At 66.0% G+C, this 111587-nt stretch carries 109 protein-coding genes, 1 pseudogene and 2 riboswitches (2 of these 112 running past the window's edge); of the genes and pseudogenes, 48 read left to right on the top strand and 62 right to left on the bottom strand.

Annotated features, from left to right (window positions below; genetic code table 11):
* Window positions 1-349, top strand: the 3' portion of a protein-coding gene (locus AC1DGP_RS00990) for a TIGR01459 family HAD-type hydrolase (RefSeq protein ID WP_476831636.1). It extends 521 nt beyond the left edge of the window; the window shows 349 of its 870 coding nt (coding positions 522-870); the start codon falls outside the window, past its left edge; its stop codon occupies window positions 347-349.
* A gap of 13 nt (window positions 350-362) precedes the next feature.
* Here AC1DGP_RS00990 and AC1DGP_RS00995 read toward each other — a convergent pair whose 3' ends face one another.
* The gene (locus AC1DGP_RS00995; RefSeq protein WP_043231142.1) at window positions 363-746 is read right to left on the bottom strand and encodes a response regulator; all 384 of its coding nucleotides are present in this window, start codon (window positions 744-746) and stop codon (window positions 363-365) included.
* 254 nt (window positions 747-1000) lie between these two features.
* Here AC1DGP_RS00995 and AC1DGP_RS01000 point away from each other — a divergent pair, with 254 nt between their 5' ends.
* The 9 genes from AC1DGP_RS01000 (at window position 1001) to mutL (ending at window position 12934) form a co-directional block, all read left to right on the top strand.
* Complete coding sequence (locus tag AC1DGP_RS01000; RefSeq protein WP_113515314.1) at window positions 1001-1444, top strand: MaoC family dehydratase; 444 nt, start codon at window positions 1001-1003, stop codon at window positions 1442-1444.
* A gap of 100 nt (window positions 1445-1544) precedes the next feature.
* A complete protein-coding gene (locus AC1DGP_RS01005; protein ID WP_476831637.1) occupies window positions 1545-2528 on the top strand; it encodes a bifunctional riboflavin kinase/FAD synthetase in 984 nt (327 codons plus the stop codon).
* A gap of 206 nt (window positions 2529-2734) precedes the next feature.
* On the top strand, window positions 2735-5734 hold the full coding sequence (gene ileS / locus AC1DGP_RS01010; protein ID WP_476831638.1) for an isoleucine--tRNA ligase: 3000 nt from the start codon (window positions 2735-2737) through the stop codon (window positions 5732-5734).
* The gene (lspA, locus tag AC1DGP_RS01015; protein WP_441488863.1) at window positions 5731-6219 is read left to right on the top strand and encodes a signal peptidase II; all 489 of its coding nucleotides are present in this window, start codon (window positions 5731-5733) and stop codon (window positions 6217-6219) included. Before ileS ends, lspA begins: the two co-directional genes overlap by 4 nt.
* An 86-nt stretch (window positions 6220-6305) precedes the next feature.
* A complete protein-coding gene (locus AC1DGP_RS01020; protein ID WP_441488864.1) occupies window positions 6306-6965 on the top strand; it encodes a hypothetical protein in 660 nt (219 codons plus the stop codon).
* A gap of 101 nt (window positions 6966-7066) precedes the next feature.
* Entirely contained in the window at window positions 7067-8359 is a 1293-nt protein-coding gene (locus tag AC1DGP_RS01025) for a M16 family metallopeptidase (RefSeq protein WP_441488865.1), read from the top strand.
* 58 nt (window positions 8360-8417) lie between these two features.
* Window positions 8418-9713, top strand: coding sequence for a M16 family metallopeptidase (locus tag AC1DGP_RS01030; RefSeq protein ID WP_476831639.1), 1296 nt, complete (start codon window positions 8418-8420; stop codon window positions 9711-9713).
* Window positions 9714-9763: 50 nt separating this feature from the next.
* Complete coding sequence (locus AC1DGP_RS01035) at window positions 9764-11086, top strand: glucose-6-phosphate isomerase (RefSeq protein ID WP_476831640.1); 1323 nt, start codon at window positions 9764-9766, stop codon at window positions 11084-11086.
* A gap of 42 nt (window positions 11087-11128) precedes the next feature.
* A complete protein-coding gene (gene mutL / locus AC1DGP_RS01040; protein ID WP_476831641.1) occupies window positions 11129-12934 on the top strand; it encodes a DNA mismatch repair endonuclease MutL in 1806 nt (601 codons plus the stop codon).
* Between the two features lie 5 nt (window positions 12935-12939).
* Here the strand turns inward: mutL and AC1DGP_RS01045 are convergent, their stop codons facing one another.
* Together AC1DGP_RS01045 and AC1DGP_RS01050 are read right to left on the bottom strand one after the other, a co-directional pair.
* A complete protein-coding gene (locus tag AC1DGP_RS01045) occupies window positions 12940-13500 on the bottom strand; it encodes an RsmD family RNA methyltransferase (protein ID WP_476831642.1) in 561 nt (186 codons plus the stop codon).
* Window positions 13501-13512: 12 nt separating this feature from the next.
* Window positions 13513-15876: a pseudouridine synthase gene (locus tag AC1DGP_RS01050; protein WP_476831643.1), complete on the bottom strand. Its 2364-nt coding sequence runs from the start codon at window positions 15874-15876 to the stop codon at window positions 13513-13515.
* 103 nt (window positions 15877-15979) lie between these two features.
* On the opposite strand from AC1DGP_RS01050, the gene AC1DGP_RS01055 reads away from it, so the two are divergent.
* A complete protein-coding gene (locus AC1DGP_RS01055; RefSeq protein ID WP_441489224.1) occupies window positions 15980-16408 on the top strand; it encodes a nucleoside deaminase in 429 nt (142 codons plus the stop codon).
* A 96-nt stretch (window positions 16409-16504) separates the two neighbouring features.
* Complete coding sequence (locus AC1DGP_RS01060; protein ID WP_476823795.1) at window positions 16505-16732, top strand: DUF4287 domain-containing protein; 228 nt, start codon at window positions 16505-16507, stop codon at window positions 16730-16732.
* A 1-nt stretch (window position 16733) separates the two neighbouring features.
* Here the strand turns inward: AC1DGP_RS01060 and gcvA are convergent, their stop codons facing one another.
* Window positions 16734-17612: a transcriptional regulator GcvA gene (gcvA, locus tag AC1DGP_RS01065; RefSeq protein ID WP_476823796.1), complete on the bottom strand. Its 879-nt coding sequence runs from the start codon at window positions 17610-17612 to the stop codon at window positions 16734-16736.
* Between the two features lie 195 nt (window positions 17613-17807).
* Here gcvA and AC1DGP_RS01070 point away from each other — a divergent pair, with 195 nt between their 5' ends.
* Both AC1DGP_RS01070 and AC1DGP_RS01075 read left to right on the top strand, forming a co-directional pair.
* A complete protein-coding gene (locus AC1DGP_RS01070; RefSeq protein WP_441488873.1) occupies window positions 17808-18203 on the top strand; it encodes a RidA family protein in 396 nt (131 codons plus the stop codon).
* Window position 18204: 1 nt separating this feature from the next.
* Window positions 18205-19359 (top strand): oxidoreductase, encoded by a 1155-nt coding sequence (locus AC1DGP_RS01075; protein ID WP_476831644.1) that lies wholly within the window; start codon window positions 18205-18207, stop codon window positions 19357-19359.
* A gap of 51 nt (window positions 19360-19410) precedes the next feature.
* Here AC1DGP_RS01075 and AC1DGP_RS01080 read toward each other — a convergent pair whose 3' ends face one another.
* The gene (locus AC1DGP_RS01080) at window positions 19411-20154 is read right to left on the bottom strand and encodes a sulfite exporter TauE/SafE family protein (RefSeq protein ID WP_441488875.1); all 744 of its coding nucleotides are present in this window, start codon (window positions 20152-20154) and stop codon (window positions 19411-19413) included.
* Window positions 20155-20260: 106 nt separating this feature from the next.
* On the opposite strand from AC1DGP_RS01080, the gene AC1DGP_RS01085 reads away from it, so the two are divergent.
* The gene (locus AC1DGP_RS01085) at window positions 20261-21004 is read left to right on the top strand and encodes an ArsR/SmtB family transcription factor (protein ID WP_476823798.1); all 744 of its coding nucleotides are present in this window, start codon (window positions 20261-20263) and stop codon (window positions 21002-21004) included.
* Here AC1DGP_RS01085 and AC1DGP_RS01090 read toward each other — a convergent pair.
* From AC1DGP_RS01090 to purD, 3 genes are all read right to left on the bottom strand, one after another.
* A complete protein-coding gene (locus AC1DGP_RS01090) occupies window positions 20967-21836 on the bottom strand; it encodes a patatin-like phospholipase family protein (protein ID WP_476831645.1) in 870 nt (289 codons plus the stop codon). The two genes, AC1DGP_RS01085 and AC1DGP_RS01090, sit on opposite strands and share 38 nt — an antisense overlap.
* Window positions 21837-21863: 27 nt before the next feature.
* Window positions 21864-22778, bottom strand: a complete 915-nt coding sequence (locus tag AC1DGP_RS01095) for an alpha/beta fold hydrolase (RefSeq protein ID WP_441488878.1) — start codon at window positions 22776-22778, stop codon at window positions 21864-21866.
* Window positions 22779-22854: 76 nt separating this feature from the next.
* Entirely contained in the window at window positions 22855-24135 is a 1281-nt protein-coding gene (gene purD / locus AC1DGP_RS01100; RefSeq protein WP_476831646.1) for a phosphoribosylamine--glycine ligase, read from the bottom strand.
* A gap of 92 nt (window positions 24136-24227) precedes the next feature.
* On the opposite strand from purD, the gene xseA reads away from it, so the two are divergent.
* Complete coding sequence (gene xseA / locus AC1DGP_RS01105) at window positions 24228-25757, top strand: exodeoxyribonuclease VII large subunit (protein WP_476823800.1); 1530 nt, start codon at window positions 24228-24230, stop codon at window positions 25755-25757.
* A gap of 21 nt (window positions 25758-25778) precedes the next feature.
* On the opposite strand, the gene AC1DGP_RS01110 is transcribed toward xseA, so the two are convergent.
* Window positions 25779-26627 (bottom strand): dienelactone hydrolase family protein, encoded by an 849-nt coding sequence (locus AC1DGP_RS01110; RefSeq protein WP_476831647.1) that lies wholly within the window; start codon window positions 26625-26627, stop codon window positions 25779-25781.
* Window positions 26628-26699: 72 nt separating this feature from the next.
* Here AC1DGP_RS01110 and AC1DGP_RS01115 point away from each other — a divergent pair, with 72 nt between their 5' ends.
* The gene (locus AC1DGP_RS01115; RefSeq protein WP_113518934.1) at window positions 26700-26921 is read left to right on the top strand and encodes a DUF2093 domain-containing protein; all 222 of its coding nucleotides are present in this window, start codon (window positions 26700-26702) and stop codon (window positions 26919-26921) included.
* On the opposite strand, the gene lpxK is transcribed toward AC1DGP_RS01115, so the two are convergent.
* The 5 genes from lpxK to AC1DGP_RS01140 form a co-directional block, all read right to left on the bottom strand.
* A complete protein-coding gene (lpxK, locus tag AC1DGP_RS01120) occupies window positions 26867-27919 on the bottom strand; it encodes a tetraacyldisaccharide 4'-kinase (protein WP_476831648.1) in 1053 nt (350 codons plus the stop codon). The two genes, AC1DGP_RS01115 and lpxK, sit on opposite strands and share 55 nt — an antisense overlap.
* Window positions 27919-29223: a 3-deoxy-D-manno-octulosonic acid transferase gene (locus AC1DGP_RS01125; RefSeq protein ID WP_441488883.1), complete on the bottom strand. Its 1305-nt coding sequence runs from the start codon at window positions 29221-29223 to the stop codon at window positions 27919-27921. The genes lpxK and AC1DGP_RS01125 overlap by 1 nt, the downstream gene beginning before the upstream one ends.
* Entirely contained in the window at window positions 29220-29951 is a 732-nt protein-coding gene (locus AC1DGP_RS01130) for a lysophospholipid acyltransferase family protein (RefSeq protein WP_441488884.1), read from the bottom strand. The genes AC1DGP_RS01125 and AC1DGP_RS01130 overlap by 4 nt, the downstream gene beginning before the upstream one ends.
* A 39-nt stretch (window positions 29952-29990) precedes the next feature.
* A complete protein-coding gene (locus tag AC1DGP_RS01135) occupies window positions 29991-30233 on the bottom strand; it encodes a DUF4170 domain-containing protein (RefSeq protein WP_441488885.1) in 243 nt (80 codons plus the stop codon).
* A gap of 109 nt (window positions 30234-30342) precedes the next feature.
* Window positions 30343-31170 (bottom strand): 3'(2'),5'-bisphosphate nucleotidase CysQ, encoded by an 828-nt coding sequence (locus AC1DGP_RS01140; RefSeq protein ID WP_441488886.1) that lies wholly within the window; start codon window positions 31168-31170, stop codon window positions 30343-30345.
* A gap of 246 nt (window positions 31171-31416) precedes the next feature.
* Between AC1DGP_RS01140 and AC1DGP_RS01145 the strand changes: the two genes are divergently transcribed.
* The gene (locus tag AC1DGP_RS01145) at window positions 31417-31938 is read left to right on the top strand and encodes a DUF6101 family protein (RefSeq protein WP_441488887.1); all 522 of its coding nucleotides are present in this window, start codon (window positions 31417-31419) and stop codon (window positions 31936-31938) included.
* Window positions 31939-32057: 119 nt separating this feature from the next.
* On the opposite strand, the gene ubiA is transcribed toward AC1DGP_RS01145, so the two are convergent.
* Entirely contained in the window at window positions 32058-33023 is a 966-nt protein-coding gene (gene ubiA / locus AC1DGP_RS01150) for a 4-hydroxybenzoate octaprenyltransferase (protein WP_476831649.1), read from the bottom strand.
* A 7-nt stretch (window positions 33024-33030) separates the two neighbouring features.
* Window positions 33031-33507 carry a hypothetical protein gene (locus tag AC1DGP_RS01155; RefSeq protein WP_113518927.1) on the bottom strand — a complete coding sequence of 159 codons (477 nt, stop codon included), beginning with the start codon at window positions 33505-33507 and terminating at the stop codon, window positions 33031-33033.
* A gap of 201 nt (window positions 33508-33708) precedes the next feature.
* Here AC1DGP_RS01155 and AC1DGP_RS01160 point away from each other — a divergent pair, with 201 nt between their 5' ends.
* The 4 genes from AC1DGP_RS01160 (at window position 33709) to AC1DGP_RS01175 (ending at window position 37634) form a co-directional block, all read left to right on the top strand.
* Entirely contained in the window at window positions 33709-34461 is a 753-nt protein-coding gene (locus AC1DGP_RS01160) for a 16S rRNA (uracil(1498)-N(3))-methyltransferase (protein ID WP_441506427.1), read from the top strand.
* Window positions 34462-34610: 149 nt separating this feature from the next.
* Window positions 34611-35783 carry a carboxylate-amine ligase gene (locus tag AC1DGP_RS01165; protein WP_441506428.1) on the top strand — a complete coding sequence of 391 codons (1173 nt, stop codon included), beginning with the start codon at window positions 34611-34613 and terminating at the stop codon, window positions 35781-35783.
* Between the two features lie 192 nt (window positions 35784-35975).
* Entirely contained in the window at window positions 35976-37355 is a 1380-nt protein-coding gene (locus AC1DGP_RS01170; RefSeq protein WP_441506429.1) for a glutamate--cysteine ligase, read from the top strand.
* A 102-nt stretch (window positions 37356-37457) separates the two neighbouring features.
* Window positions 37458-37634 (top strand): Flp family type IVb pilin, encoded by a 177-nt coding sequence (locus tag AC1DGP_RS01175; protein WP_441506430.1) that lies wholly within the window; start codon window positions 37458-37460, stop codon window positions 37632-37634.
* A gap of 49 nt (window positions 37635-37683) precedes the next feature.
* Here the strand turns inward: AC1DGP_RS01175 and AC1DGP_RS01180 are convergent, their stop codons facing one another.
* Window positions 37684-38565, bottom strand: a complete 882-nt coding sequence (locus AC1DGP_RS01180; RefSeq protein WP_069877505.1) for a LysR substrate-binding domain-containing protein — start codon at window positions 38563-38565, stop codon at window positions 37684-37686.
* Window positions 38566-38740: 175 nt separating this feature from the next.
* On the opposite strand from AC1DGP_RS01180, the gene AC1DGP_RS01185 reads away from it, so the two are divergent.
* Together AC1DGP_RS01185 and AC1DGP_RS01190 are read left to right on the top strand one after the other, a co-directional pair.
* Window positions 38741-39127: a DUF1127 domain-containing protein gene (locus AC1DGP_RS01185; protein ID WP_441488893.1), complete on the top strand. Its 387-nt coding sequence runs from the start codon at window positions 38741-38743 to the stop codon at window positions 39125-39127.
* Window positions 39128-39351: 224 nt separating this feature from the next.
* The gene (locus tag AC1DGP_RS01190) at window positions 39352-41256 is read left to right on the top strand and encodes a methyl-accepting chemotaxis protein (RefSeq protein WP_476831650.1); all 1905 of its coding nucleotides are present in this window, start codon (window positions 39352-39354) and stop codon (window positions 41254-41256) included.
* 122 nt (window positions 41257-41378) lie between these two features.
* Here the strand turns inward: AC1DGP_RS01190 and AC1DGP_RS01195 are convergent, their stop codons facing one another.
* The 3 genes from AC1DGP_RS01195 to AC1DGP_RS01205 form a co-directional block, all read right to left on the bottom strand.
* A complete protein-coding gene (locus AC1DGP_RS01195) occupies window positions 41379-42338 on the bottom strand; it encodes a DUF937 domain-containing protein (RefSeq protein WP_441488895.1) in 960 nt (319 codons plus the stop codon).
* A 99-nt stretch (window positions 42339-42437) separates the two neighbouring features.
* Entirely contained in the window at window positions 42438-43793 is a 1356-nt protein-coding gene (locus AC1DGP_RS01200; RefSeq protein ID WP_476770029.1) for an MATE family efflux transporter, read from the bottom strand.
* The gene (locus tag AC1DGP_RS01205; RefSeq protein WP_441506433.1) at window positions 43790-45649 is read right to left on the bottom strand and encodes a monovalent cation:proton antiporter-2 (CPA2) family protein; all 1860 of its coding nucleotides are present in this window, start codon (window positions 45647-45649) and stop codon (window positions 43790-43792) included. The genes AC1DGP_RS01200 and AC1DGP_RS01205 overlap by 4 nt, the downstream gene beginning before the upstream one ends.
* Before the next feature lie 196 nt (window positions 45650-45845).
* On the opposite strand from AC1DGP_RS01205, the gene ispH reads away from it, so the two are divergent.
* Genes ispH through rnhA form a run of 3 tightly spaced genes read left to right on the top strand, consistent with a single transcriptional unit; the run spans window position 45846 to window position 48232 of the window.
* Window positions 45846-46817, top strand: coding sequence for a 4-hydroxy-3-methylbut-2-enyl diphosphate reductase (gene ispH, locus AC1DGP_RS01210; RefSeq protein WP_441488898.1), 972 nt, complete (start codon window positions 45846-45848; stop codon window positions 46815-46817).
* Between the two features lie 6 nt (window positions 46818-46823).
* Window positions 46824-47789 (top strand): homoserine kinase, encoded by a 966-nt coding sequence (locus tag AC1DGP_RS01215; protein ID WP_476826142.1) that lies wholly within the window; start codon window positions 46824-46826, stop codon window positions 47787-47789.
* Window positions 47786-48232: a ribonuclease HI gene (gene rnhA, locus AC1DGP_RS01220; RefSeq protein ID WP_113518917.1), complete on the top strand. Its 447-nt coding sequence runs from the start codon at window positions 47786-47788 to the stop codon at window positions 48230-48232. The genes AC1DGP_RS01215 and rnhA overlap by 4 nt, the downstream gene beginning before the upstream one ends.
* A gap of 15 nt (window positions 48233-48247) precedes the next feature.
* Here the strand turns inward: rnhA and AC1DGP_RS01225 are convergent, their stop codons facing one another.
* The 3 genes from AC1DGP_RS01225 to AC1DGP_RS01235 form a co-directional block, all read right to left on the bottom strand.
* Window positions 48248-48697, bottom strand: coding sequence for a GNAT family N-acetyltransferase (locus tag AC1DGP_RS01225; RefSeq protein WP_069877496.1), 450 nt, complete (start codon window positions 48695-48697; stop codon window positions 48248-48250).
* Between the two features lie 150 nt (window positions 48698-48847).
* Window positions 48848-49333 carry a peroxiredoxin gene (locus AC1DGP_RS01230; RefSeq protein WP_113518915.1) on the bottom strand — a complete coding sequence of 162 codons (486 nt, stop codon included), beginning with the start codon at window positions 49331-49333 and terminating at the stop codon, window positions 48848-48850.
* 46 nt (window positions 49334-49379) lie between these two features.
* Complete coding sequence (locus AC1DGP_RS01235; protein WP_441488900.1) at window positions 49380-50231, bottom strand: protein-disulfide reductase DsbD domain-containing protein; 852 nt, start codon at window positions 50229-50231, stop codon at window positions 49380-49382.
* Window positions 50232-50407: 176 nt separating this feature from the next.
* On the opposite strand from AC1DGP_RS01235, the gene AC1DGP_RS01240 reads away from it, so the two are divergent.
* On the top strand, window positions 50408-51019 hold the full coding sequence (locus AC1DGP_RS01240) for a YqgE/AlgH family protein (RefSeq protein WP_441488901.1): 612 nt from the start codon (window positions 50408-50410) through the stop codon (window positions 51017-51019).
* A 35-nt stretch (window positions 51020-51054) separates the two neighbouring features.
* On the opposite strand, the gene AC1DGP_RS01245 is transcribed toward AC1DGP_RS01240, so the two are convergent.
* The 12 genes from AC1DGP_RS01245 to coxB form a co-directional block, all read right to left on the bottom strand.
* Entirely contained in the window at window positions 51055-53964 is a 2910-nt protein-coding gene (locus AC1DGP_RS01245) for an EAL domain-containing protein (protein WP_441488902.1), read from the bottom strand.
* 101 nt (window positions 53965-54065) lie between these two features.
* Window positions 54066-54680 carry a GNAT family N-acetyltransferase gene (locus AC1DGP_RS01250; protein ID WP_441488903.1) on the bottom strand — a complete coding sequence of 205 codons (615 nt, stop codon included), beginning with the start codon at window positions 54678-54680 and terminating at the stop codon, window positions 54066-54068.
* Between the two features lie 6 nt (window positions 54681-54686).
* On the bottom strand, window positions 54687-56030 hold the full coding sequence (locus tag AC1DGP_RS01255; protein WP_441488904.1) for a M16 family metallopeptidase: 1344 nt from the start codon (window positions 56028-56030) through the stop codon (window positions 54687-54689).
* A complete protein-coding gene (thrC, locus tag AC1DGP_RS01260; RefSeq protein ID WP_441488905.1) occupies window positions 56027-57442 on the bottom strand; it encodes a threonine synthase in 1416 nt (471 codons plus the stop codon). The genes AC1DGP_RS01255 and thrC overlap by 4 nt, the downstream gene beginning before the upstream one ends.
* 91 nt (window positions 57443-57533) lie before the next feature.
* Window positions 57534-58301: an SURF1 family protein gene (locus AC1DGP_RS01265; protein ID WP_441488906.1), complete on the bottom strand. Its 768-nt coding sequence runs from the start codon at window positions 58299-58301 to the stop codon at window positions 57534-57536.
* Window positions 58298-58672, bottom strand: coding sequence for a DUF983 domain-containing protein (locus AC1DGP_RS01270; RefSeq protein ID WP_441488907.1), 375 nt, complete (start codon window positions 58670-58672; stop codon window positions 58298-58300). Before AC1DGP_RS01270 ends, AC1DGP_RS01265 begins: the two co-directional genes overlap by 4 nt.
* Window positions 58673-58738: 66 nt before the next feature.
* Complete coding sequence (locus AC1DGP_RS01275) at window positions 58739-59602, bottom strand: cytochrome c oxidase subunit 3 (protein ID WP_441488908.1); 864 nt, start codon at window positions 59600-59602, stop codon at window positions 58739-58741.
* Between the two features lie 56 nt (window positions 59603-59658).
* A complete protein-coding gene (locus AC1DGP_RS01280; protein WP_441488909.1) occupies window positions 59659-60255 on the bottom strand; it encodes a cytochrome c oxidase assembly protein in 597 nt (198 codons plus the stop codon).
* Window positions 60255-60425, bottom strand: a complete 171-nt coding sequence (locus tag AC1DGP_RS01285; RefSeq protein ID WP_141739979.1) for a DUF485 domain-containing protein — start codon at window positions 60423-60425, stop codon at window positions 60255-60257. The genes AC1DGP_RS01280 and AC1DGP_RS01285 overlap by 1 nt, the downstream gene beginning before the upstream one ends.
* On the bottom strand, window positions 60422-61375 hold the full coding sequence (locus tag AC1DGP_RS01290; protein WP_069877488.1) for a heme o synthase: 954 nt from the start codon (window positions 61373-61375) through the stop codon (window positions 60422-60424). Before AC1DGP_RS01290 ends, AC1DGP_RS01285 begins: the two co-directional genes overlap by 4 nt.
* A gap of 144 nt (window positions 61376-61519) precedes the next feature.
* Window positions 61520-63154, bottom strand: coding sequence for a cytochrome c oxidase subunit I (gene ctaD / locus AC1DGP_RS01295; protein WP_441488910.1), 1635 nt, complete (start codon window positions 63152-63154; stop codon window positions 61520-61522).
* 56 nt (window positions 63155-63210) lie between these two features.
* Window positions 63211-64095: a cytochrome c oxidase subunit II gene (gene coxB / locus AC1DGP_RS01300; protein WP_441488911.1), complete on the bottom strand. Its 885-nt coding sequence runs from the start codon at window positions 64093-64095 to the stop codon at window positions 63211-63213.
* A 446-nt stretch (window positions 64096-64541) separates the two neighbouring features.
* Between coxB and AC1DGP_RS01305 the strand changes: the two genes are divergently transcribed.
* The 7 genes from AC1DGP_RS01305 to AC1DGP_RS01335 all read left to right on the top strand — a co-directional run bounded on the left by AC1DGP_RS01305 (window position 64542) and on the right by AC1DGP_RS01335 (window position 71985).
* Window positions 64542-65054: an invasion associated locus B family protein gene (locus AC1DGP_RS01305; protein WP_441488912.1), complete on the top strand. Its 513-nt coding sequence runs from the start codon at window positions 64542-64544 to the stop codon at window positions 65052-65054.
* Window positions 65051-65662: a hypothetical protein gene (locus AC1DGP_RS01310; protein WP_476824524.1), complete on the top strand. Its 612-nt coding sequence runs from the start codon at window positions 65051-65053 to the stop codon at window positions 65660-65662. The genes AC1DGP_RS01305 and AC1DGP_RS01310 overlap by 4 nt, the downstream gene beginning before the upstream one ends.
* A 94-nt stretch (window positions 65663-65756) precedes the next feature.
* Window positions 65757-65856: riboswitch (glycine riboswitch) on the top strand.
* Between the two features lie 4 nt (window positions 65857-65860).
* A riboswitch (glycine riboswitch) is annotated at window positions 65861-65958 on the top strand.
* A gap of 57 nt (window positions 65959-66015) precedes the next feature.
* Window positions 66016-67173 carry a glycine cleavage system aminomethyltransferase GcvT gene (gene gcvT, locus AC1DGP_RS01315; protein WP_476831651.1) on the top strand — a complete coding sequence of 386 codons (1158 nt, stop codon included), beginning with the start codon at window positions 66016-66018 and terminating at the stop codon, window positions 67171-67173.
* Window positions 67174-67205: 32 nt separating this feature from the next.
* Window positions 67206-67580, top strand: a complete 375-nt coding sequence (gene gcvH, locus AC1DGP_RS01320; RefSeq protein WP_441488915.1) for a glycine cleavage system protein GcvH — start codon at window positions 67206-67208, stop codon at window positions 67578-67580.
* Window positions 67581-67662: 82 nt separating this feature from the next.
* Entirely contained in the window at window positions 67663-69003 is a 1341-nt protein-coding gene (gene gcvPA / locus AC1DGP_RS01325; protein ID WP_476831652.1) for an aminomethyl-transferring glycine dehydrogenase subunit GcvPA, read from the top strand.
* Window positions 69003-70577: an aminomethyl-transferring glycine dehydrogenase subunit GcvPB gene (gene gcvPB, locus AC1DGP_RS01330; protein WP_476831653.1), complete on the top strand. Its 1575-nt coding sequence runs from the start codon at window positions 69003-69005 to the stop codon at window positions 70575-70577. Before gcvPA ends, gcvPB begins: the two co-directional genes overlap by 1 nt.
* Before the next feature lie 130 nt (window positions 70578-70707).
* Window positions 70708-71985: a L,D-transpeptidase family protein gene (locus AC1DGP_RS01335; RefSeq protein ID WP_476831654.1), complete on the top strand. Its 1278-nt coding sequence runs from the start codon at window positions 70708-70710 to the stop codon at window positions 71983-71985.
* Between the two features lie 4 nt (window positions 71986-71989).
* Here the strand turns inward: AC1DGP_RS01335 and AC1DGP_RS01340 are convergent, their stop codons facing one another.
* The 11 genes from AC1DGP_RS01340 to AC1DGP_RS01390 form a co-directional block, all read right to left on the bottom strand.
* Window positions 71990-72874, bottom strand: a complete 885-nt coding sequence (locus AC1DGP_RS01340) for a dienelactone hydrolase family protein (protein WP_476831655.1) — start codon at window positions 72872-72874, stop codon at window positions 71990-71992.
* A 44-nt stretch (window positions 72875-72918) separates the two neighbouring features.
* Window positions 72919-73395 (bottom strand): F0F1 ATP synthase subunit B family protein, encoded by a 477-nt coding sequence (locus tag AC1DGP_RS01345; protein WP_441488920.1) that lies wholly within the window; start codon window positions 73393-73395, stop codon window positions 72919-72921.
* A gap of 12 nt (window positions 73396-73407) precedes the next feature.
* Entirely contained in the window at window positions 73408-73992 is a 585-nt protein-coding gene (locus AC1DGP_RS01350; protein WP_084651150.1) for a F0F1 ATP synthase subunit B family protein, read from the bottom strand.
* Window positions 73993-74072: 80 nt separating this feature from the next.
* On the bottom strand, window positions 74073-74300 hold the full coding sequence (locus AC1DGP_RS01355) for a F0F1 ATP synthase subunit C (RefSeq protein WP_043231023.1): 228 nt from the start codon (window positions 74298-74300) through the stop codon (window positions 74073-74075).
* Window positions 74301-74364: 64 nt separating this feature from the next.
* Complete coding sequence (locus AC1DGP_RS01360) at window positions 74365-75123, bottom strand: F0F1 ATP synthase subunit A (protein ID WP_069877479.1); 759 nt, start codon at window positions 75121-75123, stop codon at window positions 74365-74367.
* Between the two features lie 44 nt (window positions 75124-75167).
* The gene (locus tag AC1DGP_RS01365) at window positions 75168-75515 is read right to left on the bottom strand and encodes an AtpZ/AtpI family protein (protein WP_113512844.1); all 348 of its coding nucleotides are present in this window, start codon (window positions 75513-75515) and stop codon (window positions 75168-75170) included.
* Between the two features lie 219 nt (window positions 75516-75734).
* The gene (gene smc / locus AC1DGP_RS01370) at window positions 75735-79190 is read right to left on the bottom strand and encodes a chromosome segregation protein SMC (protein ID WP_476831656.1); all 3456 of its coding nucleotides are present in this window, start codon (window positions 79188-79190) and stop codon (window positions 75735-75737) included.
* Between the two features lie 42 nt (window positions 79191-79232).
* Window positions 79233-79862, bottom strand: coding sequence for a DsbA family protein (locus AC1DGP_RS01375; RefSeq protein WP_441488923.1), 630 nt, complete (start codon window positions 79860-79862; stop codon window positions 79233-79235).
* 104 nt (window positions 79863-79966) lie between these two features.
* Entirely contained in the window at window positions 79967-80449 is a 483-nt protein-coding gene (locus AC1DGP_RS01380; RefSeq protein WP_441488924.1) for a DUF721 domain-containing protein, read from the bottom strand.
* 48 nt (window positions 80450-80497) lie between these two features.
* Entirely contained in the window at window positions 80498-81061 is a 564-nt protein-coding gene (locus tag AC1DGP_RS01385; protein WP_476831657.1) for a GNAT family N-acetyltransferase, read from the bottom strand.
* 12 nt (window positions 81062-81073) lie between these two features.
* On the bottom strand, window positions 81074-81670 hold the full coding sequence (locus AC1DGP_RS01390) for a demethoxyubiquinone hydroxylase family protein (RefSeq protein ID WP_476831658.1): 597 nt from the start codon (window positions 81668-81670) through the stop codon (window positions 81074-81076).
* A 92-nt stretch (window positions 81671-81762) separates the two neighbouring features.
* Between AC1DGP_RS01390 and mutY the strand changes: the two are divergent.
* A pseudogene (mutY, locus tag AC1DGP_RS01395) lies at window positions 81763-82833 on the top strand (A/G-specific adenine glycosylase); the annotation flags it as partial.
* Here mutY and AC1DGP_RS01400 read toward each other — a convergent pair.
* The 3 genes from AC1DGP_RS01400 to AC1DGP_RS01410 form a co-directional block, all read right to left on the bottom strand.
* The gene (locus tag AC1DGP_RS01400; RefSeq protein WP_476831706.1) at window positions 82814-83998 is read right to left on the bottom strand and encodes a DNA methyltransferase; all 1185 of its coding nucleotides are present in this window, start codon (window positions 83996-83998) and stop codon (window positions 82814-82816) included. The pseudogene mutY and the gene AC1DGP_RS01400 sit on opposite strands and share 20 nt — an antisense overlap.
* Before the next feature lie 190 nt (window positions 83999-84188).
* Entirely contained in the window at window positions 84189-84800 is a 612-nt protein-coding gene (gene rnhB, locus AC1DGP_RS01405) for a ribonuclease HII (RefSeq protein WP_441506454.1), read from the bottom strand.
* Window positions 84801-84851: 51 nt separating this feature from the next.
* A complete protein-coding gene (locus AC1DGP_RS01410) occupies window positions 84852-86042 on the bottom strand; it encodes a PA0069 family radical SAM protein (protein ID WP_441506455.1) in 1191 nt (396 codons plus the stop codon).
* 127 nt (window positions 86043-86169) lie between these two features.
* Here AC1DGP_RS01410 and AC1DGP_RS01415 point away from each other — a divergent pair, with 127 nt between their 5' ends.
* A complete protein-coding gene (locus tag AC1DGP_RS01415) occupies window positions 86170-86658 on the top strand; it encodes a glycosyltransferase family A protein (protein ID WP_441506456.1) in 489 nt (162 codons plus the stop codon).
* 102 nt (window positions 86659-86760) lie between these two features.
* Here AC1DGP_RS01415 and ypfJ read toward each other — a convergent pair whose 3' ends face one another.
* The 4 genes from ypfJ to AC1DGP_RS01435 all read right to left on the bottom strand — a co-directional run bounded on the left by ypfJ (window position 86761) and on the right by AC1DGP_RS01435 (window position 91163).
* Complete coding sequence (gene ypfJ, locus AC1DGP_RS01420; protein WP_476831659.1) at window positions 86761-87642, bottom strand: KPN_02809 family neutral zinc metallopeptidase; 882 nt, start codon at window positions 87640-87642, stop codon at window positions 86761-86763.
* Window positions 87643-87751: 109 nt separating this feature from the next.
* Entirely contained in the window at window positions 87752-88756 is a 1005-nt protein-coding gene (gene cydB, locus AC1DGP_RS01425) for a cytochrome d ubiquinol oxidase subunit II (RefSeq protein ID WP_476831660.1), read from the bottom strand.
* A gap of 13 nt (window positions 88757-88769) precedes the next feature.
* Window positions 88770-90200: a cytochrome ubiquinol oxidase subunit I gene (locus AC1DGP_RS01430; RefSeq protein ID WP_476768150.1), complete on the bottom strand. Its 1431-nt coding sequence runs from the start codon at window positions 90198-90200 to the stop codon at window positions 88770-88772.
* A gap of 150 nt (window positions 90201-90350) precedes the next feature.
* Window positions 90351-91163: a uracil-DNA glycosylase gene (locus AC1DGP_RS01435; RefSeq protein ID WP_441506459.1), complete on the bottom strand. Its 813-nt coding sequence runs from the start codon at window positions 91161-91163 to the stop codon at window positions 90351-90353.
* A 219-nt stretch (window positions 91164-91382) separates the two neighbouring features.
* On the opposite strand from AC1DGP_RS01435, the gene AC1DGP_RS01440 reads away from it, so the two are divergent.
* The 3 genes from AC1DGP_RS01440 (at window position 91383) to AC1DGP_RS01450 (ending at window position 96176) form a co-directional block, all read left to right on the top strand.
* On the top strand, window positions 91383-93062 hold the full coding sequence (locus tag AC1DGP_RS01440; protein WP_476831661.1) for an electron transfer flavoprotein-ubiquinone oxidoreductase: 1680 nt from the start codon (window positions 91383-91385) through the stop codon (window positions 93060-93062).
* 418 nt (window positions 93063-93480) lie between these two features.
* Window positions 93481-95259, top strand: a complete 1779-nt coding sequence (locus AC1DGP_RS01445) for a tetratricopeptide repeat protein (RefSeq protein ID WP_441488934.1) — start codon at window positions 93481-93483, stop codon at window positions 95257-95259.
* A gap of 32 nt (window positions 95260-95291) precedes the next feature.
* Window positions 95292-96176: a 4-(cytidine 5'-diphospho)-2-C-methyl-D-erythritol kinase gene (locus AC1DGP_RS01450; RefSeq protein ID WP_441488935.1), complete on the top strand. Its 885-nt coding sequence runs from the start codon at window positions 95292-95294 to the stop codon at window positions 96174-96176.
* 34 nt (window positions 96177-96210) lie between these two features.
* On the opposite strand, the gene AC1DGP_RS01455 is transcribed toward AC1DGP_RS01450, so the two are convergent.
* Window positions 96211-97227: a polyprenyl synthetase family protein gene (locus tag AC1DGP_RS01455; RefSeq protein ID WP_441506462.1), complete on the bottom strand. Its 1017-nt coding sequence runs from the start codon at window positions 97225-97227 to the stop codon at window positions 96211-96213.
* Between the two features lie 150 nt (window positions 97228-97377).
* Between AC1DGP_RS01455 and AC1DGP_RS01460 the strand changes: the two genes are divergently transcribed.
* A complete protein-coding gene (locus AC1DGP_RS01460) occupies window positions 97378-97602 on the top strand; it encodes a putative signal transducing protein (RefSeq protein WP_069877466.1) in 225 nt (74 codons plus the stop codon).
* The gene (locus AC1DGP_RS01465; RefSeq protein ID WP_441506463.1) at window positions 97595-98350 is read left to right on the top strand and encodes a tRNA1(Val) (adenine(37)-N6)-methyltransferase; all 756 of its coding nucleotides are present in this window, start codon (window positions 97595-97597) and stop codon (window positions 98348-98350) included. Before AC1DGP_RS01460 ends, AC1DGP_RS01465 begins: the two co-directional genes overlap by 8 nt.
* Before the next feature lie 187 nt (window positions 98351-98537).
* Here the strand turns inward: AC1DGP_RS01465 and AC1DGP_RS01470 are convergent, their stop codons facing one another.
* A complete protein-coding gene (locus AC1DGP_RS01470; protein WP_441488937.1) occupies window positions 98538-98858 on the bottom strand; it encodes a hypothetical protein in 321 nt (106 codons plus the stop codon).
* A 161-nt stretch (window positions 98859-99019) separates the two neighbouring features.
* Window positions 99020-99310 carry a hypothetical protein gene (locus tag AC1DGP_RS01475; protein WP_441488938.1) on the bottom strand — a complete coding sequence of 97 codons (291 nt, stop codon included), beginning with the start codon at window positions 99308-99310 and terminating at the stop codon, window positions 99020-99022.
* Window positions 99311-99548: 238 nt separating this feature from the next.
* Here AC1DGP_RS01475 and AC1DGP_RS01480 point away from each other — a divergent pair, with 238 nt between their 5' ends.
* From AC1DGP_RS01480 to upp, 6 genes are all read left to right on the top strand, one after another.
* Window positions 99549-100466: a glycine--tRNA ligase subunit alpha gene (locus AC1DGP_RS01480; RefSeq protein WP_069882152.1), complete on the top strand. Its 918-nt coding sequence runs from the start codon at window positions 99549-99551 to the stop codon at window positions 100464-100466.
* The gene (gene glyS, locus AC1DGP_RS01485) at window positions 100466-102604 is read left to right on the top strand and encodes a glycine--tRNA ligase subunit beta (protein WP_441506465.1); all 2139 of its coding nucleotides are present in this window, start codon (window positions 100466-100468) and stop codon (window positions 102602-102604) included. Before AC1DGP_RS01480 ends, glyS begins: the two co-directional genes overlap by 1 nt.
* A gap of 236 nt (window positions 102605-102840) precedes the next feature.
* Complete coding sequence (locus AC1DGP_RS01490; protein ID WP_441488940.1) at window positions 102841-103008, top strand: Thivi_2564 family membrane protein; 168 nt, start codon at window positions 102841-102843, stop codon at window positions 103006-103008.
* Between the two features lie 110 nt (window positions 103009-103118).
* Window positions 103119-104381 carry a GTP cyclohydrolase II gene (locus tag AC1DGP_RS01495; RefSeq protein ID WP_476831662.1) on the top strand — a complete coding sequence of 421 codons (1263 nt, stop codon included), beginning with the start codon at window positions 103119-103121 and terminating at the stop codon, window positions 104379-104381.
* A gap of 15 nt (window positions 104382-104396) precedes the next feature.
* Window positions 104397-105614 carry a URC4/urg3 family protein gene (locus AC1DGP_RS01500; RefSeq protein WP_476776303.1) on the top strand — a complete coding sequence of 406 codons (1218 nt, stop codon included), beginning with the start codon at window positions 104397-104399 and terminating at the stop codon, window positions 105612-105614.
* Between the two features lie 70 nt (window positions 105615-105684).
* Window positions 105685-106326, top strand: a complete 642-nt coding sequence (upp, locus tag AC1DGP_RS01505) for a uracil phosphoribosyltransferase (RefSeq protein ID WP_476831663.1) — start codon at window positions 105685-105687, stop codon at window positions 106324-106326.
* A gap of 99 nt (window positions 106327-106425) precedes the next feature.
* On the opposite strand, the gene AC1DGP_RS01510 is transcribed toward upp, so the two are convergent.
* The 6 genes from AC1DGP_RS01510 to AC1DGP_RS01535 all read right to left on the bottom strand — a co-directional run.
* Window positions 106426-106857, bottom strand: a complete 432-nt coding sequence (locus tag AC1DGP_RS01510; RefSeq protein ID WP_441506469.1) for a DUF1236 domain-containing protein — start codon at window positions 106855-106857, stop codon at window positions 106426-106428.
* Window positions 106858-106978: 121 nt separating this feature from the next.
* On the bottom strand, window positions 106979-107506 hold the full coding sequence (locus AC1DGP_RS01515) for an ureidoglycolate lyase (RefSeq protein ID WP_476768155.1): 528 nt from the start codon (window positions 107504-107506) through the stop codon (window positions 106979-106981).
* Between the two features lie 81 nt (window positions 107507-107587).
* Window positions 107588-108562, bottom strand: a complete 975-nt coding sequence (locus tag AC1DGP_RS01520; RefSeq protein WP_441506471.1) for a tripartite tricarboxylate transporter substrate-binding protein — start codon at window positions 108560-108562, stop codon at window positions 107588-107590.
* 62 nt (window positions 108563-108624) lie between these two features.
* Window positions 108625-110127, bottom strand: coding sequence for a tripartite tricarboxylate transporter permease (locus AC1DGP_RS01525; protein WP_113518957.1), 1503 nt, complete (start codon window positions 110125-110127; stop codon window positions 108625-108627).
* A gap of 4 nt (window positions 110128-110131) precedes the next feature.
* Complete coding sequence (locus AC1DGP_RS01530; RefSeq protein ID WP_441506472.1) at window positions 110132-110650, bottom strand: tripartite tricarboxylate transporter TctB family protein; 519 nt, start codon at window positions 110648-110650, stop codon at window positions 110132-110134.
* A protein-coding gene (locus AC1DGP_RS01535) for a LysR family transcriptional regulator (protein WP_069877455.1) crosses the window boundary here: on the bottom strand, window positions 110650-111587 show its 3' portion. The gene runs 52 nt beyond the window's last position; only the last 938 of its 990 coding nucleotides appear in the window; its start codon lies off the right edge, out of view; its stop codon occupies window positions 110650-110652. Before AC1DGP_RS01535 ends, AC1DGP_RS01530 begins: the two co-directional genes overlap by 1 nt.

Below are 111587 nucleotides of genomic sequence, written 5' to 3' on the forward strand. Positions count from 1 at the left end.
TCGCGGTGGCAAGATCGTGCCCTGCGCCGGCTCGCTCGCGCTGGCTTACGAGCAGATCGGCGGCACGGTGATCTATGCCGGCAAGCCGCATCGCCCGATCTACGAAATGGCGCTGCATATCGCCGAAGCGCGGCGTGGCAAGCCCGTTCCGCCAGACCGGATTTGCGCAATTGGTGATGCCATTCGAACCGACATCGCCGGGGCGAACGCCTTCGGCGCGGCGAGCGTCATGGTGCTGGCGGGCATTCACGCCCAGGATCTTGTCGAGAAATCGTGGGAAGAGCGCCACGGCTGGTTCGCAGGGCAGCATGCCCGCCCGGATTACGCGATTCCGCAACTCGTCTGGTGACGTTCGGCCACGCTCAGGCGTGGCAGACCGCTTCCATCTTGACCTTCAGGGTCTGGGCGTTGAACGGCTTGACGATATAGTTGTTCACGCCGGCCTTCTTGGCGGCGATGACGTTCTCGGTCTTGGATTCGGCCGTGACCATGATGAACGGCGTMGTCGCGAGGGCATCTTCCTCGCGCACGCGCTGGAGCAGCTCGAAGCCGGTCATCGGCTCCATGTTCCAGTCGGAGATGACGAGGCCGTATTTCTTGTCGCGCATCTTGGCGATGGCGGTCGAGCCGTCCGACGCATCGTCGACATTCTCGAATCCGAGCTGCTTGAGCAGGTTCCGAATGATCCGGACCATCGTCTGGTAGTCGTCGACCACGAGGATGGGCATGGACGGATCGAGAGCCATTCTGGTGCTCCAAGCGTAACGACTGCAGCGCGGGGCAATACCCGCGCGCGGACCGCCTTCAGTGAGTGGCGACCATGCCGGGAGTGATAGGGCACTGGCGTTTCGAAGCGGTTAATTTGAACGAAAACTGACGTAGGGGAAGCATCGCTCCGGCGGCGGCACCAAAGTCGCATGGCCGAGGCGCCGGGGCTGTGGCATTCTATGTTGCGCCGCAACAAGGGCGGCACATCGAAATTGCATCGGCAGCCGGACCAATGAACGCAGTCTCCTATCAGGTTCATGCTTTCGAAGACCTCGCGATCGGCCAAAGCGAAAGCCTGATGCGCACGGTGATGGAGCGGGATGTCTCGCTCTTCGCCGATCTCTCGGGGGACGCCAATCCGATCCATCTTTGCGAGCGCTACGCGGCGGGCACGAAGTTCGGCCAGCGCATTGCGCACGGGATGCTGACCGCGAGTCTCGTGTCCGCGCTGCTCGGCACGAAATTGCCAGGGCCGGGCGCCGTCTACCTGTCGCAGACGCTTACGTTCCTCGCTCCAGTCAAGATCGGCGATGTCGTCACGGCGCGGGTCGAAGTGGTCGAACTCGTTGCCGAGCGTCGGCGCGCGCGCCTGTTCTGCGACTGTGTCGTCGACGGCAAGGCCGTGCTCGAGGGAGAGGCCTGGGTCGCCTTGCCGCCGGCAAAGCCAAAGGCCTGAAGCAGGGGGGCTTGCGTCCGGTGTCCTTGACGCTGCTGGCCTGAACCGCCATTGACTGCCGCGCGCGGGCGTGCCCCGCCGAGGCGGAACCCTTCGTGCCATGACCCGTCCTGCCGCCGCGCCTTCTTCAGGCCGGCCTCATGTTTTCGTCCTCGATGGCGACAGCCCGGTTCCGGACAGCTTGCGCGGAGCGGTGCTGGCGCTGGGCAATTTCGACGGTGTCCATCGCGGCCATGCCGAACTCGCTCATGTCGCGGTCGCCATGGCGGCCAAGCAGGGCCGCGAGGCTGCCGCTTTCACCTTCGAGCCGCATCCCCGATCGGTCTTCAGCCCCGAGCAGCCGGTCTTTCGGCTGACGCCGCCCGACGTCAAGGGGGAGCTGCTCGCCCAGGCCGGGCTGAAGCGAAGCTTCGTGTTGCCCTTCGATCGCGCCATTGCGGCCGTGAGCGCCGAGAGTTTCGTCGATGACCTGCTGCTCGAGCGGCTCGGCGTCGGGGGGCTCGTCTGCGGCTACGACTTCCATTTCGGCAAGGGCCGCGCCGGCTCGCCCGAGATGCTGCAGGCGAGGGCGGGCGCGCGCGGTGTCCTGGTCACGGTGGTCCCGCCCTATTCCTGGGCGGGGGAGCCGGTCTCCTCGACCTTGATCCGCACCGCGCTGGAAGCCGGAGATGTCGGCCGCGCAGCGGCGTTCCTTGGGCGGCCCTGGTTCGTGCGCGGCGAGATCGCCCATGGCGACAAGCGTGGGCGTGACCTCGGTTACCCCACCGCCAACATGCATCTCGCCCGTGATTGCCGCCTGAAATTCGGCATCTATGCCGTCAGGATGAAGGTCGACGGCATCTGGCGCGACGGCGTGGCGAGCTTCGGCAGTCGCCCGACCTTCGATGACGGTGCGCCGCGGCTCGAGACCTTCCTCTTCGATTTCGCAGGCGATCTCTATGGCAAGATCGTCGATGTCGCACTGATCGCCTGGCTGCGGGGCGAGGAAAAATTCGACTCGCTCGAAGCCCTCATCATGCAGATGGACAAGGACAGTGCCCGGGCCCGCGCCATTCTGGCGCAAACACCGCCCTTCCTTCCTTAACCTGCCCCTGTTAGAAGCCGTTCATGCTCGCTCATTGCGCCCAGATCATAGAATTGCTCCGGCGAATTACGGGCCCGGCTGACGCTGCCCTGCGCTGATCGCAGGCGTCCGCGCAAGCCGGGATGACCGCCGCTTTCCCTTGTCCTTAAGGACCGGTGACGCGCCAGCCATGCATGGCCCGCCAGTCCAGCTGCCCGAGCCGGATCATGAACGACCAATCCAATTCCGCCCCATCGAAAAGCGTTGATTATTCGCAGACGCTGTTCCTGCCTCAGACCGAATTCCCGATGCGCGCCGGCTTGCCGCAACGCGAGCCGGAACTGCTCGCCCGCTGGCAGACGATCGAGCTCTATCGCAAGCTGCGCGAGAGCGCGAAGGGCCGCGACCGGTTCATCCTGCATGATGGCCCGCCCTATGCGAACGGCCATCTCCATATCGGCCATGCGCTCAACAAGGTGCTGAAGGACCTCGTCGTCCGCTCGCAGCAGATGCTCGGCCATGATGCCAACTATGTCCCGGGCTGGGATTGTCACGGCCTGCCGATCGAGTGGAAGATCGAGGAGCAATACCGGGCCAAGGGCCTGAACAAGGACGATGTGCCGGTCGTTGAATTCCGCAAGGAATGCCGTGCCTTTGCCGAGCACTGGGTCAACGTTCAGCGCGAGGAGTTCAAACGCCTCGGTGTCGAGGGCGACTGGGCCGATCCCTACCTGACCATGGCGTTCCCGGCCGAGGCGCAGATCGCCCGCGAGATCATGAAGTTCGCCGAAACGGGCCAGCTCTATCGCGGCTCCAAGCCGGTGATGTGGTCGGTGGTCGAGAAGACCGCGCTGGCCGAGGCGGAGGTCGAGTACGAGGAGCATACGAGCGATACGGTGTTCGTGGCCTTTCCCGTCGCGTCGGGAGCGGATGCTCTGGCCGGCGCCTCGGTCGTGATCTGGACGACGACCCCCTGGACGATCCCAGGCAACAGGGCGATCTCCTTCCACCACAAGATCGCCTATGGGCTCTATCGGGTGACCGCGGCGGCCGAGGGCAACTGGGCGAAGGTCGGCGCGACCTATGTGCTGGCGAAGGCTCTCGCCGAGAGCGTGTTCAAGGCGGCCAAGGTCGACGCCTTCGAACTGGTGCGCGATGTCGATGCCGCCGAGCTGAATGGCCTGACCGCCGCCCATCCGCTGCGCGGCCACGGCTACGATTTCGATGTGCCGTTGCTCGACGGTGACCATGTCACCGACGATGCCGGTACGGGCTTCGTCCACACCGCTCCCGGCCATGGTCGCGAGGATTTCGATATCTGGATGGCGAGTGGCCGCAAGCTCGCCGAGCGCGGAATCGATACGCATATCCCCTACACCGTGGATGCCGATGGTCGCTTCACCAAGGATGCGCCGGGCTTCGAGGGCCGGCAGGTCATCACCGACAAGGGCGAGAAGGGCGACGCCAACGACGCCGTGATCAAGGCGCTGGCGGCGAGCGGCACCATCATCGCGCGCGGCCGGTTGAAGCATCAGTACCCGCATAGCTGGCGCTCGAAGAAGCCGGTCATCTTCCGCAACACGCCGCAATGGTTCATCGCCATGGACAAGCCGCTCGGCGAAGCGCTGGGCGGTCCCGATGTTCCGTCCACGCCGGGCGGAAATGTCGATACGTTGCGCAACCGCGCGCTCAGGGCGATCAAGGAAACCGAATGGGTTCCGGCGGCCGGCGAGAACCGCATCACCGGCATGATCGCCAACCGTCCTGACTGGGTTGTCTCGCGCCAGCGCGCCTGGGGCGTGCCAATCACCGTCTTCGTCGAGAAGGACAGCGGCACGATCCTCGTCGATCCGAGGGTCAACGCTGCCATCGCCGATGCCTTTGAGATCGAGGGGGCCGATGCCTGGTTCACCGATGTCGACGGAGCGCGCTTCCTGAAGCCCTTCGGCTACGATCCGCAGAAGTATGAGCGCGTCACAGACGTGCTCGATGTCTGGTTTGATTCAGGCTCGACCCACGCCTTCACGCTGGAGAAGCGTCCGGACCTGCGGGCCCGCCGGCGCGGCGAGGGCGGCAATGACCGGGTGATGTATCTGGAAGGGTCTGACCAGCACCGCGGCTGGTTCCATTCGAGCCTGCTCGAAAGCTGCGGCACGCGCGGCCGGGCGCCCTATGACATCGTGCTGACCCACGGCTTCTGTCTCGACGAGAAGGGCGAGAAGATGTCGAAGTCGAAGGGCAATGTCACGGCACCGCAGGACGTCATCAAGGAATCCGGCGCCGACATCCTGCGCCTCTGGGTCGCGGCGGCGGACTATTCCGACGATTTGCGCATCGGCAAGGAAATCCTCAAGACCTTCGTCGAGACCTACCGCAAGCTGCGCAACACCATGCGCTGGATGCTCGGCACGCTCGCGCATTTCAGCGAGGACATCCGCGTCGCCTCGCCGGCGTCGATGCCCGAGCTCGAGCGGTTGATGCTGCACCGCCTTGCGGAGCTCGGGCCGCAGGTCGAGGAGGCCTATCGGACCTATGATTACAAGCGGGTCGTGACGCTGCTCTCGCAGTTCATGAACACGGAGCTGTCCGCCTTCTATTTCGACGTCCGCAAGGACGCGCTCTATTGCGACCCGCTATCGAGCCATGTCCGCAAGAGTGCGCTGACAGTGGTCGACCATCTCCTGCGCTGTCTCGCAACCTGGCTGGCGCCGATCCTGGTCTTCACCACCGAGGAAGCCTGGCTCGAGCGCTATCCGGAGCTGAAGACGCTGGGTGGCTCCGTGCATCTCGAAGCCTTTGCCGAGGCTCCGCAGAGCTGGCTCGATCCGGAGCTGGCCGAGCGCTGGAGCAAGATCCGCCGCGTTCGGCGTGTCGTCACCGGGGCACTCGAACTGGAACGAGCGGCCAAGCGCATCGGCTCGTCGCTCGAAGCCGCGCCGGAGGTTCACATCGCCGATCCCGACCTGCTGGCGGCGCTGTCGGGGGTCGATCTCGCCGAGATCTGCATCACGTCGGGTGTCAAGATTGTTGCGGGCGAAGGGCCCGAGGATGGCTTCCGGCTTCCGGAGGTGCCCGGCGTCGCGGTCGTCCCGGTCCGGGCCAGCGGCGTGAAATGCGCTCGCTCCTGGAAGTATTTCGATCCAGCGACCGCCGAGCGCGACCATCCCGATGTCACTCCGCGCGACGCCAGGGCCTTGCGGGAGCTCGGCAAGGCGGCCGGGCGATGACGTCGCTGCGCCGCTTCGGGATCTGGATCGTCGCGCTGGTCTTCGTGCTGGACCAGGCGTTGAAGCTCTGGCTGGTCTTCGGTTTGCACCTGGGTGAAACCGGTCCCTATGACCTAACGTCCTTCATGACCATCGTGCTGGCCTGGAACCGCGGCATTTCCTATGGGCTGTTCCAGCAGGAGGGGAACCTCGGGCCCTGGCTGCTGGTGCTGCTTTCCGTCGTCGCGGCGATCTGGCTTAGCCGCTGGATGTGGCGGGCAACGGACCGGCTGACGGTCGCAAGTCTCGCACTCATCGTCGGCGGCGCGCTTGGTAACGGCGTCGACCGGGCTGTGTACGGTGCCGTCGTCGACTTCGTTCACCTGCATTATGGCAGCTTCAGTTGGTACATCTTCAACATTGCCGATGCGGCTATCGTTGTCGGTGTGCTCGGTCTCCTGTATGAGTCCTTCCGCCCTGACGCCTCAAAGTCTGCACAGGCTTGAGGCGCGTCGCCATGCTTTTGCCCTTCCCTTGGTGCAACACGGCGAAACACGGACAGGAACGCAGGTTCCTTCACGGAGGTTTTGAGATGGCCAATCGCGCTCGCGCAATCCGCATCCTGCTCGCTGGGAGCATGATCGCGGCCGCGCTTCCCGCCTCGGCTCAGGAAGGCATGTTTTTCCAGAACGCCATGCGGACCTTTGGACTGATGCCGGGGGAGGGGCCCGATATCGAGTATCGCCAGCGCCCGCCGCTGGTGGTGCCGCCGTCTTCCGCCTTGCCGCGTCCGCAAGATCCGGCCTCGCAGCGTACGGCTGCATGGCCGAATGATCCCGATGTTGCAGCCCGCCGTGCGGACGCCAAGGACGCTCTGATTCCGGCGACCGAGCGCGAGAAATACAAGCTGAACCAGACCCCGCTGCTCAGCCAGCAGGAACTGCGTCGCGGTCGCGTGACCGGCGGACAGGTTCAGGCACCACCGGAGACCCAGAGCAAGACCTTCGAGGAGAATATCGGTCCGATCCGTGCCGGTCGTGAATTGGCGGCGCGCCAGGCTGCCACCGATACCTCGAACCTGGTTCATGGCCAGGAGCCGCAGCGCCGCTTGCTGAGCGATCCGCCGACCGGCTACCGCAAGCCGGCTGGTACGGCGCCGCTCGGACCCGGTCGGGGCGGGCCGCGTGAAGACACCAACAGCACGGGCCAGAAGGAATTCGTGCAGGGTCTGCCGTCGCCGAGCACGCCCTGACCCTTCGCTGAAAAACCGTGATGGCGAGCGCCGCGCGCTGGCGCGGCGCGTAATCGCGCCTATATCGAAGGTCACTCCTGCCGCGAAGGTGCCACCCTGAAATGACGGTTCATACTCCGACTGCACGCTTGTCGGTTCCAGTCGAAGCCTTCAGGCTCGCCAACGGGCTTGACGTCGTGGTCGTGCCGGACAGGCGCGCGCCGGTCGTCACCCATATGGTCTGGTACCGCAACGGCTCGGCCGATGATCCGGCCGGCAAGTCCGGCATCGCGCATTTCCTCGAGCACCTGATGTTCAAGGGCACGGCGCGCTGGCCGGCCGGCGAGTTCTCCAAGATCGTCGCGGGCTATGGCGGCCAGGAGAACGCCTTCACCTCCTTCGATTACACCGCCTATTTCCAGCGCGTGCCGAAGGAACATCTGCGCGCCATGATGGACTACGAGGCGGACCGGATGACCGGGCTCGCCTTCGATGAGAGCGTGGTCGCGCCCGAGCGCGATGTCGTGCTCGAAGAGCGACGCATGCGCGTCGATGCCGACCCGGCTGCACAACTGGGGGAGGAGTTCTCCTCCGCGCTCTTCGTGCATCATCCCTATGGCACGCCGATCATCGGCTGGGAGCACGAGATCGAGGGCCTGACGCGCGACGACGCCTTCACCTACTATCAGCGCTTCTACACGCCGGAGAACGCGATCCTGGTCGTCGCCGGCGATACCGATCTCGACGAGGTGCGCACGCTTGCCGAGGCGACCTATGGCCAGATCGCGCCACGCGGACAGGCCCCGGTGCGCAAGCGCCCGGCCGAGCCCGCTCCGCGCGCGGCGCGCCGGGTCTCGCTCAGCGATCCGCGTGTGCGCCAGCCGTCCCTGCGGCGGGGCTGGCTCACGCCGACCTATCTCAGCGGCGATCGCAGCGAGGCATTCGCACTCGAACTGGTGGCCGATATCCTCGGCGGCGGCACCACGTCGCGGCTCTATCGCCAGCTTTGCGTCGAGCAGGAACTCGCAGCCGGTGCCAGCGCCTATTTCATGGGCTCGATGGTCGATCGTGCTGCCTTTCAGATGTCGACCAGCCCACGCCCGGGCATCGACATGGCTGCGCTCGAAGCTGGCCTGGATGCGGCGCTCGCGACCTTCCTTGCCGATGGGCCGAGCGAGATCGAGTTGAGCCGCGCTCGCACGCGGCTGGTGGCGGAGACCATCTTCGCCCGGGACAGCCAATCTTCGCTCGCTCGTATCTTCGGTGCCTCGCTGGCCGTCGGCGAAACCGTCGAGGACGTCCTGGCCTGGCCGGAACGGATCGAAGCCGTGACACGCGAGGCCGTCATCGAGGCCGCGCGCCGCTATCTGCGGCCCGACCGTTCGGTCACCGGGCTGCTCTTGCCGGCAGCTTGAGTCCGCGCCCCCTTTCTCATGCGGGTGGGATGACATCGTCCCACCGTCAGGAAGCGACATGAACGCGCCCATCCCCACCCCGGGTTCCACGCTTGCCGGCCCCTCGGTGGCGGTCCAGCAGGTCCGCTCGACCTCCGGTATCGAGGCCTGGCTGGTCGAGGAGCACAGCCTGCCGTTGATCGCGATCGATTTCGCCTTCGACGGTGGTGCGACACGCGACCCCGCCAATGCTGCCGGCAGCGCCTACCTCGTCTCGGGTCTGCTCGATGAGGGGGCTGGCGATCTCGACGCGGAAGCATTCCACGGCCAGCTTGCCGACCACGCCATCAGCTTGGGCTTCGACGCCCGTCGCGACGATTTCCACGGCCATTTGCAGACCCTGTCGCGCCATCGCGACGAGGCGTTCTCGCTGCTGGCCCTGGCGCTGAACGCGCCGCGCTTCGATGCTGATGCCGTGGAGCGCGTGAAGTCGCAGGTCGTCGCTGGCCTGCAGCGTCAGGCGCAGAATCCGGAGACGCTCTGCCGCAATGCTCTCTATGCGGCGGCCTATCCTGGCCACGCCTATGGCCGTCCGGAGAAGGGCGATATCGACAGCGTCTCGCGCACGAAGCCCGCGGGATTGAAGTCGCTCTCGCGCGAGTTGCTGACCCGCGCCGGCCTCAAGATCGTCGTGGTCGGTGACATCACGGCGGAAGAACTGGCGCAGCGGCTCGATCAGCTCTTTGCCGCGCTCCCGATCGGCACAGCTCGACCGGTCCCGACCGACCCCGTTCCCGTGCAGGGGCTTGGCGAGACGCATGTCATCGATCTCGATGTGCCGCAGACCGTGCTGCGCTTCGTCGGTCCGGGCCTGATGCGCCGCGATCCGGATTTTATCACCGCCAGCGTGTTGAACCATATCCTGGGTGGCTCCGCTTTCACCTCGCGCCTGTTCCTTGAAGTGCGCGAGAAGCGCGGCCTTGCCTATGGCGTGTCGTCGAGCCTGCTGCCGCTGCGCGAGAGCGCCATGCTGGTCGGCGGCACCGCGACGCGCAACGACCGCGCGGCCGAGTCGCTTGCCGTCATTCGCGAGGAGATGATGAAGCTTGCCTCCGAGGGGCCGACCGAGCACGAGGTCGAAGAGGCCAAGCGCTACATCATCGGCTCATATCCCCTGCGCTTCGATACCTCGCCGAAGATCGCTGCCGAGCTGCTGGGCCTGGCGGTGAACGGCTTCGGCCCGGAATTCCTCGCCGAGCGCAACCAGCTCTTCGCCGCCGTGACGCTCGCCGACATCAAGCGCGTTGCGCAACGGCTCTTCGGCGACCCGCGCCTGCTTGTGCAGGCCGTTGGTCGGCCCGTCGGCCTCGTCTGACGGCGCACCGCTCGCCCGCTTTTCCACCGACCCCATACGGATACCAGGCCATGCTGCAGCAAAGCTTCGACCTCGCGCTTGAATCCGGTGTCGGCGCCGGTGGCATCCCCGATGCTGCCTTCGAGAAGGCACTGGCCGCTCTCGCGCCCGCGCTGGCGCGGCTGAAGGGCGAGGCAGACGCGAAGTCGCTGCCCCTGCTGGGATTGCCGGCCGATACGGCTGATCTGGCACCGGTCCATGCTGCCGCAAAACGCCTGCGCGAAGGCGCGACTGATATCCTGATCCTCGGCACGGGCGGCTCCAGCCTCGGTGGCCAGACGCTGGCCCAGCTCGCCGGCTACGGCATTGCCGGCCTGTCGAGCTTCGCGCCCACGCCGCGCGTGCATTTCATCGACAATCTCGATCCTGAGACATTTGCCTCCCTGCTCACGAAACTGCCGCTCAAGTCGACCAGGTTCGTGGCCATCTCCAAATCAGGCGGCACCGGAGAAACCCTGCTGCAGAGCATCGCGGCGATCACCGCCCTGCGCGCCGCCGGTATCCCCGATGGTGAGATTGGCCGGCATTTCCAGGGGCTCTCCGAGCCGGCCAAGCCCGGCAAGCTGCACCCGCTGCGTGCCCTGCTGGAGCCGTTCGATGCACCCTTCCTCGACCATCATACCGGCGTGGGTGGGCGCTACTCGGTCCTGACCAATTGCGGTCTGCTGCCGGCCGCGATCCTCGGCCTCGATATCGAAGCCCTGCGCAACGGTGCGGCCAAGGCACTTGCTCCCCTGCTGGCGGGTAAGGGCGTCCGCGAGGTCCCGGCTGCGCTGGGTGCGGCCCTGCACCTCGCCGCCATGCGCTCTGGCAAGGGCATCGCAGTGCTGATGCCCTATGCCGACAAGCTCGCCCTGTTGACGCGCTGGTGGGTCCAGCTCTGGGCCGAGAGCCTCGGCAAGGACGGACAGGGCACCCAGCCGGTCGCGGCGCTCGGGCCCGTCGACCAGCATTCGCAGCAGCAGCTCTATCTCGCCGGGCCGAAGGACAAGTTCTTCACCGTTCTGACCCTCAGCACCAAGGGCAGGGGCCCGGGGATCGATGCTGCTCTGGCGAAGAAGATCGGCGAGGACGGTTTCGCCGGCAAGACGATCGGCGATCTCGTCGCGGCGCAGGGCGTCGCCATGATCGATACCTTCGCCAAGAACGGCCGCGCGGTGCGCCGCCTCCATGTCGATCATGTCGACGAGACGGTGCATGGCGAGATCCTCATGCACTTCATGCTGGAAACGATCCTGACGGGCTACGCCATGGGCGTCGATCCGTTCGATCAGCCGGCGGTCGAAGAGGCGAAACTCCTCGCCAAGCGCTATCTTGCCGAAGGGCGCGGCTGACGATTCGGGTTTCCGCGCTCGCTCCCTTTTGCCGGGCTCAGCATGACCGTTCGCCGTCTCGATCCTATCCTGGTCGATCGCATCGCCGCCGGCGAGGTGATCGAACGGCCGGCTGCTGCCGTGAAGGAGTTGGTCGAGAACGCCATCGATGCCGGTGCGCGCGCGATCGCCGTGACCATTGCGGCCGGCGGCCGCGAGCTGATCCGCGTCGTCGATGACGGCTCCGGCATGTCGCCCGAGGATCTGGCGCTGTCGGTCGAGCGCCATGCCACCTCGAAGCTGCCGGATGGCGATCTCTTCGCGATCCAGTCTCTCGGTTTCCGCGGCGAGGCGCTGCCGTCGATCGGCTCGGTGGCGCGGCTTGCGATCACCACGCGCCGGCGCGAGGCTTCGCAGGGCCACGGCCTCGTCGTCGAGGCTGGCGAGAAGGGCGTGGTTCGTCCGGCCGCTGCTGCGCCCGGCACGCGCATCGAGGTCAGCGATCTCTTCATCTTCACCCCGGCCCGCCTCAAGTTCCTGAAGAGCGATCGGGCGGAGGCGCAGGCCGTCTCCGAGATGTTGCGGCGACATGCCATCGCCCATCCGACCATCCGCTTCTCCCTCGAAGGTGACCATGTCACCGGCTTCGACTGGCCAGCTGAGGCGATCGGCGAGGAAGGGCTGCTGCGCCGGCTGTCGCGGGCGCTCGGCCGTGATTTTCCCGAGAATGCGCTGCGGCTCGACGTGGCGCGCGAGGGCATTCGGGTCACCGGTTTCGCCGGGCTGCCCACCTTCCATCGAGGGACCTCTGCCGGCGTGCATCTGGCGGTCAATGGCCGGCCGGTGCGGGACAAGCTGCTGCTGTCGGCGGTGCGCGGCGCCTATGCCGATGTGGTGCCCTCCGACCGGCACCCGATGCTGTTTCTCGATGTGATCTGCGATCCGCGCTTCGTCGACGTCAACGTCCATCCGGCCAAGAGCGAAGTCCGCTTCCGCGATCCGGCCCTGGTCCGCGGCCTCGTGGTATCCGGCCTGAAGGCCGCCTTGGCCGAGGCCGGGCACCGCGCCACGACGACAGGTGGCGCCCGGACGCTGGAAGCCTTCCGCGCGGTCTTCTCTGGGGCCGGGCAGCAGCCGTCAGTGCAGCGTCCAATGCTGCCGTCCGCACCTGCCTGGGCGTCGCCATCGGCCGGGTTCGGCGAGGCGCGGCAGGCCGATTTCACGGGTTTCGTGACGCCATCGGCCGATGCGCGAGCCCATGTCGCCGAGCCGGCGCAGGATGCCCTCGACCGCCCGCTTGGCGCCGCGCGGGCGCAGGTCCATGAAACCTATATCCTCGCCCAGACACGTGACGGCATGGTCATCGTCGACCAGCACGCGGCGCATGAGCGGTTGGTCTATGAACGGCTGAAGGCCGAGAGGGCCAGGACGGGTATTGCCCGCCAGGCTCTGCTGCTGCCGGAAGTGGTCGAGCTCGATCCGGTCGACGCCGACCGCCTGATCGCTGTCGCCGGTGACCTTGCTTCGCTCGGCCTGACCATCGAATCCTTTGGATCCGGTGCCGTGCTGGTGCGCGAGGCGCCGAGCGCGTTGGCTGGCGGCAATCTGCAGATGCTAGTTCGCGACGTCGCCGATACGCTCGCCGAGCATGGCGATTCAGGATCGCTCGAACGGCGCCTCGACCATGTGCTGGCGACGATGGCCTGCCACAACTCGGTGCGTGCCGGCCGGCGCCTGCGGCCCGAGGAGATGGATGCGCTCCTGCGCGAGATGGAAGTCACGCCCAATTCCGGCCAGTGCAACCATGGCCGCCCGACCTATGTCGAGCTCAAGCTGAACGATATCGAGAAGCTGTTCGGGCGGCGGTGAAGCCCTCAGGGCGCCCGCAGGATCCAGACCTGGGTTTCACCATAGTCGCGTCGCTCCAGCTCCTCGAAGTCGCCGGGCAGGGCGATCTCGACCCCCGCCGCTTCCTCAAGCACGATCAGCGCACCAGCGGCCAGCCAGCCGCCATCGCGTGCGGAGATGAGCGCCTTCTCGCCAAGATTCTTGCGATAGGGCGGATCGCAAAAGACGAGCTGGAAAGGCGCCATCGGCCCGATCGGGCCGAGCTTGGTCGCATCGCGGCGGAAGATACGGCTCAGGCCGGCGAGCTCGAGCGTCATCTGGTTCTCGCGGATCAGGCCGCGTGCCTCGGTGCCGTCATCGACCAGCAGTGCAAAGCCGGCACCGCGCGAGAGCGCTTCGAACGCCATCGCGCCGGTTCCGGCGAAGAGATCGAGCACGCGCGCGCCCTCGACCACGTCGTCATAGGCATGGGCGAGCACGTTGAAGAGCGATGCGCGCAACCGGTCGGAGGTCGGGCGGATCGTGCCGATACCCGGCTTGGGGCCGGCCAGGGGCCGGCCGCCGAAGCGGCCGCCGACGATTCTCATCAGGCGCTACTCTCAGTCACGCTTGCCGCGGCCGCCGCCACCGGGACGCGGTCCCTTGCCGCCGGGCTTACCGCCAAAGGGACGTCCGCCGCCGGGCTTGCCGCCAGCGCCGCGCCCGTGCGGGCGGTCGCCGGACGGTCTGCCGCCGCTTGGCCTGTCGCCGAAGCTGCGACCGCGCGGACGGTCATCGCCCTGACGCTCGGCAAAAGGTCGGGCGGGTCGCTCGCGTCCCTCACGAGGGGCGCGCTCACGGCGTTCGCCGCGTGGCGCGCGCTCCTGCCATGGACGCTCGTCGCTGCGATCCTGTCCGCCGGCCCCCTCATCGCGTGGACGGCGCTGAGGCCGGTCACCAAGGCCGCGGGGTGACGCGCCGCGCTCCTGCGGGCGCGCTCCGCGGGCTCCCGGCCCGGTACGCTCGGCACGAGCCGGGCGGGCGGGCGCTTCTTCTCGTGCCGGCGCGCTGACGCGCTCGACCAGCACGCGGCGTCCCTTCGGATCGGCAATCGCCTTGTCGCGTTTGCGTTCGATCTGGCCGGTCGCCTCGCGGGCCTGCCGCGCCTCCTTCGGATCGGCGCCACGCCTTGGGGCCGAGCGGCGCTCACGTTGCGGCTCGGCCTCCTCATCGCGCCAGACGGTGCGCTTCCAAGGCTTCTCGCTGCGGGTGTCCTGCGAAACCGGACGCCCACTGCCGCGCGCCCCACGCTCCTCGCCACCCTCGCGGCGGCGCGGGCGATCCTCGCCCGCAGGCGCGCGCTTGGGCGCCGCCGGCAACTCATCGCGGCGCGGTGCCTCGAAATCGACGCCGGCCTTGGCCATTAGCTCTTCGCCGAGCTGGTCCTTGATCACGCGGGAGCGGATCTCGTCGATCTCACCCTCCGGCAGATCGCCGAGCTGGAACGGCCCGAAGGAGACCCGGATCAGCCGGTTCACGGCAAGGCCGAGATGCTCGAGGACGGTCTTGACCTCGCGGTTCTTGCCCTCTCTCAGGTCGACCACGAGCCAAGTGTTCGAGCCCTGCTCGCGTTCGAAACGTGCCAGGACGGGCCCGTAGCTGATGCCGTCGATGGTGACGCCATCGCGCAGTGTGTCGAGCTTGTCCTGCGTGATGCTGCCGAAGGCGCGCACACGATAGCGCCGGAGCCAGCCGGTTTCCGGCAGCTCGAGCACGCGTGCCAGTCCGCCGTCATTGGTCAGCAGCAGCAACCCCTCGGTGTTGATGTCGAGGCGGCCGATCGAGAGAACGCGCGGCAGGTCCTCGGGCAGGGCCTCGAATACGGTCGGGCGGCCTTCGGGATCATGGTTCGTCGTCACCAGCCCGCGCGGCTTGTGATAGAGCCAGAGCCGAGTGCGCTCGCGCGCCGGCAATGGCTCGCCATCGACGAGGATCACGTCGCTCGGTCCGACATCGAGTGCCGGGCTTTCGATCACCTTGCCGTTCACGCTGACGCGGCCTTCGGCGATCATCGCCTCGCAATCGCGGCGCGAGGCGACGCCGGCGCGCGCCATCACCTTGGCGATGCGCTCCGGCTCGATCGAGGGCAGGAGGACTGCGCCCGGTGCCTGGGGCTCGGCATCCTCGCGGCGCGGACGATGAGCCCGGTCGTCGCCGCGCGGACGGTCGTGCCGCTCGGCGCGTGGCCTGTCGAAGCGCGGTGCGCCAGCATCCCGGTCGCCGAAGCTCCTGCCGCGGGGGGCCGCACCTTCGCGGGGCGGACGGCTCGTGCTGCGCTCGCCCTCGGAGCGGGCTCGGAACGGCCTTTCACCACCCTCGCGCGGTGGGCGCGGGGCGTCGTCGCGTCGGCCAGCCGGCTTGTCGAAGCGCCGGGCGGGGCGTTCGCCGCCTTCGGATGTCCTGTGTGAAGGGCGATCATCTCCCGAGCGACCACGAAACGGGGCGCGTTCGCCTTCGGTCCTGCTGCGGAACGGTCTTTCGCCGCCCTCGCGCGGCGGGCGCGGGGCGTCGTCGCGTCGGCCGGCCGGCTTGTCGAAGCGCCGGGCGGGGCGTTCGCCGCCTTCGGATGTCCTGTGCGAAGGGCGATCATCTCCCGAACGCGCACGAAACGGAGCGCGTTCGCCCTCGGTCCTGCTGCGGAACGGCCGTTCGCCGCCCTCGCGCGGCGGGCGCGGTGCGCCGTCACGCTGGCCTGCGGGCCTGTCGAAGCGACGGGCGGGGCGTTCGCCCTCGCTCCCGGCATCGCGGCGCGGCCTGTCATCGCCCGAACGGCCACGGAATGGCGGGCGATCTCCGCCCGAAGGTGGGCGACCGCGTGACGGGCCACGGCCTTTGCCGTCGCCTCCGCCAAACCCGCCGCCTTTGCCGCCAGCTCCACCGCCCTTGCGTGGACCACGGCTTTTCTGGTTGTTGTCGTCGCTCATCATCGCTCCTGCACAGCCGGCGCTTGTAGCAGAGCGTATCATGCCTCGCGAGCGCCAAAGCAGAGGTTTCATGCTGCAATCGAAGCGTGCCGAGCTGGAGGGGATGGATCTCGCCCTCGCGGAGGCCCGGGCGGCAGGTGCCAGGGGCGAGGTGCCGGTCGGAGCCGTGGTCGTCAGGGACGGAACCATCCTGGCCAGTGCCGGCAACCGCACGCTCGAGCTGAAGGATCCGACCGCACACGCCGAGATGCTGGCCTTGCGGCGCGCCTGCGAAGAAATCGGCAGCGAACGGCTGATCGGCTGCGATCTCTACGTCACGCTCGAACCCTGCCCGATGTGCGCTGCCGCGATTTCCTTCGCCCGGATCAGGCGACTCTATTTCGGCGCCTCCGATCCCAAGGGAGGCGCGGTCGAGAACGGTGTCAGGCTTTATGCCAGCCCGACATGCCACCATGCGCCGGATGTCTATGGCGGCATCGCTGAAAGCGAGGCGGCGGATCTGTTGCGCGGGTTCTTCAAGGCGCGGCGTTAGGGGGGGCGGATTATGCGCCTGTCCCGCCCTGGGGATTGCGGATGCATCCAGCGTCGCTACGGTTCCGCTCCCGACAAACGAACATCGTGAGACGCAATGTCCTTTCAGGCCTATCTCGACACCATCAAGCAGAAAACCGGCAAGGGGCCTGAGGAGCTGCAGGCACTTGCCGACGCGAAGGGCCTCTCGGAAGCGGGCAGGCTCAGGCCGGGCGTCAAGGCAGGGCAGGTCGTAGACTGGCTGAAAGCGGATTTCGATCTCGGCCATGGCCACGCCATGGCGATCTATGCCCTGCTCACGGGCAAGAAGAAGCCGGGTGATTGAGCTAACGCGCTGCTTCCGCAATCAGCCAGTCGCGAACCGCGTGCACAAGCGCCTCCTTGGAGCGGCTCGGCAGGGTCACCACGGAATAGGTCAGTCCCTGTAGCGTTGGGCCGAATGGCTGGATGAGCCGGCCTGCATCGAGTTCCTCCCTCACGAGCGCCAGGCTGAGCAGCGCCGCTCCCTGGCCGGCGACTGCAGCCTGGATCGCCTGGCTTTCATCGGTGAAGCGCAAGGCCGATTTCGCATCGGGCCGCATATCTGTCCGCTCGAACCAGATCGGCCAGGTCGGATGATCGGGATCTGCGCTGCGCCATTCGAAATGGATGAGCGGCACCTTCGTGAGATCGGCGGGCTGGTGGACGTCCAGCACCGGATTGACCACCGGGGCGAACCGGTCTGCGATGAGTTGGCGCGCGTCGAGATTGGGATAGCTGCCATGGCCATATCGGATCGCCAGGTCGACCTGGCCCGAGTGCAGATCGACAACATCGTCTGATGCGTGCAGCCGCAGATCGATGCCGGGGTGGGCTTTCTGGAAGCCGGCGACGCGCGGCACCAGCCATTTCGCAGAGAAGGCTACGGTCGCCGAGATCGTGATGACCGGCCGTTTCCGCTCTGACCGAATGCGCTCGATCGCTGCGGCGAAGGCGTCGAAGCCATCGCGCAGCACGAGATAGAGCGCCCGGCCTTGTTCGGTCAGACTGACACGCCGCGTCTGGCGGTCGAACAGGCGCACATCGAGGTGCTCCTCGAGCGTCCGGATCTGGTGGCTGACCGCAGTGGCCGTGACCAGCAGCTCGGAGGCGGCTCGTTTGAAGCTGCCATGACGCGCCGCAGCTTCGAATGCCCGCAGCGAGGATAAGGGCGGCAGGCGTCGCATCACGGAGGTCCAATGATTGAGCTCACAACTTGCCTGATTATGAGTGAGTTTGATTCAGTTATCGAGTGAGGATTTCGCGTTTGTTGTCCTTGGCGTGAACGCACACATTCATCTCATCGCCGGACGGGCACACCGATTGGATGAATGAAATTCATCTCGCGACGCGGCCAGTCCATTCACAGATGAGATGAAAAGATGTTCGAGCAAGTTGTCACGCGGCCCGACCCCTACGAGCCGTATCTGTTGTCGCAGGCCATCAAGGTCGGCAACCTTCTCTTCGTATCGGGCCAGGCCGGCTATGATGACGAGGGCAAGGTCGTGGAGGGCGGATTCCTAGCCCAGGGCGAGCAGGCCTTCTCCAATTTGCGGCGTGCCCTCGAAGCGGGCGGTGCCAGCCTGAAGGATGTCGTCAAGGTGACGATTTTCGTCACCGACATGCAGGCTCAGTTCAAGGACGTGGTCGAGCTTCGCCGCAGGTTCTGGAGCGCGCCTTATCCCGCCGACACGATCGCTGAGGTCAAGGGCCTCTACGATTCCAGGGTGATGATCGAGATCGAGGCGATTGCGGCAGTGCCAGGGGAGGGCCGGTAAGATGACTGGCAACCCCGCTTCCGGCCTGCCTCGCCAGAGGGCGGAGGAGAGTCTCTTCTCCCCCGTCCGGATCGGCAGGCTCGCTCTATCCAACCGGCTTGTCGTTGCGCCCATGACGCGCGTGAGTGCAACCGTCGATGGCCGTGCCACCGAAGGTATGGCCGCCTATTACCGTTCATTCGCGGAAGGCGGCTTCGGCCTGATCGTGACGGAGGGCATCTACACCGACAAGGCATTCTCACAGGGCTACCAGTACCAGCCCGGCCTCGCTGATGCCGAACAGGTCGAGGCGTGGCGACAGGTCGTCAGCACTGTTCACGAAGCAGGCGGGCGGATCGTTGCGCAGTTGATGCACGCTGGGGCCCTGGCGCAAGGCAACATCCATCGGGACCATAGCATCGGCCCTTCCGCCCTGCGTCCCAAGGGCGAGCAAATGGCGTTCTATCGCGGCAATGGCCCCTACCGTATTCCTCGTGCGATGTCGGAGGCGGATCTCGGTGAAGCGGTGGCAGGCTTTGCCAGCGCGGCCGCGCTCGCGAGGGAGGCTGGCTTCGACGGTGTCGAGATCCACGGAGCCAACGGCTACCTCCTCGACCAGTTCCTGACCGAGGGCATCAATCGGCGCGAGGATCGCTATGGAGGGAGCATTGCGGGCCGCCTTCAGCTCCTCGTCGAAGTTGCCGAAGCCGTTCGCTCGGCCGTGGGAACGGATCATGTCGTCGGCATGCGAATCTCGCAGGCCAAGGTGAATGACTTCCTCCACAAATGGGTCGGAGGTGTCCGCGAAGCGGAGGTGGTGTTCAGCGCATTGGGCACGCTTCCCCTCGACTACATCCATACGACCGAATTCGAGGGGTGGCGCCCGGCCTTCGGCGATACCGGGCCAAGTCTGGCGGCCTTGGCGCGGATGCATGCCCGGCTTCCGGTTCTGGCGAATGGGTCGCTGCACGATCCGCAACGCGCTGCGGCCATGATCGAGGGCGACGAGGCGGACTTCGTGTCGCTCGGGCGTGGCGCGCTGACCCATGCCGACTGGCCGACGCGTTTCCGCGAGGGGCGGGCGCTGGAGCCGTTCGACAAATGCATCCTGTCGCCGATCGCGGATCTGGCGAACGCCGAACGGCGCCGTTCAGCGCTGCTCGACATTGCAAGCTGAGGGCGCGCCCAAACGAATTGGCGCCGTACCCCCAAGGTGCTGGCAGGACGTTCAGGCGAGCGTCCTGATCACCAGATAGCATCCCAGCATCAGCAGCCCCGCGAAGAAGCTGAGCTTGAAGGTGGCCGCGGAGATGCGCGTGCGGATCGCCTGGCCGACCGACATGCCGGCAAGCGCAGGCAGCAGCGCCAGCAGCGAGGATTGCGCCACGCCGACATCCAGGGCGCCTGCTCCGATCAGGCCGACCGACAAGGCCAGCGTCGAAATGATGAAGGAGACGCCCAGCGCCTGCACCAGCTCGTCCTTGTCCAGGCCGAGCGCCTGCAGATAGGGCACGGCCGGCAATACGAAGACACCGGTCGCAGCGGTGGCGATGCCCGTCGTGATGCCGATGACGGGGCCGAGCCAACCCTCAGCACTGGAAGGGACGCGCAGCTTCGCCGCCTTCAGCCCGACCAGTGCATAGAGCACCAGCGCACAGCCGAGCCAGAAGGTGGCCGAGCCGCCCTTGCTCTGTTGCAGCAACCCGGCGCCCGCCCATGTCCCCGCGCAGATGCCGGCAAGCATCGGCCAGAGCCTGATCATGATCGCCTTCAGCCCCGGGCCGGTTGCGACCTGCCAGCTGTTGGTGACGATATTGGGCACGACGAGCAACGCCGCGGCCTGCGCCGGTGCCATCACCACGCCGAGGATGCCGACTGCGATGGTCGGGAGGCCGAGCCCTATGACGCCCTTGACGAAGCCGGCCAGAAGAAAGGTGGCGGCGATGAAGAGGATGAGATCTGCGTTTTCCATGAGGCTGTTTGTGGCAGTGTCGATGCGGACTGTCGCACCCGAACGCTACGGTGGGGACCGTACTGTTCCAGGTTGCCTCGGCTGAGCAAGGGAGCAAGATGGCTGCATGAGCACGCATGGCCCCTATCTCGCCGAGATCGCCCATCTGATGGGGGATCCAGCCCGCGCCAACATGCTGCACGCCCTGATGGACGGGCGCGCGCTGACCGCCAAGGAACTCGCCTATATTGCCGGCGTCGCGCCGCAGACGGCGAGCGGCCATCTCGCCCGCCTGATGGCGGGCGGCCTGCTCGCGGTCGCCGTCCAGGGGCGCCACCGCTATTACAGGCTCGCCGGGCCTGAGGTCGCGACGGCGCTCGAAGGGCTGATGGTCCTCGCCGGAAGCCAGCCCTCCAGTCGCCGCTTGCCGTCCCGGGTCGGCGCCGACCTCAGCCGGGCCCGCACCTGCTACGATCATTTCGCCGGGCGCCTCGGCATCGGCCTGCATGATGCGCTGGTCGCGGGCGGGCACCTGACGGTTGCCGATGGCGGCTACGGCCTGGCGACGTCGGGGGAAGGCGTTTTCGCGGCGCTCGGCATCGACATCGCTCAGGCGGCCAGGAGCCGGCGCGCGTCGTTGCGCCCATGCCTCGACTGGAGCGAGCGCCGTCCGCATTTGGCGGGAAGCCTAGCCGCAGCCCTCGCATGCCGCTGCTTCGAGACGGGCTGGGTCCTGCGCAAGAAGGACAGTCGTGCCGTGATCCTGACCGATGAGGGGCGTGACGCGTTGATCTCGGTATTGCCGGGTTTTCGCTGCGACGAACCGGACGCGCTCAGCCCTGCCGGAGTGCCTGAGACAGCCTTCGCTTGACCTCGTCCTTGAGCGGCTCGGAGGCGTCGAGGATGGCTTGCGCTCGGAAGAAGTCGAGCCCGCCATAGCCGTCGATGCCGGCCCTGATCAGGATATCTGGCGGGTGGCGCTCGATCATGCGCTGCACGATGGTGCGCGTCAGGATCTGCGATACGCCGACCATCGCTTCGAGCGGCTCAGGCACGCGCGTGTCGCTGATCGTTGCCGGTGCGCTGGTGTCGACCGCCATGACGATGCGCCCCGGCGCCAGCAACCTGTCATAGGGCAGGGGGTTGATCGCTCCGCCATCGATCAGCACACGGCCGCCGAGCACCACCGGGCGTACGAGACCCGGAATAGCCAGCGAGGCGGCGACGGCCGGCGTCAGCGGCCCGCTCGTCAACGAGACCTCTGCATGGAGATGGTAGTCGGTCGCAATCGCGGCGAAGGGAAATCTGAGCTCCTCGAACCGGTCGGGCACGGCTTGCGGCCAGAACAGGTCGAGCAGCCGCTCGCCGTCGATCAGCACGGGATTGCCGAGCCCGCGCATGAGATCGGTGAATTTGCCGACGCGGGCGTCGAGCAGCCGCGCGATCACCTTGGCCCGGTCACGGAATGTCAGTGACACATGCTCCCGCAGCTCGCTGCCAGAGAGGCCGGCCGCATAGGCCGCGCCGATGATCGCCCCGATCGAGCAACCGACGATGAGGCCGGGCCTCACGCCGAGTTCGTCCAGCGCCTCCAGTACCGCGATATGGCTCAGGCCCCGTGCCCCTCCGGCCCCAAGCACGAGCGCGAGCCTGGGCTCGGCGCTGTCGGATCGTTGCTCGGCAGGCGTCGTGGAGCTTGGCATGGTGCGATGCTGCGGCCTGAACCCTGCTCAGGCAACCGAGCCAGCAAGGAACGGCTTCAAGGCCTCCAGCGTTGCTGCAGGGTTTTCCTCCGGCAGGAAATGGCCGCTGACGATCGCTTTCCCCTCGGCCTTGGGCGCGAAGGTCGAGCGCCAGATCGCGAGCGGGCTTTCGCCCTTGGCCGGTATTCCGGCTTCGCCCCAGAGTGCCAGCACCGGGCAGAGGATGGTCTTTCCCGCCGCGAGATCGGCCCTGTCCTGGGCGAGATCCGTGGTGGCGCCGGCGCGATAGTCCTCGCAGGCCGCATGGATGCGATGCGGGTCGTCGAATGATTCCCCATAGGATCGGAGCGCGAGCGGGTTGAATACGTCGAGCGCCTTGGCCCGTGTCCAGCTCGCGATCGTATGATCGAGCCAGGCCTGGGGATTGGCCTTGATCAGGTTTTCCGGCACGGGTTCGGGCTGGGCCAGGAAGGTCCAGTGATAAACCTGCATGGCGCGGGCGGCGTCCATGCCGTCCCACATCGAGAGCGTCGGCAGGATGTCGAGCACGGCGAGCCGCTCGACCCTGCCGGGATGGTCGAGGGCGAGGCGATAGGCGACACGCGCGCCGCGGTCATGGCCGATCACGGCAAAGCGGATATGGCCGAGCGCTTCCATGACGGCGACGACGTCCTCGCCCATGGCGCGCTTGGTGTAGGTCTCCTTGCCGCCATCGCCATGGGGAGCCGCCGACCAGCCATAGCCGCGCAGGTCCAAGCAGACGACGCGATGGGTCTTCGCCAGTTCGGGCGCGATCTTGTGCCATTCGGCGTGGGTCTGCGGGAAACCGTGGATGAGCACGAGCGGCGGCCCTTCACCGCCGGAGCGCGCAAAGATCTTGCCGACAGGCCCGTCGACCCAATGGGCCGTGAAGCCGGGAAAGAGTGAATCGAGATTGCTCATGGAGGAGCGCTCCTGGCGTAACCGCTGGCCTGATATCAGTCTGGCTGAAATCCTAACCCTCGACGAGCGCGGATGTTCAGCCTTCCTGCTCCCGTTTGACCGCCTGCCATCCGATGTCGCGGCGGCAGAACCCCTCCGGCCAGTCGATCGCGTCGACGGCGGCATAGGCGCGTTGCTGGGCCTCGCTGACAGTCTTGCCGAGGCCGACGACATTGAGCACGCGACCACCATCGGCAACGATGTCGGTCCCGGACTGCTTCGTCCCGGCATGGAAGACGAGGACATTGTCCATAGCCTCGGTCTTCTCGATGCCGCGAATGATGCTGCCCTTCTCGGGCGTGGCGGGATAACCCCGCGCCGCCAGAACGACGGTCAGCGCGGCTTCGTCCAGCCAGCGCAGGTCGAACGAGCTGAGCACACCGTCGCAGGCGGCGAGGAAGGCCGGCACGATATCGCTCTTCAGGCGCGGCATCAGCACCTCGCATTCCGGGTCGCCGAAGCGGACATTGTACTCGATCAGCTTCGGCCCCTGCGCCGTGATCATCAATCCGGCGAAAAGCACGCCCTTGAATGGCGCGCCGCGCTTCTGCATTCCGGCGAGCGTTGGTGCGATGATCTCCGCCATGACCCGGTCTTCCAGGGCCTTGGTCATCACCGGGGCGGGCGAATAGGCGCCCATGCCGCCGGTATTCGGGCCGGTATCGCCGTCGCCGACGCGCTTATGGTCCTGGGCCGAGGCAAGCGGCAGGGCATGGCTGCCGTCGCAGAGTGCGAAGAAACTCGCCTCCTCGCCGATCATCCATTCCTCGATCACCACCTCGGCGCCTGCTGCGCCGAAGCCGCCCGAGAACATCATCTCGATGGCGGCATCGGCCTCGTCGAGGGTCTGTGCCATCACCACGCCCTTGCCGGCGGCGAGCCCGTCGGCCTTGATCACGATCGGCGCGCCCTGAGCCCTGACATAGGCCTTGGCCGATGCTGCATCCCCGAAGCGTCCGAAGGCGGCCGTCGGGATGTTGAACTCGGCACAGAGTTCCTTGGTGAAGCCTTTCGAGCCCTCGAGCTGGGCTGCCGTCTTCGAGGGGCCGAAGGTCTTGATGCCGGCCGCGACGAGATCATCGGCGATGCCGGCGACGAGCGGCCCTTCCGGCCCGACCACGACGAGGTCGACCTTCTCCCGCTTGCAGAAGGCGACGACTGCGGCGTGATCGGCGATGTCGAGCGCGACGTTCTCGCCGCATTGCGCGGTGCCGGGATTGCCGGGTGCGACAAGGAGCCGGTCGCAGAGCGGCGAGCCGGATATCGCCCAGGCGAGCGCATGTTCGCGTCCGCCGGAACCGATCAGAAGGATGTTCATCGCGCCGTCTCCGCTTGCTCCGCGCGCAATAGCCTTCGCAGCGGCGCGGGGCAACGCTTCTGCTCCGTCGCTGCGACCGTTATGGTCGCGCAATGGATATCGAATCGCCCGACACCAAGCCCTCCAATGCGCCGGAATGGTCGGTTTCCGACCTGTCTGGTGCGCTCAAACGTACGCTGGAGGACGCCTTCGGCTTTGTCAGGGTGCGTGGCGAGATTTCGGGCTATCGCGGCCCGGTCGCCTCGGGCCATGTCTATTTCTCGCTGAAGGACCAGAACGCCAAGATCGACGCGGTGATCTGGAAGGGCGTCTTCGGGCGGTTGAAGACACGGCCTCAGGAAGGGCTGGAGGTCATCGCCACCGGCAAGATCACCACCTTCCCCGGCAAATCGAGCTACCAGATCGTCATCGATTCGCTCGAGCCGGCCGGTGTCGGCGCGCTGATGGCGTTGCTTGAGGAGCGTCGCAAGAGGCTCGCTGCCGAAGGCCTGTTCGACGAGGGGCGCAAGCAGCTCATTCCCTATCTGCCGCGCGTCGTCGGCGTGGTGACCTCGCCGACCGGTGCTGTCATCCGCGACATCCTGCACCGTCTCGAGGACCGCTTTCCTCGCCATGTCCTGGTCTGGCCGGTCCGCGTCCAGGGCGAGACCAGTGCGGCCGAGGTGGCGGCCGCCATTGCCGGTTTCAACGCATTGCCGGAAGGCGGACGAATCCCGCGCCCCGACGTGATCATCGTCGCGCGCGGTGGCGGTTCGCTCGAGGATCTGATGGGCTTCAACGAGGAGGTCGTGGTGCGCGCCGCTGCCGCCTCGCTGATCCCGCTCGTCTCGGCAGTCGGCCACGAAACCGACTGGACCCTGATCGACCACGCCGCCGACCTGCGTGCGCCGACTCCGACCGGCGCCGCCGAGAAGGTCGTGCCGGTCCGCGCCGATCTGATGGCGCTGATCGCCGATCTCTCCCGTCGGCAGGCGGGGGCGATGCGCCGTCTCTCGGATCGCCGTCGCAGCGATCTGCGTGCGCTTGCGCGGGCCTTGCCGGGGCCGGAGGCTGTCCTTTCCGGCCCGCGGCAGCGGCTCGATCTGGCCGCGGCGCGTCTTGCACCGGCATTGGCGCGCAACGCGCGGGCTTACGAGCAACGGCTTGCAGCTTTGTCGCAGAGGCTCGTGCGGCAATCTCCGTCGGTCCGGCTCGCGACCTATGTGGCAAGGCTTGATGGGCTCTCAAGCCGCTTGCGGGCCGGGCGTGACGCCTTGCTGAGGGCGGAACGGCTGCGCCTCCAACGGGCGCATGAGCGCAGCGACGAGCTGTCGCTGAGGGCAAGCCGCGCCTTTGTCCAGGGTTTGGGGCGCCGTCGCGACAGGCTTGAATCGGCCTGGAGCCTGGTCCGCTCGCTCGGCCCCCAGGCTGTTCTGGCGCGCGGCTACGCGCTGGTGCGCGATGGATCGGGAGCGCTCGTTCGCGGCGTGGAGCAGGCAAAGCCCGGCCTGGCGCTCAGCGTTCAGGTCAGCGACGGCAGCTTCGATGTCACCGTCACCGCGGGCGGGGAAGGGCTGTCGCCACGGCCAGCTCGTGCGCCGCGCCGGGACGTTCCGCGCAGCGGGCAGGGCGACCTCTTCTAGCTGAGCGCGGTACGGGGTCGCTCAACGCCCCATCAGGAAGCTCTTGACGCGTTTGATCGCGTCATCGCGGGCTTCAGGATGTGTCCCCACCGTGACCTTGCCGGTTCCGGTCGCGGAATAGGCCACGTCGCTGCGCTCCTTCACCTCGAGGCGAGGGTGATCGAAATCATGCAGCGCGCCGGGATAAAGCACGAGTTCGATGGCTTCGCCGCGCGCCCGTGCCGCTTTGGCGAGATGGTCGCAGGGCGCTGGCGGCGTCCAGTCGTCCGCATCGCCCATCAGGATGAGGGTCGGCAGCCTGGCCGAAAAGCTCGCGGACTCCGATTGGAAGCGGCAGCCCGGATAGAAGGCGATGGCGCGTGCGAAATCGGGTTGGCCGTCGGCCGGGCGCCTGTCCTTGCGGATCGCGGTCAGGACGGTGGAGCCGCCACCGGACCAGCCGAGCAGGGAGATTTCCTTGTCGCGCACATCATCGCGAGCCTGCAGCCATTGCCGTGATGCTGCCGCGTCGGCGACGCGCTCACGGCTAGCCCGAACCGTCAGTTCCTTGACGCCGCATTGTGAACCGAGCCTGCGCGAGCCGTAGCTGTCCGGCATCAGCACGACGTAGCCAGCGGCAGCCAGCCGCTCGCCCCAGTCCGAATGCCGGGCGGACAATTTGCCATTGTCGCGCCACAGGCCGCCGCAACCATGCAGGGCGACCACGGCCGGGAATGGCCCTGGACCGTTCGGGCGGTACAGCACACCGTCCAGCTGTCCTTCCTCGACCGGGATGCGAACGCGCTCATAGCCGCCCGCAGACGCGGGCGCGCACCAAAGCAGCGCGAGGCCTGTAAGGGCCAGGACGTGTCGGACGAGACTGGACATCATCGGCAGGAACGCTATCACAGCTCCGAGTTATCGGATAATTCATTCCCTGAGCAACGGTTTTCGATCTTACAGATGAACATCAGCGAGCGTCCTCCCGTGCCGGGACCCGAAGCTGCCGTCGACTATGGTCACGGCGAATTCCGCGTGGTGCGCCCCGGCGCCTTCGTGCGCTGCGCCGTGACCGGCGCCCCGATCAAGCTCGACGATCTGCGTTACTGGTCGGTCGAGTGGCAGGAAGCCTATGTCTCTCCGGAGGCGGTGCTGTTGCGGCTGCGCCGCGCCGGGCGTGCCTGAGAGCCCGCCTTCACGCCATCCAGCAGGTGCGTGATCTCGCTCGGTTCGTCGAAGACGAGCGAGACCGGGACCGCCAGCAGGCGGTGCTGCTCCGCAAACGGCCAGAGTGCAGCGAGCTTTGTCATGTCCTTTTCGGTGGTCGCCACCAGGCAATCCTGCGCCGCTGCCTCGCGGATGATCTTGGCCACGTCCTCGGCCGTGTAGGCGTGGTGATCGCCGAAGGCATGTTCGGCGCGAATCTCGGCGCCGGCCTCGCGCAGGGTCGCGCTGAATTTCTCCGGCCGTCCGATCCCTGAGACGGCCAGGACGGCCTGACCACGAAGTCTGTCGGCAATCCCGGCCGACAGCGCAAGCCGCCCGCGCAGAACCGGCTTGCCGGCCTCCCGGGCCGCGGCGGCGACCCTGTCCCCTGCCTCGCCCGGGCCGATCACCAGGATCGCATCGGTCATCGCCAACTGCTCAGCCAGCGGCGCCCGCAACGGGCCGGCTGGCAGGCATAGACCGTTGCCAATCCCGCTCGCGCCATCGACGACAGCCAACCGCAGCTGTTTGGTGAGCGAGGGGTTCTGCAGCCCGTCATCCATGATGATCAGGCTTGCGCCGAACGCTTTCGCGAAGGCGGCTCCGGCCGGCCGATCGCGGGCTACCACGGTGCGGGCGGCAGAGGCCATCAGCACGGCCTCATCCCCGACGCCGTTGGCATCATGGTGACGCCTGTCCACTTCGACAGGCCCGGCGAGCCGTCCGCCATAGCCCCGCATCAGGACGAAGGGCGTTTCTCCGCGGGCTGTCGCAAGCGCGGCCAGCGCGATCGCCGTCGGTGTCTTGCCGGCACCGCCAGCAATGAAATTCCCGACACAGATCACCGGGATGCCTGCATCGGTACCGGTCTGGCGCATGCGGCGCGCGGTGAGCGCGCCGTAGAGGGAGCCGATCGGTTGCAGCAGCCGGGCAAGAAGGCTCGGCCGATGCTGCCACCAGAACGCCGGTGCGCGCATCAGCTGTCGATCTCGCGCTGGCCCAGAGCGACGCGCATCAAGAGCGGTTCGATGGCCTGTTCCGTGCGGCTCAGTGCGCCGCCGAGCTGCTTGCTGGTTTGCCCCGCCGCGCGCGCGGCCTGCCGTGCGGCTGCCGGGTCGCTGAGCCAGCGATGCACCGCGCCTGCGAGCGCCTGCACATCGGGAACTTCACGCGCACCGCCGCCTTGATCGAAGGCGGCGAAGATCTCGGCGTTGTTGTGGACATACGGCCCGTGCACCAGGGCGCAGCCGAGCTTGGCGGGCTCGATCGGATTATGTCCGCCGATCATCGGCACGAGCGAACCGCCAAGGAAGGCCACTTGCGAGAGCCGATAGAAGAGGCCGAGCTCGTTGACCGTGTCGGCGATATAGAGCTCGATATCGGGGTCCGGCATCTCTCCAGCCGCGCGCCGCGCGACGGCGACACCGTTGGCCCGGGCGAGATCCTCGATCTCCTGGCCGCGCTGAGGGTGCCGCGGAGCGATGATCGTGAGCAGCTTCGGCACATGCGGCTTGATGCCGAGATGGGCCGACAGGATCTGCTCCTCCTCGCCCGGATGCGTGCTGGCGGCGATCCAGATCGGCCGGCCGGCCGTCAGCCCATCGAGAATCGCGAGCGTGTTCGGATCGGCCGGGGGCGCCGCGACATCGAATTTCAGATTGCCGGCGATGCTGACACGCGGCGCGCCGAGCTGGGCAAGACGCTCGCCGTCGCCCTGCGACTGGGCAAGGCAGGAATCGAAGCTGGAGAGCAGGTAGCGTGAGGTTCTGGGCGCCCTGTACCAGCGCTTGAAGGAGCGCTCCGACATCCGGGCATTGACCAGCACGAGCGGAATATCCCGCTTGCGTGCCTCGATCACCATATTGGGCCAGATTTCGGATTCGCAGATCAGCCCCATGGCCGGCTGCCAATAGTCCAGGAAGCGGCGCATGTAGCGCGGTACGTCGAGCGGCAGGTACTGGTGGATGGCGCCGGCTGGCAAACGCGCTGCAAGCAGGCGCGCCGAGGTCACGGTGCCGGAGGTCACGAGAACGGCCAGCCCGCGCCGCTGCAGGCGCTCGATCAGGGGGAGCAGCGTCACCGTCTCGCCGACGCTGGCGCCATGCAGCCAGATCAGCGTCTGGTCGGGCCGTTGGACGCCGGGATAGCCGCGGCGCTCGGCGAAGCGTGTCGGATCTTCCTTGCCGCGGCGACGGCGCCAGACCAGCAGGCCTGCAGCGGCCGGCTCGAACAGCGCAGTCGCCATGCGGTAGGCTCTGAGGAAGGGGCCCTTGCCGCTCATGCCGCTTTGGCTCCTGTTGCAGCGCGGAGCCCCGCGCCGGGGTCGCGGGAACCGACCAGCTCATAGGCGCGGGCATGGACCGCGTCGAGCCCGGCCTGGAGCGCGAGACGGGCGGCTTCGCTCGTGGCCTCGTCGGCATCGCGCGCGATCCGGATCGGATCGCCGACCACGATCGCGCAGCGGCCGAAGGGCAGGCCGATCGAGGCGCGGTCCCAGCTGTTGAAGTCGACGCGCCGGCTCGTCACCACGGCAACGGGATGGACCGGGCGACCCGATGCCTTGGCCAGCGCGATGATGCCAGGCCCCGCGACGCGGGCGCGCTTGGGAATGTCGGCCGTGAGCACCATGGTGTCGCCGGCGGCCAGGCGTCGAACCATGGCGAGGAACGCGCTCGCACCACCCTTCTCGCGGACCTTGCGGCCGAGCGCCCCTGAGCCGCGAATGGCGCCGATGCCGAGTTCGCGCAGCGCGACGGCGTTGAATCCGCCATCGCCGTGGCGGGAAACCAGCGAGCAGGCGGGCATCCAATCCGGCCGTGCGAAGGGGATCATGATGTGCTGGCCGTGCCACATCGCGATGATCAGCGGCAGCTCCGGCCGGATATGATCATAGATGTCGGCCGGTTCGACAACGGTTCGGCTGGTGCGGCGGACGAGTTTGAGATAGCCGGCCAGCAGCCGGCCGAGCGTCTCTTGCGCCACACGCGTCTTGAGGATGGAAAAGCCCATGAACTCCGCTTCCGAACCGCTGAATGCCTGTCCCGCAGCTCAGGACTTCGCGGTTTCGGGATCGAGCAGGCGATGCAGGTGCACGACGAAGTAGCGCATCTGGGCCTGGTCGACGGTCGCCTGTGCCTTGGCCTTCCAGGCCGCATGGGCGCTCGCATAGTTCGGGTAGATGCCGACGATGTCGAGCTTCGACAGGTCCTTGAAGGTGATGCCGTCAAGGGAGCTCAGCTCGCCGCCGAAGACGAGATGAAGAAGCTGCTTCTGGTCGGTGTCCGCGTTCATTGGTCTCTCCAGCGGGAATGAGGCTCTGCCGCGGCACCAGATAAGCTATCCGCGCGAGCGGTGCGAGTGCCGATTGAGCGAGGTCGAATTTGTCCGAGGCGGCTGGCCTTCATGCGCTCTGCGGCGGGGTCTCGCGCAGGCGCTGCATTGCAGCAAGCAGCGGCTCCGCGAGGCTTGCGCCACTAGCAACAAGCATGCCGTGGATCGGTACCTCGCGGTTGTAGACGACGGGGTTGCCGCTCCCGTCGCTGAGCTGGCCGCCGGCTTCGTCCAGCACGAGATGCGCGGCGGCAAGGTCCCAGTCCCGCGCATCAGGGGAGACCAGCCCGGCATCGATCGTGCCGTCCGCGATCCGTGCCAGCCTGAGTGCGAGCGAAGGGATCTTCTCGGCAGCGTCGAACGTCTCGATCCGCGCCAAGGCGTCGAGCATCGGCTTCGGCCCCGCAATGCGAGCGCCGCCGAGCTTGGTCAGGCGGGTCGTCGCGATCGGCCGGTCGTTGCAGTAGGCCCCCTCGTGCCTTCGGGCCGTATAGGTTGCGCCGCAGGCGGGCGCATGCACGACGCCGGTCACCGGAGCGCCATCAGCAAGGAGGGCGACGCAAACCGCCCAGTCCGGCGAGCCCGACATGAACGCGCGCGTTCCATCGATGGGGTCGACGACCCAGACGAGACGGCGCGACAGCCGCTGCGCGTCGTCGGCGGTCTCTTCCGATAGCCATGCGGCATCCGGCAGCAATTCCGAGAGTCTGATCCGCAGGAAGGTGTCGACGGCGATGTCGGCTTCGGTGACGGGCGAGCCGCCGCTCTTCGACCATGTCCGGGCCGCGGTCTTGGCTCCGGGGCGGAACAGTTCGAGTGCCAGCGCACCCGCCTCGATGCAGCTTTCCCGGACGTGAGGCAGAAGATCCGGGGCGACAGGCAGCGTTTGCGAAGTCATGCGCTCCCTATCGAGCCTCCCTGCTGCGGTTTCAAGGTGAAAAAGCAGCGCAGTTGCGAAAGATTCCGTCAAGCATCACGCCGGATAGCGGCCGATTTAGACGCCCAAATGGCCGCAACACATTCCTTTAACCGAAGCTCTTAAGCGCTCGGATAGGGCTGCGGTCCACTCTCCACCCTGCAAGCACGAGAGCCCCGGACTTCACAGAGGGCTCCGCGCAGCAGGGACATGAGAGGCGTAAAACCGATGGCCAGCGTCACGCCGGCTGCCGGGGAGGTCGGCTTTGCGCCGAACCTTCTCGGCTGCCCGAACCATAGCAGCATAGTCGCGCGCAATCCGATGCCGGTGCAGGTCGAGGCGCCCCGCATCGAGCGCATCGCCTCGGTGAGGATCTTGCGCGGAAACCCCGGTTGGCGCGGCATTGCCCTGCGGCTGGCCAATCCGTCCGGCGAAGATGAACGTCTGGAACTCGCTCTGACGGCCGGCGATGGCCGTGCGATCAGTGTCGCGGTCTTCGATGCCGAAGATGCCGTGGCACACTGGCGCGACTGTGGTCGCAGCAGCGGTTTGCCGCTGTTGCTCGAATCCGTCGATGGCGTGATCACCGAGCCCTTTCCTCAGCTCGGCCGGCTGGCACTGGGGCCGATCCGCATCCGCCGTCGGCACGCCTTTCTCAATGGCCGCCGCCCACGCTTCCTGACACGGCGCAAGACCGCGCAGCTTCCAGCGCGGCCGGTCATCGTCTCCGGCGAGCGGCTGACGGATTGAGCGGTTAGATCAGGGGACCGCATATCGCATCCCGTCCATGATCTAATCTTTCCATGTCGGCATCGGCTTTCCCCGAAGAACGCAAACCGCTCTTCGGGCCGCTGCCTTGGGCCTTCATTTCACAGGAAAGAGCGGCTCAACGCATCGAGTGCGTAGCCGCCGGCCAGCAGCAGGCCGGCGTTGCGGTTGGAGCGGAACAGGCCCAGCGCGACCGGAGAGGTCGCGCCCTGGATCCGGGAAACCTGCCAGGCGAGATGCGCGGCGAAGGCCGCAAGTCCAATCCAGGCCATGGCGCCACCGCCCGTGCTCCAGGTCGCCACGCCAGCGAGCGCGACAGAGAGCGTGAAGCAAAACCCGACCGCCTCGCGCGTCCAGGCCCCGAAATAGCGGGCACTCGACTTGATGCCGGCAATGACATCATCCTCGATATCCTGCATGGCGTAGATGGTGTCGTAGCCGATCGTCCAGACGATCGCGGCCGCGTAGATCAGGTAGGCCGGTGGGTCGAGCTGCCCGAACACGGCGCTCCAGCCCAGGAGCCCGCCCCATGAGAAGGCGAGGCCCAGCACGAATTGCGGCATGTTGGTGATGCGCTTCATGAAGGGATAGATCGCGACGATCGCCAGCGAGGCGATGCCGAGCACGATCGTGAAGCGATTGAATTGGACGAGGATCAGCAGTCCGACCAATGACAGCGCGACCATGAAGAGCGCGGCGGACCTGGTTGTGATCTGCCCGGAGGGCAACGGGCGTCCGCGCGTTCGTGCCACCTGAGCATCGAGCTTTCGGTCGACGATATCGTTGAAGGTCGAGCCGGCGGCTCGCATCACGATGGCGCCAACCATGAAAAGCAGGCCGTGCCAGAGATTGGGAAACGCGCTGCCGCTCGCGATGGCTGCAAGCCCTGCGGCCCACCAGCACGGAAGCAGCAGCAGCCACCAGCCGATTGGCCGGTCGATGCGGGCAAGCTTGAGATAAGGGCGCAGCCAGACCGGCGCCCTTGTATCGACCCAATGACCTTTCAGGGCGTCGGGAAGGGGCGCATCAACCAGGGTCATGTCGGCTGGCTTCGAGGCCAGGACCATGGCGAGATCAGAGCGCGCCCTGCGGCACCCGCATCGGGCCGCCGGTCAGAGAATCGCCGCCGCCGAACGGATTGTTGCCCTGTTGCTGGGCCTGCTGCTGCGCCTTGCGCTGCATGGCCGCCTGCTGCTTCACCGCATTGCAGGCCTGATTGCGGAAGCCGGCTGCCTTCTCATTGTCGGCCTTCATGCCGTCCACGAAGGTCGGCGGAATCTGGCACCAGTCCTGATTGGCGGTTGCGAATTTGAGGGTGGCGTTGCCGTTGTTGACGAGGCTGCCGAGTGTTCCGCAGGCCTCCGCCGGCGTCAGCTTGCGCTTGGCCTTGGACGCGGAGTTCAACCGCGCGACGATCGACTGCCGCTCCTGCAGGAGCTTTTGAAGCTGTTCGCAGCCCGAGGCCTGAGCGCTCGCCGGGCTGACGTGGAGGAATGTCGCCGCTGCCAAGCCGAGCGTCGCAATCAACCCCGAGGCCACGTATCGCCGCATAATAGTCCTGCTCCCAATCGATGAGGGTTCCTGGAACCGCGCACTCCATATCAGCAGAGGGGCGGTCTCGCCAAGCGTCAGGCGACATTGAACTGAATTCTGTCACCGACTCTTGCGATTAGACGAAGAATGTGGCGACTTTCCCGCCGCAATGGCATTGCAAGATCGGCTGCTGTCGCAAGAGGGAGATTGTTTGCGCCTATGCCGATGCCAGACCTGCCGAAACATCGGCTCTATCTCGACTCCACGTTGGCACAGGATGCGCCCGTTCCTCTCGAGCGGGAGCAGGCCAATTACCTTCTCAACGTCCTGCGCCTGCGCGATGGCGCCGGCGTTCTCGTCTTCAACGGGCGCGACGGCGAATGGCTTGCCGAGATCGTTCCGGAAGGGCGGAAGCAGGCGAGCCTGCGCCCGCTGCGGCAGCTGCAGCTCCAGACCTCCGTGCCGGACCTGCATTATCTCTTTGCGCCGCTGAAACACGCGCGGCTCGATTACATGGCTCAGAAGGCCGTGGAGATGGGGGCCGGCGTGCTGCAGCCGGTGCTCACCCGACGCACGCAGGTCTCGCGGTTGAACCTCGAACGCCTCAGGGCCAATGCCATCGAGGCTGCCGAGCAATGCGGCATCCTGGCCTTGCCGGAAATTCGTTCCGAGCAGCCGCTCGATGCGGCGCTGGCCGCTCTCGAGCCCGAGCGCCTGCTGATCTTCTGCGACGAGGACATGGCCGCGGCGAGTCCCCTGAGCGCGCTGGCGGAAGCCCCGCCGGCGCCGCTCGCCCTGCTGATTGGTCCCGAAGGTGGCTTTGACGACGAGGAGCGCCGGCGAGTGCTGTCACGCCCCAAGACAATCCGTATCTCGCTCGGCCCGCGCATCCTGCGCGCCGATACGGCGGCGGTCGCGGCGCTTGCCCTGGTCCAGGCGACATTGGGCGACTGGGTCTCGAGATCGGGCTGAGCGCGCAGGGAACGACGCGCCGAATTCCACGTTGGTCGTTGGGGAGGAAGATCCACATTCGTCGCGGTGCCATCGAACCGGCTCATTCAGGGCCGGTTTTGCGCGCGAGGGTCTGCTCCCGTGATTCGACGACCCGCGAGGACCATGAGATGAGCCAAGCCTGCCGCTTCGGTATCGAAGAAGAGTATTTCCTGTCCGATTTCACKACACGTGGCATCGTCCGGAAGATCTCGCCGGCATTCCTCGATGCCGTGCATGCGGCGTTTCCGAGCGAAGTCCAACGGGAGATGCTGCAGTCCCAGATCGAGGTGGCGACACCGGTCTGCGAGACGATGGCAGAGGCGCGCAAATCGCTGGCGACGCTGCGGACCGGCCTTGCGAGCATCGGGCTGGCGCATGACATGCTCCTGCTCGCCTGCGGCACGCATCCGAGCGCGGCCTGGTCGCGCCAGCGCGCCACCGAGGCGGCTCGCTATGACAAGCTGATGCGCGAACTGCAGATGCTCGGCAGCCGCAACCAACTCTGTGGGCTCCATATCCATGTCGAGGTGCCGGACGAAGATCAGCGCATCCGGCTGATGGGGCGGATCATGCCGTTCCTCCCGGTGTTTCTCGCGCTGTCGACGTCGTCTCCCTTCTGGCAGGGGCGGCGCACCGGCCTGATGGGCTACAGACTATCCGCCTACGCGGAACTACCGCGCACCGGCCTGCCGGAGCTCTTCCTCGAACCCGCCGACTACCGCGCCTATGTCGATACCCTGGTCGCGGCCGGGGCGATCAAGGATGCCAGCTATATCTGGTGGGCGATTCGCCCTTCAGAGAAGCATCCGACGCTGGAATTGCGCATCGCCGACAGCTGCACGCGCCTGGACGATACGCTGGCCATCGCCGCGCTCTATCGGTGCCTTGTTCGCCACCTCTGCAGGAACCCCGGGCTCAACGCTGATCTGACCGCGGCCGCGCGCGCCATCGCAGCAGAGAATGTCTGGCGGGCCCAGCGCTATGGGATCCATGGCGGATTGGTCTGCCCGGAAAGCAAGGGGATGCGCTCGGTTCCGAGCCTGGTCGACGAACTGATCGATCAGCTTTCGGACGATGCCGCGGCGCTCGGCTGTACCGCCGAACTTGGCGAGTGCCGGACGATTGCGGCTCAGGGCACCAGTGCGGATCGACAGCTCGCCATCTTCGAGGAGGCCCGCGCGCGCACCGGGAGCGACGCGGGAGGGCTGGCCTCCGTCATCGACTGGCTGGCGTCAGAGACGCGAAACTATGGCGCAAGCCGGCTGCAGGACATGAGCCAGCCCCTGCGCGGTGTGGCCTGAACGCAAGCGGATGCCGGATGCCGGCATGTGCGTTGTGCATTTGCGCAAGCAATCTCCTTCCACGAACGCGGGACGGAGGTCGTTGTCCTCCGTTCGGCGGTCGCATATGTCTGACGCTTCCTGGGCCTGCCTCGCCCGTGCCGTCCGGTGCGTGCGAGATGTCGGCCACCCTTTCGTCCTGCCGGAGCGCCCATGGCTCGCGATGTGTCCGATTCCACCCCGATCGCGTCGAAGTCCGAGCTGATCGGCTGGATTGCGGCAGGCGAGAAGCCTCGCTCCGCCTTCCGGATCGGCACCGAGCACGAGAAGTTCCCGTTCTACCGCGCGGATATCGGCGCCGTGCCGTACGAGGGGCGCGGGGCCGCGGGCGGTATCCGGCACCTGCTCGAGGGCATGCAGCAGCGGCTCGGCTGGGAGCCGATCATTGACGATGGCCATATCATTGGCTTGGCCGGGCCCGAAGGTGGCGGGGCGATCTCGCTTGAACCCGGTGGCCAGTTCGAACTCTCCGGCGCGCCGGTCGAAACGCTGCATGAAACGGCGGCGGAGCTCGCCGCGCATCTTGCCGATGTGAAAGCGGTCGCCGAGCCTCACGATATCGGCTTCCTGGCGCTGGGCCACTCGCCGCTCTGGACGCGGGAGCAGACCCCGGTCATGCCGAAGGGCCGCTACCGGATCATGGCCAACTACATGCCGAAGGTCGGCACGCGCGGCCTCGACATGATGTTCCGGACCTGCACCGTGCAGGTGAACCTCGATTTTGCCGACGAGGCGGACATGGTGAAGAAGCTCAGGGTTTCGATTGCCCTGCAGCCGATCGCAACCGCGCTCTTCGCTTCTTCGCCCTTCACCGAGGGCAAGCTCAACGGCTTCCAGTCGGTCCGTTCCGAAATCTGGCTCGATACCGACAATGCCCGTTCGGGCATGCTGCCCTTCGTGTTCGATGAGGGCATGTCCTACGAGGGCTATGTCGACTGGGCGCTCGACGTGCCGATGTATTTCGTCAAACGCGGGCCGGTCTACCACGACGTGACGGGCGCCTCCTTCCGCGATCTGCTCGCCGGCCGGTTGCCGCAGCTTCCGGGCGAGCACGCGACCATGTCCGATTGGGCCAACCACCTGTCGACATTGTTCCCCGAGGTCCGGCTGAAGCGCTTTCTGGAAATGCGGGGCGCCGATGCCGGGCCGCCCGCCTTGCTGAACTCGTTGCCCGCCTTCTGGGTCGGATTGCTCTATGATCAGGTCGCGCTCGACGCCGCCTGGGACCTGGTCAAAGGCTGGAGCACCGAGGAGCGTCAGGGCCTGCGCGACGCAGTGCCTGCGGCGGGGCTCTCTGCCACAGTCGCCGGCCGCAGCGCGCGTGAGATTGCGCAACAGGTTCTGGAATTGTCGCGCGCTGGTCTCGCGCGCCGCGCCCGCCTGAACGGCAAGGGCGAGGACGAGACGCGTTTCCTTGATCCTGTTCTCGCGATTGCCGAGAGCGGCCGCAGCCTGGCTCAGGACCTTGCCGACCGGTATCGCGGGGAATGGAACGAGCGTGTCGAGCCGGTCTTTAAGGATTTGCTCATCTAAACGGCCGATCAGCCAGGGAATTCCCAGGCAAGGTCAGTGGTTCGCGGCATTTGCCATCGGGCGTTAACGCTTTCTCCGAAGCTTCGGAGCGAGCATCCGGCCATGGAACGATTGCTCACCCTTCTTCTCGGCTTCGCCCGCGACAACCGCGGCGCGACGGCGATCGAGTATGGGCTCGTTGCTGGCCTGATCTCGATGTCTGTGATCGTCGGCGGGCAGGAGATAGGTCGGTTCGTACGCGGTGTATTCGAAGCGGTACAGACCGGGCTCAATCCCTGAAAACCACGGCTCCCGAGGGAGCCGGGCCCAGGGCAGGCTGCGGACGGTTCTACTCCGCCGCCGTCTTGAAGCTCGCGAGGTTGTCGAGGCTTTGGATGATGTGCTCCGCCAGGGCATTGGAGAGCACCGACGGGTCGAAGCGCGTGCGCAATAGCCCGATCTTGCAGGACGGCAGGGTTGCATAGCCCTCGCTGGGGCCGAGTATGCGCATACCGGGCCTGATCGCGCTCTCCGGCAGCACAGAGACGGCGAGGCCGGCGACCACGGCTGCACCGACCGCAGTCGAATTCCAGCTCGCATAGAGCACGCGGAAGCGGCGCCCCTTCTTCTCCAGCGCTTCGACCGCAGCCTGCCGCCAATTGCAGGTCGGACGGCCGAGCGCGAGCGGGAGCGGGTCCTCCTCATGGACGGTATGGCGCGCAGAGGTGACCCAGAGCAGTGGCTCGATCCGGATGATCTCGCCCTGACCGCGGCCTTCGACATGGGTGATGATGGCAAGGTCGATATCACCGGTGCCGATGCGCTCGGCCAGCATCGGAGTCGGCTCGCAGACGACCGTCACCTCGGCGCGCGGGTTGGAATGAGCAAAGCGAGCCAGGATCTCGGGTAGATAGCGGTCGGCATAGTCGTCGGGGACGCCGAGGCGGATGCGCCCCTTGAGGTCTGCATCGGCGAAGCTCGCCACGCATTCGAGATTGAGGCGCACGATGCGGCGCGCGTAATCCAGCAGGCGCTCACCATCTTCCGTCAGCTTGGCGTGGCGTCCGTCGCGGCCGAAGAGCGGGCGCCCGACCCGTTCCTCAAGGCGCTTCATCTGCATCGAGACGGCGGATTGCGTCTTGTAGACGATCTCCGCCGCGCGAGTGAACGAGCCCGTATCGGCAATGGCGACAAAGGTCTTGAGCTGGTCGGCGTCGAGAACATGCGCCATGGAGCACCCCCACGATGGATCATCAATATCCGTGCTGTGAAGCATCATAACCATTCGTTTGGCTGATGGCCAGCGCAAAGCTATCCTGCGCACATTCTCCAGTCCGTGTCGTCGGTGCGCTCCAGCCGGGCCGGAAAATGCTCGTTTTGCCGCCAGACCCCTGAAGGAGGTCGCCATGCTGATCCTGACATTCGTTCCGAAGTCGCTCTCGTTCGTCGCCACCGGCGTCACGCGTGTTGTGGCCGGCGGTTATGTTGGCGTGAAAGCCTTGACGCGCGCTCTGATTCACCGCCGTGAGGTGCTGAGGCTCTCCGAACTCGACGAGCGCGGCCTCAAGGATATCGGTCTCGTCCGCTCCGATATCGACGGCGCGCTGACCGTATCCTGGCTGAAGGACCCTTCGGCGGCTCTCGCGGCCCGCTCCAGCGCGCGGGCCGGCGTCGCCTCTCTCCGGCGCGAAGAGGGCGTTCGACAGGCTCAGGTGAAGAATGCTGTCGCCAAGCCTCTCACGCCGCGTCCGGTCGCGGCCGGTTCGAATTCGACGGTTGCGTGCAGCGCCTGACCCCTTGGCACTGCGCGTTTCTTGCGGGCGGGAGCTTCGTGCTTCCGTCCGTTTTTCTTTTCCAAGCTCTCGCCGGGCATGGCGGAAGCGGGATTTGAAGCCATTTCGCCTGCAATTTGGCCCTAATCGGCATTCGTAACCTATTTTTCAGCATTCCCGCCGAACGTTCCCGACATGCCGCGGCGATGCCCGGTTCGATGCTTCTCGGGGGGGTGGGTGTCGGTATGCGGATTTCTCTGCGCTTTCAGGATCTGCGTCTCAGGACCAAGATCGCGATCCCGCTGATCGTTCTCGGATTGATCAGCGTTGCAACTGCCGTCTATGCCGGCCGCGAATATGCGCGGATCCAGAAGGCATATTCCGATCTGATCTCGCACAATGCGACGGCGATCCTCGATTCGGGCCGGACCACCCGCGCCATGACCGACATCGTGCGCGATCTCTACAAGGCGATCGCCTATCCCGAATTCATGAAGCAGAACGCGACCAGCATCGAGGATGTGCGCAAGGCCTATGACCGTGCGCAGTTCCAGCTGATCGAGGCCAAGATCAGCTTCCCGCAGAAGGCTGCCGAGTTCGACGCCATGGGCCGGGCACTCTCCGCGCTCAAACCGCAGATCGACGATATCGTCGCCCAGGCCGCGAAGGACGAGGATCTGGCCGCGTTGTCGGTCATGTCCCAGCTCGATCGCACAATTGGCGAGATCGTCACCGCCGCAGGCAAACTCAACGAAGCCATCAAGACGGAAACCCAGGCGACCTCGGAAACGCTCGATGCCGAGGCCAGCGAACTGAGCATCGTCATTCTGGGCCTCTCAGCCCTGGGCATCCTGCTTGGCCTGGGCGGTGCTGCCTTGCTGACCCGGTTTTCGATCACCAGGCCGCTGGAAGCGCTGAGATCGCGCATGGATGATCTCGCCAGGGGCGATTACGCGGTCGAAGTTCAGGGCCAGGCGCGCAAGGACGAGATCGGCGCGATGGCGCGTGCGGTTCAGGTCTTCAAGGAAAACGGCCTTGCCGTGCAGCGTCTCGAGGCGGAGAGCGCCGAGGGACGAGACCTTTCCGAGCAGCAGCGCCGGCAGATCGAGACCGAGCGGGCCGAGCAGGCAAAGCAGCAGGAGCAACTCGCGCGGGAGCAGGGGCTGGTCATGGGGCTGCTGGCAGAGGGCCTCGACCTGCTCTCGAAGAGCGATCTCAGCCATCGCATCGATGCGGAGGTTACCGCTGCCTATGAGAAGCTGCGCGACGATTTCAATACGGCGGTGGAGCATCTCTCGATGACGATCACCACCATCCAGGCGACTGCGGCCGATGTCGGCAACGCGGCGCGCGAGATCAATATGGGCGCAGACGATCTCTCGAAGCGCACCGAGGAACAGGCGTCCTCGCTGGAGGAGACTGCGGCAACCACGGAAGAGCTTGCCGCCTCGGTCAAGGCCTCTGCGCAGGCATCGAAGCAGGCCGTCTCGCTGGCCGATGAGGCGATGAGCGTGGCGCAACGGGGCGGTGCAATCGTCCATGATGCGGTCGCTGCAATGGCACGCATCGAGACGGCCTCACGAAAGATCTCCGACATCACCTCGGTCATCGACGAGATCGCCTTTCAGACCAATCTGCTCGCCTTGAATGCGGCGGTCGAAGCGGCGCGGGCGGGCGATGCCGGCAGGGGCTTTGCCGTGGTCGCCTCGGAGGTCCGCACGCTGGCGCAGCGCTCGGGCGAGGCCGCCAAGGGTATCAGCGCGCTGATCTCGGAATCGGGAGCGGAGGTGGCCCAGGGCGTCGGGCTCGTCCGCTCTGCCGGTGAAGCGCTCGATCAGATCGTGGCCGCATCGCGAAAAGTCTCCGCGACCGTATCCGAAATCTCCGCGGCCTCGGCCGAGCAGGCCAATGGAATCGACGAGATGAGCCTGTCGGTCGCGCTTATGGACGAGATGACCCAGCAGAACGCCGCACTGGCCGAACAGAGCGCAGCCTCTGCCAGCGCACTGGGCGATCAGATCCGGCGCCTCAACGATCTCGTCTCGAGCTTCCGCACGCGCGACAATGTCGCCGATCTCCGGGCGATCGCTGCGGCCATGTCCGAAGGCCGTGGCGCCGTGATCGAGTGGTCGCAGCGGCGCAGCGCCTGATCGGGACAGGGCGATGAGTGCCGAAAGCATCGGCCCGAAAAGCGGATTGCGGTTTTCGGCAAAGCCGATGCAAAGACAAAAGGTTAAGTCATCAGGCCGGATACGATATCCGGTCCGATGAATTAGCGACGCTGCCCGCCGCCGAGCATCGCGTCCAGAATCGACTTCAGCGCGTTCTGATGGTCGTCCTGCACCTGGCGACCATGCTCGAACATCTGGTTCAGCGCGTCGAGGCCGATCGACCCCGGCCCGGCTTCGCCCGAAGGCGCCGGCTGGTCCGGTTCCGGCTCAAGCTCAGGCTCTGCCGTGGGCCTGGTGGCCTGGCCACGCGGTTGTGACGGGGGCGGCGCCGCCTGGGGCTGAGCCGCTGCACCGCCAAGCATCCCGGTCAGGATCTGGCCGAGAAGCCCGCCCATCGGGTCGGCCCCGGCCGGTTCGCCTGGCCTTGCCCCGCCTAGAGGACCACCTCCGAGCGGACCGCCGCCAAAGGGACCGCCACCCTGTGTCGGAGGGGCACCAGCCGCCTGCCCGAACAGGCTCCCGAGAATCGCGTCGAGCGAGCTCCCCGGCGTTTGCGGTTGGGTTTGGGGCGCGGGCTGCTGGCCCGGCATCCTGCCCTGCATCATCTCGGCGAATTGCCCGAAGATGCCGCCGAGCCCCTGATTGCTGGTCGACTTGAACAACCCGCCCATGATCATGGAGGCGATGACCGGCAGCATCTGTTTCAGAACCGCCTGGCCGACGCCGCTGGTCGCCGCAGCCTGGGCGGCCAGCGCGTTGCTGACGTCCTTCGAGCCGAAGAGCTGGTTGAGGACGTTGTTGCCCATCATCGCGGCGTTGTCGGGAATGCCATCGCCATCGGCGTCATAGAGCGAGCCGAAGGGCGAGGCCGTCATCATCTGGGCGAGATTGCCGAAAGCGCGGGGGTCCTGCGTCTGGCGCTGCAGTCCCATGGTGAAGGCCGGCAGCAAGGCGTCGAGCGCGCTCTGCGTCTGCTGTTGGCTGAGCCCGTATTGCCGAGCCAGATTCTGCATGGCCTGCCCGTTCTGGGCCGATTGCATCATCTCGAACAGGTTCATCATGGCGCCTCTCCGTCTTCGTCGCGGTCTGCCGCCGCCTGCACCCCGAACGATAGCAGGGCGGGGCGGGCAGGCAAGCGAGGCCGCCGCGATGCTGGATGCTCACGCGCCCCTGGGCTGGCGCTCCAGGCGCGTGATGCCGCGATAGGCAAAGACCAGCGCGACGAGGCCGAACGCCACAGCCCCGAGCGCGGTGCCGACCATCGCCCCCTTCGGCCCCGCATAATATGCGCCGACCCAGGCCATCGGCATCGTCCCGAGCGTTGCGCGCCCCCAGCTGAAGAGAGTCGACAGGATCGGCATGCCGAGATTGTTGAACGCGGCATTGGCGACGAAGAGTATCGCGACGAAGATCCACATCGGCCCGGAGATCAGGCAGAAGAACATCACCAGCTCTGCGGTCAGGCCGCTGGCATGGAATACGGCGACGATCGGGCCGCGCAGCAGGAGGAGCGCGAGCCAGGCAACGCAGACGCAGGCCACGGCGAAGATCACGGAATCGCTGAGCGCGCGGCGCATGCGGTCGAAACGGCCGGCTCCCCAGTTCTGGCCAAGGATCGGCCCGACTGCGCCCGATAGCGCAAAGATCACGCCAAAGGCCACCGGCACCAACCGATCCATGATCGCCATTGCCGCGATCGCGCCATCTCCGAAGCGCGCGAAGATGCTGGCGAAGACTGCGTTTGCGATCGGCGTCGAGAGATTGGTCAGGATCGCCGGGCCGGCGATCGCAAGCGTGCGCGGCGTGTCGGCCAGCAGCGCCTGCCGGTTGGGCATGCCGACCATGTCGTGGATCTTCACCGCGCCACGGAAGCCGACAAAGGCAAAAATGACACGTGACAGCACGGTCGCCCAGGCGGCGCCGTCTGTGCCGAGTGCAAAGCCAAAGATGAACAGCGGATCGAGCACTGCAGTTGCGAGCCCGCCCCCGAGCGTAACGAACATGGCGCGCCGGGCATCTCCGATGGCGCGCAGTACGCCCGAAAATCCGATGCCCAGCGCCATCAGAAGATTGGAGGGCAGGGCGATCCAAAGGAATGAGAGGGCGACGTCATAGGCCTCGCCATGCGCCCCAAGATGCCTCAGGAGCCAGGGCAGGCAAGGCAATGCCAGCAGCGTGAGCGCGATTGCGGCAAGCGCCATCAAGGTCATAGCGGAGCCCGCGATCCGGCGCGCGCCCTTGCGGTCTCCGGATCCAAGCGTGCGGGAGGCCAGCGCCGAGACCGCGATCATGAAGCCGATATTGATCGAGACCGTCAGGAACAGCACGATCGTCGCGAAGCCGACGCCAGCAGTCGCCGCCGGCCGGCCGAGCCAGGAGACGTAGAGCAGCGAGAGCAGGTCGACGACGAAGATCGCCATCAGCCCGACCGCTCCGGTCGCGGTCATCACCGCGACATGGCGAAAGGTCGAGCCGCTGACGAAGACGGCCTGGTTGGGGTTGACGGGTGCGTTCACAATTCCGGTTCTCCGACGCCGCCGACCGCGACTTCAGCTCCGCCATCCTCGATGACCTCGCGCGTCTCCTCGGTGAGTGCCTTGGACTTGGCCTTCGGTTGAACCAGCGGCTCCGGCGAGACGCGCGGCACCTTCTGGATGCCGGCGGCGATGCCCTCGTGATACTGGATCTCCATGCGCTGGGCGTCGCGGTCACGGACGCTGTCGATGACCAGACTGGCCTCATCATAGCTGAGGCCGAGGCTCTCCAGCGTCACCCGCCCGAAGCCAAGCGCCGACTCGAAGGTTTCGCGCATCTGGAAGTCGACATCGGCTTTCATCAGCTCGATCGCATGGACACGGTCATAGGCCCGCACATGCAGCCGTGCGGAGGGGAATTCGGCCCTCGCCATCTCGACGATCCGCAAGGCCGCTTCGCGATTGTCGATGCAGATGCAGATGATCTTGGCCTTCCCGGCGCCGGCAGCACGCAGCACGTCCAGTCTCGTGCCGTCGCCGTAATAGATGCGGAAGCCGAACTTGGACGCCGACCGGATGCGCTCGACATTGGAGTCGATGATCGTCACCGGGATGTGCTGCAGCAGCAGGGCCTGGGTCACCACCTGCCCGAACCGGCCGAACCCGATGACCATGACGGAGCCGCCGGCACCTTCGAAATCCTCTTCCATGGTTTCCGCCGGGGCGGCGCTCCGGGTCAGCCAGAGGTCGATCAGCTTGGCGGCAACCGGTCCGATCAGCATCGAGAGTGCGGCGAGAGATGTCGCCAGGGCCGCCTGCTGGCTGTTGAGCAGCCCGAGCGCAGCACCGAGCGGCAGGAGAACGAAGGCGAATTCGCCGGCCGGCGAGAGCAGGGCACCGGCCCGTATGGCTTCGGTCCTCGACGAACAGGAGACGCGCAGGATCGTTGCCGCGACGACGATCTTGAAGGCGACCAGCAATGGCGCCGCGAGCGCCAGCAGCAGGGCGTTTTCGAAAACGAGCTGGAGGTCGAGCGACATGCCGACCGCCATGAAGAACAGGCCGAGCAGCACGCCGCGGAACGGCTCGATATCGGCTTCGAGCTCGTGCCGGAAATGCGAGTCCGCCAGCAGCACTCCGGCGAGGAAGGCGCCCATGGCCATGGAGAGGCCGACCCGCTCCATCAGCATCGCGGCACCGAGCACGATCAGCAGCGCGGCCGCGGTCATCACGTCCTTCGCGCCGGTGCTGGCGAGGATCCGGAAGAACGGATTGAGCAGGTAGCGTCCGACGAGCACGAGCAGCGCGACGGCGAGCAGGGCGAGGCCCAATCCCGCGAGTGCCGGAGCGCCTCCGTGGTTCTGCGCGCCCGTGGTCGCCAGCAGGGGGAGCAGCGCCAGCGCTGGAGCGATCGAGATATCCTGGAACAGCAGGATCGAGAAGGTGCGCCGGCCGTAGGTTTCGCTGCCGTCGCCGCGCTCCTCCAGGACCTGCAGGGCTATCGATGTCGCAGACAGGGCAAGCGCAAGCCCCACCGCAATGGCGCCGCCGACGGAGAGACCGAATTTCCAGCCAACGAGCCCGATCGCCGTCGCGCTGAGCGCCATCTGCGCGAGGCCGGCGCCGAGGATGTCCTTGCGCATCGAGTAGAGGCGTGACGGCTGAAGCTCCAGCCCAACCAAGAATAGCAGCAGCACGACACCGATCTCGGCGGTGCCCCGGATCGCGTCCGGGTCATTGACCAGGGCGAGCACCGAAGGGCCGATCGCGATGCCGGCCGCAAGATAGCCGAGCACGGCGGATTGGCCGAGACGACGAAACAGCGGCACGGCAATGACTGCGCCTGCACAGAAAATCAGGATCGGCGGCAGGTAACTCGTGTGACTGGCGTCGGCCATGGGAACTCTTCGTTGTGGAAAGCAGGCCCGCGCAAGTGCCACAGCCGACCATGCTGCCTATCTAGGCGCTTCCTTGCTGCGCTGCGAGGGGCGAGTTGCGCAACGGCCCGTCACGTCCTGCGGCGCTGCTCTTCCTTGACATCGCGGGGCGCACGCCGAAAGAAGGCGCTGACCATTTCCGAGGCCTCGAAACCGCGTGACCAAGCCGCCGCTCGACATCCTGCTTTGTGCCCCGCGCGGCTTTTGCGCCGGGGTCGTGCGCGCCATCGACGCAGTCGAGAAGGCGCTCACGCTGCATGGCGCGCCGGTCTATGTGCGCCACGAAATCGTGCACAACAAATATGTCGTCGAATCGCTGAAGCGCAAAGGCGCGGTCTTCGTCGCGGAGCTGTCGGAGGTGCCCGACACCACCCGTCCGGTGATATTTTCGGCCCATGGCGTGCCGAAATCGGTTCCTGCCGAGGCCGCATCGCGGACACTTTTCGCCATCGACGCGACCTGCCCGCTGGTCACGAAGGTGCATCGCGAGGCCGAGGTTCATCACAAGCGCGGCCGCCATATCCTGCTCGTCGGCCATGCCGGCCATCCCGAGGTCATCGGTACGATGGGCCAGCTGCCTGCGGGTGCGATCACGCTGATCGAGACGCTGGACGACGTGGCGCAGCTTGCTCCTCCCACCGGCCAACCACTTGCCTATGTCACCCAGACCACGCTTTCGGTCGATGACACACGCGGCATCGTCCAGGCGCTGCAGGCGCGGTTCCCGGAGCTGATCGCGCCGCACAAGGAAGATATCTGCTACGCCACCACGAACCGTCAGGAGGCGGTGAAGCGGGTTGCCCCGCTGGTCGACGGACTTCTTGTCGTCGGCTCGCCCAATTCCTCCAATTCGCAGCGCCTGCGCGAGGTCGCCGAGCGGGCCGGTTGCCCCTCTGCGCGGCTGGTGCTGCGCGCCGACGAGATCGACTGGTCGATCTTCGGTGCGATCAAGCGGCTGGGCATCACGGCGGGCGCCAGCGCTCCCGAGGTGCTGGTCGAAGAGATCATCGATGCCTTCGCCGAGCGCTATGACGTCCGCGTCGAGACCGTCTCGACCGCCGATGAAAGCGTCTTCTTCCCCCTGCCGCGCGAACTGCGCGGCGAGCCTGCGCCGAATGCGGCCGAGTGAGCGAATTTGGCCGTCTATACTGAAGTGCCCGACGATGAGATGGCTGCCTTCGTGGCGCGTTACGGCATTGGTGATCTGCTGGCGGTCAAGGGCATCGCCGAGGGGGTCTCGAATTCCAATTTCCTGCTGCACACCACGCAGGGCTTCTTCATCCTGACGCTGTACGAAGAACGGGTGAGCGCGGCTGATCTGCCGTTCTTCCTCGGACTGATGGAACATCTGGCCGAGCGCGGGCTGATCTGCCCGCTGCCGGTCAAGGCGCAGGACGGTCTGGCTGTGAGCCGGCTCGCGGGGCGGCCGGCGGCGATCGTGACTTTCCTCGATGGTCTCTCCGTGCGTCGTCCGACGGCTGCTCATTGCGCCGAGGTCGGGCGTGGGCTGGCGCTCCTGCACAAGGCGGGCGAGGGCTTCGGCATGACCCGGTCCAATGATCTGTCAGTCGCGGGCTGGCGGCCGCTGGCGGAACAGGCCGGTGCCGGGGCCGAGACGGTCTCGCCTGGACTGGCGAAGCGCGTCATGACGGAAATCGCGTTCCACGAGGCCAACTGGCCACAGAACCTGCCGCGCGGCGTGATCCACGCCGATCTCTTTCCCAACAACGTCTTTTTCATCAAGGACCGGCTGTCGGGGCTGATCGACTTCTACTTCGCCTGCACCGATGCCTTCGCCTACGATCTCGCCATCTGCCTGAATGCCTGGTGCTTCGAGGCCGATGCATCGTTCAATCTCACCAAGGGGCAGGCGATCCTCGCGGGCTATGAAAGCGTGCGCCCCCTGACCCCCGCCGAGGTTGAGGCGCTTCCGGCGCTTTGCCGCGGTTCGGCCCTGCGTTTCCTCCTGACCCGGCTGGTGGACTGGTTGAACGTTCCGCCGGGGGCCCTGGTCAAGCCGCTCGATCCGCTCGAATACGACCGCAAACTTGCCTTCCACCAGCGCGTCGGTGACGCCCGCGAATACGGCCTGAAACGATGAGCGATACAGTAGAGATCTGGACCGACGGGGCTTGTTCGGGCAATCCCGGCCCGGGGGGCTGGGGCGCGATCCTCAGCTACAATGGCAAGGCGCGCGAGCTCTCGGGCGGCGAACAGATGACCACCAACAATCGCATGGAGCTGATGGCGGCGATCTCCGCGCTCGAGACGCTGACGCGGCCCTGCACGGTGGCGCTGCATACCGACAGCCAGTACCTGCGCCAGGGCATCACTGGCTGGATCCATGGCTGGAAGAAGAATGGCTGGAAGACCGCCGACCGGAAGCCGGTGAAGAACGAGGAGCTCTGGAAGCGCCTCGATGCCGCACTCGGCCGCCACAAGATCGAGTGGAAATGGGTCAAGGGCCACGCCGGAGACGAGATGAATGAGCGCGCTGACGTGCTCGCCCGCGCCGGCATGGCGCCGTTCAAGCCTGGGCGATAGAGCCCGGCCGGCTCGTCAGCCGAGCGGCTGCCGATAGACCAGGAAGCCCGAGAGGTCGGCGACCTTGTCGTACAGTTCGCGCGCCTGAAGATTCGTCTCATGCGTCTGCCAGTAGACGCGGAAACAGCCCTTGGCCTCGGCCATCTGCCGCACGGCTTCGATCAGCTTGCGGCCGCCGCCGCCGCCACGGATATCCGGGCTGACGAACAGATCCTGCAAATAGCAGATATCCTTGGCGCTCCAGGTGGTGCGGTGCGTGACCCAGTGCACGATGCCGACTGCCTTGCCGTCGCGTTCGGCGATGAAGCCACCCATCGGCTCCTTGCCGCCTGTGAGCCGGGCGAAGGTCAGGTCATGGATCTCTTCCGGCAGGCTCGACTTGTAGAAGGTCAGGTAGCCCTGCCAGAGCGGTCCCCAGGCGGTGCGATCGCTCGCGACGAGCGGGCGGATGGTGATCTCGGACATGCAGCCTCTCCCAATAGCGCTGTCACGCTAGCCCGGGGGCGCGGCATCTGTCTCATGACAAAGCGCCATGCTTTCGATCAGCATCGTTGCAGCAGGCATCAAAAAGCCCGCGCGGCGGGGGCCGGGCGGGCTCTTTCATGCGCGAAGCGCTCAGAGCTGCTTCAGCATTTCTTCGGCGCCGGAGACGTCGGCCTTGCCCGGTGCGTCTTCGACATTGAGAGCCTCGACCACGCCGTTTTCGACGATCATCGAATAGCGCTGCGAGCGGGTTCCGAGGCCAAAGCCCGAACCGTCGAGCGAAAGCCCGATCTCCTTGGCGAAATCGGCATTGCCGTCCGAGAGGAACTCGATGACGCCGACTGCGCCCGTTGCCTTCGACCAGGCATCCATGACGAAGACGTCGTTGACGCCGGTCACCATGATGGCGTCGACGCCCTTGCCCTTGATCTCTGCAGCCTTGGCGAGATAGCCGGGGAGGTGATTCTTGTGGCAGGTCGGCGTGAAGGCGCCGGGCACCGCAAACAGCACCACTTTCTTGCCCTTGAACAGGTCTTCGGTCGTCTTCGCTGCCGGGCCGTCCGCCGTCATCACGCGGAACGTCGCCTGCGGAAGTGTGTCACCCACCTTGATCGTCATCGCCTGTTCTCCGTGAGCCATGCGGCCTTCGCCGCTCGGTCAGGGATTAGGGCTTGGCGACCGGGATGTCGAGTTCAAGCCGCGTCTCGACCGCTGCAGGTTTGCCGCGCACCGTCACGATGAAGGGCACCGGCCCCGCTGCGCCCTTGGGACGGTCCGTAATCCGGACATGAGCGAGCACAGTGCCATCGGCCTGCGGCTTCAGGACCGGCTTGCTGAAGGACCAGGCGCCGGGCCCCTCGACGAAGACATCCTCGATCGCGCCGTCCGGCGGAGCCTGCAGCACGAGCTTGACCTTGGGCTCAGGCCCAGCCTCGCCGGGCAGCACCTCGATCACCGAGATCTTCTCTTTGTGCGGCCCAAGCTTGACGGGAATCGGCACCCGCGCCTCGAAGCTCTCGAGCCGCGGCGAGGTTACCGAGGTCACGCCGGGCTCGAGCCAGAGCTGAGCCTCGCCCTTGGCGGGAATGCACATCTTCTCGCAGACGGCATAGTCGAGCTTGAGCACGACCATGACTGGCTTGCTGGGGTCAACCGGCTGCACCGACACCGGCACCACGACCTCGCCGACATAGCCGATCGAAAAGCCGGTGCCATCCTCGAAGCGTTCCGGCGCGGGCCAGCGCACGTCGAGGCCACCGACATTGGTGGAGCCGCTCCAGTCGAAGGAGGGAGGAACGCCGGAATCGCCGGGGTTGCGCCAATAAGTCTTGTAGCCTGGCGCCATAGTGATCTCGACGCCGATGCGTTGCTTGCCCGAGGGGGCCGTCGCTCCGGCGATCAGGCGGATCGAGGAATGCGTACTGCGGGACCATGACGACACCGCCGCCTCCTGCGCCTGAGCAGGAGCGCTGAACGCCAGCGCGGCGAGCGCGAGTGAGAGCAATGCCAACTTCACGATGACCGTCTTAGGGAATGCGTCTGCAAAAAGCGAAACAATCTCTCTCACATTTGCTGGCAATCATGTGACATGCAGCCATTCATCCTATGCCGCATGATTGGGGCGCAATCGCGGTGCCGGCATTTTCAAGGACACCGGTTTCCAGCCGGGCCGATTGGATTTAGCATGGCGGTATGAAGATCGGATCCAGCCAACGCGTCAGCGGCCGCAGCTATCTCGACGGGCAGTGCCTGATTGCCATGCCCGGCATGACTGACACGCGTTTCAGCCGCAGCGTGGTCTATATCTGTGCGCATTCCGAGGATGGCGCCATGGGCATCATCCTCAACAAGCCGGCGCCGGACACGCGGTTTCCCGATCTGCTGGTCCAGCTCGATGTGATTCCCTCGGAAGAGCTGATTCGCCTGCCGAGCCAAGCCGAACGGATGCAGGTGCTGCGCGGCGGACCGGTGGAGACCAAGCGTGGCTTCGTACTGCACTCCTCGGACTTCTTCCTGGAATCGGCGACCCTGCCGATCGACAACGGCATCTGCCTGACGGCGACCTTGGATATCCTGCGGGCCATTGCCATTGGCAGCGGTCCGGAGAACGCGGTGCTGGCTCTTGGCTATGCGGGCTGGGGAGCGGGGCAGCTTGAATCCGAGATCCAGTCGAATGGCTGGCTGCACTGCGCCGCTGACCCGGCGCTGCTCTTCGACGACGGCATCGAAACCAAATACCATCGCGCGCTGCACAAGATCGGCATCGATCCCGCGTTCCTGTCCAGCACGGCCGGACACGCCTGAGCGGCGCTGGCCTCCCTCCCGGAATAGGGGAGGGGTTACGCTGCTTCCGAAGAGGACGCGGCGCTCGCGCCCACCAGCCTGCGGGCTTCGGCTGCGCTCATCGGCTGCCCGAAGATATAGCCCTGCGCATATTGGCAGCCGAGCTGGTAGAGCTCGATCGCATCCGACTCCGTCTCCGCGCCCTCGGCAACGACGTCCATGCGCAGATCGGCGGCGAGCTGGACGATCGAGCGCAGGATCACCGGCGGTTTCCCGTTGCCCATCTGGCGCACGAAGCTCTGATCGACCTTGATCGTGTCGAACGGAAACCGCTGCAGATAGGACAGCGAGGAATAGCCGGTGCCGAAATCATCGAGCGAGAGCCCGGCGCCGAGTTCGCGGATGCGCGAGAGCATCTGCGCGGCATATTCCGGATTCTCCATCACCAGGCTTTCGGTGATCTCGAGCTTGAGCGTGCCCGGCAAGACGCGCCGGCGCGCCAGCACCGTCTTGACGTCATGCAGCAGGTCGTGGCGCAGCAACTGGCGGCTCGAGACGTTGACGCTGGCGAAGATCGGCGGGTCGACCTCGAGCGCGGCCTGCCAGGCGGCGAGCTCGCGTGCGGTACGGTCCATCACATAGACGCCGAGATCGACGATCAGCCCGGTTTCCTCGGCGATGGCCAGGAAATCCTGCGGCAGCAGCCGGCCCTCGCGCGGGTGGTCCCAGCGCACCAGGGCCTCGAAGCCCGCGATGGTCCGGTCCTCCAGCCTGACGATCGGCTGGTACATCACCTGAATCTCGCCGCGCTCGATGGCGCGACGCAGGTCGCTCTCCAGGGCAAGACGATCGTTGCGATCGGTCCGCATCGCGGGGACGAAGACCTCGATCTTGTTGCCGCCCTGCCGCTTGGCATGCGCCATCGCCAGCTCGGCGTTCTTCAGAGCATCGTCCTTGCGGGCCGCCGGCGAGGCGTCGAACAGCGCAAGCCCGATCGAGGGGGTCAGGAAGATCTCGCGTTCCGCGAAGGTCACCGGCGTCGAGACGGCGCGGCGAACGAGTTCCGCCAAGGCCAGGATACGCTCGGGGTCCCGCTCGGAGACAAGGATCATGGCGAAGGTGTCGCCGCCGATGCGGGCAAGCGTGTCCTGCGCCCGCAGCAGACGGCCGAGCCTGCGGGCGAGCGTCAGCAGGATCGAATCGCCCGCGGAGAAGCCGACCGACTCGTTGACCTGCTTGAAGCGGTCGATGTCGATGACGATCACCGTCGGGCGGATATTGTCGTCGGCGCGGCAGAAGCCGAAGACGGCGCCGAGACGATCCTGGAACAGCTTGCGGTTGGGCAGGCCGGTCAGGTTGTCATGCACCGCGTCATGCAGCAGCCGCTCCTGCGCAGTCCTCTGCTCGGTGACATCGGCGAGCGTGCCGATCACGCGGATGACCTCGCCGTTGGAGCCGATGACGGGCCGGGCCTTGAGGTTGAACCAGTGATAGCTGCCGTTGGCGGCTCGCAGACGGAAATCGAGCTGCAGCTTGCCGCGCCGCTGTTCCAGCACGGCATCGAGCGTGACGCGATAGCGGTCGCGATCGGAGACATGCATGTATTCAAGCCAGCGCGCCGCCGAACCTTCGAGCGCGCCGCGCGACAGGCCGAGCAGGGTCTCGGTCTGCGGCGAGACGAAGATCTTGTCGGCGCTGACATCCCAGTCGAAGACGAGATCGCCGGAGCCCGACAGCGCCAGCGCCCGCCGCTCGGTGTCGGAGACAAGGCCCTGCGCCAGCGCGCCGCCGGCGAAGGCGTGCTGAATGACGGTGAAGCCGATCAGAAGCACGATCAGCACCAGCCCGCCGATCAGGGCGGGCGCGACCAGGTCGCGCTGGAACTGGCCGGTGACCGTGAACCCGGCGGCCGTCACCCAGACGGCAAGCAGGAACCAGGTCGGGATCAGCATGACGGCGCGCTCGTAGCCATGCGTCGCCAGGTGCAGGATCAGCACGAAGCCGACGGCCGCGACGGCGGCGATCGAGATGCGCGCAATGCCCGACGCCATCGGGGCATCGAAGACGGCCAGACCGACGAGGCCGAAGAGGCCGAGGATCCAGATGATCGTCACGTGGCTGTAGCGGACATGCCAGCGCGACAGGTTGAGATAGGCGAAGAGGAAGACGAGCAGCGTCGCCGCCAGCACCACCTCGGCTCCGGCGCGGTAGATGCGCTCGATCGCCGGCGTCAGCGGGAAGATGCGTTGGAAGAAGCCGAAATCGAGCCCGGCATAAGCGAGAACGGCCCAGGCCAGGGCGGCGGCGGCCGGGAAGATAACCGCTCCCTTGACCACGAAGATGATGGTCAGGAAGAGCGCGAGCAGGCCGGCAATGCCGATGATGATGCCCTTGTAGAGCGTCAGCCCGTTGGTCTTCTGGCGATAGGCCTCCTGCTCGAACAGATAGAGCTGAGGCAGGTTCGGAGATTTCAGCTCGGCGACGAAGGTCACCGTCGTGCCCGGGTCGAGCGTGATCATGAAGACGTCGGCGTCCGGGCTATCCTCGCGCTCGGGGCGAAGCCCCTGGCTCGCCGTCACGGCCTCGATCCGCGTGTCGCCGAGATCAGGCCAGATCACGCCGGAGCCGATCAGGCGGTGGAACGGCGCGACCAGCAGCCGGTCGATCTGCTCGTCGGAATCATTTGTGAGCGCGAAGACGATCCAGTCCGGCCGTGCGCCCGACTCGCGTGCCCTGACCGCGATGCGGCGCACGATGCCGTCGGGCCCCGGCGCGGTCGAGATCTGGATGACGTCGCCATCGGATTTGTTGCGCTCGACCACATGGGTCAGGTCGATCACCGGTGCGTCGACAGGGACGCGGACGGCCTCCACGGCCTGGGCCGGTACGGCCAGGGACAGCACGAACAGGAGTGCGAGGCCGACAAAGGCAAGGCCAAACCGGAGAAGTCGGTCAGGAGGGGACAAGCGCGACTCGGTAACTGTGTGGGCCGCGCTCAAGCGGGGCGGGGGACCCAGTCGTACCGACCGGTCGTGGCGAGGGCAAGGCAGAGGCTCGGCCCTGTGGATCATCGCGCGCCGCCCGTCTCCGCGGGGCCGAGCAGCCGGTCCGTCGAAATCATCGCATAGAGCAAGTGGTCCGCCCAGTTTCCGTTGATGCGCAGATAGGCCCGCGCCTCGCCTTCGCAGCGGAAGCCGACGCGCTCCAGCAGCCGGCGAGACGGCTCATTGCCGGGCAAACAGGCAGCTTCGACGCGATGCAGGCCGAGGTCGGAAAAAGCGAAGCGCACCGCGCCGCGCACGGCTTCGGTCATATATCCCTTGCCGGCGTGGCGTTGTCCCATCCAGTAGCCGAGCGTGCAGGCCTGGGCGACGCCACGCCGGATCAGTCCGAGCGTCAATCCCCCCAGCAAGGTTTCGCTGCCGGCATCGAAAATGAACAGGGGATAGGCTTCGTCAGCCGCGATCTCGCGTGCGGCACGCTTGACGCGCAGGCGGAACGAATTCCGCGTCAGGTCATCCTCGTTCCAGACCGGCTCCCAGGGCGTCAGGAATTCCCGGCTCTCCATCCGCAGAACCGCCCAGGCCGCATAGTCGTTCGCCAGTGGCGCCCGCAGAAACAGGTTCGGCGTGCGAACGAGCGGGCGGGCTGGCGGATCGGTCGAGAAGCGGAAGAGAGCCATGGCTGCTCAATCCCCGGAGCGTGCGGCCTGCCGCAGTTGCTCTGCCGGCGGGAGGCCGGACAGCGGACCGACAGCGGCGATCGTTGGCTGGTGCCCGAGCAGAGAGCGTCCGGCGGCGCGAACATCCTCCAGCGTGACAGCATCGAGCCGGTGCGCCAGCTCCTCGCGCGGTATCGCACGTCCGAAGACGAGCACCTGGCGGGCCATCTGTTCAAGCTTGCCACCAGGGCTCTCAAGCGAGGCCAGCAGCCCGACCTTCATCTGGGCCCGGGCGCGTGCAACCTCGACCTCCGTCACATCTTCGGCGGCCTGCCGCAGGCAGCCAAGGGCAACATCGATCAGCTCGCTCGCATCTTCCGGTGCTGTGCCGGCGCTGATTCCAAACACGCCGCAATCGGAGAAGGGCCAGTGGAAGGCGTCGATGGAATAGGCGAGGCCGCGCTGCTCGCGCACCTCCTGGAACAGCCGGGATGACAGCCCTCCGCCGAGCACGGAGGAGAACACCTGGAGCGGGTAATGCGCGCCGTCCCGGAAAGGCTGGCCGGGAAAGCCGAGCACCAGATGGACCTGCTCCTCGTCGCCCTCGATTCGCGCTTCGCCGCCCCGGTAATGACCATCCTCGCGCTCGAAGGCCTCAACGGGTTTGCCTGGGAGGCTGGCGAGCCTGTCACGTGCCAAGGCGACGAGCTCGTCATGGTCGACGGCGCCCGAAGCAGCCAGCACCAGGTTGCCGGCATGGTAGTGGCGCGCCAGATAGGCCCGGATGGCGTCGGGCGTGAAACTGTTGACCGTCTTCGCTGTTCCCAGGATCGGGCGGCCGAGGGGCTGGTCCGGAAAGGCCGCCTGCAGGAAGCGGTCATAGACGAGATCGTCGGGCGTATCCTGAACCGCGCCGATCTCCTGCAGGATGACACCCTTCTCGCGGGCGAGTTCCTCGGGCGCAAGCGCTGGCGACGTCAGGATATCGGCCAGGATGTCCACGGCGAGTGCGAGGTCGGATCCCAGGACTCGGGCCGTGTAGCAGGTGTACTCGACACTGGTCGCGGCGTTGAGATCCCCGCCAACGCTTTCGATCTCCTCGGCGATCTCACGGGCGCTGCGCCGCGCCGTGCCCTTGAAGGCCATGTGCTCGAGCAGATGCGCCAGTCCGTGTTCGTTCGGAAGCTCGTCGCGCGCGCCGGCCCCGATCCAGATGCCGAGCGAGACGGTGGACGCATGGTCCATGCGCTGCGAGACGATGCGCAGGCCGGAGGGCAGGGTCGTCAGGTCGACCTCAGGGTCATGCGCCCCCGACGAGCGTGGCGCAGGCGTGGCCAGTTCGGCGATCTCGGCCGGCCCCGTCGCGATCATGCCGCCGCTCCCCGCACTGTCCGGGCGTTCTGCCGGATGAAGGCCTCGATGCGTCCCTGGTCGTTCGGCAGCAGGGTGAAGCGCTCCTTGCGCTCCATCAGATCGCCGAGATGGGCCGGCAGGGCGGGCGTGACACCGCTCGCCGCCGCAACGGCTGCGGGGAACTTGGCGGGATGGGCTGTGCCGAGCACGATCATCGGCGTGGCAGGATCTGCCCTCAGGCCCCGGCGCGCGGCTGCAACCCCGATCGCGCTATGGGGGTCGAGCAGATAGCCGGCCTCGCGCCACGTGCGGCCGATCTCGTCGGCGACCTCGGCCTCGTCGACCGCGCCGGCGTCGAACTCGGAGCGGATGCGGGCCAGCGGCTCCGGCGCGATCTCGAACCGGCCGGATTGCTGCAAGGACTGCATCAGCCGGCGCACGGCGGCACCGTCGCGGTCATGCGCCTCGAACAGCAGGCGTTCGAAATTCGAGGAGATCTGGATGTCCATCGAAGGGGAGGTCGTGGCGGCGACGCCCCGCATCTCATAGGCGCCGCTCTCGAGCGTGCGCGGGAGGATGTCGTTGCTGTTCGTGCCGATCACCAGGCGCTCGATCGGCAGACCCATGCGCTTGGCGACCCAACCGGCGAGCACATCGCCGAAATTGCCGGTCGGCACCGCGAAGGAGACCTTGCGCCGGGGCGAGCCGAGGGCGACAGCCGAGGTGAAGTAGTAGACCACCTGCGCCGCGATGCGGGCCCAGTTGATCGAATTCACGCCGGAGAGGCGCAGTTCGTCGCGAAAGCTGTGGTGATTGAACATCGCCTTGGCGAGGTTCTGGCAATCGTCGAATGTGCCCTCGACCGCGATGGCGTGGACATTGGGTGAGTCCACCGTGGTCATCTGCCGCCGCTGCACGTCCGAGACGCGCCCCTGCGGATAGAGGATGAACATGTCGACCCGCTCAAGCCCCTTGAAGGCGTCGATGGCAGCACCGCCTGTGTCGCCGGAGGTTGCGCCGACAATGGTGGCGCGCTCGCCGCGCTGCACCAGCACATGGTCCATCAGCCGCCCAAGCAACTGCATTGCCACATCCTTGAATGCCAGAGTCGGGCCGTGGAACAGCTCGAGCACGAAGAGATTGTCGCCGAGCTGCGTCAGCGGACAGGTGGCCGGATGCCGGAAGGTGGCATAGGCCTCGCGGATCATGGCGCGCAGCGCCGCCGTCTCGATATCTCCGTCGGCCAGCGCGCCGATGATGCGCTCGGCAACTTCGGCATAGGGTTTGCCGGCGAAGCCCGCGATGTCCTGGGCTTCAATTCTGGGCCAGGCCTTCGGGACATAAAGGCCGCCATCGCGGGCGAGCCCGGCGAGCAGGGCGTCGGAAAAGGCGAGGGAGGGCGCTTCCCCCCGGGTGGAGACATGCAGCACGGTGTCGCTCTCTGTGGTCGTGCTGCTGCTATAGGCCGGGAGCGCAGCGAGGGCAAAGGTTGCGCGCCCGCGGCAGGGCCGCGGGGCGAGGTCAGTCGTGTTTCTGTCGCCGGGCCTGCCAGGCGAAGGCGATGAAGACACCGATCAGGGTCAGGGCCAGCCCGAACCAGGTCAGTGCGTATTGCAGGTGGTTGTCGGGAATACGGCCGATCAACTCCTTGACATCGACGCCGGCCGGCGGCGTCAGCCCGTCTCCCTGACGCTCGAGCTCGAGATAGAACGGCGCGGCCGCCAGGCCGAGGGAGGACGCAATGGCGGCCGGATCGCGTGTGAAGAACTCGCGATTGGCCGGGAGGTCGGCCGGGGTGAAGCTGTTGCGTGCTTCGGGCGTGCGCAGGAAGCCTGTCACGGTTGCCGGTCCGGAGGCCGGCTTGATCTCGCCCAGGCGCGCTTCCGGCACGAAGCCGCGATTGATCAGGATGACGCCGCCGGCATCGAGCCGGAACCCCTGGAAGATCCAGCGGCCGAAGCCGGAGAGCTGGCGCGTTCCCGGTCCGCCCGATGCGATCGTGGTGCGCACGCCGGCAAAGGGGCCGTCGACGTAACGCCCGGATGCCGCGACCCGCGTCAGGTCGAGCTTCGCAGGGTCGAGCGTGCTCCATTGCTGCTCGGGCGGGAGGGGCGCCGGAGGGCTCGCTGCCTGCGCTTGCAGGCGCTCGATGAAGCTGTGCTTCTCGCCCATCCGCAACAGCTGCCAGCTCCCCAGCGTGCAGAGCACCAAAGTCCCGCAGATGGTCAGGATCGCGGGCAGGAGAAGGCTCGGACGCCGTGTGCTGTCTGGCATTGTCTGCGCGCTCACTTTTCTCGCCTGCCTTCCTCGGCCTTGTGGGCGTATTGCAGCGCGACCGCGAGCCCCTTCATCGGCCGCAGAAGGGCGAGGCAGACGGTGACGGCCAGCGGCAGCCAGATCGAGAGATGCACCCAGATCGGCGGCTCATAGGCGATCTCGACCGACAGCGCCGCGCCAAGAACCGCGAAGCCTGCGATCAGCATGATGAACACGGCAGGGCCGTCAGCCGAGTCGGCGAAGGCGAAATCCAGCCCGCACGCGGCACAACGAGGGCGCAGCTTCAGAAACCCGTCGAAGAGCTTGCCTTCGCCGCAGCGCGGGCAACGGCCGGAAAGGCCGGTCGCATAGGGTGAGGGGCTGATATGCTCGTACTCTGCCATCATGGTTTCCCGGAAAAAACAAAGGCGGCCTCGCGGCCGCCTTCGGGATTGTCTTGAGGCGGCCGCTCAGTGCGCCGCGGCCGATCCGGCGCCGGACGCCCAGACATAGATCGCGGCGAACAGGAACAGCCACACCACGTCGACGAAGTGCCAGTACCAGGCCGCGAACTCGAAGCCGAGATGCTGGGCTGGTTTGAAGTGGCCGAGATAGACTCGGTACAGGCAGATCGCCAGGAAGATCGTGCCGATGAGCACATGGAAGCCGTGGAAGCCGGTCGCCATGAAGAAGGTCGCGCCATAGATATGGCCGCTGAAGGCGAAGGTGGCGTGGGCGTACTCGTAGGCCTGCACGATCGAGAACAGGCCGCCGAGGAACACGGTCAGCCAGAGCGCCTGCTTCAGACCCTTGCGGTCGTTCTGCAGCAGCGCGTAATGCGCCCAGGTCACCGTCGTGCCCGAGGTCAGCAGGATCAGCGTGTTCAGCAGCGGCAGGTGCCAGGGATCGAAGGTCTGGATGCCCTTGGGAGGCCAGACGCCGCCGGTGAAGTCGTGGCGGGCGTACTGGATCGTTTCGCCGCTGAAGAGGCTGGCGTCGAAGAAGGCCCAGAACCAGGCGACGAAGAACATCACCTCGGAGGCGATGAACATCAGCATGCCGTAGCGATGGTGAAGCTGGACGACGCGGGTGTGGTGGCCCTCGTGCTCAGCCTCGCGCACCACGTCCATCCACCATGCGAGCATGGTGTAGAGAACACCGAGCAGGCCGACGCCGAAGACCAGGGGGCCGAGATGCATGCCGGCGACGGTCATCGCCTTCATCCACATGACCGCGCCGATGGCCATGATCGTCGCGCTGCTCGCGCCGACGAGCGGCCACGGGCTCGGGTCGACGAGATGGTAATCGTGGTTCTTGGTATGGGCCCCGGCCATCTTACTTTGTCTCCGCGTCCGACTCTGCTGCGCAGCGCTTGGTGCTGTCGCAGTTCTTATAGTTTCGACTTGCCCGCGTCACCTTTGCCATCCGCGACCGGCTGGCCGGCCTTGGACGGGAAATAGGTGTAGGACAGCGTCAATGATTTGACCCCGTTAAGATCGCGGTTCTGCTCGATCTCGGGGTCGACATAGAACACGACCGGCGCTTCCAGCGTCTCGCCCGGCTGCAGCGTATGCTCGGTGAAGCAGAAGCATTGCAGCTTGACGAAATAGGCGGCCCCCTGCGTCGGCGTGACGTTGAAGGTCGCGATGCCGGTGGAGACCCGGTCCGTCGTGTTGGTGATCTTGTAGAACACCGTCTGCGTCTCGCCGACGCGGAAGGTGATCTCGGAGCTTTCCGGCTCGAAGCGCCAGCCCAGGGCCGGCGAGACATTGGCGTCGAAACGCACAGCCATCTTGCGGTCCAGGATGCGCCCGGCGGCCGCGGTCCCGACCATCGGCGTGCCGCCGAAGCCGGTGACCTTGCAGAACAGGTCGTAGAGCGGCACGGCTGCGAAGGCGAGGCCGGTCATGCCGACAGCGACGCCGGCGCAGATCAGCGCCGTCCGGCGCATTCTCGCATGCTGACGGTTCGATGGCGTCGCGGTCATCACAGCGGCCTGTTCATGATGGCCGGACCGGTCTTCACCAGCGTCACCACGAAGAAGAAAATGACCAGGCCTGCAAGGACCAGCGCCAGCGCGACCGAGCGGCGCCTGCGGCGTGCCATGTCCTCCGGAGAGAAGGCCGGCGGGATCTCGCGTTTCGGAGCTTCGCTCATCCTAGCACCTTGGGCAGGGCCCACATCAGGCCGAGGCTGTTCTCTGCCAGCAGCACGGCGAAGAGCAGGAAGAGGTAGAGGATCGAGAAGCCGAACAGCGCATAGGCGGCCTTGTGGGCGGCTTCACCCTCAGTCACGCGCAACACGCGGAAGGCCAGCGCGATCATGGCAAGTCCTGTCACCACGGAGACGACGAGATAGGCCAATCCGCCGAACCCCATCAGGGCAGGCAGTACCGCGACCGGCGCCATGACCAGCGAGTAGGCCACGATCTGCCGGCGCGTCGCGGCGGGGCCGGCGACATTCGGCAGCATCGGGATGCCGGCGCGGGCATAGTCGCCGGACTTGACCAGCGCCAGCGCCCAGAAATGGGGAGGCGTCCAGAGGAAAATGATCGCGAAGAGCACGATCGAGTGCAGGCCGAAATCGCCGGTCACGACCGCCTCGCCGATCATCGGGGGGAAGGCTCCGGCCGCTCCGCCGATGACGATGTTCTGCGGCGTCGAGCGCTTCAGCCACATCGAATAGACGACGGCATAGAAGAAGATGGTGAAGGCGAGCATCGCCGCCGAGAGCAGATTGGCGACGAGGCCGAGCACGATCACCGAGCCGACAGACAAGGTCAGCCCGAAGGCGAGCGCCTCGGATGGCAGGATCCGCCCGGCCGGAATCGGACGCTTGGCGGTCCGCACCATCAGCGCGTCGATATCGGCGTCGTACCACATGTTCAGGCAGCCGGACGCACCGGCGCCGACCGCGATCGCGAGCAGCGAGGCGAATCCGATCACCGGGTGGATCGTGCCGGGGGCCGTCGCCATGCCGCCCAGTGCGGTGACGACGACCAGGAACATCACCCGCGGCTTCAGGAGCGCGAAGAAATCGCGCGCCTCGCCGGTGGAGCTCTTCGCGCCATCGGTGCGGGAATCGAACCTGTCGAACGCAGCGGACATTGGTCTTGTCGTTTCACTCTTTACGACGGCCGCCAGCGGCCGTGGGGAATGAGAGGGAGCGGTCTTGCCGCCCATCTCCGGAACGCCGCAGGTGGCGCTCGGGGGAGGGGCGGCGGCGGGCCGGGGAGCCCGCCGCCAGATGGATCAGTGGTCCGAGCCGACGATGCGCGGCAGGGTCTCGAACTGGTGGAACGGCGGAGGCGAGGACAGGGTCCATTCCAGCGTCGTTGCACCTTCGCCCCACGGATTGTCCCCGGCGAGCTGCTTCTTCGAGAAGGCGACGATGACGCCGTAGAAGAAGATGAGCAGGCCGGCAGCGAAGATGTAGGAGCCGATCGACGACCAGAAATGCCAGCCGGCGAAGGCATCGGGATAGTCCGCATAATGACGCGGCATGCCGGCAAGGCCAAGGAAATGCTGCGGGAAGAACAGCAGGTTGGCGCCGAAGAAGGCGACCCAGAAGTGCAGCCTGCCGATCCAGTCCGGCATCACATAGCCCGACATCTTCGGGAACCAGTAGTAGAAGCCGGCGAAGATGCCGAACACGGCGCCGAGCGACAGCACGTAGTGGAAGTGGGCCACGACGTAATAGGTCGCATGCAGCGAGCGGTCGACGCCGGCATTGGCCAGCACCACGCCGGTCACGCCGCCGACGGTGAACAGGAAGATGAAGCCGATCGCCCAGAGCATCGGCGCGGTGAAGCGCAGGCTGCCGCCCCACATCGTCGCGATCCAGGAGAAGATCTTGATGCCGGTCGGCACCGCGATCACCATCGTGGCGAAGACGAAGTAGCGCTGCGTGTTGAGCGAGAGACCGGCGGTGTACATGTGGTGCGCCCACACGATGAAGCCGACGACGCCGATCGCCACCATCGCATAAGCCATGCCGAGATAGCCGAAGATCGGCTTCTTCGAGAAGGTCGAGATGATGTGGCTGACGATGCCGAAAGCCGGCAGGATCATGATGTACACTTCGGGGTGACCGAAGAACCAGAACAGGTGCTGGTAGAGCACCGGATCGCCGCCACCGGCCGGGTCATAGAAGGTGGTGCCGAAATTGCGGTCCGTCAGCAGCATGGTGATGGCGCCGGCGAGCACGGGCAGCGACAGCAGCAGCAGGAAGGCGGTGACCAGAACGCCCCAGGCGAACAGCGGCATCTTGTGCATGGTCATGCCAGGCGCGCGCATGTTCAGGATGGTGGTGATGAAGTTGATCGCGCCGAGGATCGAGGCAGCGCCCGCGAGGTGAAGCGCGAGAATGCCGAAATCGACCGAAGGACCTGGGTGGCCTGCCGACGAGAAAGGCGGATAGATCGTCCAGCCCGTGCCGACGCCATGGGCGCCAGGCGCGCCTTCGACGAACATCGAGATGACCAGCAGCACGAAGCCGGCGACGGTCAGCCAGAACGAGATGTTGTTCATGCGCGGGAAGGCCATGTCGGGCGCGCCGATCATCAACGGCACGAACCAGTTGCCGAAGCCGCCGATCACGGCGGGCATGACCATGAAGAAGATCATGATCAGGCCGTGGCCGGTGACGAAGACGTTGTAGCTCTGGCCGTTGGCGAAGATCTGCAGGCCGGGCTGCTGCAGCTCGATGCGCATCATGATCGAGAGGAAGCCGCCGACCAGACCAGCCATGATCGAGAAGGTCAGGTAGAGCGTCCCGATGTCCTTGTGATTGGTCGAGAGCAGCCAGCGCCGCCACCCGGTCGGGTGGGCGTGGGCGTCATCATGTCCGTGTGCGTGGGCGTGGGCGCCCGGAGCCGCAGTTGCCATGGATTCGTCTCCTCGTGCGAAATCTGTTCGCGTGAGTTCAGTCAGATCTGGTTCGTTCACTCGGCCGCGGCGGCGACCTTGCCGGCGGCGTCGCCGGCGCTGGCGAATTTCTTCTTCGATTCGGCAAGCCAGGCCGCATAGCGCTCGGCGCTCACGACGCGGAACGCGATCGGCATATAGGCGTGGTTCTGCCCGCAGATGAACGAGCACTGGCCATAATAGATGCCTTCGCGATCGGCGCGGAACCAGGTCTCGTTGAGACGGCCGGGGATGGCGTCGATCTTGATGCCGAAGGACGGCACGGTGAACTTGTGGATGACGTCGGCCGCGGTGACCTGGACGCGCACGACCTTGCCGACCGGCACGACCGCCTCGTTGTCGACAGCGAGCAGGCGCGGAGCCTCGGCTGCGGCGATCTTGTTGCTGGCGATCGCTTCGGCGCGCTGCTTTTCGTCGAGCATCAGCGAATCGAAGCCGAAGGCGCCGCCGTCCTGCGGATATTCGTAGGACCAGTACCACTGCTTGCCGGTGACCTTAACGGTCAGGTCCGACTGCGGAATCTCGAGCTGGAGCTTGAGCAGGCGGAAGGAGGGAATGGCGATGACGACGAGAATCAGGACCGGGATGACCGTCCAGGCCACTTCCAGCAGCGCATTATGCGTCGTCTTGGAGGGGACGGGGTTCTTCCTCTCGTTGAAGCGCCACGCGACATAGATCAGCAGCCCCAGCACGAAAATCGAGATCGTGAAGATGATCACGTTAAGCCAGTCATGGAACCAGTGAATGTATTCCGAGACTTCGGTGGCGGCGCCCTGCAGATTCATCTGCCAGGGCGAAGGCATGCCGGTGCCGGCCAGCGCACTTTCAGGAAGAAGCGTCGTCGCGCCCGCGGCGAGGGCCGCTGCGGCCACTGTTGCAATGGTCCTGCTCAGAAATCGCATCGGTCCGACATAGCTCCTGTGATCCCGTCGCGGCCCGCTGTCCTTGTCTATGCGGCCCACGCGCAACGAGGCCGGCTGATCGGCCCGCCTCGTTCTTCGGCATTGCGATAAATCAAAGATCACGCTTGCGCCAGAGGGGCAATGCAGGCCTTCCACGCAGCCCGTGCGGCATAATCACGCGAGGTCTCGGCCTCAAGAAGTGCTTCCGTTGTGGCTCTGTCCTTGACAGGGCGGGGTCTGCATGGTCCCAACGCAGGCACATTCGGAGCGTGATTGTTTTGTGTGGAAGCCCTTCTGGCATCCCTCAAAACATGGATCGCCCTCTCGAATATGATTAGAGACGGATGGCGGTTTTGTCGGAATCGGACGAACGATTCCTGCAAGGGCGATCCGGCTTCAGGGGGCGATGTCCGGCTATTCGTGCCGGTTTGAAGGGAATGACGGGGATGGGCAAGTTCATCGGACCTGTCTTCGCGGCTGCGCTGGCGGCCGTGGGCGTATGTCTGGGTTCGAGCAGCGTGGCTTTCGCCCAGGGCGCTGTGAAGTCGACGCATGGCGATTGGCAGTTGCGCTGCGAGGTGCCGCCTGGCGCCAAGGCCGAGCAATGCGCGCTCGTGCAGAATGTCGCGGCCGAGGATCGGCCGAATTTGACGCTGCTGGTCATCGTGCTGAAGACGGCCGACCAGAAGAGCCGGCTTCTGCGTGTCGTGGCGCCCCTCGGTGTGCTGCTGCCGTCGGGGCTCGGTCTCAAGATCGACGACAAGGACATCGGCCGCGCTGGCTTCGTTCGTTGCCTGACCACGGGCTGCGTTGCCGAGGTGGTGATGGACGATACGCTTCTCGGCCAGCTCAAGGCCGGAAAAAGCGCCACATTCATCGTATTTCAGACGCCGGAGGAGGGCGTGGGTATCCCCGTCTCGCTTTCCGGATTCGGGCCTGGCGTGGAGACCTTGCCGTGAATGACGTGATGCCTCGCCGGCTGACTATGCTGGCTGCTTCTGTGCTGTGCCTTGGCCTTGCCGGCTGCGGTTCGCGCTCGCCCGCGGGCGAGCAGAGCGGCATGCAGACGCTGAGCAATATCGTGATGTTCCAGTCGACCAAGCCGCCTCCGCCGGTGGAGAAGCCGCTGGTTGATCAGGAGGCGGACTTCGTCTGCCCGAGCGTGACCATTGCCGATGGTGGCGCTGCCATTCGCGCCCAGTCCGGCCCCGATAGCGGTAGCCTGCGGCACCAGATTTCGATCCTGAACGTGGCGCGCGAGTGCACGCCGACGGGCGGTGGCGGCTTCAGGCTGAAGGTGGGTGCCGAAGGCCGTGTGTTGGCTGGTCCGGCCGGTGGCCCCGGCAGCTATTATGCGTCGATGAGCACGGAGGTCCTGCGCGGGACGACCGTCGTTGCACGCCGTGCGGCGCGTGTCGGCGGCACGATCCCCTCCGGCCAGGGCGGAACCGATTTCACCCATGTCGAGGACGGGATCGTCGTCCCGCCGGGCAAGGGCGACGTCGAGATCATCGTCGGCCTCAACACCGCTGGTGCTGCGGCGCCGGCTCGCGCGCGGCGCCGGTAGCCTTGCCGCCGCGAATGGCGCCGGCGTTTGCCGTGAACTGAGGCAAGGCGCCGATTGACTCGAAGGCGGCGTCTTGTATCTGTGCTGACGCCGCATCATCCCCGCGGGAGAGACCGGGTCCGGACTTGTCCAGGCCCGGCGCCGAAGGCGCAACCGCCCCGGAAACGCTCAGGCAAACGGACCGCGTGGGAATTGGCGCTCTGGAAAGCGGCGGATGCAACTCCGCCCACCGACGGGTGTAACCTGTCCGGCTGATCCTGCCGGTTCGGGGAAATCTCTCAGGTCCCAAGACAGAGGGGGCGCGCTCCGGACATTCCGTCCGGGGCTTGCGCTCGATTCTGGAAGGGGCCGCCATGGCTGCCGAAGCCGTTGAAGCTGATGCCGCAGGCGCCGAGGCGCTGCTCAAGACCCCGCTTCATTCCCGTCATGTCATGCTCGGTGCCCGCATGGTGCCGTTTGCCGGTTATGACATGCCGGTGCAGTACCCGATGGGTATTCTCACCGAGCATAACTGGACGCGCGAGAAGGCCGGGCTCTTCGACGTCTCGCATATGGGGCAGGCCTTTCTGCTCGGGCCCGATCACGAGACCACCGCGCGCGCGCTCGAGGCTTTGGTCCCCGCCGACATCGTCAACCTCGCTCCCGGCAAGCAGCGTTATTCGCAGCTCCTCGATGAGAATGGCGGCATCCTCGACGATCTGATGGTCACGCGCTCCAGCGAGCCCGACGAGGACGGTGCTCTCCTCCTCATCGTCAATGCGGCCTGCAAGACGGCCGACTACGCCCATATCGAGGCGCGCCTGCCGGCCAATGTGAAGCTCGTCCGCGCGGAACATCGCGGGTTGATCGCGCTGCAAGGGCCTGCTGCCGCTGAAGCGCTCGCCGCGCTGGCGCCCGAGGCCGCCGAGATGGGCTTCATGAGTGCGCGCAGCATGAAGGTGGCAGGCGTCAAGGCCAATCTCAGCCGCTCCGGCTATACCGGAGAGGACGGCTACGAGATTTCCGCTGCAGCAAACAGGATCGGCGAGATCTGGGACGCGCTCCTGCTCGATCCGCGCGTCAAGCCGATCGGACTCGGCGCCCGCGATTCGCTGCGGCTCGAGGCTGGTCTCTGCCTCTACGGGCACGACATCGACACCACGACCTCGCCGGTCGAGGCCGGACTGAACTGGTCGATCCAGAAGCGCCGGCGCGAGGAAGGCGGCTTCCCGGGAGCGGCCCGCATCCAGCGCGAATTCGCGGAAGGCGTTTCGCGCGTCCGCATCGGGCTCCTGCCCGAGGGCCGCGCTCCTGCCCGCGAAGGCGCCGACATTGCGACGCCGGAAGGCGAGATCGTCGGCAAGGTCACATCCGGCGGCTTCGGCCCCACGCTCAACGCGCCCTGCGCGATGGGGTATGTCGCAAAGGCCCACTCGGCTCCCGGCACGCGCCTCGGCCTGATCGTGCGCGGCAAGCCGTTGGCGGCGACCGTCGCGCCGATGCCCTTCGTGCCCAACCGCTACAAGCGCTGATTCCCGACCCTATCCTGATCTGGAGGACCATTATGGCCGAGACCCGTTACACCAAGGACCACGAATATATCCGCATCGAGGGTGACACCGGCACCATCGGCATCACCGACTACGCCCAGGGCCAGCTCGGCGATGTCGTCTTCGTCGAGCTGCCTTCCGTCGGCAAGGCGGTCGCCAAGGGCGGCGAGGCTGCTGTGGTGGAGAGCGTCAAGGCCGCGTCCGAAGTCTATGCCCCGGTCTCGGGCGAGATTGTGGCCGTCAACAGCGAACTCGAGGCTGCGCCTGGCGCGGTCAATGAGGACCCGGCCGGCAAGGGCTGGTTCGTCAAGCTGAAGCTGACCAATCCTGCCGAGCTCGAGGGCCTGCTCAGCGAGGCCGAGTACCAGGACTACGTGAAGACGCTGTGAGCAGCGATTCATTGCCCATGACCTGAATGTCCGGTGCCGGGCGCGCGCAGCGCCCGGACCTGGAATGATCAAGGAAACCCCGATGCGCTATTTGCCCCTCACCGACACCGACCGCGAGGACATGCTCGCGCGCATCGGCGTTCCCGATATCGACGCCCTGTTCAGCGACGTGCCCACCGGCAAGCTGCTGAAGGCTCCGCTCGACCTGCCGCGCGCCAAGGGTGAACTCGAGGTCGAGCGCATCATGGGCAGGATGGCGGCCAGGAATGTCGCAGCCTCCGCGGCTCCGTTCTTCGTGGGGGCAGGCGCCTACAAACACCATGTTCCGGCGACCGTCGATCACCTGATCCAGCGCTCGGAATTCCTGACCAGCTACACGCCCTATCAGCCCGAGATTGCGCAGGGCACGCTGCAATACCTCTTCGAATTCCAGACCCAGATCGCCGCGCTGACCGGTATGGAGGTCGCCAACGCCTCGATGTACGATGGCTCGACCGCGACCGGCGAGGCCGTGCTGATGGCTCACCGCGTCACCAAGCGCCGCAAGGCGGTCCTGTCGGGGGGGCTGCATCCCCACTACACCGATGTGGTGAAGACCCTGTCCGGCATGGCGAGCGACGAGGTCGTGGCGCTGGCGCCCGATGTCGTCGCTAACGAGGACATCCTCGCGCAGATCGACGATCAAACATCTTGCGTCGTCGTCCAGTCTCCGGACGTCTTCGGCAATCTCCGCGACCTGAAGCCGATCGCCGACAAGGCCCATGCCCATGGTGCGCTTCTGATCGCCGTCTTCACCGAGGTCGTGTCGCTCGGCGCAGTCACGCCTCCAGGCGCGATGGACGCTGATATCGTCGTCGGAGAAGGCCAGTCGATCGGCAATGCGCTGAACTTCGGTGGCCCCTATGTCGGTCTCTTCGCCGCCAAGACGAAATATCTGCGCCAGATGCCGGGCAGGCTCTGCGGCGAGACCGTCGATGCCGACGGACGTCGCGGCTTCGTGCTGACGCTCTCGACCCGCGAGCAGCACATCCGGCGCGACAAGGCGACGTCGAACATCTGCACCAATTCCGGCCTCTGCGTGCTGGCCTTCACCATTCACATGACCCTGCTCGGCGAGGCCGGGCTCTCGCGTCTGGCCGAGCTCAATCACGCCAATGCCGTGAAGCTGGCCGACATGCTGGCCGGCGTGAAGGGGGTGAAGCTGCTCAACGACAGCTTCTTCAACGAGTTCACGCTGAAGCTGTCGAAGCCGGCGGCCGAGGTCGTCGAGGCGTTGGCCGAGAGGGGCGTGCTTGGCGGCGTGCCGGCCTCGCGCCTGCTGCCGGGAGCCGGGCTCGACGATCTGCTGATCGTCGCCAATACCGAGATCAACACGGATGAGGATCGGGCGGCCTTCGTGGCGGCGCTCGCGGAGGTGCTGTGATGCTGAACCGTCAGGGACGTCCCACCCAGGCTGCTTCCTCCGTGGATCACGGCCGCGAGACCTTCACCGGCAATCGCGCGCTGCAGCAGATCGAACCGCTGATCTTCGAGATCGGCCATCATGAGACGACCGGCGTCGATATCGAGAAGCCGGTGCCGTTCAAGAGCCGCCTCGGCAAGCATGCGCGCAAGGACGGCATCGGCCTGCCCGGTCTTTCCGAGCCGGAGACGATGCGCCACTACGTGCGCCTGAGCCAGAAGAACTACGGCATCGACACCGGGCTCTTCCCGCTCGGGTCCTGCACGATGAAGCACAATGCCCGCCTCAACGAAAAGATGGCGCGGCTGCCGGGCTTCTCGGACGTTCATCCGCTGCAGCCGGTCTCGACCGTGCCGGGCGCGCTCGAGCTGATGCTGGAGCTCGCGCGGTACCTGATGACGCTGACCGGCATGCCGGCCGTGGCGCTGTCGCCCAAGGCCGGTGCCCATGGCGAGGCCTGCGGCATGATGGCGATCAAGGCCGCCATTGCCGCCAAGGGTGAGGGCGAGACCCGCAAGGTCGTGCTCGTGCCGGAATCGGCGCACGGCACCAACCCGGCGACCGCGGCGCTGATCGGCTTCGAGGTCCGGTCCGTCCCGGCGCGCCCGGACGGCACGGTGGCGGTCGAGGACGTAAAGGCCCTGCTCGGGCCGGACATTGCCGCGATCATGCTGACCAACCCCAATACCTGCGGCATCTTCGAGCCGCAGATCGTCGAAATCGCCGCTGCGCTGCATGCGGCCGGCGCGTATTTCTATTGTGACGGCGCGAACTTCAACGCCATCGTCGGCAAGGCGAAGCCGGGTGACCTCGGCGTCGACGCCATGCATATCAACCTGCACAAGACCTTCTCGACGCCGCATGGCGGCGGCGGCCCAGGCGCCGGTCCGGTCGTGCTGTCGAGCAGGCTGGCTCCCTATGCGCCGGTGCCTTTCATCCATGTCGAGGGTGGTGCGGCGCGGCTCGTGGAGCACGCCGACGACGCGCCGGCGGGCAATGATCCCTTCGGCCGCATGACCGCCTTCCACGGCCAGATGGGCATGTATGTGCGTGCGCTCGCCTATATGCTGAGCCATGGCGCCGACGGCATGAAGCAGGCTTCCGAGGATGCGGTGCTGAGCGCCAACTACATCCGCGCCGGCCTGTCCGACCTGATGTCGCTGCCTTTCCCCGACCACCCCTCGATGCACGAGGCGCTGTTCGACGATGAGTGGCTGAAGGGCACCGGCGTCACCACGCTCGACTTTGCCAAGGCGATGATCGACGAGGGGTATCACCCGATGACCGTGTATTTCCCGCTCGTCGTCCATGGCGCGATGCTGATCGAGCCGACCGAGTCGGAATCGAAGGCCTCGCTCGACCTCTTCATTGCGACGCTGCGCGATCTGGCCATGGCCGCGAAGGGCAATGACAAGGCCCGCTTCACCGCGGCGCCGCACCATGCCCCGATCCGCCGTCTCGACGAGACGCGCGCTGCCCGGCAGCCGATCCTGAAATGGGTGAAGCCGGAGCCGATTGCAGCTGCGGCTGAGTAAGGATGCTTGATCGATAGGGCAGCGATCGGACGCTGCCCTATCGTCATCTCTCTTCGCGGTCTTAAGCATTCCTTGACCATGTGCGAGGATGATTTCCTCGGTGCGTGTTTTCGCACCTTGGGAACAGTCGATGTACCGCTCTTTTGTCCGGAGCTCCGCAGTTGCCGTTGCCGCGCTCGTTCTGACGGTCGGCATCGCGCGTGCACAGGAGCCGAGCTACGGCCCCAACACCTATGACCGCACGCTTGAGGCGCTGATCACCCATGAGGAGATCGCGTCGCGTGGTGGCTGGCCCAGGCTCGCCGGCAGTGTCTCCGCCCTGAAGCCGGATTCGCAGGGGCCTGATGTCGTCGCACTGAAGCAGCGCCTGATGTTGAGCGGAGATCTGCCGCCGACGGCCTTGCCCGGCGACATCTATGACGCTGCGACGATCGCAGCCGTGAAGCGCTTCCAGGTTCGTCACGGCCTGTCCGATCTCGGAACGGTCGGCCGCCTGACGCTCAAGGCGCTGAACGTTCCCGTTGAAGTCCGGCTGAACCAGCTGACCGCGACCCTGGAGCGGCTGAAGAGCAACGGCTTCGTCTTTGCCGAGCGCTATGTCGTCGTGAACATCCCCGGCGCCAGCGTCGAGGCGGTCGAGAACGGCGTGGTCCAGCGCAAGCATCTCGCGGTTGTCGGTCGCCCCGATCGACCCTCGCCGGTGCTCCAGGCCAATATCACCTCGGTGAACCTCAACCCCTACTGGACCGTGCCGACCTCGATCGTGAAGGCCGACATCATCCCCAAGATGCGCAAGGAGCCCGACTTCATCGTGAAGTCGAACATGCGCCTTCTCGGAGCAGAAAATCGGGAGATCGATCCGGCGACCGTGAACTGGGCAGGCCTGACCTCGCCGTATTTCACCGTTCGGCAGGATTTTGGACCGCTCAACGCGCTTGGCCAGCTCAAGATCGACATGCCGAATACCGAGGCGGTCTACATGCACGACACGCCGAAGAAGACGCTGTTCCGTTCGGATGTTCGCTTCAACTCTTCCGGCTGTGCGCGCATCGAAGGGGTGCGCGACCTCGCCGCCTGGTTGCTCGAAGGCACCGAGTGGACCGAGCCGGCGATCGTGGCCGAGATCGCCAAGGGCGAGCGCAAGGACATCCGGCTGAAGAAGGCGGTGCCCGTGGCCTGGGTCTATCTGACCGGCTGGCAGGGCGCCGATGGGCTGGTCCAGTTCCGCGAGGACATCTATGGGCTGGACACGCCGCAGGGCATCGTCACATCGACGATCCAGGCGCGCAAACCCAAGCCGAAAGTACAGCCCGCCAAGCTCGAGGCGCGTCCGGCACCGGCTGCTCCGAGCCCGGTTGCAGCCCCTGCCAGGGCCGCGACTGTGAAGGCGGTCACCGCCGTCAACTGAGGCGTCAGGGCGCCCGGAGGATCGCCATCACGTCGCTGATGGCTTGGGCGCGCGCCGCGACATCCGTCCCGATCGTCACCTTGCCGTCCGGGCGCTGCGAATAGGCCGCGCGGCGCTCCCGGAGCGGCAGGTCCGGATGGTCGAAATCGTGATAGGCGCCGGCGAAGCCCACGAAGCGCGCTCCGCCTTGCCGTGCCAGCGCCTCGCAGGGCGCCGCTGGTGTCCAGTCATCTGCCAGTCCCTGAAGGATCGTCGTCGGCACCCGAGCGCGCCAGCCGCGTTTCAGCAGGACCCTGCAGCCAGGATAGAAGGCGATGATCGCCCGAAACCCTCCGGGGCCCGCGGCCGCGCGATCGGCGGCGACATGGAGCGCTGTCGAGCCGCCATTCGACCAGCCGATCAGATGTATCCCGGCGGGTTTGGCGAAGGGCTGACGGGCGAGCCAGTCGGCGGCGCCGAGGGCATCGCTGGCGCGATCCGCCGGCCGCAGCGCACGTTCGCGATCATTGCAGAGCGCGACGATCCCGCGGGGGCGAAAACTGTCGGGCAGGAGCACGAGGAAGCCAGCAGCGACCAGCCTGGCACTCCAGTCGCGCTCACGTGCGCTAAGCCCTCCAGAGGCCCGCCAGAGGCCGCTGCAGCCATGCAGGGCAACCACGGCGGGGAAGGGGCCTGTTCCAGCGGGCTTGGCGATCCAGCCGGTCAGGACGGTGCCGTCGCGTGACGAGAACGAGACCTGCTCCATCGCGCGGACCGGCATGGCGCAGGCGAGCACAGCGATCGTGGCCAGTGCCAGGCGAGCGATCAGGATGGGGCCTCCATCTCGGTGGGGTTCGACGCGCTCGGCCGAATCCGACTGGCGCAGGATGTGAAAACGACAACGCCGCAAACCCGGAGGTTCGCGGCGTGGCATTTCCTTGCGGAACTGATCGCTCAGTTCAGCTTGGATTTGATTTCCTTCAGACCGGTCGCGAACAGGCTTTCGGCAGCCTTGCCGCCCATCTGGCTGCGCAGGATGCCTTCGGCGGCCAGCGTAGCGGCCTCGGCGGCGGCAGCGCGGACTTCCGCGGCAGCCTCCATCTCGGCTTGCGCGATCTTGTCCTCGGCGGACTTGGTCCGGCGGGTGACGAAATCGGCGAGCTTCTCCTCAGCCTCGGTGGCAAGGCGGATCGCCTCGTCCTTGGCTGCGGCGACGATCGCCTCGGCTTCACCTTCGGCAGCCTTGCGCTTCGCCTCGTATTCGGCAAGCAGCTTGGCAGCCTCCTGACGCAGCCGGCGGGCTTCGGAAAGCTCGCGGGCAATCTTCTCGCCGCGCGAATCGAGCGCGCTCAGAAGCGACTTGTGGACGCCAAAATACCCCAGAATGCCGAGGAAGATGACGAGGGCAACCGCAACCCAGACGGTATCCATGGTTCGGTCTCCTCAGGCGCTCAGGACGGACTTGACCGCGGCAGCGGTCTCGGCGTCGGTGGGGCTCTGACCCGTCAGCTTGCCGACGATCTCGGCGGCAGCGCCGGCAGCGATCGTCTCGACATGCTTCATCGCGGCGGTCTTGCGATCCGCGATTGTCTTCTCGGCGGCTGCGAGTTTGGCGCCGAGCTCCGCTTCGGTCGCGTGACGCTTGGCATCGGTCTCGCGAGCGCTGGCGGTGCGAGCCTCCTGAGCGATGGCCTGGGCGTTGCGCCGGCTTTCGGCGAGCGCCTGCTCATGGTCCTTGGCGACGGCCTCGACCTTGGCGTGGATCTCGGTTGCCTGGTCGAGATCGCGAGCGATCGTCGTGCTGCGTTCGGCAAGAACCTCGCCGACACGCGGCAGGGCGATCCGCGACATGAGCCAATAGAGCGCACCGAAGCTGATCGCGAGCCAGAAGATCTGACTGGCGAAGAAGGTCGGGTCGAAGGGGGGGAAAGCGCCCTTCGCGAACGCCGTGTCGGCCGAAACCGCCATAACGCTGGCGGCGGCTGATACGACCCCGATGCGCTGTGCGCGGGAAGCGCGAACCTGCATGGAACGCCTCTGAAGGTTGCGTCAACGAATGACGGCTCCGCGGCGCATGATAACGCCTGCGGAGCCGCAGTGAATGCTCGTCAGACGACGAAGAGCAGAACGAGCGCGACGACGAACGCGAAGATGCCGAGACCTTCCGCGAGCGCCGCGCCGATGAAGGCGCGCGGGAACTGACCGTCGGCAGCCGACGGGTTGCGCAGGGCGCCGGACAGGAAGTTGCCGAAGATGGTGCCGACGCCGATAGCGGCGAGGCCCATGCCGAGGCTGGCGAGACCAGCGCCGATATACTTAGCTGCGACGGGATCCATAGTCTTTCTCCGATGTAAAACAGTTGAGAGTGGTGGAAGGGTGAAGTCTCGCGAGCTCGCCCGGTCAGTGTCCCGGATGGAGAGCGTCGTTGAGATAGACGCAGGTCAATATCGTGAAGACATAGGCCTGCAGAAAAGCGACGAGGAACTCAAGCGCGGTCAGCGCGACGGCCAGGAACAGCGGCAGCGGCGCCAGTGTGGCGTAGATGCCGGCGCCGGTCAGGGCGACGACGAAGCCGCCGAAGACCTTGAGCGCGATGTGCCCGGCCAGCATGTTGCCGAACAGGCGCAGGCTGAGCGAGATCGGCCGGGACATGAAGGAGACGGCTTCGATCAGGACCATGAAGGGCAGCAGCCAGCCCGGCACGCCTGACGGCACGAACAGGCCGAAGAAATGGCTGCCATGCTTCATGATTCCGTAGACCAGCACGACGGTGATCACGAGGAAGGCGAAGGCCGCCGTCACGATGATCTGGCTGGTGACGGTGAACGAACCCGGGACCATGCCGAGCATGTTCGCGGTCAGCACGAACATGAAGAGCGAGAACACGAAGGGGAAGAAGCGCATCCCGTCCCGACCCATCACGCCTGTGATGGTGGACGCGACGAACTCGTAGAGCATCTCGGCGAGCGACTGCAGGCGGCCTGGAACCGTCGCCCGCTGGCTGGAGCCATAGATCATGATGGCGGAGATCACCGCGACGGCCACCACCATGAACAGCGAAGCATTGGTGAAGGACAGATCGAGGCCGAACGGCCGCAGGCCCAGGATCGGCTTGATCTCGAATTGGTGGATCGGATCGATTCCGCCGCCAGCCGCCATAAGTCACCCCTAAATTGCCCCGGTTCGGGGCACTGCAAACACATTCAACGTTCCGGTTCGCCGCCCTTCGGTGAGGAAGGGCGCGTTCCGAGCCGATAGGCCGAGCGCAGGCCGGCGATGGTTCCGATCACCAGGAAGGCGATCAGCAGGAACGGCGACGTTCCCAACCACCGGTCGCCGAAATACCCGATCAGGGCACCAGCGATAACGCCGCCAGCCATATCCGTGGCTGCGCGAAAACCTGATGACATCGCGCCAGCAAGCGCTTTGTCGGGACCCGCCTTCTCTGAATCCGCCTTTTCGGCGGCTTCAGCACGCCCGAGGGCGGCCTTCAGCGAGTCCAGTCTTTCCCGCAACTTCGGATCGGAGCCGTTCGGGTCGGATTCAGACATCAGCAACTCCCTGCCGACCGTGTCATGGCCACGACCGCGTCCGAAATTGCCACGAACCTGTCCGGACCCGCAGGCCGAGCCGTTGTCAGCGCGTTTCCTTTATTGTTCGCTCCGGCGACTGTCAAGGCATGGGGATTGGTGTTAAGTTATTGAAATTATTTGATATTAGTGCTTTGTGCGGCATTCTTGCCGCATTGCGAACCCGAATGTGGCTTTTTTTCAGACGGCTTCGCGGATTTGTTCCGCTGTTGCGAGGTCGACCGAGACCAGTTGGCTGACCCCTCGCTCGGCCATGGTTACGCCGAACAACCGTTCCATGCGCGCCATGGTAATGGGGTTGTGGGTGATCAAAATGAAGCGCGTCTCGGTATTTCGGGCCATATCGTCGAGCAGATCGCAGTAGCGCTCGACATTGGCGTCATCGAGCGGCGCGTCGACCTCGTCGAGCACGCAGATCGGCGAGGGGTTGGTCAGGAACACGGCGAAGATCAGGGCGGTCGCGGTCAGGGCCTGCTCGCCGCCGGAGAGCAGGGTCATCACCTGCGGCTTTTTGCCCGGGGGGCGCGCGAAGATTTCCAGCCCCGCCTCGAGAGGATCCTCCGAGTCGACCAGCCGGAGCTCGGCCGTGCCACCGCCGAACAGGATGCCGAACAGACGCTGGAAGTGTTCGTGCACCACCTCGAACGCGGCCAGCAGCCGCTCGCGGCCTTCGCGGTTCAGCGCGCCGATGGCCTGGCGCAGGCGCCGGATCGCCTCGCTCAGGTCGTCGCGCTCCCCTGTCAGGCCCGCGCGCTTGGTCTGGATTTCGACGAGCTCGTCCTCGGCACGCAGGTTCACAGCGCCCAGACGTTCGCGTTCGGCCCTCAGGCCTGCGAGGCGACCTTCGATTTCGGCGGGATTCGGCAGCGCTTCGCCCGGCTTGATCAGAGTCAGTTCCTGGAGCCCGGCGAGCCCTGTCTCGAGCCCGTCCTCGATCTGCCGCTCCACATCGACCAGGCGCTGTCGGGCTGCCTCCAGGCGCGCCTCGGCGGAGGCGCGGACCTCGCGTGCACCAGAGAGGGTTTCCAGTGCCGTTCTGGCCAGCCGATCGGCCTCAGCCTGGGCGGTCTCCGCCGTGGCCAGGCGGTCAGCCGCCTCGCGGCGTGCCGTCTCGGCCGCCTCGATCTCGCCGACCAGGCGCCTGCGCTCGACCAGGAAGGTGTCCGGTGCGTCGAGCAGCGCCTTGCGCTCGATCTCCGCAGTCGCGATGCGCCGCTTCGTCTCGTCAGCGGTCTGGGCGCTCGCCCTGGCTCGTTCCTGCCAGGCCCGGATATCGACGAAGATCGTGGCGCGGCGTCGCTCGCGAAGCTCCGCCTCTCGCGCCAGGGTCTGGACGCGGGCACGCGCATCCGAAGCGGCTGCGCGCTGTTCACTGAGGCCGGCGCGCGCCTTCAGGAGGACGCTTTCGAGCTCGGTCGCCGGCGCCAGCGCGGCCAGCGCCTCTTCGGCTGCAGAAGCCTGGGTCGTCGCTTCCGAGATCGCCTGGCCCAGGCGGGCGACGGCCTCATCGAGAGCCGAGCGGCGCGCGGCTGTCTCGCCGGCCTTGCGCTMGGCGCTTGCGAGCCGCTCTCGGACCTGATCCAGATCGCGCCGGGCGAGCCGCACGGCTTCGACGGCGACCATTTCAGCCTGCGCGGAGGCGCGAACTGTCTGGCTGGCCGTATCGAGGCCCTGCCGCGCAAGCTCTGCGGCTTTGCGCGCGGCCTCCGCCTCACGTTCGAGGTCGCCAAGGCGATTCTTTTCGGCGAGGCGGCGGGCAGCAGGGGATGGAGCCTCCGCCGCGCTGGTGAAGCCGTCCCAGCGCCAGATGTCGCCTTCGCGCGAGACCAGACGCTGGCCGGGCTGCAACGAGGCGCGAAGCCTCGCGCCCTCTTCGCGCGGCACGATGCCGACCTGGGCCAGGCGCCGCGCCAGGGCTTGCGGCCCGCGCACATGCCGGGCCAGCGCCTCGGCGCCATCGGGAAGGGCAGGGTCCCCCGCAGCATTGCCCATGTCGCGCCAATGAGCCGGGGCAGCAGTGTCGGAGGCGGCGTCGAGATCGTCGCCAAGGGCTGCACCAAGTGCGGTCTCGAACCCTTTCGTCACGCTGATCGCTTCGAGGATCGCCGGCCAGCGATCGCCTGCCGCCGGTGCCAGAAGTTTCTGCAGCGTGCGGATTTCCGTGTCGAGGCGCTGGGCTGCGCGATCTGCCTCGGCCAGCGGCGCGCGCAGCCGGGTCTCTTCTTCTCGGGCTGCACCCAGAACAGCTCTTGCGCTGGCTGCCGCCGAATCCATCTCCAGCATGGTCTCCTCGGCCTGAGCGCGCGCGCCCGTCAGTCTGTCGAGTTGAGCCGCGGCATCATCTGCGTCGAGCGCGGCGAGGTCGCGACGCAACCTGTCCTGCTCCGCGACATTCCTGGCCTCGCGGGTTCGGGCGTCACGGAGCGTCCGCTCCATGGCGTCGCGGCGGGCCGCGAATTCCGACAATCTGGCCTGTGCCGTGGCATGCTCGCCCTCTGCCTGAAGCAGGATCGCTTCAGCTTCGGCCAGCGAGGCTCCTGCAACCTCTCCCACGGTCGTGGCCGCGCTGGCTTCGCCGGCAAGCGTCCCATCCTCTCCAGTCAGCCGCGCGAGACTTTCGGCGGCATCGTCGGCGACGCGGTCCTGGCGCGTGAGATCGCTCTGCAACTCGGTCAGGCGCTTGCCAAGCTCTTCTGCGCGTAGCTTGGCGCGTCTGTTTGCCGCCTCGAGCTCATCGAGGCCGCGCTTCAGCCTGACAAGGGCGGCGGCTACGGCGGCCTCGGCCTCGCGTAGCGCCGGCAGCGCATGCGCCGCCACGGCCTGATGGCGTGCCGCTTCGGCCTGGATGCCTGTCTGCTCGGCAACGCCGCGGACCGCCGCTTCCAGGGCCCGCTCGGCAGCGGCCGCATGTTCGCGCGCGTCGCGATGGGCGATCAGGGCGAGCGTCGCCTCGGCGCGGCGGATGTCGGCGGCAAGGCTGCGATAGCGCCCGGCCTGCCGCGCCTGCCGCTGCAAGGCGTCGACCTGCGTGCCGATCTCGCCAAGCACGTCCTCCAGCCGCGTCAGATTTTCTTCCGCCCCCCTGAGTCGGAGTTCGGCCTCGTGTCGGCGGCTGTACAGGCCCGCGATGCCGGCGGCGTCTTCAAGGATGCGGCGACGCGATTGCGGCTTKGCGGCGATCAGTTCGCTGATCTGCCCCTGCCGCACCAGGGCCGGCGAGCGGGCTCCGGTCGCCGCATCGGCAAAGAGCAGTTGCACGTCGCGGGCGCGCACCTCTTTGCCATTGACGCGATAGGTCGAGCCTTCCTCGCGCTCGATCCGGCGGGTCACTTCGAGGACATCGGTATCGTTGAAGGCCGCGGGAGCCTTGCGGTCGCTATTGTCGAGGGTGAGCGCAACTTCGGCCATGTTGCGGCCGGGACGTTCGGAGGATCCGGCGAAGATGACGTCGTCCATGCCGGACGCGCGCATGTTCTTGAACGAACTCTCGCCCATCACCCAGCGCAGGGCTTCGACGAGATTGGACTTGCCGCAGCCATTGGGGCCGACGATTCCCGTCAGGCCTGGCTCGATCAGGAACTCGGACGGCTCGACGAAGGTCTTGAAGCCGGTCAGCTTGAGGCGCGTCAGATGCATCGACGCGCCTCATCGTCCAGGGTGGCAGGATGGCGCGTGGGCTTAGCCGGCCAGCAGCGGCTCGAGGATCTTGTCGAATTCCGCGATCGAAAGCGCACCTGCACGCTTTTGCCCGTTGATGAAGAAGGTCGGCGTCGAGTCGACGCCAGCCTTGGCCCCGCGATCCTTCACTTGCGTGACGGCGTCATAGATATCCTGCCGTTTCAAGCAGGCTTCAAAAGATTCCTGTGTGAAACCGGCCTGCTTCACCATCGCGGCCAGCGCATCAACCGGCTTCTCGGTGAAAGCCCAGTTGCGCTGCTGATCGAACAGCAGATCCGACATCGGGTAGTATTTGTCGTTGCCGTTGCAGCGCGCCAGCATGAAGCCCGCCGTCGCCAGCGGATCGAGCGGGAATTCGCGTAGCGTGAAGCGCGCCTTGCCGGTGTCGATATATTTCGCCTTCAGCGCCGGCCAGGTATCACGGTGGAAGCTCGCGCAATGGCTGCAGGTCAGCGAGGCGTATTCGATGATGGTGACCTTGGCGTCGGGCTTGCCGAGCCAGACATCGCCCAGCGGGCCGGCGACAGCGAGGTCGGCGGTCGCGGATTGCGCCCGGGCCGGAGCGGAACCCAGCATCGCGGCGGCTGCGATCCCGGCCGCGCCGGTCAGAAGCTGTCGCCTGTTCGTCATCGTGCAATATCCTAAGGGGCCAAATCGGTGTCGGGACCATAGTGGCCAACACGAATGTGGCAAGATCGGTTCGCGGGGAATGACGGCTTCCTCACGAAGCCGTGTCATCTCGTGGTGGCGGATTTCTGAGCGACGCCCAGGCCGAGCCGTTCCAGCGCGGCCCGCAGTCCCGGGTCTTCGATATGGGCGACCTGCTGCGCGATCCGCCCAACGAGGGCCGGATCGGGCGGCGGAGGCACCGGCTTCTGCTGCGGGGCCTCGACCGGTCCCTGTTTCAGCACGAGCTTGCCGACGGCACGCCAGCCGAGATGAGTGTTGACCCGCTCCAGGACCACGGGCCCGAGTTGTTGCATGTCGAGCGCGAAGGCGCCCTCGACGCGCACGACGAGCGTTGCCGGTTCCGATGTCTCGCCGGGCGCCGGGCGTCGGCGCGGCCAGTCGATCTTAAGCGGCCGCGATCGTGCTGCCAGCCGCTCGCCGACAATCTCCGGCCAGAGTGAGACGATGGCGCGCCCGGCGAAACCCTGGGCGGCGAGCGCCGGCGCAAGGCAGTCATCGATCAGGTCGGCGAGGGGTTTGGCAGCCATGCTCTATTCTGGGGCCGGCGCATCGGCGCGACAAGGGCCGAAGCTCTATCAGCTGTTGCGGTGACGGCGCCACTCCTCGGCGCTGATCTCCCAGATTTCCGAAAGATGCCGGCCGCCGACATAATCGCGCATCTCGGCCCGGATGACGCGCATGCCGCCACTCTCGGAGATGCGGCGGGACGCGGTGTTGTCGGCGGCCTTCGGCACGCGCAGCACCGAACGCCCGAGGACATCGAACCAGAAATCGGTGACGGCGGCGGCCGCTTCGCTCATCAGCCCTTGTCGCTGCCAGGGCAGACCGAGCCAGAAGCCGCGGTTCTCGTCCTCGCCCTCCCTGAGCGAGATCAGGCCGACGAGTTGGCCGGGCTCGCTCTTCAGCCGCAGGCTCCAGTGCCATTCCGTACCTTGCGCCATTCCTGGCACGGCGACCTCATGCAGATAGGCGAGCGCGCCGTCGGGCGGGTAGGGCCAAGGCACCCGCCTGGTGATATAGCGCACGATCTCCCAGTGCGGAAACAGCGCCTGGATCGCTGGTGCGTCATCGAGCGTCAGCGGCTTGAGGATCAGGCGGCGCGTTTCGAGGGCGGGGATGGCTTGCGTTGCTGTCGACATGGTCGTTCGCCGTTACGAGCGCGCTTGCCGCAGCGCGCGTGTCATGCGGGTGGAATCCCCCCAAGTCGATAGCCAGATCAGAATTTCGGTCACCATCGCAATGGCGGATTGCAGCATGGTCTGCAGCGAGTGTCTTGCTTCGCTGCCGAGCTGCATTTCGGCATGATGAAGATGCGCCAGCTCTTCCTCGCGGATGCTGTTGATGACGGCGTGGAGATCGGCGTCTCGGCCCTGTAGGAAATGCATTTGTTCATCGAGATGACGGTGTACGGTCTCTTCCACCGCTGCGGTGCAAACCCAAATCGCGCGTCGCCCCATCAATGCCGTCATCAAGCCGAGCAGCGAGCCACCGAGACTCCACAGCTTCATGATCCGGCAGGGACGTGAACCGCGTGCCGGCATGGCCGCATAGAACCTGGCGCAATGGTCGATTTCGTCGGTGAGCATCTGCTGCAAAGCCGGGACGATGTCGGGCGTGAGCCGCTTCGCCACTGCGATCTGCGCGGAGTAGATGCGGATCGCGCCGTATTCCCCGGCATGGTTCACGCGCACGATCCGCTTGATCGTGAGGGCGTCGCGGGGTGAAGGGCTCTCCGGCGATATGGTCATGTGATCGCGGGAGCTCAATGACGTTAGCATCTTGGACGTTAGCATCTTGCGGCTGGGGGACGGCACGCTAAACCGGGGACATGACCCTCGCAATGCGCGCCCCTGCTGCGACTGCCGCCGATCTCCTGGACTGGTACGATCGCCACCGCCGTGTCCTGCCTTGGCGTGCCTTGCCCGGCGAGAGGGCCGAACCCTATCGCGTCTGGGTCTCAGAGATCATGCTGCAGCAGACCACGATCGCGGCGGTGAAGCCCTATTTCGAACGGTTCATGGCACGGTTCCCGACGGTTGGGGCTCTTGCCGACGCGCCGAGCGAGGAGGTCATGCAGGCCTGGGCCGGCCTCGGCTACTACTCGCGGGCTCGCAATCTGCATGCTTGCGCCAAAGCGGTCTCGGCGCTGCACGCGGGTCGCTTTCCCGATACCGAGGAAGGCCTGCGCGAACTGCCGGGCATCGGAACTTATACGGCAGGCGCTGTCGCAGCCATTGCCTTCAACCGGCCGGCGGTTGCGGTTGACGGCAATGTCGAGCGCGTCATGACCCGTCTCTTTGCAATCGAGGATGCTTTGCCGGGGGCCAAGCCCTTGATCAGGGAGCGCACCCTGGCCCTGTTGCCGTCGGAACGACCGGGCGATTACGCGCAGGCACTGATGGATCTCGGCGCCACGATCTGCACGCCGCGCTCGCCAGCCTGCGGCATTTGTCCGTGGCAGGCGCCGTGCGTCTCACGGGCGGCGGGGACACAGGAGACCTTTCCGCGGAAGGCGGCGAAGAAGACTGGGGCAACCCGCTACGGGGCTGCCTTCGTGCTGCTGCGCGAGGATGGCGCGGTTCTGCTGCGGACGCGGCCGGCCAAGGGGCTGCTTGGAGGCATGGCGGAGGTGCCGACCGGTCAATGGAGCGCGGATTACCGCCTCGCTGACGCCTTGCAGGATGCTCCGCTTCCGGCGCAGTGGCGCAGGCTGGCAACGCCCGTTCGCCATGTCTTCACCCATTTTCCGCTGGAGCTCACGGTCCTTGTCGCGCGTGCCCCGCGGGCGACGCCGGCGCCGCAAGGCTCCCGCTTCACCCCGCTGGCGCGGCTCCGTGACGAGCCGTTCCCGGCGGTCTTCCTGAAAGCGCTCGAGGCAGGGCTCGAGGCGCTCAGGCCGCTGCCATCTGCGCCCTGATCTCGCCGCGCAGTGAATCGAGCAGCGTCAGCCCTTCCGGGCGCTCGACATGCCAGAAGGTCCAGCCATTGCAGGCGGGTAACCCCTGGGCCAGCGCTCCGACCTTGTGGATCGAGCCGACAGCCGGGCCAAGCAACAGCGTGCCATCGGCCCGGATCGTCGCCTTGTGGCGGCGTTTCTCGTCGACGACACTCTCACCGGCCTTGACCAGCCCGGCCTCGACCAGGCTGAGGAAGGGCACGCGCGGTTCGCTGCGCTTCGAAGGCGCGGTGGAGAACGATTCGGGCGGCAATGGCTGGACAGCGGCGATGCGCTTGCGCGCCGCCTCGGCATAGACCGGGTCGCGTTCAAGGCCGATGAACCGCCGACCGAGAGCCTTCGCGACGGCACCCGTGGTGCCGGTGCCGAAGAACGGATCGAGGATCACGTCGCCGGGGTTGCTAGCCGAAAGCATGACGCGGGCCAGCAGGGCCTGCGGCTTTTGAGTCGGATGCACCTTGGCGCCGGACGCGTCCTTCAGACGTTCCTCGCCGGTGCAGAGCGGCAGATACCAGTCCGAGCGCATCTGCAGGTCGTCATTGCCGCCCTTCAACGCCTCGTAATGGAAGGTGTATTTCGAGCTTTCGCCGCGCGCCGCCCAGATCAGTGTTTCATGCGCGTTGGTGAAGCGCCGGCCGCGGAAGTTCGGCATCGGGTTGGCCTTGCGCCAGACGATGTCGTTCAGCATCCAGAAGCCGAGATCCTGCAGGATCGCGCCGACGCGGAAGATGTTGTGATAGGAGCCGATCACCCACATTGCGCCGTCCGGCTTCAGCACCCGCCGGCAGGCGGTCAGCCAGGCTCGCGTGAAGGCGTCATACTCGGCGAAGGAGGCGAACTTGTCCCAGTCGTCGTCGACGGCATCGACGAGGCTGTCGTCAGGCCTGCGGAGATCGCCGCCAAGCTGAAGATTGTAGGGTGGATCCGCGAAGACGAGGTCGACGCTTGCCGGAGGCAGGCGGTCGAGCGCGGCGATGCAGTCGCCGACGACGACCTGATCGAGCGGAAGATCAAATGAAAGGCTCGAAGCCTTCATCCGAGACTGCAGCGCAGGCCGTCCGGTACGCGAAACCTGAATCCGGACGGCGGCGCTGGCAGTCCCGGTACGCGAGGTACCCATGACGCCGAACCATTTACGCAACTTCAACAGTCGCGATCTTGGGGGAGTCAGGGTAAAAGCCGGGTTTCCGGGTTGAAAAAAATGCGTCTCGTTTTGGGGCTGCAGTTTTTGCCTAGTGCATTGGCAAACCAGCTGAATCCGGATCGGGTGTTAAGAAACGGCTAACGTGTCGCGGGCATCGCACAACCGCTCAGCGCCGCCAGACGCCCTTGATCGGCGCGAAGGAAAAACGGTGCTCCGGGCACGGGCCGTGGGTCTGTATCGCGGCGCGATGCGCGGCCGTGCCATATCCGGCATGCCCGGCAAAACCATAGGCCGGATAATGCGTCGCCAGGCGCGCCATCATCCGGTCGCGGGTCACCTTTGCGATGATCGATGCGGCCGCAATCGAGGCCACGCTGCCGTCGCCCTTGATGATCGCATCGCAGGGGCAGGGCAGAGTGGGAGGGTCGTTGCCATCGACCAGCACATGCCGCGGCTGGACAGGCAGACCGGCAACCGCGCGCTTCATGGCGAGCAGCGTCGCCTGCCTGATGTTGAGCGCGTCGATCTCCTGCGCTGTGACGCTGCCGATCCCGATACCGAGCGCGGCTTTGGCGATCTCCCCGAACAGCGCTTCGCGCCTTGCGGCGCTGAGTTCCTTCGAATCGGCGAGGCCAGCCGGAATCAGGCCGGGGTCGAGAATGACGGCAGCCGCCACCACTGGCCCGGCCAGCGGCCCGCGTCCGACCTCGTCGACGCCGGCCAATGGCCAGAATCCTTGCTCAATTGCGTGCGCCTCGCGGCTGAAATCGGCGGCCATGCCCGGTCCAGGAAAGAAATCGTTGCCGGGCTTATGCCGGAAGGCCGTCGTCTAGAACAGGCTGAGCTGTGCCTTTTCCTTCTCCGGCTTCAGGAAGAGGTCGCTGCGCAACCGCAACCGCGTCGCGTTGAAGCCGAGGCGTTCGGCTGCCATTTCGAAGCGCCGCCCGATCATCCAGGCATAGGGACCGGAACCGACCTGACGCTGGCCCCAGGCCGAGTCGTAATCCTTGCCGCCGCGTGTCGAGCGGATCAGCGAAACGACATGGCGCAGCTTGTCTGGATGGTGGGTCAGGAGCCAGTCCTGGACGAGATCCTTCACCTCCAGCGGCAGCCGCAGCAGCACGTAACCGGCCTCGCGCGCCCCGGCGGCCTTGGCGGCGTCGAGGATGCGCTCGATTTCCTGCTCGTTGATCGCGGGGATGATCGGCGCGACCAGCACGGTCACCGGAATGCCGGCATCCGACAACCGCTTGATCGTCTCCAGCCGCTTCGCCGGCGCGGCGGCGCGCGGCTCCATGCCGCGCGCGATCTTGGGATCGAGCGTCGTCACCGAGATCGCGACCTTGGCGAGGCCCTGCGCTGCCATCGGCGCCAGGATGTCGATGTCGCGCTGTACCAGTGCCGATTTCGTGACGATGCCGACCGGGTGGCGGAAGCGCGCCAGCACCTCCAGGATCGAGCGCATGATCCGCAGCTTCTTCTCGATCGGCTGATAGGCGTCGGTATTGGTGCCGATCGCAATGGTGCGCGGCTGGTAGGACGGTGCAGACAATTCCTTCTCGAGCAGCAGCGCGGCGTCGGGCTTGGCTGTCAACTTGCTCTCGAAATCGAGCCCAGGMGAAAGCCCGAGATAGGCATGGCTCGGCCGCGCGAAACAGTAGACGCAGCCATGTTCGCAGCCGCGATAGGGGTTGATCGAGCGGTCAAACGAAATATCCGGCGAATCATTCCGCGTGATGATCGTGCGCGCTTTCTCGATCGCGACTTCGGTCTTGAAGGCTGGTAATTCGCCGAGAGAGCCCCAGCCATCATCTTCGGCGACGCGCTGCTCGGTCTCGAAGCGTCCGCCTGGATTGATCGTTGCCCCGCGCCCGCGCCGTCGTTCCGGATCGATGCGGTGGCCGGCATAGGCGAGGGGGTCAGCCGGAGCGACACGCGCGGATGCCGACAGGGTTTCGCCGTCATGCCGCCTGAGCGGCTGGGCTGCGATCGGTCGCGAACTGGGTCTGGCTTGCTGCATGGCGCTGAGCCGTTCCTGAGAGGGCCGTAAGAATCGGCGTTTCCGTGACCATCAATGTGAACATATAGGGAACAAAATGCAAGTGGCGGGATTGCGGCATGTTGCGCTGCGTCATAATCAATGGGCCATGCTTACAGCCGTCATCAGGGCCGACGGACCGGCCAGAGCACTCGCTGCGACTTTTTCCGCGCTGATCCCGGCCGTTGCCGAAGGTTTCCTCGGCCATGCCGTGGTCGTCGATGCGGATGGTGAGGGGGAGGTGGAACGCCTCGCCGATGCGACGGGTGCGACCTATGTCAGGGCGGCCGTGCCTGAAAGCTGGCATGCCGGTGCCGCGCAGGCGCGCGGCGATTGGCTGCTTCTGTTGAGCGCCGGGGACATCCTGCAGCCAAACTGGATTCAGGCGACCGAGCGCCATCTGCTGCTGGCGCCCGACAGGCCGGCCCTGTTGCCGCTGAGCGGGGTTGCTGCGGCGCTCAAGGAGCGCGCCGCGCTGTCATTCGGCCCGCGTCGGCTGCGGGCCGGCCTTGTGGTGCCGAAGGGGCTGGTTCTGGCCGGGCGGCTGAATGCCGCGCCGCGGCGTCTCTCGGTGCGCCGGGAGCGTGCCGTATCCTGAGACGCAAGGCATCGGCCCGAAAGGTGGATCGCGGTATTCGGGGAAAGCCGACGCAACCCCAGAAGGTGAGATCGGATCGGATACGAGATCGGGTCCGATGATCTAAAGCTGGTTCGTCCGGAAGGTATCGCAGCTTTGCAGCGAGCCGGACTTGAAGCCGGTCGTGAACCAGCGTGTGCGCTGCGCCGACGAGCCGTGGGTGAAGGAATCGGGCACGGCCACGCCTTGCGAGGCTTGCTGCCGCCGGTCATCGCCGATCGCCGCCGCCGTCCGCATCGCCTCGTCGACATCGCCCTGGTCGATTCGGCCCATCGCCTGGACATTATGCGCCCAGACGCCGGCGAAGCAGTCCGCCTGCAGCTCGACCCGCACTGACAGCGCATTCGATTCGCGCTCCGAGATGCGCTGTCGCAGCTGGTTCACCTTGGGCAGGATACCGAGCAGGTTCTGGATGTGATGGCCGACCTCGTGGCCGATCACATAGGCATAGGCGAAGTCACCACCACCGCCGAGCTTGCGCTGCATCTCCTGGAAGAAGGAGAGGTCGAGATAGACCTTCTTGTCTTCGGGGCAATAGAACGGCCCCATCGCTGCCTGTGCCGTGCCGCACCCCGAGCGATCGATGCGCGAGAACAGCACGAGCTTCGGCGGTTCGTAGCGGCGGTTCGCCTGCTGCGGCAGGATCTTGGTCCAGATATCCTCGTTCTGCGCCAGCACCGCCGAAACGAAGCGACCCATTTCATCCTGCGGCGGGCCTGAGGCCGGGCGGCTCTCCTGGGTCGGAGCACTGCGCCCGACCCCGAGCATTTCGGCGCCACCGATCAGGATGCGCGGATCGATCCCGAGAGCCCAGCCGACAAGGCCAAGCACGACCATAGTTCCGATGCCGACACCGCCGCGCCCGCCGGGAAGCCCCGCGAAGCCGCCGCCGCCATTGCGCCTGTCCTCGAGATTCTGGGACTGGCGATAATCTTCCCAACGCATGGCGGAGTCCCCGTCTAGTCCCGAGCAATCTCGTGGAGAGAGGCCCGGAACTCAAGCTATTCGTCAACCGGCTCGCGCGCGGGTGGTTCCCCAGGTTCTTCCTGTTACCTCAGTGATAGCCGCTGTCGGCCCTCACCTTGCCGCGGAAGGTCCAGTAGACGAAGGCCGTGTAGAACAGGATCATCGGCAGCAGGAAGCAGACGCCGATCAGGACGAAGATATGGGAGGACGGCGCTGCGGCCACATCCCAGATCGTCAGGCTCGGGGGCACCAGATAGGGATAGTTCGAGATCGCGAGTCCCAGGAAGCAGAGCAGGAAGATCGCGATGGTGAAGGCAAAGGGTGTGAATTCGTGCTGCCCGTGCAGCCGCTTCCAGACCATATAGCCGCAGAACGCCGTCAGGACCGGGAATGGCCAGAGCAGCAGCAGGTTGGACGGCGTGAACCAGCGTTCGGCGATGCGCGGATGTGCGTAGGGCGTCCACAGCGAGACGATCACAGCGAAAGCCATCAGACCGAGCAGGAGCCATTTCGCCTGGTGGCGTGCCCTGTCCGCGACGGCACCTTCCGTCTTGAAGACGAGCCAGGTCGCGCCGAGCAGCGCGTAGCCGACGACGACGCCGACCCCGCACATCACCGAGAACGGCGTCAGCCAGTCGAAGGGGCCGCCGGCAAACTCGCGGTTGCTCACGGTGATGCCCTGGATCAAGCCACCGAGCACGAGGCCCTGAGCGAAGGCCGCAAGGGTCGAGCCGAGCCAGAAGGCAATGTCCCATTTCCTGTGATGCGGCTTGGCGACCCAGCGGAATTCGAAGGCGACCCCGCGGAAGATCAGCGCCAGCAGCATCAGGATGATCGGTGTGTAGAAGGCCGGCATGATGATGGCGTAGGCGGTCGGAAAGGCGACCCAGAGGCCGCCGCCGCCGAGCACGAGCCAGGTTTCGTTACCGTCCCAGAAGGGCGCGACCGAGTTCATCATCTGGTCGCGTTCGCCCTCGTCCCTGGTCGTCGGGAAGAGGATCGCGATGCCGAGGTCGAAACCGTCGAGCACGACATAGAGCATCACGGCAGTACCGATCAGGACGGCCCAGATGACGGGGAGATACCATTCCATCTCAGCTCTCCCCTCAATTCGCCGGCTGGATCTTGTCGTCGCCGGGATGCCCGTCGCCGAACAGCACAGAGGCGTCATCCTGCGTCGCCTTGAGCGTCCGCTGCGAAGGCTGCTCCGGTGGGTCCGTGGCGAGGAGAGCGTCGGGGCCCTTGTCGATCAACCGGTTCATCAGCAGGATCCCGGCCGCAAAGACCACGGAATAGACGCAGACGAAGAGCGCGAGCGAGATTGCGACCTGCATCGCCGTCACCGGCGAGACGGAGTCGACCGAACGCAGCACACCCGTTGCGAGCCAGGGCTGGCGCCCGACCTCGGTCACGAACCAGCCGGCGAGGATGGCGACGAAACCGAGTGGCCAGGTGTATTGCGCCAGCCAGAGCCAACGTCGTGCTTCGAACACCTTGCCACGTGACCAGAGATAGGCACCGAGCCAGCCGAAGCCGATCATCAGGAAGCCGATGCCGACCATCAGCCGGAAGGCGAAGAAGGGAATCTTGACGGGCGGCCGGTCCTGCGGCGCGAAATCATTCAGGCCGGGAAAGAGAGCGCTCATGCTGCCATGGGTCACGAGGCTGGCGAGCCCGGGAATCGCGATTTCGTAGCGGTTGATGCCGGCCTTCTCGTCGGGCCAGGCGAAGAGAACCAGAGCGCCGGGCTTCGACGAATCCCAATGCGCTTCGATCGCTGCGAGCTTCGCCGGCTGGTATTTCGCCGTGTCCTCGCCGTGCTGGTGGCCGATGATGGCCTGGATCGGAGCCGTCAGGGCGATCATCAGGATCGCCATTCGCACCATCGTCCTGGCAGGCTCGATGCTCGTCCCGGCCAGGAGATGGCGCGCTCCCGTCGCCAGCACCACGAAGGCGGTGGTCAGATAGGCCGCCGTCATCATGTGCATGAAGCGCAAGGGGAAGGTCGGATTGAAGATGATCTGCAGCCAGTCGACCGGATAGGCGATGCCGTCGCGCATCTCGTGGCCGGTCGGATACTGCATCCAGCTATTGGCCGAGAGAATCCAGAACCCCGACAAGGCCGTTCCGGCGGCGACGATCACCGCGGACAGGAAATGCAGCCAGGGCGGAACGCGCTTCCAGCCGAACAGCATGACGCCGAGGAAGGAGGCCTCGAGGAAGAAGGCGCTCAGAACCTCGTAGCCGATCAGTGGACCGATGACGTTGCCGACCACCGTCGAGAACCGGCTCCAGTTCGTGCCGAACTGGTAGGACAGCACGATGCCCGAAACGACGCCCATCGCGAAGGAGACCGCAAAGATCTTGGTCCAGAACCGGGCGAGCAGGTGAAACTTGTCGTCGCCGGTCTTCAGCCAGAGGCCGAGCAATGTCGCGATATAGGCGGAAAGCCCGATGGTGAAGGCGGGGAAGACGATGTGGAAGGAAACCGTGAAAGCAAATTGAATACGCGAAAGCAGAAAAGCGTCGATTTCCATCGCAAGGCTCCGGCCGGCACGCCGCACGAGCGGCTTGAAACGACTCTGCCCGCACAGCATCGTCGCTGCGCGGCAATTTAGTCAAATCCGAAACTGCGCGAGGGGCCGGAATGTCGCAGAGGCAGGGCTGCGTTGTCGCAGGCGAATACTTTAGCTGGCTGCGTCGAGCGCTGTCCTGAGCGCCCGCATGTCGCGCCAGGCGAGGCGTTTCTGCAGGGGCTGGCGCAACAGATAGGCGGGGTGAAGCGTGGCGAGGGCGCGGATGCGCCTTGTGCCCATATCGTACTCGGTCCACTTGCCGCGCGAGGCGAGGATGCCGGTGAAGCCGAGCAGGCCCTGGGCAGAGGGGCCGCCGATGCAGACGAGGATATCGGGATTGGCGAGTTCGATCTGCCGCTGAATGAACGGCAGGCAGATCGCGACCTCCTGCGGCGTCGGCGTGCGGTTGCCGGGCGGACGCCAGGGCAGAAGATTGGCGATGTAGACATGTTCCTGCCGGTTGAGGCCGATAGCCGCCAGCATCCGGTCGAGCAACTGGCCGGAGCGCCCGACGAAGGGCAGGCCGAGCCTGTCTTCATCGGCGCCGGGGGCCTCGCCGACGAACATCACGCGCCCCTCCGGATTGCCGTCGGCGAAGACGAGATTCTTCGCGGTCGCCTTGAGCGCGCAGCCCTCGAAGCTGGCCAGTGCCTCCTTCAATTCGTCGAGCGTCTTGGCCTGCCCGGCCAGCAGGCGCGCGCTCTGCATGGCCTCGTCGGGCGCCGTTGCGTCGGCCGCGATGACGCGCGCGGCAGGAACCGCACGCAGAGGATTGCGGCGTGCTGCAGGCTGCGTGGCGGCAGCTTCGGCGGCCTGTGCGGATTCGGCGAAATGGTCATGCGGCGTCTCGTCGAGCATCTCGGTGACGCCCATCTCGGCGTACCAGGCAATGAGTTCGACGGGATCGTGGCCAGCAGGGATCATCCCGGCGTCTTAGCACGGTCCGGCGCGGCTTCGCGACACCTGTCGGGCGGCTGTCCCGGCTCCGCGTGCTCGCCAGAGCGGTCAAACGCGGTTGCAAATTGGAACGTGGGCTCGGATAGAGGGGTTCCAATCTGGTTTCGGTTTGGCTTGAGCCAGAGAGTGTGATCGTTCATATATAAACTATCGCTGTCGAGGCGAAAGTTGTTGGCGGAGGGCAGGATGGAACTCGAGGAAGCGCAAAGCACCCCGCGCGAGAGCATGGACTATGACGTCGTCATCGTCGGCGCAGGTCCCGCTGGTCTCGCAGCCGCCATTCGCCTGAAGCAGCTCGACGAGGCCATCTCGGTGGTCGTGGTCGAGAAGGGGGCGGAGGTCGGCGCCCATATCCTCTCGGGCGCGGTTATCGATCCGATTGGTCTCGACGCGCTGTTGCCTGACTGGCGGCAGGACGAGGCACGCCCGCTGACCACGGAAGTCAGCGAGGACACCTTCTATTTCTTGACCGAGCCGAACGGAATCCGGCTGCCGAATTTCGGCATGCCGAAGCTGATGAACAATCACGGCAATTTCGTCGGCTCGCTCGGGCTGGTGACGCGCTATCTGGCGACCCGCGCCGAGGCGCTGGGTGTCGAGATCTATCCGGGCTTCGCGGCCGCTGAGCTTCTCTTCGATGAGAAGGGCGCCGTCACTGGTGTCGCCACGGGCGACATGGGGATCGCCAAGGACGGCACGGTCTCCGAACGCTTCACCCGCGGCATGGAGCTGCGCGGGCGCTATACGCTGCTCGGCGAAGGAGCGCGCGGCTCGCTGTCCAAGATCGCGATCCAGCGCTTTGGTCTCGACAAGGATCGTGAGCCCCAGAAATACGGCATCGGCCTCAAGGAGATCTGGCAGGTCAAGCCGGAGAAGTTCCACAAGGGCCGGGTGCAGCACTCCTTCGGCTGGCCGCTCGACGGCAAGACCGGTGGCGGCTCGTTCCTCTATCATTTCGACGACAATCTCGTCACCGTCGGCTTCGTCGTGCATCTCAACTACGAGAACCCGACACTCTCGCCCTTCGACGAGTTCCAGCGCTTCAAGACGCACCCGATGATCCGGGACGTCTTCGAGGGCGGCAAGCGCCTGTCCTACGGCGCGCGCGCCATCACCGAAGGTGGCTGGCAATCCGTGCCGAAACTCAGCTTCCCGGGCGGGGCATTGGTCGGCTGCGCGGCCGGCTTCGTCAACGTGCCGCGCATCAAGGGCAGCCACAACGCGATCCTGTCCGGAATGCTGGCGGCCGAGCATCTCGTGCCGGCGCTGGCGGCGGGACGCGCGCATGACGAAGTCAGCGAGATCGAAACCAGCTGGCGCGCGTCTCCGATCGGCCGCGACCTCAAGCCGGTCCGCAACGTCAAGCCGCTCTGGTCGAAATTCGGGACGATCGGCGGTGTTGTGCTCGGCGGCATCGACATGTGGCTGAACCAGCTCTTCGGCTGGTCGCCTTTCGGCACGCTCAAGCATGGCAAGCCGGATTACGCGACGCTGAAGCCACTGAGCGAGGTGACGCCGATCACCTATCCCAAGCCGGACGGCAAGCTCTCCTTCGACAAGCTGTCGTCGGTGTTCCTGTCCTCGACCAATCACGAGGAAGACCAGCCCGCCCATCTGAAGCTGACCGACCCCGCCATTCCTGTGGCGAAGAATCTGCCGCTGTATGGCGAGCCCGCCCGGCTCTATTGCCCGGCCGGCGTCTACGAGATCGTCTACAAGGACAACGAGACGAAGAGCGATCCGCGCTTCGTCATCAACGCGCAGAACTGCGTGCACTGCAAGACATGCGACATCAAGGATCCCGCCCAGAACATCACCTGGGTGGTGCCTGAGGGCGGCGGTGGCCCGGGTTACTCGAACATGTGATGAGTCGGCGACGGTGACCGGTGCGATAAGGAGGCCGCGCCCTGCCAGGGCGGCGGCTTGTCCTGCCGAAATGGTCACTTGGCCCCGGCGAGGTGCGGTCGATGATCGCGGCGACCGAGCGAACGATCGTCTCCCTGGGATGATCCTGGGCGAATCGTCGCCACAGAGCCGAGAGATGCAGCTGCAATGGTGATGGCGTGCCGATCTGCAGCGTGACGTGATTGAATTTGTGCGCTGCACGACGTGATTGCAGTGGTTGTTGCATCCTTGCTACGGAGGCGATCTGCGCCGGCTTTGCGGCTTGCCGGGGCGCCCGGAAACGGCCATCTTGCGCGCCTATGCGAAGCGGTCACGGTCGCGCTGAATGGACCCAGCCCCTGTGCCACACGAGGCAGCGGACCGAGGGAGAATAGCAGTCGTGACGTTTCGAATGAACGGCCGAGGGGCCGGCGCGACATTGGCCTTGGCCTTGTTTGTCGCGCTTCATGCCGGGGCCGCTGCGCAGGCCACCACGCAAGCCAATACGCCGACCCGCACCACCGAGCCGCTTGAGCCTGCCGAAAGCCTTGAAGGCAACTATCTGGCCGCGATCGTGGCCGGTGCCGGCCGAGACCTTGGCGCGGCCTCGGTCTTCCTGCGGGAGGCGATCAAGGGCGATCCGAAGAACAACGATCTGCTGGAGCGTGGTTTCGTCGCCTTCCTGGCCGATGGCTCCATGGATGACGCGTTCCGCGCCGCCGAGAAGCTGGTGCAGCGCGACCCGAGCAACGGGCTGGCGCAGCTCGCGATCGGCATTCGCGCCATCAAGCAGAAACAGTATCAGACGGCGCGCAATCACCTGCAGCGCGGCGGGCGCGGGCGTTCCGCCGACATCACGGCGACCTTGCTGTCCGCATGGTCCTATGCCGGCTCCGGCCAGACCAACCGCGCGCTCGAGACGCTCGAGCGGCTCAAGGGCGAGCCTTCCTACAATCTCTTCCGCGACTATCATGCCGGCCTGATCCTCGATATCGCCGGCCGCAAGGCGGATTCCGAGCGCAGGCTCAAGGCGGCCTATGAGGCCGAGAAGACGACGCTGCGTCTCGTCGATCTCTGGGCTCGCTTCCAGACCCGCTCCGGCGATTTCGAAGGAGCTGCGGCAACCTATGGCGCCTTCGACAGGCTCCTGCCGAATCACCCCATCGTGCGTGACGGATTGACCCGGGTCGCCGCCAAGGAGCCGCTTGCCCGCTCGGTCGCTACGGCGCAGCAGGGTGCAGCCGAAGTGCTCTACGGCCTCGCCAGCGCGGGGAACCGCCAGGGAGACGAGGCCGCTGCACTGCTCTATCTCAGGCTCGCCCTCTATCTCGACCCCAATCACGATCTCGCCGTCCTGACGCTCGGCGACATCCTGGAGCGGGCCAAGCAGCTCGATGATGCGGTGACGGTCTACAACCGCATGCCGCCGGGTTCGCCGCTGGCCTCCAATGCCGAGATCCAGTCCGGTCTGGCGCTGGAAGCGCTTGGCAAGTCGGACGAGGCGGTGAAGCATCTCGAAGCGCTGATCGCAGCGCGTCCTGACGATGTCGACGCGCTCTCGGCGCTCGGCAATGTCTACCGCTCACGCAAGCGCTTCGCCGAGGCTGCCGACACCTATGACAAGGCGATCGCGAAGCTCGCTTCGCCGGGCCGCTCGAACTGGGACCTTTATTACTTCCGTGGCATTGCCCGCGAGCGCATCAAGCGCTGGGCGGAGGCCGAGGAGGATCTGCGCAAGGCCCTCGAACTGATGCCGGAGGCGCTGGGGCGCGAGCGGGCGCTGGTGCTCAACTATCTCGGCTATTCCCTGGTCGATCAGCATCTCAAGCTCGATGAAGCGCTGGGCATGCTGCGCCGGGCCGTCGAACTGCGCCCGCGTGACGGCTACATCACCGATTCGCTCGGCTGGGCTTACTACCGGCTCGGCCGCTATACCGAGGCGACCCGCGAACTCGAGCGCGCGATGGAGCTGCGGCCCTCCGATCCGGTGATCAACGATCATCTCGGCGATGTCTATTGGCGCGTCGACCGCAAGCTGGAGGCGGTCTTTCAGTGGAACGCCGCCCGCGATCTCAGCCCGGAGCCCGAGGATCTGGTCAAGATCAAGCACAAGATCGAGAAGGGGCTGGAGGAGGCCCCGTCGGCCAATGCCGCCGAGCCGAAGGCGGATGGCGGCTGACCGATGCATTGTGATGCGGTGACGGACCTCGCGTGCCTGTTGCGCTGACGACCCGCGCTCGCGCCAAGGTCAATCTCGATCTGAAAATCCTCGGCCGTCGCGCCGATGGCTATCACGAGCTGAAGAGCCTCGTCGCCTTCGCCAGTGTCGGTGATTCGCTGGCGCTGGAACCGGCTTCAGGCCTCGGCCTGACGATCGGTGGTCCGCAAGGCACCAGTCTTGTCGCGGATGATGGGAATCTGGTTCTCCGTGCCGTGCAGGCGCTGGCAGACGAGCTCCCCGGACTGCGAACCGGACATTTCCACCTCGTCAAGCGTCTGCCGGTCGCCTCCGGCATTGGCGGAGGCTCGGCTGACGCGGCAGCAACCTTGCGTCTGCTGGCAAGGCTGAACGGGCTCTCGCCTGCCTCGCCTCAGCTGCAGCGCGCTGCCATCAGGGTTGGCGCCGATGTCCTGGTCTGCCTCGAGTCGCGCGCTCGCATCATGGCCGGGATTGGCGAGCGCCTCGGCCCCGCACTGTGCCTGCCGCCGCTCTTCGCCATTCTGGTCAACCCGAATGTCGCCGTCGGCACCGCAGACGTTTTCCGTACGCTCGGACTTGCGCAGGGGCAATCTTGCCCGGCCGCAGTGGAATCGGGCATCGGTGCGGCGGAGCGCTTCGCTGCTGCCCCGGACCTGCTTGCGGCGCTGCATAGGACCGGCAACGATCTCGAAGCCCCGGCGGCTCAGGTCGCGCCGATCATCACCGACGTCCTGCAGCGGCTGTCCCGGCTGCCGGGTTACCGGCTCGGCAGAATGTCAGGCTCGGGCGCGACCTGCTTTGCCCTGTTCGACGATTGCCGGCAGAGCGCTGCCGCTGCGAAGCTGCTGGCGGATGAGCGGCCGGATTGGTGGATCAAGCCGACCCTGCTGAGATGAGGTCCGCGGGCTGCTCAGTGCGCCCGCGCCACGCTCAGTACGCCCGCGCCACGCAGAAATCGACCGTCTCGTTCAGCGCCTGCTTCATCGGCGATGAGGGGAAGAGGCCGAGCGCATCCTTCGCCATCTTGGCGTAGTGCTGGGCCCGCTCGATCGTATCGTCGAGGGAACGGTGACGGCGCATGATCGCCTGCGCCTCCTCGAGATCGCCGTCCTTGATCTCGCCATCCTGCAGCGTGCGGCGCCAGAAGGCGCGTTCGGTCTCGTCGCCGCGCCGGAAGGAGAGCACGACCGGCAGGGTGATCTTGCCCTCGCGGAAATCGTCGCCGGTGTTCTTGCCGAGCTTGTTCGCGACGCCGCCATAATCAAGCGCGTCGTCGATGAGCTGGAAGGCGATGCCGAGATTGAGCCCATAGCTGCGGCAGGCGGCAGCATCGGCCTTGGGTGATTCGGCGATCACCGGCCCGACTTCGCAGGCCGCCGCGAACAGCTCCGCGGTCTTGCCGCGGATGACGGCGAGGTACTCGTCCTCGGTCGTGGCTGTGTTCTTGGCCGCGGCGAGTTGCATCACCTCACCTTCGGCGATGACGGCGGCTGCGGTGGAGAGAATATCGAGCGCGCGGAGCGAGCCGACCTCGACCATCATCTTGAAAGCCTGTCCGAGCAGGAAGTCACCGACGAGCACGCTCGCTTCATTGCCCCAGACCATCCGGGCCGCGAGCTTGCCACGGCGCATGTCGCTCTCGTCGACGACGTCGTCATGAAGCAGCGTGGCGGTGTGCATGAACTCGACGCTGGCCGCGAGCTTGACATGACCCTCGCCCCGATAGCCGCAGAGCGCGGCCGTGGCGAGCGTCAGCATCGGCCGCAGGCGCTTGCCGCCCGACGAGATCAGGTGGTTGGCGACCTCGGGGATCATGGTGACGTCCGAGCCGGTGCGCGACAGGATCATCGCATTGACGCGCTCCATGTCGGTGCGTGTCAGGCCCACGAGACCCTCGATGCTGGCCTGTCCCTGTTCCTTGTCCTCGAAGGGTACGACGACGCCCACGCTGCTCACTCCGGCCGATTTCAGCTTTGTTGCATTGCCACAACCGTTGCATGGGTGGCCAGCCCCCGCAATCGCACTTTGACGCCGCACCCGCGAGTCCAGGGCCGAAAATGGCTTGCGCGCAGACCCTGCCTTCGTCTCCATGACACAATGCACGAACTCGTCCGTACCAATGACCTTGTCCTGCTTGGCGCCATCGAGGCGCTGCTCGCATCCGCCAATCTCGATTGTCTGATCGCCGACCAGCACATGAGCGCGCTTGAGGGCATGACCGGAGCCTTCCAGAGGCGCCTGCTCGTGCGCGAGGTGGATCGCCGAAGGGCCCGCGCGCTTTTGATCGAGGCGGGGTTCGGCGCCGAGCTGCGCGATGAGTGATTCGGAGACGGATCTCGGCGAGATCGTCGAGGATCGATTGCTCGATGGCCGTCTGATTCTTCGTCAGCCGAAGAAGGGGCATCGTGCCGGCACGGACGCGATTCTGCTCGCTGCGGCGTTGTCGGAAGACGAGACAGGCCCGCTGGCCGATTTCGGCGCTGGCGTCGGGACGGTCGGTCTGGCCGCGGCGATGCTTCGGCCGGAGCTGACGGTCACGCTGATCGAGCGGCATCCCCGCCTTGCGGCGCTGGCCGAGCAGAACATCGTCCTGAACGGCTTCGGCGATCGGGTCAGGCTCGTTGCGGCCGATGTCGGGGCCGGTGCCGAAGCCAGCCTTGTGCCAGCAGGTTTCGCCTGCGTGGCAATGAACCCGCCCTTCTTTGTAGACGATACGGTGAAGGCGTCGCCAGTGAGCAACCGGCGAACGGCGCATGTCGCCGATCAGCCGTTCGAAATCTGGTTGAAGGCAGCGCGCCGGCTGCTCAAGCCGCGCGGACGCGTCGCGATCATTCATCGGGCCGAGGCGCTGGGGGCTATTCTGAATGGGCTGGAAACCGGCTTTGGTGGCGTGGCCATCCGCCCCGTGCACGCCTCGGCCGACCGGCCGGCGATTCGCATCATCGTCACGGCGACGCTGAACAGCAGAAAGCCGGCAGCGCTGCTGCCGGCCTTTGTCTTGAACGGGCCTGATGGCCGCTTCACCGAACTCAGCGAAGCGGTTCACCGTGGCCGGGCACTGCTCGGCTAAAGCATCGGCCCGAAAAGTGGATTGCGGTTTTCGGGAAAGCCGATGCGAACACAGAAGGTTAGATGATCGGCCCGAAAAGTGGATTGCGGTTTTCGGGAAAGCCGATGCGAACACAGAAGGTTAGATCACCGGCCCGAAAAGTGGATCACCGCTCTCGGGAAAGCCGATGCAATCACGGACGGTGAGATCAGCGGCAGATCCGCTGCTGCTGCACGACCCAGCGCCAGCCATCCCAATAACGGAACGGGCGGAAAAAGCAGCGCGGGCGGTAATACGGACCGCCATAGCCGTAATAGGGCTGCGGACCGCCATAATAGGGCCGACCGTAATAGGGGCGCGGGCCCCAACCCGGGCCATAGCCGTACTGGACCTGCTCGTAGCCATGATCCGCCTGCGCGGCTGCACTCAAGCCGAGGGTGACGACCTGGGCCGAGGCCGGGGCGCTGGCGATGACGCCGCCGCCGAGGCTGACCGCTGCCGCGACACCGAGAAAAGCTTTGCGAAGCATGGCGTGGATTCTCTCCCCTGCCTGGCGCCCGCGGCCCTTGCCGCGCGGTCGAACACCAATTCGGTGAAGATGCTAACGCTCAAAAACTGAACGGCGCGACACCGCGCCGTTCAGCTATCCTTCATCGGACCGCCACATGGCAGCCACAATTCACGCCGCGATCAGCGGCAGACGCGCACCGAACGCATCACCCAGCGATAGCCGTTCCAGACGCGGCGGTTACTGTAGAAGCAGCGCGGACGATAGACCGGGCGGCCGTAATACGGGCGGCGCGGGCCATAATAGGGACGCGGGCCATAGTACTGCGCCTGCTGGACCAGATCAGTCGGAGCCTGCGTCGTCTGCATCGTGCCGGTGCTGACCGGTGCGGCCGTTGCGGGGGCGACGGTGAAGGCCGCGAACATGAGGGTGAGCGCTCCGAAGAGAGCGGCAATGAAACGTGATGACAGCATTAAGCTACTCCTGCTGGCTGACGCCGCCGGCCCGTCTCGAGCGCTCGCCCCGAACGCCGCGGACTGTACGGTTGCTGCGGAGATTATCCCGCCGATCATGAACGAATGCTGTCCGCGTCGGTTCCATGGTCATGCGCGGAATGCTTGACCGCGCGCCGTGGCTGCCCCTAAGCACTCCGCTATTCTTAGATTGTCTGGAAGGCTCAAGCTCTTGGCCGGTGCTCCCGTCTCCGATCCGATGAACCCGACCCGCTCGTTCCAGGGCCTGCTGCTGACCTTGCAGCGCTTCTGGGCGGAGCGCGGTTGCGTCGTCCTGCAGCCCTACGACATGGAAGTCGGCGCCGGTACGTTCCACCCGGCGACGACGCTGCGCGCGCTCGGTCCCAAGCCCTGGAAGGCTGCCTATGTCCAGCCTTCGCGTCGGCCGAAGGACGGCCGCTATGGCGAGAACCCCAACCGCCTGCAGCATTATTACCAGTTCCAGGTCATTCTGAAGCCATCGCCGCCGGATCTGCAGCAGCTCTATCTCGACTCGCTCCAGGCCATTGGCGTCGACATGGGGCTCCACGATATCCGCTTCGTCGAGGACGATTGGGAGAGCCCGACACTGGGCGCCTGGGGGCTCGGCTGGGAGTGCTGGTGCGACGGCATGGAGGTGAGTCAGTTCACCTATTTCCAGCAGGTCGCCGGCGTCGAATGCGCGCCTGTCGCGGGAGAGCTGACCTATGGGCTCGAACGTCTCGCCTGCTATCTGCAGGGCGTCGACCGCATCATGGATCTGAATTTCAACGGGCTCGAGGGTGAGGATCGCGTCAGCTACGGCGATGTCTTCCTCCAGGCCGAGCAGGAATTCTCGCGCTATAATTTCGAACATGCCGACACGGCGATGCTGTTCCGCCACTTCAACGATGCCGAGGCCGAGTGCCGGGCGCTGCTCGCCGCGGGCGAAGCCGGTGAGGGAGCCAATGATCCGCGCCACTCGCTGGCGCTGCCGGCCTATGACCAGTGCATCAAGGCCAGCCACATGTTCAACCTGCTCGATGCGCGCGGGGTGATCTCGGTCACCGAGCGCCAGAGCTACATCCTGCGCGTGCGTGAACTGTCCAAGGCCTGCGGTGCGGCCTGGCTGAAGACCGCCGGCGGGGGAGCGAACTGATGCCCGATCTCCTGCTCGAACTCTTCTCGGAAGAGATTCCCGCCCGCATGCAGCGCAAGGCGGCGGAAGACCTCAAGAAACTCGTCACCGATGCGTTGGTCGAACGCGGCCTCGTCTATGAGGGCGCCAGGGCCTTTGCGACGCCGCGCCGCCTCGCCTTGCACATCGCTGAACTACCGGTGCGCGGCCGCGATATCCGCGAGGAGCGCAAGGGGCCGCGCGTGGGCGCGCCCGACGCCGCCGTCCAAGGGTTCCTGAAGGCGGCAGGGCTTGCCTCGCTCGACCAGGCGACCATCGTCAGCGACCCCAAGAAGGGCGATTCCTACGTCGCCATCATCGAGAAGCCGGGGCAGGAGACGGTCGCGGCCATCGCCGAGATCGTCCCGCACGTGATTCGCAACTTCCCTTGGCCGAAATCGATGCGCTGGGGCAAAGCCTCCGCCGCTGGCGCCAGCCTGCGCTGGGTGCGCCCGCTCCACTCGATCCTCTGCACCTTCGGGCCGGAGACCGAGGAGCCCGAGGTGGTCCGGTTCGAGGTCGACGGCATTGCCTCTGGCAACACGACCTATGGCCACCGCTTCCATGCGCCCCAGGCCATAACGGTCAGGCGTTTCGACGATTATGTCGCGCATCTGGAGAAGGCGAAGGTCGTGCTCGATGCCGACCGGCGCAAGGAAATCATCCTCACCGACGCCCGGAACCTCGCCTTCGCGCAGGGGCTGGACCTCGTCGAGGATGAAGGCCTGCTCGAGGAGGTCGCCGGCCTCGTCGAATGGCCGGTCGTGCTGATGGGCGCCTTCGAGGAGCGCTTCCTCGAGATTCCGGGCGAGGCGATCCGCGCCACGATCCGCGCCAACCAGAAATGCTTCGTGCTGCGTGACCCGGTGACGGGGGCGCTCGCCAACAAGTTCATCCTGGTCTCGAACCTGAACGCCAGCGATGGCGGCAGCGCAATCGTCGCCGGCAACGGCCGCGTCGTGCGTGCGCGCCTCTCGGACGCGGCCTATTTCTTTGCGACGGACAAGGGCTCGCTGCCCGATCTCGACACGTTCAGGGAGAGTGCCGGGACACTTGGCCTCGACCTCGCCAAGCCGCTCGACCAGCGCATGGCCAAGCTCGACAAGCTCGGCGTCGTCTTCCACGCCAAGCTTGGGACGCAGGGCGCGCGCGTGCAGCGCATCGCGGCGCTGGCTCGCGAGCTGGCGCCGCTCGTCGGTGCCGATCCCGCTCTCGCCGAACGCGCGGCGAAACTCGCCAAGGCCGATCTGCCGACCGAGATGGTCGGCGAGTTCCCGGAATTGCAGGGGCTGATGGGCCGGAAATATGCCGAGCTGCAGGGCGAGAACGCTTCTGTCGCGGCAGCGATCGAAGAGCACTACAAGCCCCTCGGCCCGTCCGATCGTGTGCCGACGGACCCGGTCTCCGTTGCCGTCGCCCTGGCCGACAAGCTCGATACGCTGGTCGGCTTCTGGGCCATCGACGAGAAGCCGACCGGGAGCAAGGATCCCTACGCGCTGCGCCGTGCGGCGCTGGGTGTGATCAGGCTGGTTGTCGAGAATGGGGTACGGCTCTCGCTCGCCGGTGTCGCCCCAGATCCAGACCTCGTCTCGTTCTTCCACGACCGCCTGAAGGTCGTGCTCCGCGATGCCGGGGCGCGGCATGACCTGGTCGATGCCGTGCTGGGCGAAGGCGCATCGAACAGCGACGATCTCCTGCTCATCACCCGCCGCGTCGACGCGCTCAGCCGCTTCCTCGACACCGAGGACGGCGTGAACCTGCTCAGCGGTTATCGCCGTGCGGCGAATATCCTCAAGGCCGAGGAGAAGAAGGACGGCGAGGGCGCTTTTGCCGCTGCCGCCGATCTCCAGCTCATCGCCGATGCCGGCCTGATCGAGGAGAAGGGGCTCGCCGTTGCACTGGCCCAGGCGACGCCGAAGGCCGAGGCTGCCGTCGCCAAGGAGGATTTCGAAGGTGCGATGGCTGCGCTGGCCGAGCTCAGGCCCTCGGTCGATGCCTTCTTCGACAAGGTCACGGTCAACGATCCCGATCCGGCCCTGCGCGCCAACCGTCTCAAGCTGCTCAACCAGCTGCGCGAGGCGACGCGCGCCGTGGCGGATTTCTCGCGGATCGCAGGCTAGCGCGCCCCACGGCTCGCCATTCCGGCGAGCATCCGCGCCTCGCGACAGGCATGGTCGGGTCAGTCCCGATTATGCCGAAAATGGCGGTGAAAGCTCGGGATAAGCGGGCGCTCGGCCCCTGAAACGGAACCAATTCCCATCCTGCGACGTTCTGTCCTGCAGAGAAACCGTGCCGCGAACGCCTCGCGCACGGCCTCCGGGGGGCCGGCAAGCGGCCGCGATAAAGGATGTGGGCTATGGGTCTGAGTATTCTGATTTCGCTTCTGATCACGATTCTGGTGATCGGTCTGGTGCTTTATCTCGTGCGCATGCTGCCGCTCGATGCCCAGATCAAGAACATCGTCCAGATCATCGTCATCATCATCGGCATCATCTCGCTGCTGCGCTATCTCGCGGTTTTCTGAGCGCCAGCGCGGGTCGATTGACGTGCGCTGAGCACTGATCCACTCTCCTATCGGTCAAAAGGGCCCGGACGACTCCGTCATGGGCCCTTTTCCGATTCGAGAGCGTCGCGATGAATTCGCAGAACCGGACCACCCATATCCGCCTGACGTCGCATCCCGAGCCTGGCAGTGCGGCGACGCGCTTCCCGATCCGATGGGGTGCGGAAACCGCCGTCGAGCGCGGCCCGGTCATTGCCTCGACCACCAACCCGGCTGACCGCAACGTCATAGGAGCCCATGGCGGCTCCTACTCGGTCTATCGTGCGCTTGCGATCTCGGCGCGCGCCATGAATCCGTCGCAGCGCCCGGACCTGACGAACACGCAGCCGACCACCGACATTCTGCCGCAGCCGCAATGGGCTGAACCCGGCAAGATCGTCTCGCTGGACCCTTACGGCCATCGGGTCGCACAGGATTTCGGGCGACTGATTGCCGAGGGCGTCGATATCCGGCCCACCATCGCCATCACCAAGGCGCGGCTGAACCTGCCGGAGATTCTCGCTGCGATGGCTGGCCACAGGCTCGCCGCCGATGAGGGTATCCTGCACAAGTCCGGCGATATCAGCGTCACCAAGATCGCCATCGACCCGGTCTGGCACCTGCCGGGCATTGCCGAGCGCTTCGGTACGTCGGAGCAGGAATTGCGCCGCACGCTGTTCGAGCAGACCGGCGGCATGTACCCCGAACTCGTCACCCGGCCCGATCTGCACGTCTTCCTGCCGCCGATCGGCTCGATCACCTGCTATGTCATCGGCGATATCTCAGCGATCATCGATCCGAAGCGCAGGGTTGCCTGCCGTGTCCATGACGAATGCAACGGCTCGGATGTCTTCGGCTCCGATATCTGCACCTGCCGGCCCTATCTCGTGCATGGCATCGAGGAGGCGGTGAAGGAGGCGCAAGGCGGCGGCGTCGGCCTCATCGTCTACAACCGCAAGGAGGGCAGGGCGCTTGGCGAGGTCACCAAGTTCCTCGTCTACAATGCCCGCAAGCGCCAGGAGGGTGGCGATTCCGCTGCGACCTATTTCGAGCGCACCGAATGCGTTGCCGGCGTGCAGGATGCCCGCTTCCAGCAATTGATGCCGGATGTGCTGCATTGGCTCGGTGTCACGCGCATCGACCGGTTGATGTCGATGTCGAACATGAAATACGACGCCATGGTGCAGTCGGGCATCGAGATCGGCGAGCGCGTTGCCATTCCGCCGGAGCTGATCCCGCCCGATGCCTCGGTCGAGATCGAGGCCAAGAAGGCAGCCGGCTACTACTCGCCGGAGGGCACGCCTGGCGACAACACGCTGAAGGCGACCGTCGGTCGCGACCTCGACAAGTTCTGAGAGCACCAGCCAGCCATGTCCGACCGTGACCCCGAGGCCGTCCGCCGGCTCCTGAAGCCCGCCGCAATCCGTGAGCGGGCGCAGGAAATGCTCCAGCTCGGCCTTGAGGGCCGCCTGCTGCATTTCTCCGTGCATCCCGAGCGGCTGGCGGCCTGCGCGGACTATGTCCTCGAGACGATCCGGGCAAATTATCCGACGCTGGACATCCCCTTCCACGCGCGCTGGCGCCATTTCGTGGTCGGAGGCATGGATCGCTGGAGCATGCTTGAGCGCGGGGCGCATTTCCCAGATGCCGGAGCGCGCGGCCGCGCGGCCTACGATCTCGCGGTCGTCAGCGTTCTGCTCGATGCCGGTGCGGGGCCCACCTGGAGTTATCACGACAGGGTGACGGGCAAGCCGATCAGCCGATCGGAAGGGCTGGCGCTCGCCTCGCTCGACATGTTCGCTGCGGGGCTGTTCTCGAGCGACGCGGCGGACTCGCTACGGGCCGATTCCGAGGCCCTGAAGCGGCTCGACACCGAGGCACTCGCCGCCGGTTTCCAGGCCGGACCGGCCAATCCCCTGCTTGCGCTCGAAGGGCGGGCCGCATTGCTGAACCGACTCGGCGAGGAACTCGAACGCCAGGGCCTGACACGGCCGGGCGACCTCTTCGATCGCTTCATCGAGACGGCGTCGGGCGGCTCGATCCGCGCCGCCCACATCCTGGCCGAGGTTCTTGGCACCTTCGGCGGCATCTGGCCGTCACGACTGACGATCGCAGGAATTGCCCTGGGCGATACCTGGCGTCATCCGCTGATCGCTCCGGATCTCTCCACGGCCGGACTCGTGCCGTTCCACAAGCTCTCGCAATGGCTCTCCTATTCGCTGATCGAACCGCTGCAATGGGCCGGCATCACCGTCGTCGATATCGATGATCTCACCGGCCTGCCCGAGTATCGCAATGGCGGGCTGTTCCTCGACGTGGGCGTGATCACGCTCAAGCATGCGGATGATGCGGCGCGCAGTCACGACGTCGCGTCGCCGCTCGTGGTCGAATGGCGGGCGCTCACGGTGGCCCTTCTCGATGAGTTGGGTGTGCTCATTCGGGAGCGGCTTGATCGCTCGCGGGACGAACTCCCGCTCGCCAAGATCCTCGAGGGTGGGACCTGGGCTGCCGGACGGCGCATCGCACGAGAAAAACGCGGGGATGGCGGGCCGCCCTTGACCATCGTCAGCGATGGCACGGTATTCTGAGACCGTGCTGCCGTGAGCAGCAGCCTTCGCCTGGGGCGAGGGCTCATGAGAACGATGAGGGGTAGAGCGTATGACCAGGCATTCCGACGGCGTCACCGTGGTCGACCATCCGCTGGTCCAGCACAAGCTGACGCTGATGCGGGAGAAGGATCGCTCGACCAAGAGCTTCCGGCAGCTCCTGAACGAGATCGGCATGCTGCTCTGCTACGAGGTCACGCGGGACCTGCCGACCGAGTTGATCGAGATAGAGACGCCGCTGACCAAGAGCATGCAGCCGATCATCGCCGGCAAGAAGCTGGTCTTCGCGCCGATCCTGCGCGCCGGCGTCGGCTTCCTCGATGGCATGCTGGAACTCGTCCCGGCTGCCCGCGTCGCTCATATCGGGCTCTATCGCGATCCTGATACGCTCCAGGCGGTCGAGTATTATTTCAAGGCCCCGTCCGACATTGCCGACCGCATGATCGTGGTCATGGACCCGATGCTGGCCACGGCAAACTCGGCCGTGGCGGCGATGKATCGGCTGAAGGAGCGCGGTGCCAAGGACCTTCGCTTCGTTTGCCTGCTGGCATCGCCGGAAGGGGTCGCACGCCTGCGCGGTGCTCACCCGGATGTGCGCATCTGGACGGCTGCGATCGACGAGCGCCTAAACGAGCACGGCTATATCGTGCCGGGCCTCGGCGATGCCGGCGACCGCATGTTCGGCACGCGCTGACGCATGGATTGAGGCCCGCCCCATTGCTGGAGCGGGCCCGATCTGAAGAGCGGCCGGGTCTCGATATAAGGTCGCCCTTCGGATCGTTTCGATCACCGGTTATTCGATCACCTGGACGATGCGGCGAGTCTGCGGCTCGACCAGGACGGCACGGTTGTTGATGACCGTATAGCGATAGTTCTGAGCGCCGTATTCCGTCGGCACCTGGCGGTAGACCACGCCCCGCTCCGGCAGGACCGTGCCGACGGCAACGGGTTCGGCATAGGTGTAGGACGGGACCTGCTGCTCGACGACATACTGGCGGAAGCGCGGTGTCGTCGCGTCGCCGATGATCGCACCGACCACCGCGCCGCCGACGCCGCCGACAACGGCACCGACCGGACCGCCGACAACCGCGCCACCGACGGCGCCGCTCACGGCCCCGCTGGTTGCACCGCCGACCGCGCCGCCCTTCGGCGCTGTATCCGTCTGGGCAAAGGCCATCGCAGGAGTTGCAGCGATAGCAGCAGCAATAAGGAGCTTCTTGATCATTTTCATTCTCCTTCGAATTCGGGAAACTGGGAGGAGAACGATGTACTGCAGATTAGGTTCCGGAATTTCGAGGTAACGAGATGTGACTGACCGCGAAAGAACTCGCGATCAGTTCGCGATATCAACGACTAACGTCGATCACGACGTGGATTTCTCGCTTGCGAAGGTCGACGACTTCGGTCCTTCGCGGGGGGCTGTTCGGGGTGTCGAAGAGCTCGCTTACGGTCGCCTCTTCCGAGAGGAAGAGAAAATCGGCATGCGTGCCTGACTCGGGATAGGCGTCGATCGAATGCCAGGTGCTGCGATGCAGCAGGATGCCGGTTCGCTCGAGGCGGAAGGCACGCAGGTTGGCACCCGTCGGGAAATCTGCCTCGCGCGGTGCGACCACGAGGACGGAGGATGGTCCTCCCAGCGGCATCCGGGTTTCTGTGACATGAAGATGCCGTTCCATGACCCGCACGACGAAGGGGCGGGCGTGATAGCGCACGATCTGGAGCCTGGCCTGGCTCTCGGCGCTGAACGGCTTGATCCAGATGTCATAGCCCTCGCGCCCGGCATCGCGGGGCCCTTCCGGCGCAAGCAGCCGGCCATAGGGCGCGAAGGTCTCGGCGGTGAGAGGCTCGATGGTGAGGCTGATCGTCTCGGTCATGGCGCGATGCTATCGGTTCGGGGCCAAAAGAAAACGGCGGGCCGCTGGGCCCGCCGCCATGGAAGCCGATAGGGAGGGCGCTTACTTCGGCGCCGCCGCCAGGGTCGGGCTGAGCTTGTCGGCGTCACGCTTGATCAACGCGCCGAAGCCGGCGGGCGTGCGCTCCTCGGCGCTCGGCATCACGGTGCCGAGATCGAGCAGGCGCTTCTTGACGCCTTCGTCCTTCAGGGCCTTGTCGAGCGCATCGACGAGCCGGTCGACGACCTCCTTCGGCGTGCCCTTCGGCGCGGCGATGCCGTTCCAGGCCTCGATCTGATACTCGGGCAGCCCGGCTTCCTTGGTGGTCGGCACGTTCGGCAGGGCGGGCGAGCGCTCGGTCGAGGCAATCGCATAAGCCTTGATCGTATCGGCCTTGACCTGCTCGGCGACGCTGACGATCTGGTCGCACATGAAATCGATCTGGCCGGAGACGAGATCGTTGAGAGCTGGGCCCGTGCCGCGATAGGCGACGGCGTTCAGCTTCGGCACGCCAAGCTGACCCTTCAGCAACGTGCAGGTCGTCCATGAGACCGATCCGACGCCGGCATGGGCCTCGTTCACCTTGTCGGTGTTCGTCTTCACATAGGCGACGAACTCTTTCAGGTCCTTCGGCTCGAAATTCTTGCGGGCGACGATCAGGATCGGCGTGCCGCCGGCGAGGCCGATCGGCTGCATGCCGTTGATCGGGTCGTATTTCAGGCCGGGATAGGTCGCAGGCGCAGCCGAGAAGGTGCCGAGATGGCCCATCGCAATGGTGTAGCCGTCGGGCGTTGCGGTCAGGGCGCGGGTGATACCGGTCGTGCCGCCGGCGCCCGCCACGTTCTCGATCACGACCTGCTGGCCGAGTGTCTTCGACATGTTCTCGCCGACGATGCGGGCGATGATGTCGGTCGGGCCGCCGGCAGCGAAGGGCACGATCATGGTGATCGGCTTCTCCGGATATTTCGACTGTGCCTGCGCGCTGCCGGTGAGGGCGAGCGCAACTGTCGTAGCCAAACCAAGTACGAGTTTCTTCATGTGGATCCTCCCAGAGATCGGTGACGTAGCGTGATGGTGAAATGGATGGCGAGGCAACCCCGTCATTCGGTGAACACCTCGTCGCGCTTCTGGGAGATCGATGGCAGCAGAGCGACGACCAGAATGATCACGGCGACGGCCAGCAGGCCGCCGGAGATCGGCCGTTCGATGAAGGTCATGAACGAGCCGCGCGAGATGATCAGCGCCTGCCGCAGCTTCTCTTCCATCAGCTTGCCGAGCACGAAGCCGAGCAGCATCGGGGCTGGCTCGAAGCCGAGCTTGATCAGGATGTAGCCGAACAGGCCGAACAGCGCGGTGAAGGCGACGTCGACCGGCTGGTTGTTCACCGAGTAGATGCCGATGCAGCAGAAGATCAGGATCGCCGGGAACATCAGGCGGTAGGGCACCTGAAGCAGCTTCACCCAGACGCCGACCAGCGGCAGGTTGATGATCAGCAGCATCAGGTTGCCGATCCACATCGACGCGATCATGCCCCAGAACAGTTCTGGGTTCTTGGTCATGACCTGCGGGCCGGGGATGATGCCGTGGATGGTCATCGCGCCGACCATCAGCGCCATCACCGCATTCGGCGGGATGCCGAGCGTGAGCAGCGGGATGAAGGCCGTCTGTGCGCCGGCATTATTGGCCGATTCCGGACCTGCCACGCCTTCGATGGCACCGCGGCCGAAGCGCGAGGGGTCCTTGGCGATCTTCTTCTCGATCGTGTAGCTGGCGAACGGGCCCAGCACCGCGCCGTTGCCCGGCAGGATGCCGAGAATGCCGCCGATGGCGGTGCCGCGTACGACGGGCAAGAACGACTGCTTGATGTCGTTCCAGTCCGGCAGCAGGCGGCCGATCTTGGCGCGCACGACGTCGCGCGTCTCGGGATTCTCGAGGTTCCTCAGCACCTCGGCAAAACCGAACACGCCCATTGCAAGCACGGCGAAGTCGATGCCATCGGACAAAGGTGGGAAGCCGAAGGTCATGCGCTCCTGGCCGGTCTCGAGATCGGTGCCGATCGTCGAGAGCAGAAGGCCGAGCATGATCATGCAGAAGGCCTTGAGGATCGAGCCGCGCGCAAGCACGACCGCGAAGCAAAGCCCCATGACCATCAGCGAGAAATACTCGGCCGGGCCAAACAGCAGTGCGAGCTTGGTCAGGGGCGCGCCGAGCGCGGCGATGATCAGGGTGGCGACGCAGCCGGCGAAGAAGGAGCCGAGCGCTGCGGTTCCGAGCGCAACGCCGGCGCGGCCCTGCTTGGCCATCTGGTGGCCGTCGAGGGTGGTGACGACCGCGGTCGCCTCGCCGGGGATATTGACCAGGATCGCCGTGGTCGAGCCGCCATACTGGGCGCCGTAATAAATGCCGGCCAGCATGATCAGAGCGCCGACAGGATCGAGGCCGAAGGTGATCGGCAGCAGCATGGCGATGGTGGCGATCGGCCCGACGCCGGGCAGCACACCGATCAGCGTGCCGACGAGGCAGCCGGCGAAGGCGAGTGCGATATTCTGCAGCGAGAGCGCGACGCCGAAGCCGAGCTGCAGATGGGCAATCATTTCACTCATTGAATCAGATCCCCAACAGCCAGGGTGCCAGGGGGATCGGCAGACCCAATGCATATTTGAACAGCAGTGCGCAGAAGGTCGTCATGACGAGCGCGAAGATCACCAGCTCCTTGATCTTGCGATCATCCGCGGCCAGGCCGGAGATCAGCACGACGAGGGGGCCTGAAACGACGAGACCGAGCTGCGGGACCTTGATCGGCCCCAGATCGAAGCCACGAATGGTGAGGCCGAAGACGACCGCGCCGCCGAGCACGAAGATGACGCCGCGCCAGGACCAGCCCGAGAGCTTCTCGCCGTTAAAGCGCAGCGAACTCAGGGCCAGCAGCACTCCGAGCCCGGCGCATATCACGGCAAACGCCTTCGGCAGCATGCCCGGCCCGATCTGCCGCAGCGACCCCATCGGCAGATCGCTGGCGAGGAACAGCGCCACGGCAGCGAGAAGGATCATGAACAGCCCGGCGGCCAGATCCTGTTGCGAACGGACACGCAGCCCCTGCGCGCGTTCAATAGTGTTCAAGCTCATCAGGCTCCTCCAGTCTGCGGTCTGGCGGTCTGGGCCGCACGCTTCAGTTTTTTGACAGGCATTGTGAATGGCAGGACGTTTTTCTCGTCGATCAACGTCACGCTTTCGCGAAGGATGTTCAGAAAGTCGTCGCGCGCCGCGAGCTTCTGGTGCGGACGCCAGGCGACGCCGACAAGGGCGCCGGGCGGCGGCGGATCGAGCAATGCGCCACGCAGGCGGCGCATGGTCACGCCCGGAAAGGTCAGTCGCGAGACCCAGTCGGGGGCGAGCGCCATGCCGAGCCCCGCGGCGACCGCAGACATCATGGCAGGCTTTTCGGTAGCCTCGATCGTCACGTTCGGCACCGAGCCGACGCTTTCGAAATAGGCCATCACGAGATCATAGGCGAAGGGCCGGATCCGCTTGGACGGAACGACGAACGGCTCGCCGATCAGGTCGTTCATCGTCAGGCTCTCACGGGCGGCGAGAGGGTGGCTCTCGTTGAGCACCACGATCGGCCGTTCGACACGCAATATCTCGAAGGCGCAGTCTGTCGGCTTGCGTGGCGGACGTACGAGCGCGATGTCGAGCTTGCCGGCTTCCAGCATCTGGATCAGTGCCGCGGTCATGGCTTCGACAAATTTGATCTCGATACCGGGATGGCGTTCGCGGAAGGCGACGAGAGCTTGCGGGACGAAGCTGGAGGAGGCGGCGTCGATTGCGCCGACCCGCAAGACCTTGCTCGAGGCGAGCGAGGCTTCGCGCACGGCGCGCGAGGCATGTTCCATCTTGACGAGGATGCCCTTGGCTTCCTCGAGCATCAGCAGGCCGGCGCGGGTCAGCGCGACCTGACGTGTCGTGCGCGTAAGCAGACTGACGCCCAGCTCGTCTTCCAACGTGCTGATCTGGCGCGAAAGTGCGGGTGGTGCGAGGCCAAGCCTTTCAGCCGCGCGGCCGA

The sequence above is a fragment of the Allobosea sp. 05T433 genome, from assembly GCF_056396065.1.

Excerpts from the sequence above, each read along its gene's own strand:
- AC1DGP_RS01000 (WP_113515314.1), top strand. The coding sequence starts at position 1,001 with ATGAACGCAGTCTCCTATCAGGTTCATGCTTTCGAAGACCTCGCGATC.
- AC1DGP_RS01005 (WP_476831637.1), top strand. The coding sequence starts at position 1,545 with ATGACCCGTCCTGCCGCCGCGCCTTCTTCAGGCCGGCCTCATGTTTTC.
- ileS (WP_476831638.1), top strand. The coding sequence starts at position 2,735 with ATGAACGACCAATCCAATTCCGCCCCATCGAAAAGCGTTGATTATTCG.
- lspA (WP_441488863.1), top strand. The coding sequence starts at position 5,731 with ATGACGTCGCTGCGCCGCTTCGGGATCTGGATCGTCGCGCTGGTCTTC.
- AC1DGP_RS01020 (WP_441488864.1), top strand. The coding sequence starts at position 6,306 with ATGGCCAATCGCGCTCGCGCAATCCGCATCCTGCTCGCTGGGAGCATG.
- AC1DGP_RS01025 (WP_441488865.1), top strand. The coding sequence starts at position 7,067 with ATGACGGTTCATACTCCGACTGCACGCTTGTCGGTTCCAGTCGAAGCC.
- AC1DGP_RS01030 (WP_476831639.1), top strand. The coding sequence starts at position 8,418 with ATGAACGCGCCCATCCCCACCCCGGGTTCCACGCTTGCCGGCCCCTCG.
- AC1DGP_RS01035 (WP_476831640.1), top strand. The coding sequence starts at position 9,764 with ATGCTGCAGCAAAGCTTCGACCTCGCGCTTGAATCCGGTGTCGGCGCC.
- mutL (WP_476831641.1), top strand. The coding sequence starts at position 11,129 with ATGACCGTTCGCCGTCTCGATCCTATCCTGGTCGATCGCATCGCCGCC.
- AC1DGP_RS01045 (WP_476831642.1), bottom strand. The coding sequence starts at position 13,500 with ATGAGAATCGTCGGCGGCCGCTTCGGCGGCCGGCCCCTGGCCGGCCCC.
- AC1DGP_RS01050 (WP_476831643.1), bottom strand. The coding sequence starts at position 15,876 with ATGAGCGACGACAACAACCAGAAAAGCCGTGGTCCACGCAAGGGCGGT.
- AC1DGP_RS01055 (WP_441489224.1), top strand. The coding sequence starts at position 15,980 with ATGGATCTCGCCCTCGCGGAGGCCCGGGCGGCAGGTGCCAGGGGCGAG.
- AC1DGP_RS01060 (WP_476823795.1), top strand. The coding sequence starts at position 16,505 with ATGTCCTTTCAGGCCTATCTCGACACCATCAAGCAGAAAACCGGCAAG.
- gcvA (WP_476823796.1), bottom strand. The coding sequence starts at position 17,612 with ATGCGACGCCTGCCGCCCTTATCCTCGCTGCGGGCATTCGAAGCTGCG.
- AC1DGP_RS01070 (WP_441488873.1), top strand. The coding sequence starts at position 17,808 with ATGTTCGAGCAAGTTGTCACGCGGCCCGACCCCTACGAGCCGTATCTG.
- AC1DGP_RS01075 (WP_476831644.1), top strand. The coding sequence starts at position 18,205 with ATGACTGGCAACCCCGCTTCCGGCCTGCCTCGCCAGAGGGCGGAGGAG.
- AC1DGP_RS01080 (WP_441488875.1), bottom strand. The coding sequence starts at position 20,154 with ATGGAAAACGCAGATCTCATCCTCTTCATCGCCGCCACCTTTCTTCTG.
- AC1DGP_RS01085 (WP_476823798.1), top strand. The coding sequence starts at position 20,261 with ATGAGCACGCATGGCCCCTATCTCGCCGAGATCGCCCATCTGATGGGG.
- AC1DGP_RS01090 (WP_476831645.1), bottom strand. The coding sequence starts at position 21,836 with ATGCCAAGCTCCACGACGCCTGCCGAGCAACGATCCGACAGCGCCGAG.
- AC1DGP_RS01095 (WP_441488878.1), bottom strand. The coding sequence starts at position 22,778 with ATGAGCAATCTCGATTCACTCTTTCCCGGCTTCACGGCCCATTGGGTC.
- purD (WP_476831646.1), bottom strand. The coding sequence starts at position 24,135 with ATGAACATCCTTCTGATCGGTTCCGGCGGACGCGAACATGCGCTCGCC.
- xseA (WP_476823800.1), top strand. The coding sequence starts at position 24,228 with ATGGATATCGAATCGCCCGACACCAAGCCCTCCAATGCGCCGGAATGG.
- AC1DGP_RS01110 (WP_476831647.1), bottom strand. The coding sequence starts at position 26,627 with ATGATGTCCAGTCTCGTCCGACACGTCCTGGCCCTTACAGGCCTCGCG.
- AC1DGP_RS01115 (WP_113518934.1), top strand. The coding sequence starts at position 26,700 with ATGAACATCAGCGAGCGTCCTCCCGTGCCGGGACCCGAAGCTGCCGTC.
- lpxK (WP_476831648.1), bottom strand. The coding sequence starts at position 27,919 with ATGCGCGCACCGGCGTTCTGGTGGCAGCATCGGCCGAGCCTTCTTGCC.
- AC1DGP_RS01125 (WP_441488883.1), bottom strand. The coding sequence starts at position 29,223 with ATGAGCGGCAAGGGCCCCTTCCTCAGAGCCTACCGCATGGCGACTGCG.
- AC1DGP_RS01130 (WP_441488884.1), bottom strand. The coding sequence starts at position 29,951 with ATGGGCTTTTCCATCCTCAAGACGCGTGTGGCGCAAGAGACGCTCGGC.
- AC1DGP_RS01135 (WP_441488885.1), bottom strand. The coding sequence starts at position 30,233 with ATGAACGCGGACACCGACCAGAAGCAGCTTCTTCATCTCGTCTTCGGC.
- AC1DGP_RS01140 (WP_441488886.1), bottom strand. The coding sequence starts at position 31,170 with ATGACTTCGCAAACGCTGCCTGTCGCCCCGGATCTTCTGCCTCACGTC.
- AC1DGP_RS01145 (WP_441488887.1), top strand. The coding sequence starts at position 31,417 with ATGGCCAGCGTCACGCCGGCTGCCGGGGAGGTCGGCTTTGCGCCGAAC.
- ubiA (WP_476831649.1), bottom strand. The coding sequence starts at position 33,023 with ATGGTCCTGGCCTCGAAGCCAGCCGACATGACCCTGGTTGATGCGCCC.
- AC1DGP_RS01155 (WP_113518927.1), bottom strand. The coding sequence starts at position 33,507 with ATGCGGCGATACGTGGCCTCGGGGTTGATTGCGACGCTCGGCTTGGCA.
- AC1DGP_RS01160 (WP_441506427.1), top strand. The coding sequence starts at position 33,709 with ATGCCGATGCCAGACCTGCCGAAACATCGGCTCTATCTCGACTCCACG.
- AC1DGP_RS01170 (WP_441506429.1), top strand. The coding sequence starts at position 35,976 with ATGGCTCGCGATGTGTCCGATTCCACCCCGATCGCGTCGAAGTCCGAG.
- AC1DGP_RS01175 (WP_441506430.1), top strand. The coding sequence starts at position 37,458 with ATGGAACGATTGCTCACCCTTCTTCTCGGCTTCGCCCGCGACAACCGC.
- AC1DGP_RS01180 (WP_069877505.1), bottom strand. The coding sequence starts at position 38,565 with ATGGCGCATGTTCTCGACGCCGACCAGCTCAAGACCTTTGTCGCCATT.
- AC1DGP_RS01185 (WP_441488893.1), top strand. The coding sequence starts at position 38,741 with ATGCTGATCCTGACATTCGTTCCGAAGTCGCTCTCGTTCGTCGCCACC.
- AC1DGP_RS01190 (WP_476831650.1), top strand. The coding sequence starts at position 39,352 with ATGCGGATTTCTCTGCGCTTTCAGGATCTGCGTCTCAGGACCAAGATC.
- AC1DGP_RS01195 (WP_441488895.1), bottom strand. The coding sequence starts at position 42,338 with ATGATGAACCTGTTCGAGATGATGCAATCGGCCCAGAACGGGCAGGCC.
- AC1DGP_RS01205 (WP_441506433.1), bottom strand. The coding sequence starts at position 45,649 with ATGGCCGACGCCAGTCACACGAGTTACCTGCCGCCGATCCTGATTTTC.
- rnhA (WP_113518917.1), top strand. The coding sequence starts at position 47,786 with ATGAGCGATACAGTAGAGATCTGGACCGACGGGGCTTGTTCGGGCAAT.
- AC1DGP_RS01225 (WP_069877496.1), bottom strand. The coding sequence starts at position 48,697 with ATGTCCGAGATCACCATCCGCCCGCTCGTCGCGAGCGATCGCACCGCC.
- AC1DGP_RS01230 (WP_113518915.1), bottom strand. The coding sequence starts at position 49,333 with ATGACGATCAAGGTGGGTGACACACTTCCGCAGGCGACGTTCCGCGTG.
- AC1DGP_RS01240 (WP_441488901.1), top strand. The coding sequence starts at position 50,408 with ATGAAGATCGGATCCAGCCAACGCGTCAGCGGCCGCAGCTATCTCGAC.
- AC1DGP_RS01250 (WP_441488903.1), bottom strand. The coding sequence starts at position 54,680 with ATGGCTCTCTTCCGCTTCTCGACCGATCCGCCAGCCCGCCCGCTCGTT.
- AC1DGP_RS01255 (WP_441488904.1), bottom strand. The coding sequence starts at position 56,030 with ATGATCGCGACGGGGCCGGCCGAGATCGCCGAACTGGCCACGCCTGCG.
- AC1DGP_RS01270 (WP_441488907.1), bottom strand. The coding sequence starts at position 58,672 with ATGGCAGAGTACGAGCATATCAGCCCCTCACCCTATGCGACCGGCCTT.
- AC1DGP_RS01275 (WP_441488908.1), bottom strand. The coding sequence starts at position 59,602 with ATGGCCGGGGCCCATACCAAGAACCACGATTACCATCTCGTCGACCCG.
- AC1DGP_RS01280 (WP_441488909.1), bottom strand. The coding sequence starts at position 60,255 with ATGACCGCGACGCCATCGAACCGTCAGCATGCGAGAATGCGCCGGACG.
- AC1DGP_RS01285 (WP_141739979.1), bottom strand. The coding sequence starts at position 60,425 with ATGAGCGAAGCTCCGAAACGCGAGATCCCGCCGGCCTTCTCTCCGGAG.
- AC1DGP_RS01290 (WP_069877488.1), bottom strand. The coding sequence starts at position 61,375 with ATGTCCGCTGCGTTCGACAGGTTCGATTCCCGCACCGATGGCGCGAAG.
- ctaD (WP_441488910.1), bottom strand. The coding sequence starts at position 63,154 with ATGGCAACTGCGGCTCCGGGCGCCCACGCCCACGCACACGGACATGAT.
- coxB (WP_441488911.1), bottom strand. The coding sequence starts at position 64,095 with ATGCGATTTCTGAGCAGGACCATTGCAACAGTGGCCGCAGCGGCCCTC.
- AC1DGP_RS01305 (WP_441488912.1), top strand. The coding sequence starts at position 64,542 with ATGGGCAAGTTCATCGGACCTGTCTTCGCGGCTGCGCTGGCGGCCGTG.
- gcvT (WP_476831651.1), top strand. The coding sequence starts at position 66,016 with ATGGCTGCCGAAGCCGTTGAAGCTGATGCCGCAGGCGCCGAGGCGCTG.
- gcvH (WP_441488915.1), top strand. The coding sequence starts at position 67,206 with ATGGCCGAGACCCGTTACACCAAGGACCACGAATATATCCGCATCGAG.
- gcvPA (WP_476831652.1), top strand. The coding sequence starts at position 67,663 with ATGCGCTATTTGCCCCTCACCGACACCGACCGCGAGGACATGCTCGCG.
- gcvPB (WP_476831653.1), top strand. The coding sequence starts at position 69,003 with ATGCTGAACCGTCAGGGACGTCCCACCCAGGCTGCTTCCTCCGTGGAT.
- AC1DGP_RS01335 (WP_476831654.1), top strand. The coding sequence starts at position 70,708 with ATGTACCGCTCTTTTGTCCGGAGCTCCGCAGTTGCCGTTGCCGCGCTC.
- AC1DGP_RS01345 (WP_441488920.1), bottom strand. The coding sequence starts at position 73,395 with ATGGATACCGTCTGGGTTGCGGTTGCCCTCGTCATCTTCCTCGGCATT.
- AC1DGP_RS01350 (WP_084651150.1), bottom strand. The coding sequence starts at position 73,992 with ATGCAGGTTCGCGCTTCCCGCGCACAGCGCATCGGGGTCGTATCAGCC.
- AC1DGP_RS01355 (WP_043231023.1), bottom strand. The coding sequence starts at position 74,300 with ATGGATCCCGTCGCAGCTAAGTATATCGGCGCTGGTCTCGCCAGCCTC.
- AC1DGP_RS01360 (WP_069877479.1), bottom strand. The coding sequence starts at position 75,123 with ATGGCGGCTGGCGGCGGAATCGATCCGATCCACCAATTCGAGATCAAG.
- AC1DGP_RS01365 (WP_113512844.1), bottom strand. The coding sequence starts at position 75,515 with ATGTCTGAATCCGACCCGAACGGCTCCGATCCGAAGTTGCGGGAAAGA.
- AC1DGP_RS01375 (WP_441488923.1), bottom strand. The coding sequence starts at position 79,862 with ATGACGAACAGGCGACAGCTTCTGACCGGCGCGGCCGGGATCGCAGCC.
- AC1DGP_RS01380 (WP_441488924.1), bottom strand. The coding sequence starts at position 80,449 with ATGGCTGCCAAACCCCTCGCCGACCTGATCGATGACTGCCTTGCGCCG.
- AC1DGP_RS01385 (WP_476831657.1), bottom strand. The coding sequence starts at position 81,061 with ATGTCGACAGCAACGCAAGCCATCCCCGCCCTCGAAACGCGCCGCCTG.
- AC1DGP_RS01390 (WP_476831658.1), bottom strand. The coding sequence starts at position 81,670 with ATGACCATATCGCCGGAGAGCCCTTCACCCCGCGACGCCCTCACGATC.
- AC1DGP_RS01400 (WP_476831706.1), bottom strand. The coding sequence starts at position 83,998 with ATGGGTACCTCGCGTACCGGGACTGCCAGCGCCGCCGTCCGGATTCAG.
- rnhB (WP_441506454.1), bottom strand. The coding sequence starts at position 84,800 with ATGGCCGCCGATTTCAGCCGCGAGGCGCACGCAATTGAGCAAGGATTC.
- AC1DGP_RS01415 (WP_441506456.1), top strand. The coding sequence starts at position 86,170 with ATGCTTACAGCCGTCATCAGGGCCGACGGACCGGCCAGAGCACTCGCT.
- ypfJ (WP_476831659.1), bottom strand. The coding sequence starts at position 87,642 with ATGCGTTGGGAAGATTATCGCCAGTCCCAGAATCTCGAGGACAGGCGC.
- cydB (WP_476831660.1), bottom strand. The coding sequence starts at position 88,756 with ATGGAATGGTATCTCCCCGTCATCTGGGCCGTCCTGATCGGTACTGCC.
- AC1DGP_RS01430 (WP_476768150.1), bottom strand. The coding sequence starts at position 90,200 with ATGGAAATCGACGCTTTTCTGCTTTCGCGTATTCAATTTGCTTTCACG.
- AC1DGP_RS01435 (WP_441506459.1), bottom strand. The coding sequence starts at position 91,163 with ATGATCCCTGCTGGCCACGATCCCGTCGAACTCATTGCCTGGTACGCC.
- AC1DGP_RS01440 (WP_476831661.1), top strand. The coding sequence starts at position 91,383 with ATGGAACTCGAGGAAGCGCAAAGCACCCCGCGCGAGAGCATGGACTAT.
- AC1DGP_RS01460 (WP_069877466.1), top strand. The coding sequence starts at position 97,378 with ATGCACGAACTCGTCCGTACCAATGACCTTGTCCTGCTTGGCGCCATC.
- AC1DGP_RS01465 (WP_441506463.1), top strand. The coding sequence starts at position 97,595 with ATGAGTGATTCGGAGACGGATCTCGGCGAGATCGTCGAGGATCGATTG.
- AC1DGP_RS01470 (WP_441488937.1), bottom strand. The coding sequence starts at position 98,858 with ATGCTTCGCAAAGCTTTTCTCGGTGTCGCGGCAGCGGTCAGCCTCGGC.
- AC1DGP_RS01475 (WP_441488938.1), bottom strand. The coding sequence starts at position 99,310 with ATGCTGTCATCACGTTTCATTGCCGCTCTCTTCGGAGCGCTCACCCTC.
- AC1DGP_RS01480 (WP_069882152.1), top strand. The coding sequence starts at position 99,549 with ATGAACCCGACCCGCTCGTTCCAGGGCCTGCTGCTGACCTTGCAGCGC.
- glyS (WP_441506465.1), top strand. The coding sequence starts at position 100,466 with ATGCCCGATCTCCTGCTCGAACTCTTCTCGGAAGAGATTCCCGCCCGC.
- AC1DGP_RS01490 (WP_441488940.1), top strand. The coding sequence starts at position 102,841 with ATGGGTCTGAGTATTCTGATTTCGCTTCTGATCACGATTCTGGTGATC.
- AC1DGP_RS01495 (WP_476831662.1), top strand. The coding sequence starts at position 103,119 with ATGAATTCGCAGAACCGGACCACCCATATCCGCCTGACGTCGCATCCC.
- AC1DGP_RS01500 (WP_476776303.1), top strand. The coding sequence starts at position 104,397 with ATGTCCGACCGTGACCCCGAGGCCGTCCGCCGGCTCCTGAAGCCCGCC.
- AC1DGP_RS01510 (WP_441506469.1), bottom strand. The coding sequence starts at position 106,857 with ATGATCAAGAAGCTCCTTATTGCTGCTGCTATCGCTGCAACTCCTGCG.
- AC1DGP_RS01515 (WP_476768155.1), bottom strand. The coding sequence starts at position 107,506 with ATGACCGAGACGATCAGCCTCACCATCGAGCCTCTCACCGCCGAGACC.
- AC1DGP_RS01520 (WP_441506471.1), bottom strand. The coding sequence starts at position 108,562 with ATGAAGAAACTCGTACTTGGTTTGGCTACGACAGTTGCGCTCGCCCTC.
- AC1DGP_RS01525 (WP_113518957.1), bottom strand. The coding sequence starts at position 110,127 with ATGAGTGAAATGATTGCCCATCTGCAGCTCGGCTTCGGCGTCGCGCTC.
- AC1DGP_RS01530 (WP_441506472.1), bottom strand. The coding sequence starts at position 110,650 with ATGAGCTTGAACACTATTGAACGCGCGCAGGGGCTGCGTGTCCGTTCG.